Origin of the sequence: Oryzomicrobium sp., from assembly GCF_036820405.1 — a bacterium.
Classification (GTDB): domain Bacteria; phylum Pseudomonadota; class Gammaproteobacteria; order Burkholderiales; family Rhodocyclaceae; genus Oryzomicrobium.
The window spans coordinates 241,752-357,094 of sequence record NZ_DAISLS010000001.1 but is presented as its reverse complement, the minus strand read 5'-3'; the positions used below and the strand labels follow the sequence as shown (position 1 = coordinate 357,094).

Here is a 115,343-nt window from a genome sequence, read left to right as displayed (position 1 = left end):
GCGAGCCCAGGACTGGCCGATATATCGCCAAAGCTGTATTTCATATTGTGGCGACTCGATCAGCATGCCAACGGTCAGCCAATAAACGCGTTGGGGAACATCCATGCCTTTCATGGCAAGTTTTCGTTCCAGTAATCCTTTCAATTCCCCTGGAGCATAGAGCAGGGCAGCTTTCAGCAAATGTTCGAGATACGGTAGCAATGGCAACTTGATGCGGGCCGGGAATTTCGTCAGCAAGGGAATGACGGTCAATTCGGCCACCGCCCGGTAGGCATCGTCATAGGCAAGGTCGTATAGACCGTATATGCCCACTAGCTTGGCCTTAAGCATTGCGCTGGTATAAGCGATAAATACTTCAGCCACCAGCATAGGGCGGGTTTTCAAAAGATATGAGAACCATGCCGATTCTTTGTCGGTGCCGTAGGTCAAGCGAAAAGCCAGCATGCGACGCAGTTTATCTTCGCTTAGGGATTCAACCAAGGATTCGCCAGTTTGCCAGCGCAATTCCATACCAATAAGACATGGTTTACGAATGTAATGTTCGTGTCGCTTGGTGCTTAGATCGACGATTTCCTGCACACTGGGAAGATCGTTTCTCTCGGAACAATAAATGAATCCCGTCTCAGCTGCCTCCAAAACCTGAGCTCCATTATCGCAATAGATGTCGAATCGAGCCTGCACGGAGTCACCACGAGTATCACTGTAATGATCGAGCCATACGCCAGCCAACTCATGCATGATGCCCGGAGATGCCTTACCGTTTCGTATCTCGTCAAGGTGTTTTAATATCTCGCTGGCCTTACTGCGCTTTTGCTCGGCTTTTTCAAGCTTGCGCGTCTTGTTTCTGGCTGCCTGCTTCTGACGCCATTCGGGAATTTCCCAAGTTAGCATTGAGTCCAGCCAATGCCTGCGTGTGGGATTGGCTTCACCCCATGCTTCGATTTTCTCCAAAGACAAGTCGGCGCAATATTGACCGGATATTAGGGTGCGAACAGATTCATAAAAATGTTGCTCAGCCAATTCATCATGAGTCGCCAGGGCTACCTGCTCGAGATGCCATAAGCCAATGTCGTTGGGGGGCGGTATGTTTTTCAGGCGACGTTCTTGATTGAACAAACAGGATCTGACGTGATCCGAAGATTCACTGCGCCTATAACAAAGTCTGAGGACTCCTTTGTAACGCTCGGGACGGGCAGCAAACCAGTCGGTAATCGCTTGCTGGTGCTCGCTCTCTCGTCGGATTTCCCCATACTTATCGGCACCAATACCTAGCCAGGCATACAGTCGTTCATCGTTAATGTTGTCGCCATTGGTCTGCAAGCCACGAGTGATGAGAACGCCCAATGTTCTATTTAAATCAAAAATGAATCTAATTTCATCAGAAAATTCAATATCAGTGCGGCCTGCCAATTCGTCAAGCAGAATCGGTAGATCGGTTCCAGGGACTACTTTGGGGAAGGTGTATTCCCAAAATATTGAGTAATGTCCTCCAACGGCGTTGCGATCTTTCGGTGCGTGCAGATAGATTAATACTTTCTCCGCTGGGATTTGTTCCGGATAAAGTCCAGTCAGTAGAATACCAATCAGTTCGTCCTTGTCCTCAAGGCCTTGCTTAAAGTTAAGCATATCCAGTAATGAAATTGCTTCCCCTACGGGCGGCGAATACTTTAGCCAGGTTTCGAGCGCGTGCCTGCGGATGCCTGGCCACCAGGCATCGTCGAGGACAATCGCCTTGATCATTGGCCCCAAGTCTGGAATTGTTTCTGCTGCACTCAGGATGTCCAAGACACAGGCAACCATGGATTGGCTGGCATCGTCCCGCCGGGTCGTTCCCAAGAAGGCTGCGAAGTCGTCAGCTAGTTCCTTGTCTGCCAAGGCACCAAACTGATTGGCCGACGGTATCTCCCATCGATAGTAAATCTGTACTTTGGCTTCCCGTCGTAAGCCGACAAGCAGCCTCCGCTTGTCTCCCAGAGACATCGGTTTGACATCACCGTAGATGATGACGGTGAGTGGATCGGCTTCGATTAAGCGCTGTCGTGCCGACTGGCAATGCCAGGCCAACCATCCGTAAAGTCCGCGCAGACTGGCCACTGTCCGTTCTTCCATGCCTAAAAAGAGATTAAGGACTCGACCCAAGGGTAAGCCCCCATGGTCAATCCGCTCGGCGAGCCACTGAGCGGCAAGGAATTCGGCAATGCTTCGATGGCTGGGAACAACGCGTTCTTGTGCATCGGTCGCTGAACGGAACAGCTTGCGGCTTGTGGCCAACTTGGCGATAGAAAGTTCGCTGGGCGAAAAAATGTCGAGAAGGGGAAATTGGTCGTCGATGCTTTCCCTATCCAGCGCGACACCCGATTTGTCAGAGAGCAGCAATACAGAAAAGAGCTGGCCTGCCGCTGCCAATATATTTTCAACGGGGGTTGCGTTTGCACGAGCGAGCAGACGATGTTGTTTTGAATCTTCATCCGCTAGCTTCCGACAGGCGAGTTGAAATGTTTCCAATCGTGTCCTCGGCCACTGGCCGTCGCGAATTGCTTCAGCAAGAAGGCTAAGTGTCTGGGGGTTGTCTAGCAAACCTTCAATTCCGCGCAGGCGCGCATTCTCGATAAATGTTTCAGGATCGGCAATTTCGTGATTTTCACGAAGGATTTCTTTGATATCGCTGATTGTCAGTGGTGCGAGCACATAGACACCAAGTTGCCTGTCTTGCGAAATATCGCCAATGGCTTGGCTATCCGTCGAACCAAACCAATCCGCTGCGCGACATGCGATACGAAATCGGGGCTTACCAAGTTTCTTTAGGCCGGCTCGTATCCGGAGCAGGACGGAATGATCGCCCCCGCTGGCACGCGTCTCATCCAAGCCGTCGAGATAGAGTGTCTTTTCACGCCATGCCGGGTCGGGTTCATCGCTCAGAAACTCGGCGATGGAAATGAAGATACCTTCGGTCGCCTGAGCTTCGATCTCGAAAGCTTTCGACTTTCCAGCCCCTGGCTCGCCCAATAAAATCCAGGCCTCTTGTTTGCGAAGGCTCTCCAACGGAAGGTGCTTTTCTTCCTGGGAATTCGGTGGTTCATCCAAACATTGGGTGACACGGCGCGGCACAAGCACGATGGTTTCCTCCAAAAAAACTCGGCGTTACGGCGCCACTATTAAATTGTAAACGGGAAGGGGCGATTTAAATCGCAGTTTTACCAATATGTCATTATTTCTATGCAAGGAGTGAGATGTTCGTTTTAAGGGTGTTGTGGAAAACATTCCATAAATCTGCTCTCCCCCCTCCCCACAAACCCCCGATAAAACTCCACAAACGCCCGCACATACGCGGGCACATGGGGCCCCGGCGGGAGCACGGCGTACACGCCGCCCGCTGGCAGTGACCAGTCCGGCAGCACCCGCACCAGGCGGCCGTCGCGTAGGGCGTCGGCGGTGCTGAATTGGTCGAGGACCGAGATGCCGGCGCCCCGTTGCAGGAGGGCGAGGAGGGCGGCGCTGGAGTCGACGCGGATGCGGGCTTTCATGCGCACGGTGCGGGGTTCGCTGCCGGGGCGGGTGAAGGTCCAGGTCAGAGGCGCGTGCAGCAGGGTGAAGCCGATCCAGTCGTGGTCGGCCAGGTCGTCCGGGGTTTGGGGCGTGCCCTGGCGGGCCAGGTAGTCGGGGGCGGCGACGGCGATCTGGTCGAAGCCGCCGAGGCGGATGGCGCGCAGGGACGAGTCCCGCAGTTCGCCGAGGCGGATTGCCAGGTCGATGCCTTCTTCCACCAGATTGAGAACCCGGTCGCCGGTGTACAACTCGAACTGTAGGGCGGGATGCAGGGCGGCGAATTCGGCCAGGGCCGGGGCCACGGATTGGGTGGCGTGGCCCACCGGGGCGGTGAGGCGCAGGGTGCCGCTAAGGCCGCCTTCGCTGCTGCCGGCGCCGTGGAAGGCGTCGCCCAGGGTGTCCAGGGCCGGGGCGGTGCGCTCGAAGAGGGCCTGGCCGGCGTCGGTGAGGCGCACCCGGCGAGTGGTGCGGGTGAACAGGGCGGTGCCCAGTTGGGCTTCGAGGCGGCCGATCTGGAGGCTGGCGTGGGCCTTGGTGATGCCGAGCCGTTCGGCGGCGGCGGTGAAGCTGCCGGTTTCGGCGACGGCGGCAAAGACCAGCAGGCGGTCCAGATTGCCGTGGAGTTCCCGGTTCATAGTCAATTAATCGATAACAATGATTCGTTGATTATAGGATTTATCCGCTCAATCAATCGGTCCATCATGCCGCCATGTCGTTCCGGCGCGGATGCCGGGACCCGGATCAAATCTGACGGAGATACGTTCATGAAAATCGCACTCATCGGCGCCACCGGCTTCATCGGTTCCAACCTGCTCAACGAGGCCCTGGCCCGGGGCCATCAGGTCACGGCCCTGGTGGGCCACCCGGAAAAGCTGGCGCCCCAGGCCAACCTCACCGCCATCAAGGCGGATGTGAACGACACCGCCGCCCTGGCGAGTCTGCTGGCCGGCCACCAGGTGGTCATCAGCGCCTTCAGCGGCCATGCCCAGAGCGACGTCTATGGCTATTACGTGGCGGGGGTGAAGTCCATCGTCGCCGCCGTCAAGCAGGCTGGCGTGCCTCGCTTCCTCATCGTCGGCGGCGCCGGCAGCCTGGAAGTGGCGCCGGGCCTGCAATTGCTCGATACCCCGGAATTCCCCGCCCAGTGGAAGGGCACCGCCGAAGGCGCCCGGGAAGTGCTCAAGCTGCTGCGCCAGGAGCCGGACCTGAACTGGACCATGCTCAGCCCCTCGGCCCTGATCGCCCCGGGCCAGCGCACCGGCAAGTTCCGCCTGGGCACCGACCAGCTGCTGACCAATGCTGAGGGCAAGAGCGAGATTTCGGTGGAGGATTACGCGGTGGCCATGCTCGACGAGGTGGAAACTCCGGCCCATTCGCGCCGCCGTTTTACTGCCGGTTACTGATCGGTCCGGCTCCGGCGGATGCCGGAGCCGGGGCTGCCCGGAATGCCCCGGTATTCACCGGTATTCACCGGGCACGACAATGGACGATGCCTTCAAACCCCGCGCTAGGCGCGGGGTTTGGCATTGGTGGTGCCGGCAACCATTAGTTGGCGGTAGATCGATCCGCCGCCAACTGGATATTGGCAAAGGTCTGCCCGAGCACCGTGGGTTGAAGGGGAAGCACCAGGGCGCAGACCGACTGGGCGCCGTCGTCGCTCAACGGCACGTAGGCGATTCCCGTGCCCCCCAGGGTTGTCATCCGCTCGGGAACGATGGCGATTCCGCGCTTGGCCGCCACGAGGTTGAGCATCGAGGTCTTGGGCGAGACGATCCGGGCCGTCTTGGGGACAAATCCTTGCTTCAGGCATAGATCGGTGACGACGCGGGCCAGGCCGCCGTGCTCGCGGTAAACCGCGGAGACGAACAGTTCGTCCTGCAAGCTGGCGACGGCGACGCTCGCCCGCTTCGCCATCGGGTGGTCGTCGGGGCAAGCCACCCACAGCCGCTCGGGCTGCAGCTCGACAAAGCGGACCCGCGCATCCCGCCGCAGCACGGGGAGGCGGATCACGCCCACGTCGGCATTGCCGTTGGCGACCAGCGAAACCTGTTCTTCGGACGACGCCCGGTCCAGGTCGATCCGGGCTTTGGGGCAGGCGGCGGCGAACCGGTCGAGCACCGGCATCAGGCTCGTCGCCGGAATCGTGCTGGAGTGCAGCAGCCGCAGCACCCCAGATTCGCCGCGGGCCAGTTGCTGGCCTTCTTCCGCCGCCGCGGCCAAGGTCTTGGGAATGGTCGCAACCCGGTCCCGGTAAACCGCGCCGGCGGGGGTGAGTCGCACGCCGCGCGGTTCGCGCTCGAACAGGGCGAAACCCAGTTCCTCTTCCAGTTGGGCGATTTGCCGGCTCAATGCGGACTGGGCGATGAATAGCCCGGCCGCCGCCTGGGTGAAGCCGCCCAGGTCGGCCACGGCCAGGAAGTAGTGGATTTGTCGAAAGCTTGGCATGCCGAAACGAGATGGGTAATCGGAAAATCTGGCATTTGTCTTATAGCGTGCCGCTCCACAGAATGAAACACCCAACGCCTTTCTGGAGCTGCCGATGTCCCCCCATGTCCTCACCCTGTCCTACCTGCTGGTGGTGCTCGCGGGCGCCAGCGTGGCGTTGCAGCAGGTGCTCAACGCCAACCTCCGCGCCCATCTTGGTTCCCCCTGGTGGGCCGGCTCCGTCAGCTATCTGGTCGGTCTGGTGGCGATGCTCGCGGTCGCCCTCGTCGCCCCCGGGCCACGCCTCACCGAATCCTTCACCGGCACCGCCCCCTGGACCTCCTGGACCGGCGGCCTGTTCGGCGCGCTCTTCATCGGCATCGCCATCCTCATGGTTCCCCGGCTGGGTGCGGCGACGACCCTGGCCCTGATCGTGGTGGGGCAGATGATCGGCTCCCTGGCGTTCGACCACTTCGGCATTCTGGGCATCCCGCAACAGCCCGCGACCGCGATCCGGATGGCCGGTGCGGCGTGCCTGATCCTTGGCGTGGTTTTGATTCGGGCCTGATGGTGCCCCCATGGGCCGCAGGTACCCCATCCAGCCATCGTCAACCGCGATGGCAGTTTTTAAGCCCCCTCCAAACTCCGCGCCAGTCCTAGCGTTTAGAAGGGGTGAAAATCAGCCATCGCGGTTGACGATGGCTGGGCCGTTGCCGGCGGGTCATTCCTCGGGCACAGGCTCCGGCTTTCCGGCGAGGTTAGGCGTTGTTGGCGCCGGGGGGAACGGGGCCGGTGCCGGCAGGGGCGGGGGTATACTTCCGGCCCATGACTACCTCCGCTACCTCTGTCCTCTACCACAACCCCCGCTGCTCCAAGTCCCGGGGCGCCCTGGAATTGCTCCAGGAGAAGGGCATCGCCCTCCAGGTGGTGGCCTACCTGGAAACTCCGCCCAGCGCCGCCGAGATCGAGACCTTGCTCACCCAGTTGGGCCTGGCCGATCCCCGTGGCCTGATGCGCACCGGCGAGGCCGAATACGCCGAGCTGAACCTGGCCGATCCGTCCCTGTCCCGGGCCCAGTTGGTCGCCGCCCTGGCGGCCCATCCACGCCTGATCGAGCGGCCCATCTTCGTCCATGGCGGCAAGGCCGTGATCGGCCGCCCGCCGGAGCGGGTGCTGGAACTGCTCTAGGCGCTGCGTCCGGCTTTTTCAGTTCTTCCCTCGCTGCAACCGTTTCTCCCCCTCGCCGCTGCCCGGCGCGACAGGGCGGCGCGGCTGGGAGGCGGCAGGAGGGTAGGGCGGTCCAGTGAGAAAGGGGCAGGGTCCGGCCGCAACGGGGTGGCTGCGGTTTCCGCCCCGCCCGGCTGCCGTCGCTCAACACCTTCCCGCATTGGCTTTACCAACCTGTTTTTTTCCACCGCCGGGTGGTGCGCCCTGTGTCCTGTGCCCTGCATCGTAAGCAGTGCGCCGAGGGCCGTCCCTCGGTGGTTTTCCTGTGTTGCCCGCTCCGTTGCGGCGGCCCTACCCGGGCCGGCCCGGCAGGCGGGCGTGGCGCGGCTTTTACCCCTGCCGTGCCTTCCGGATGAAACGTCATGACCTTGCCTCCCTTCCTGCGCCGCTGGCTGCCCACGTTGGCCCTGGCTACCCTGTCCCTGATCTGGGGTTACACCTGGGTGCTCTCCAAGCAGAGCCTCGCTTACGCGCCGCCCTTCGCCTTTGCCGCCGAGCGCTGCGTCGGCGGGGCCATCGCCCTGTTCGTGGTGCTCAAGCTGCTGGGCAAGCCGATGACGCTGCAAGCGCCCAAGGCCACCATTGCCATCGCCCTGACCCAGGTGGCCGGCTTCATGGTCTTTCAGACCTGGGCGCTGGTGGAAGGCGGGCCGGGCAAGACGGCGGTGCTGATCTTCACCATGCCGATCTGGACCCTGCTGATGGCCTGGCTGATCTTGGGGGAGCGGGTGCGCGGCGGCCAGTGGCTGGCGGCGGCCGCCACCCTCACCGGGCTGATCCTGATCATCGAGCCCTGGGACATGCACACCAGCCTGTTCAGCAAGTTCCTCGGCGTGATGGCGGCCCTGTGCTGGGCCACCGGGTCGATCCTGATCAAGCGCCTGCGCTCCAAGGTGCCGGTGGACCTGTTCACCCTCACCGCCTGGCAGATGGCCCTGGGGGCGATTCCCCTGATCGTCCTGGCCAACCTGGTGCCGGAGCGGCCTACGGCGTGGGAGCCCCATTTCATCGGCCTGCTCGCCTTCATCTCGGTGGTCAGCACCGGCATGTGCTGGTGGCTGTGGAGCTACATCCTGGACCGGGTGCCGGCCTGGGAGGCCAGCCTGTCGGTGCTGGGCACCCCGGTGGTGGCCATCCTCTCGTCCCGGCTCACCCTGGGCGAGGAATTCAAGGCCCTGGAAGTGACGGGCATCCTGCTCATCGGCGGCGGCCTGCTGCTCCTGTCCCTGCTCGGCTGGGCCGCCAGCAAGCGGGCGGCGGCGGTGGGCAAGGGGCACCGGGCGTAGGCAAGGCGTGACGTCCGGCGCCATGGCCGGATGGGCGGAATGGGGGAGGGCGGCCGGCGGGCAGCTTCGGCTCCTTTCAACCCTCGGCGGCGGAGGCAGGCCGAAGGCTTCGCGTCGCGGCCCGGGTTGCAAGCCCCCGGGCGACACCTATGCTGAAAGGGTCGCGGGCGGCCCGGGGCGAAGCAACATGGACCTCGGGCAGCGCCGGCGACCCTTTTCATTCGCCGGAGGAGCGCCCGCCATGACCGCCCATACCTACAAGATCCTCGAAATCGTCGGCTCGTCCCCCACCAGCAGCGACGAGGCCATCCGCAACGCCATTTCCGAGGCGGCCAAGACCCTGCGCCACCTGGACTGGTTCGAGGTGATGGAAACCCGCGGCCACATCCAGGACGGAAAGGTAGGGCACTTCCAGGTACGAGTGAAGATCGGTTTCCGGCTCGAATAGGGCGGCTTGCCGCACCTTCCGAATCGCCGCGGCCGCGGGTTGCCTTTTGGCGCAATGGGATGAAACCCGCCTGGGCGTCTAGCAAGCGCCCGTGGGGCTGGTGCCTGCCGTGGGGGCGATATGGAGGATGCGCGGAGAACGAGCGCGCCCCGGGAGATTTGCCGGCAGCTTTCGCGTCACTCCCATTGCCTGGGCTTTTCCCCGGCAGCGGCTACCTGTATGTCAGGCTGTGGGCAGGATTGTTTGGCGTGATGCAATGGCTTCTATATAATTATATATCTATAGTCGAGTGATGATTGTCGGCTAACCCATTGTTCCGCTAACGCGATCCGGAGTGTCACCCATGCGAGATTTTGGCCCGAGCCGCCGTCTGGCGCTGCTGTGCGGCGTCCTGTTATCCCTGCCGTTGCCGGCCCTGGCGGCCGATGGCGAGGCGATCATGCAAAAGGGCGGCGCCAATCCGGCCGCCATGCCCTGCATCACCTGCCACGGCGCCGACGGCAAGGGCATGGCCGGGGGCTTTCCCCGCCTGTCCGGCCTGCCCGAGGATTACCTCGCCAAGCAACTGCGCGACTTCAAGTCCGGCAGCCGGCAAAACCCGATCATGCAGCCGATCGCCTCGGCCCTGACCGACGAGGAAGTGGCCGCCGTGGCCAAGGCCTACGCCCAGCGCCCCAAGGTCAACGTCCAGGCCACCCCGGGCGGCCGTCCCGTCGAAGGCACCGGCGCCTGGATCGCCCTGCGCGGCCTGTGGGACCGCAACGTGCCCGAATGCACCCTGTGCCACGGCCCCGCCGGCGTCGGCGTGGGCAGCCATTTACCGCCCCTGGCCGGCCAGTCCGCCGAGTACATCGAGGCCCAGCTCAAGGCCTGGCGCGGCGAGAAGGCCGTGGCCGCGACGAAGAAGGCCAAGGCAATCCCCGCCGTGGCGCCCACCCGCCGCAACGACCCGAACGGCCTCATGCAGCACATCGCCGTGGACCTGAGCGATGCCGAGATCAAGGCCGTGGCCGAGTACTTCGGCAGCCTGGGGGACTCGAAAGAGCCCTTCGACGAAACCCAGCACCGCCTGCGCTGAACCGCCCCCGGCCCGTCACCCTGAGGATTTGCATTCCATGACCACGATTTCCGTCCGCCTGGCGGCCCTGCTCCTGCCGCTGCTCATGGCCAGCGGCGCCATGGCCGTCGACACCGCCCGCCTGGATGACCAGACCCAGCTGCCCAAGGCGCCGAAGAAGGTTTCCGGCACCAAGTATTTCCAGCCCCCCGCCGAGGGCGAGATTCCCAACAACGCCTTTGGCGAGCTGGTGCGGCGCGGCCAGGACCTGTTCATGAACACCAAGGCTCTGGCGCCCCAGTACGTTGGCAACGAGATGAACTGCGTCAACTGCCACATCGACCGGGGCCGCAAGGCCAACTCGGCGCCCCTGTGGGCCGCCTACCCGATGTATCCGGCCTACCGCAAGAAGAACAACAAGGTGAACACCTTCGTCGAGCGCATGCAGGGCTGCTTCCAGTTCAGCATGAACGGCAAGCCGCCCGCCGCCGACAGCGAGGTCCTCACCGCCCTGACCGCCTACGCCTACTGGATGTCCACCAACGCCCCCATCGGCAAGGCCCTGCCGGGCCGGGGCTTCGACGAGCCGCCGCCGCCCAAGGGGGGCTACGACATCGGCCGGGGCAAGGTGGTGTACGAGAAGCAGTGCGCCATCTGCCACGGCGACAACGGCGAGGGCAAGAAGGTCGGCGTGACCTCGGTGTTCCCGCCGCTGTGGGGCAAGGATTCCTACAACTGGGGCGCCGGCATGCACCGCATCAACACCGCCGCCGGCTTTATCCAGCACAACATGCCCCTGGGCCGCGGCGAAACCCTCTCGGACCAGGACGCCTGGGACGTGGCCGCCTTCATCAACGCCCACGAGCGCCCCCAGGACCCGCGCCTGGTCAACGGCAGCATCGAGGAAACCCGCAAGCGCTACCACGCCGACGACGGGGTCAACCTCTACGGGGTGACGGTCAACGGCACCCTGCTGGGCCAGGGCGTGAAGTAAGCCTCCCGTCCCGCCCAGGAACAACCGCCCGGCCGCACAAGCGCCCGGGCGGTTTTGTTTGGCGCCGCTCCGGCAGCGCCGCTGGCAGCAGTCACAAAGCAGTCACAGCGGCGGCGCGTTGCGTTGCAGGATCGACTTGAGGGCGAAGCTCGACTTGATGTGAGCTACGCCGGGGATGCGGGTCAGGGTGCGGGTGAGAAACTGGTGGTAATCGTCCAGGTCGCGCACCACCACCCGCAGGCTGTAGTCGGCGTCGCCGGTCATTAGAAAGCAGCTCATCACCTCGGGGGCCAGGGCGATCTGTTCCTCGAAGCGGTTGATCACGTCCTCGGCCTGGCTGGCCAGGGTCACCGAGACGAAGGCGATCATGCGCCCGGCCAGCCGGCCTTCGTCCAGGCGGGCGGCGTAGCCCTGGATGTAGCCCTCGTCCTCCAGCCGGCGCACCCGGCGCAGGGTGGGGGTGAGGGTCAGGTTGATGCGCTCGGCCAGCTCGCGCCAGCCCAGCCGGCCGTCCTGGGCCAGTTCGCGGAGGATCTTGAGGTCGGTGCGGTCGAGGTCGTTCATGGCGGTGTTTGGCGCTGGTTTGGGCGGAAAAGACTAATGATCCGATAATGGTAGTGCAAACAACCTAAAAATGGTGGTTTGCGAAGTCCGTTTTGGTCGCAAATGCTAACGGGGGAAAACCATAATTCCTCTCCACAACAACACTGACAGTCGTGGAGACACCCCGTGAGCGCGAACGACCAGCCCTTCCGCACCCCCAACCCCATCCCGCGCAGCGTTCCCGCAGCCCTGGACTCCCCTGCCGGCGCAGAACGCCAGTTCCTCACCGGCATCCAGGCCCTGGTGCGCCTGCCCATGCTGCAACGCCAGCTCGACCGGGCCCGGGGGCTGAACACGGCGGGGCTGATCTCTGGCTACCGGGGCTCGCCCCTGGGGGCCTACGACCAGCAGCTGTGGAAGGCCTCGCGCCAGCTCGCCGCCCACGACATCACCTTCCAGCCCGGCCTCAACGAGGATCTGGCCGCCACCGCCCTGTGGGGCGCCCAGATGCACCGGGCCTATGGCCCGACTACCGTCGATGGGGTGTTCGGCCTGTGGTATGGCAAGGGCCCGGGGGTGGATCGCAGCGGCGACGTGTTCCGCACCGCCAACATGCTCGGCACCTCACCCCTGGGCGGCGTGCTGGCCATTTCCGGCGACGACCACGCCGCCCAGTCGTCCATGTACCCGCACCAGACCGACGGCATCTTCCAATCGGCGTCGATCCCGGTGTTGCAGCCGGCCAGCGTGGCCGAGGTGATTTCCCTGGGGCTGGCCGGCATCGCCCTGTCGCGCTACTGCGGCCTGTGGGTCGGCTTGAAGACCATCGCCGAGGTGATCGAGACCGCCGCCACGGTGGATCTGGGGCCGCTGCCGGCGTTCGTCACTCCCGCCGATTTCACCGTGCCCGCCCACGGCCTCAACTGGGACCCGGCCTTGGCCTGGCCGGCCCAGCGCGCCGAACTGGAGCGCCGCTTGATCGAGGAGCGCCTGCCTGCCGCCCGGGCCTGGGCCCGGGCCAACGGCCTGGACCGGACCGTGGTGGCCGCCCCGGTGCGCCGCCTGGGCATCGTCACCGTCGGCAAGGCCCACCAGGATCTGATGCAGGCCGTGGCCGACCTGGGCCTGACCCCCACCGACCTGGCCGCCCTGGGTGTCTCGCTCTACAAGGTGGCCATGAGCTGGCCCCTGGAAACCGCCGGCCTGTTGGCCTTCGCCGAGGGGCACGAAGAGCTGCTGGTGATCGAGGAAAAGCGGGCCATCGTCGAGGCCCAGATCAAGGAAGCCCTCTACCACCAGCCCGACGGCCGCCGGCCCCGGGTCACCGGCAAGCAGGACGACCGGGGCGCGGCCCTGCTCGCGGAAGTGTCCGAATTCACCCCGTTGCAGGTGGCCCGCGCCCTGGCGCGCCGCGCCGCGGCCCTGGCCGGCCAGGGGCCGCTCCTGGCCGAGCGCCTGGCCGCCTGGGAAGCCCGGGGGGCGCCCCCGTCCCTGATCGGTGCGGTGGTGCCCTTGCAGCAGGTGGCTCAGGAAGCGGTGTCGGCCCCGGTGCCGGCCCGCCGTCCGTACTTCTGCTCCGGCTGCCCCCACAACACCTCGACCAAGACGCCGGACGGGTCGATTGCCGGCGGCGGCATCGGCTGCCACGTGATGGCCCTGTCCCAGCCCGAACTCAAGACCCGCACCTTCAGCCAGATGGGCGGAGAGGGGGCCCAGTGGATCGGCGCCGCGCCGTTCTCGGCCACCGGCCACATCTTCCAGAACCTGGGGGACGGTACCTACCAGCACTCGGGCCTGCTGGCGATCCGCGCCGCCGTGGCCGCCGGCACCAACATCACCTACAAGATCCTCTACAACGACGCCGTGGCCATGACCGGCGGCCAGCCCGCCGAGGGCGGCATCGACCCGGCGCGCATCACCCGCCAGCTCCACGCCGAAGGGGTGGGGCGCATCGCCCTGGTGTCCGACGATCCGGCCCGCTGGACCGGCCGCGCCGACCTGGCCCCGGGCGTCAGCGTTCATGGGCGGGACTCTCTGGACGCGGTGCAGCGGGAGCTGCGCCAGGTGGCCGGGGTGAGCGCCATCGTCTATGAGCAGACCTGCGCCGCGGAAAAGCGCCGCCGGCGCAAGCGTGGCGACTTCCCCGACCCGGACCGCCGCCTGTTCATCAACCCCCGGGTGTGCGAAGGCTGCGGCGACTGCTCGGTGCAGTCCAACTGCATCGCCGTGGAACCCCTGGAAACCCCCTTCGGGCGTAAGCGCCAGATCAACCAGAGCGCCTGTAACAAGGATTTCTCCTGCACCAAGGGCTTTTGCCCGAGCTTCGTCGAGATCGAGGGCGTGGCCCTGCGCAAGCCCGACGACGCCCGCCTCCAGGCCATCGAGGCCCAGGCGTTGGCCGGTCTGGGCGAGCCCAGCGTGCCTGCCCTGGGCGCCGATGAACCGTTCAACATCTACGTTACCGGCATCGGCGGCTCCGGCGTGCTGACCATGGGCGCCATGCTCGGCGCGGCGGCCTTTCTCGACGGGCGTGGCGCCTCGGTGCTCGACTTCACCGGCCTGGCGCAAAAGAACGGCGCCGTGGTCAGCCAGGTGCGCATCGCCCCGGCGCCCGGGGACATCCACGCTGCCCGCATCGGACCGGCCGCCGCCGACCTGTTGCTCGGGGCCGACCTGGTGGTGTCCGCCGCCGCCGATTCGCTTGAGCGCCTGAGCGCCGGGCGTACCGGGGCGGTGCTCAACCTGGACGGCAATCCCACCGCCGACGTTCTGGCCCAGCGCGACGCCAGCCTGCCCATCGACCTGATGGCCGAGCGGGTGCGCCGCCGTTGCGACCCGGCCCGCTTCCACACGGTGAACGCCGGCACCCTGGCCCAGCGCCTGTTCGGCGACACGGTCACCGCCCATACCCTGATGCTCGGCTACGCCTGGCAGCGGGGCCTGGTACCCCTCAGCCGGGCGGCCATCGAGGGCGCCATCGAGCGCAACGGCGCCGCCGTGGCCCTCAACAAGCGGGCCTTCGCCTGGGGCCGCATCGCCGCCGCGGCCCCCGAATGGCTGGCGCGCATCGAGGAAGGCGCGGACCCGGCCGATCAGCTCCCCGCCGATCTGGACGCCCTGATCGCCCGCCGTGCCGCGGATCTGGCCGCCTACCAGGACGCCGCCTACGCCACCCGCTACCAAACCCTGGTGGCGCAGGTGCGGGCCGCCGAGGCGCGCCACGCCCCCGGCCAGGAGGCGCTGACCCGGGCCGTGGCCCAGGGGGCCTACCGGCTGATGGCCTACAAGGACGAGTACGAGGTGGCCCGGCTCTACGCCGACTCGGCCTTCAAGGCCGCCCTGGCGCGCCAGTTCGCCCAGGCCGACAAGGTGTCCCTGTGGCTCGCCCCGCCGCTCTTCGCCCGCCACGACCCGGCCACCGGCCGGCCGCGCAAGCACAAGTTCGGCCCCTGGATGCTCACCGCCATGGGCTGGCTGGCCCGGCTGCGCCGCCTGCGCGGCACCGCCTTCGACCCCTTCGGCTACAGCGCCGAACGCCGGGCCGAGCGGCGCCTGGCCGAGGACTACGCCGCCATGGTCACGGCCCTGGCAGCCGGCCTGACCCCGGCCCGCCACGGCCTGGCGGTGGAACTGGCAAGCCTGGCCGACGAGGTGCGCGGCTTCGGCCCGGTGAAGGCCGCCGCCATGGCTGCCTATGAGGCCCGCCGCGCCGAGCTGCTGGCCCGTTGGGCAAAGTCGGACGAATCGACGCCGGGAGTCCGGCCGGCCCAGGCCGCGGTGTGACGCCGATGTGGGCGGCGCTTGCCGGCTCCACTGGGGCTGTCCGGCTGGGTTGATTCGTTCCGCGCTCGTATCGCTCCGCCACATCTGTTGGGTGGGCGGAGCGTTCTCCGATTGCGTTGCCCCTGCTTGCGCCTCACTACGGGGCGCTTCTTTTTGATGCTCCTGGCAAGCCCGGGGCCCGCTTGTCATGACAGGGCGGGGACGGCACCATCCGGAAACATTGTCTTTTGGGGATCGCCATGCCGGCCCGCTCTGTCCATTCCACACTATTGCCGTGTGCGTCGCCCGGGTTGCGGATGCCCATGCCCGCTCCCCCGGCCCGCCGCCGTTTCCTCCGCCCGGCATTGCGTTCCGCTTCAAGCCGCTTCGCCATCCTCGGCATGGCGTTGGCCCTGGCGCTGCCGGCCGCCGCCGGTCCCCTGCGCGATCGCATCGAGGCCCGCCGTGCCGCCCAGGCCCAGGGGACGGAGGCCCCCACGGACGAACTGAACGGCGACGACGGCAGCTCGGCCGGGAATGCCGAGCTGCCGGCAGGCGTGGTACGCATCGCCGACGTGGCCTACGGCCCGGACCCGCGCCAGCGCTTCGACGTCTACCGCCCCGCCCGGGGTGAGGGCGCGCCGGTGCTGGTGATGGTCCACGGCGGCGCCTGGCGGCTCGGCGACAAGGGCGCCCGGGGCGTGGTGGAGCACAAGGTGGCCCATTGGGTGCCGAGGGGCTTCGTCTTCGTCTCGGTCAATTACCGCCTGCTGCCCCAGGCCGATCCGTTGCAACAGGCCGGTGACGTGGCCCGGGCCCTGGCGGCGGTGCAGGCCAAGGCCGCCGGCTGGGGCGGCGATCCGGCCAAGGTGGTGCTGATGGGCCATTCCGCCGGCGCCCACCTGGCGGCCCTGCTCGGCGCGGCCCCCGCCCTGGCGGAAAAGGCCGGAGCCCGTCCCTGGCTCGGCACCGTCGCCCTGGACAGCGCCGCCCTGGACGTGGAACGGATCATGGCCACGCGCCACTACCGCTTCTACGACGCCGCCTTCGGGGCCGATCCGGCCTACTGGCGGGCTACCTCGCCGACCCAGGCCCTCGTCGCCGGCGCGCCGCCCCTGTTGCTGGTCTGCTCCAGCATCCGCCCGGACCAGCCCTGCGCCCAGGCCCACGACTTCGCCCGCCGCGCCCAGGCCCTCGGAGTGCGAGCCGAGGTGGCGGAACAGGCCAGGAGCCACAAGCAGATCAACGAGGAGCTGGGCACGCCGGGGGACTACACGGCCCGGGTGGATGCTTTCCTTTCCTCACTGGATGCTGCGGTAGCGAAGCGCTTGGAGTTGCGATGAAGTGGAAAAACTGGTTCGTTCGGGATGGGAACCTGACATATAGCTTCAGCTGGCTTCTAATTTTTTCTGGTTCCGGGCTTGGGTTTGCGGGACTCCGCTTTGCTGACAGTTATTTTTTTCAAGCGCTGTTCGTTTCGCTAGGTCTGTTTATCGCTGCCATAGGTGGCTATTCAGGCAAGGCTAGAGTGCTCGGCTTGAAGCCCTTTGATACCGCTCCCTGGCGCCGGGTGCGAAAAACCTACGAGGACAGCCCCGATACCTGAGGTGGCCCAGGGGGCGACGAACGCGGGAAGCCGGCTGGCCTCCTTCTTCAGTGCGGCAGCGTCTTGGAAAACAGGTTGAGCACCAGCACCCCGGCGACGATCAGGCCGATGCCGATCAGGGCCGGGGTATCCAGGGACTGCTTGAAGAACACTGCGCCGACGATGGCGATCAGGGCGATGCCGGCGCCGGACCAGATGGCGTAGATCACGCCGATGGGCAGGGCCTTCAGGGTCAGGGACAGGCAGTAGAAGGCCACTCCGTAGCCCACGGCCACCGCCAGGGACGGCCAGAGGCGGGTGAATCCCTCCGTTAGGGGCATCAGGGAGGTGGCGATCACCTCGGTGACGATGGCCAGGGCCAGATACAGGTAGTGCATGGGGCGTTCTTCCGGTGGCTTTGCTCTCAAGGCGTGGCGGGGGCCGGAGTGGCGCCGGCCTCCCGGGCGGCGCGGGCATCCTGGCGGGCCTGGGCCTTGCTGCTGCGGCCGAAGCTGAAGGTGTACTGCAGGTCCAGGGCGTTGTCGGTGCCGGCCCGGGCCACCACCGAGAGGCGCCGGGTCAGCTCAACCGTCAGGCGGATCACACTGCCGGCCTGGGCGGCCACCGACGACATGGATTGCTCGTAGGCCAGGGTGGCGTTGGCGGAAATGCGCTTGCCGACGGTGAGCACCTGGCTGCCGCTGGTGCTGGAACCGGTACCGCTGCCGGAAAAGCCCTGGCCGCCGGCCACCCGGCTGGTGGCGGTGGGGCCGCCGCTGCCGTCCAGGGTGCCGTCGCGGAAGGAGATTTCGTCGATGCCGAAGGCTTCCTGGATGCGCTTGGTGGTGCTGTCCTCGCTGCCGAACAGGGCCGAGGCGGCGGACAGCAGCAGGCCCGGGTCGGCGCCGCCGGCCTCTCCCGGCCCCTTGCCCAGGACCATCCAGGAGAGTTTTTCGGCTTCCGGCACTTCCGGCACCGACACCAGCTTGACCAGGGGCCGGTCCACCGTGCCGGTCACGTCCACCCCGGCCTCCACCGGCAGGCCCCGGCGCAGGGCGCGGATGTTGAGGCTGGGCCGGGCCGGCGGGCCCTGGAAGCTGACGATGCCGCGCTCGATGGCCAGCCGGGTGCCGTAGGCGTCGAAGATGCCGTCGGCGGTGCGGATGGTGCCGTTGGCGCGCAAGGCGCCGTCGTCCCGGGTGGTGAGGCGCAGTTCCCCGGCCAGCCGGCTTTCCAGCCCGGCGCCCTTGAAGAAGAAGCGCGGCCCCAGGTTCAGCCCCAGGTCGAGATGGGTGAGGCGCAGGCGGGCGTCCGGCGGGGCCTCCTTGCCCTTGATCACCACGTCGTCGGGCAGGCTCGGCGCCCCCAGGTCGGGCAGGCCGAGGAAGGCGCCGTCGGCCTTGATCTCGCCAGCCACCTCCAGCCGGTTGTCGGCCACCCGCACCTGGCCCCGGCCCGAGGCCATCAGCCAGCGGTTGCGCCGTTGCAGCGGGGTGAAGCGGTCCAGAGACCAGGCCACCGACGAGGCGCCGGCCTTGAGGTCCAGGTCGCCGCTCACGTCCACCGCCCCGGGGCGGTTGTCGAACAGTTCCTTGAGGCGCACCTCCCGGGGCGTCTCGCCGGGCAGGGAGTCGAAGTGCAGCCGGGTCAGGCGCAGGTGGCCCTCGGCCAGCCGGGCGTCCAGGGTGCCGTTGGCCAGATTGAGGCCCAGGTCGGCCAGGCGCAGCCCCAGCTTGTCGCCCCGGGCCTCGCCGGTGAGCAGGGGGGCGGCGGCGCTGCCGGCCAGTTGCAGCCGGGCGCTAAGGGCACCGCCGGTGGCCAGGCCCGGATAGGCGACGGGGCCGAGCCAGGCCAGGTCGGGCATCTCCAGCCGGACGTCGCCGGCCAGGAGGGCCTGGCGGGCCAGGGTCCAGCCGGCCAGGCCAGGCGGGTTGTTCGGGCTGTTCTGGCCGGACGCATCCGGGCCGCGCAGCAGTTGGGCGCGGACGTCGCCGGCCAGGGTGCCCAGGCGGGCGCCCCGGGCTTCCAGGGCCAGGCGGGCGCGGCCCTGGTCGAGGCGGACGTTGAGCGCCAGGGCGGTGAGGCCCAGGGATTGGGATTGGGCGCCCCGTTCGCCGAACAGCAGGTCCCCCTGTTCCCGGCCCAGGCTCGCCTCGCCGTTGGCGTTCTCCCCCAGGTCCAGGGACCAGCGGCCGCCCAGGGTGAGGGTGGAAGCCCGGCCGGCCTCGGGCAGGAAGAGGCGCACCGGCAGGCCGCGTAGCTCGCCCCGGGTGACGAGGCGGGGCGGGGTGGCTCGGCCGTTGCTCCGGCCATTGCCGGTGGCGGAGGCGGCCTGCCAGTCCAGGGTGTCGATGGCGAGGCGCCAGGGGGAATCCTGGCCGCCGCCCTGGATGCGGGCGTCGGCCAGCAGCACCCGCTGGGCCGAGAGGTCCAGGCTGGCGGGCTGGGCGAGGCGCAGGGGGACGTCGCCGCCCAGCTCCAGGGCGGTGAGGCGGCCGACCCAGCGCGGGCCGTCCTGGCCCTGCCGGCCTGCACCATGCTTGTCCGGCGCGGCCAGGCCGCCGCTGGCGGACAGGGCCAAAGTCCGCGCCAGTCCTTGATCTTCGGCCAGGGTGGCGCGCAAGGTCCAATCCTGGCGGCGCTTGGAGCCGGCCACCTGGAGGTCCGCGTCCCGGGCCAGGGCGGCGCTGCCCTGGGTCAGGCGCTTCAACTGGACCCGGGCGCTGGCTTCGCCGTCCGGGCCGGGGCCCAGGGCCAGGCGGGCCTCCAGGCCGTTCACCGCGATTCCGCCGGGCAGGCCCAGGCGCGGCGTGGCCAGGGTGAGGCGGCCACCCGGATCGGCCAGGGTGCCAGTCAACTCGCCCTGGGCGGCAAGGCTGCCGCTCAGGCCCAGGGCACCCAGCACCGGGTCGAGATGGGGGGCGGCCAGGGTGAAGGCGAGGCGGTCGCCGGAGGCGCCGAAGCGACCCTTGGCGGCCAGGGTGTTGCCCCCCAGATCCAGGCCCAGATCGGCATCCATGAGGCGGGTGCCGGCCAGGGACAGGCGGCCTTCGCCGGCGGCGGGCTGGCCGTTGATGCGGCTGTCGGCGAGGCGGTAGGCGAGGTCCACCCGGGGCAGGGCCGGGCCGCTGCCGAGCTGGCCGCTGGCCTTGAGGGTGGCGGAAAGGTGGGTCGGCGGCGCCTTGACGAAGCGGGACAGGTCCAGGCCTCGGGTGCGGCCGTCCACCGTGAAGGCGGTGGTAGCGCTGGTAGTGTTGGACGCGCCCAGGTCGAGGCTGCCGCTGGCCTCCAGCAGGGCCTCCTTGGCGCCGGCCTCGCCCAGGCGGGCCTGGTGTAGGGTGAGGCGCGGGCCTTCCCGGGTCAGGTCGGCGTCCAGGGTCACCCGGGGGGCGAGACGGTTTTCCAGGGCGGCCTTGAGGCGCTGCCGGGCGGCATCCGCCGTCACGGCCAGGGTGCCGTCCACCCGGGTGGCCTGGGCGCCGCGGTGCAGGGTCTGGGCATTGACCCCGGCCAGGGTCAGGGTGGCGGCCAGGGTGCCGTCCCGCAGGGTGCCCTGGCCGTGGAGCGTGCCCGGTGTTCCTTTCATTCTTTTCTCCGCGCCGCCATCGGCCAGGCGGGCGTCCAGGCTTAGGAGCAGGGGCGGCAGGGGGCTGGCGGCGGCCCGGTCGGAGGGCTTGGCCGGGGCGGTGCCGGCGGATTTGGTGGTCGGGGTGGCCGAGGTGGCCTGAGCAGCCTCGGGACGTACCGTCAGGGTCAGGCCGGCCAGGGGCAGGCGGTCCTGGTCCAGGGGGCCGGGGCGGGCGTTGGCGACGTCGAGCCGGGCGTGGGGGGCGCCGCCTTCACCGGCTTCGCTGCTCACCCGCAATTCCAGGTCCAGGCTGGCCTGGGGGGCGCCGGTGGCCCAGGCAGCCGGGTCCAGGCCGGCGATGCGGGCCTGGGCCGCGGGGACGGGCCAGGGGGCGAAGGGCGCCAGGGTGGCGGCGAGGGTGCCGCGCAGGGGGGCGGCGGCGGGTTTGGCGGTGCGGGTGGTGGCCGTGGCCTGGCCGTGGCCGGACTTGGCCGTCTGCCCATTCGTTTGACTGGTGTCCGGTACGGCTTGGGCAGCCGCTGGCGCGGCGGCGCTGGCTTGGGCGTTGATCTGGAGGGCGGCGAGGGGGCCCTTGGCCTGGGCCTCCACCTGGAAGTCCCGGCCCTCGGCGCTGCCGCTGGCCTGGAGCGAGGCGAGCACCGCTTCCGCTCCATCCAGGGCGGCGCCGTCGAGGCGGGCCTCGCCGCTGAGGCGAATCTTTTCCCAGGTGGCGGCGAGGCCGTCCAGGCGGTGATGGCGGCCGTCGCTCTCCAGCCGGGCCGCCAGGGCGGCCAGGCGCAGGGTTTCGGGCAGGGCATCGAGGTCCGGGACCGCACCGTTCGCGGGCTGGCCGTCAGCGGCCCCCTGGGGCGCCGGCAGAGTGCGCAGGATCAGCTGATCGACCCGGGCGTCGCCGATGCGCACCGCCAGGGGCAGGCGCAGGTCGGCGGGCGGGGTGGCGGGTTCGTCGCTCGGGGCGCTGGCGATCTGGACCCGGGCCGCCGCCAGGCGGGCGATGTCCAGCCGGCCCGACAGCAGGGCCGCCGGGGTCCAGGCCAGGGCCGCGTCGTCGATGCGGATGCGCGGGCCGGTCGGGCCGGCGTCGATGTCGAGCCGGGCGATGGACAGCTCGTCCCACAGCCGCCCCTGGACGCCCTCGGCCCGGACCCTGCCGCCGCTGGCCGTCTCGGCCAGGGCCAGGGCAGCGCGCAGGCCGCTTTCGCTGCCCACCAGCCAGACCGCGGTGCCGCCCAGGCCGGCCAGGGCGGCAGCCACGGCCAGGGCCATCCGGCGCCAGCGGCGCGGCGGCGTGGGGGAGGATGGCGGAGTGGCGGGAACGGCGGGAGCAGCGGATTCGGTCATGGGACGTTGCGCGTGGTGGGTCGGCAAGAAACGGTCGGCCTCAGAAGGGGCCTCAGAAGGGGCCTCAGAAGGGAATGGCGACGGAGAAGTGCAGCTGGATTTCCTTGGTGCGCTCGCCGTAGGCCAGGTCCACCGCCAGGGGGCCGGCGGGGCTCTTCCAGCGGGCGCCCAGGCCGTAGCCCACCGCCAGGCTGCTCCACTTGGCCGGCTCGTCGCTGGCGTTGCCGGCGTCCACGAAGGCGGCAACGCCCCAGGGGCTGTCGTCGATCCAGTGGGTGTATTCCCCCGACACCACGGCCAGGTAGCGGCCGCCCACCACGGCGTTGCCTTCCTTCACCCCCAGGCTCTGGTAGGTGTAGCCGCGCACCGAGCCGGTGCCGCCGGTGCGGAACAGGTAGTCCTGGGGAATACCGTCCCGGGACGGGGCCAGGGTGGCCCCCAGTTCGCCGCGCAGGGAGAGCACGTCGCGCCGGCCTACCGGGAAGTAGACCGTGGTCCGGCCTTGCAGGCGCAGGAAATTCTGGTCGGCCAGCACCCCCTTGGCGGCGCCCCCTGCCTGGGCCTGGGCTACCAGGCCGGAGCGGGGGTCGAGCAGGTTGTCCACGGTGCGCCAGGTGTACTGGACGTTGGGGGTCAGGGCGTGGAGTTCGGTGGTGGGCTCCCCGTCGATCTTGCGCTGCTCGATCTGGTAGTTGAGGGACAGGCGCATCTCGATGGAGCCGCGCAGCTGGGTGCGCACCACCCCCAGGGCGTCCCGGGTGAGCTTCATGCCCTGGATGTCGGAGGCGTCGTAGACGCCGCCCACGCTGTCCCGGGCGCCGTTTTCATGGGGCGGCAGGAAGACGTCGGCGTAGGCGGTCTGGCGCTTTTCTTCCAGGCGTACGCCGGAGGACAGTTCCCAGGCCCGGGAGAACAGGTCGGCACTGCGGTAGCCCAGTTCCACCCGGGCGCCGGTGTTGGAGCTGTAGCCGGCGCCGGTGCTGATGCGGTGGGCGGCCCGTTCCCGCACCGTCAGGCGCACCGGGGCGGTGACGGTGCCGTCCGCGCCGGGGACGGCCTCGGCATTGGCCAGTTCCACGTTGGCCGAGGAGAAGTAGGGGGTGGACTGGAGGGCGGTCTGCAAGGCGATCAGGTCCGCCTCCCGGTAGGGCTGGCCCGGATGCACGGTGCGGTTGTAGCGGGCGATCAGCGCTTCGTCGTAGCGCTCCAGGCCGTCGATTTGCAGGGGACCGAGGACGTAGCGCGCCCCCGGGGCCAGGGTCACGGCGAGGCGTGCCGTGGCGGTGTCCGGGTCCACCTCGGCCCGGCTGTCGCGCAACTGGGCCCCGGCGTAGTCCTCGGTGGTGAAGGCGGTGAGCAGGGCGGCCTTGGCCGATTCCCAATCGGCGCTGCGGAAGGGGCGGCCCGCCGGCAGCTTCCAGGCGGCGCGCAGGGCGGCCTGGCGTTCGGGGGGCAGGTCGGCGCCGTCGAAATCGATGCTCACTTCGGCGACTTGGGTACGAGGGCCGGGGTCGAGCACCAGGGCCGGGGCGCCGTCGTCGTCCGCGGTTTGGGCGCCCCCCAGGCGGGGCGAGAAATAACCTTCGGTGGCGAGCAGGCCGGGCAGACGGCGGCGCGCCTCGCGCAGCAGCAGCTCGCGGCGCTCGGCCGGGGCGGCGTCCGCCGGCAGTTCCGGGTCGAAATACTTGTCGAGGAGGGGGCGCAGCACCGCGTCGGCGCTAGCCCGGTCCTCGGCGCTGCCTTCCAGGGTCAGGCGGTAGGCCGGGGCGGCGGCGGCCGGGCCGGCCGGAGCCAGGTAAAGCGGCAGGCCCAGCGCCAAACACAAGGCCATGCCCCGGGCGGTCGCCAGGGCCTGGCGGGGGGCGATGCGGCGCGGCCCCATGGCGCGGCGGCTCATGCCCGGGCCGGGCGGCGTTCCGCCAGCCCCAGGGCGACGCCGCTGGCGACGATGACGGCCATGCCGGTGAAGGCCAGGGAATCCGGCAGGTGCCCGAACACGATGGCCCCCAGGGCGGTGGCCCAGAACAGCTGCACGTAGAGGAAGGGCGACAGGGTGGTGGCCGGGGCGTGGCGGAAGGCCGAGATGAGCAGCAGATGGCCGGTGCCGCCCCACATGCCCATGGTCGCCATCAGCCCGGCCTGGCCCAGGGTGGGCAGGGGGCCGCCCCAGAACAGGGGCAGGGCCAGGGTCATGGTCACCGTGCCGGCCAGGGCGGTGTAAAAGAGCATGGTCAGGGTGTTCTCGGTGGGCGAGAGCTGGCGGGTGAGGATCTGGTACACCGCGTAGCAGGCGGCGCAGGCCAGGGCCCAGCTGATGCCCTCGGCGTTGACCGCCGGCCCGGGGCGGGCGATCAGCAGGACGCCGACGAATCCGGCGGCGACGATGGCCCAGCGTTGCGGCGTCATCTTCTCCTTGAGCCAGGGGCCGGCCAAGAGGGCCACCAGCAGCGGGGTGATGAAGATGATGGCGGTGGTTTCGGCCAGGGGCATCACCCGAAAGGCGGCCATGGCGAAGCCGGTGACGCCCACCAGCAGCACGGCGCGGACGATCTGGCGGGCCGGCCGGGTGGTGGCCACCAGGCCCCGGCCCATGCGCGGGCCGAGCACCGCCACCATGAACAGGCAGTGCACCAGGTAGCGGATCCAGACCAGCAGGGGCACCTCGAAGGTCTTGGCCAGGGTCTTGGAGGTGACGTCGAGAAGGGCGAAACAGAGGGTGGCGCAGACCATCAGGGCGATGCCGCGCAGGGGATTGTGGGTTGGGGGCATGGATATTGTTGTTGTTTGTCGTGGCGTGAGCGGGCGCCGGGTCACCCTTCCGGGCGGCCCCGGTGGGCGATCCAGCGGTTGAGCAGGGCCCGGGCGGCGGGGATGGTCTCGCCGGCGGTCAGGCCCACCGGGCCAGTGCCGGCGGCCACCAGGGCGTCGGCGGCGGCGCCGTGCAGGTGCACCGCCGCCTCCACGGCCGGCCCCGGGGGCCAGCCTTGGGCGAGCAGGGCGGTGACGATACCGGTGAGCACGTCGCCCATGCCGGCGGTGGACATGCCCGGGTTGCCGCTCGGGTTGATCGCCCAAGCGGTGGGCAGGCCGTCCGGGTCTGGGGTGGCGCTGCCGGGCGGATGGGCCAGCACCGTGCCGCAGCCCTTCAGCGCCACATGGGCGTTGAAGTGGGCTGCCAGGTCTCGGGCGGCGGCAATGCGGTCGGCCTGGACGGCGGTGGTGGTGGTGGCAAGTAAACGGGCCGCCTCGGTTGGATGGGGGGTGATGATGGTGGCGGCGGCCCGGGTCGTGGTCCGGCGGGCCAGGTCACTATCCTGGGCGATCAGGTTGAGGGCGTCGGCGTCGAGCACCAGGGACATGGGCAGGGCCAGGGCGGCCGCCAGGGCGACCCGGGCATCGTCGCTCTGCCCCAGCCCCGGCCCCACGGCCAGGGCCGAGAGGGGTTCGCCGAGCAGGGCCGCGCCCCGGCGCAGCATGAGTTCCGGATGGGCCGGGTCCAGGGCCGGGCCCCGGGGATCGACGATGCCCACCAGGGTCCGTCCGGCGCCGAGGAACAAGGCGGCCCGGCCGGCCAGCAGTGCCGCCCCGACCATGCCCGGGGCGCCCCCCAGGATGCCGGCGTTGCCGTGGCGGCCCTTGTGGCTGTTCTTGTCCCGGGGAAGAAGCCAGGGGGCGAAGTCGGCAGGGGCCAGCAGGCGGCCCGGGGGAAGATCGTGTGCGCTTGCCGGGGCAAGGGCGTCGCCGGCAGGGGCCACGCCCAGGTCCGCCACCCGCACCTCGCCGGCCAGGTCCGGTCCGTCGGCGGTGTGCAGGCCGGGCTTGTCGGCCAGGAAGGTGAGGGTGTGGGTGGCCGGCAGCGCCCCGCCCCAGGCCCGGCCGGTATCGGCGTCCAGCCCGGAGGGCACGTCCAGGGCTAGCACCGGGCAGCGGTCCCGCTCCGCCAGGCGCCGGGCCTCGGCGCTCCAGCCGGCGTAGGGGGCGCCCAGGTCCCGGGCCAGGCCGATGCCGAACAGGCCGTCCACGATCAGGCCCCAGGCCGGGCCGGCAGTGTCGGGGGTATTGGCGGGAATGTCGTTGGTGATGGCGCCGCCCGCATCCAGCCAGCCCTGGCGGGCGGCTGAGGCGTCGGGGGACAGCCGGGCTGGATCGGCCCGGGAGACGAGCATCACCTCGATGTCGGCCTGCTTGAGACGGGTGGCGCAGACGAAGGCGTCGCCCCCGTTGTTGCCGGGGCCGGCCAGCACCAGCACCGGCCGGGCGTCGTCGATGCGCAGGTTCTCGGCCCAGCGGGCGGCCGCCTCGCCGGCCCGGACCATCAAGGGCTGGCCGGCGTGGGCGGCTTCCAGCCGGCGCAGGGCGCTGGAAGCGAGCAGGAGGCGGGAGTAGGGGGATGCCATGCCCCGATTCTAAGCCGGGAGCGCCCGGCTGGGGATGGGGGCGTTGCCGCCGACATGGCGCCGGGTACTGGGGTTGGGGCTGGGGCCAGGTTTCGGCGGCGGCCGGGGAATCACCGCTCCGCTGTGGACCATCCGCCCCCCAGGGCGCGGAACAGGGCCACGTCGTTGGCGACGACCAGGCGCCGCACGTCCACCAGGGCCTGCTCGGATTCGAATTGGCTGCGCTGGGCGTCAAGGACTTCCAGGTAGCCGGCCACGCCCTTCTCGTGGCGGCGCTGGGCCAAGCGCAGGCGTTCCCGCTCGCCGGCGGCGACCCGGCGCTGGGCCTGCCATTGCACCGCCAATTGCTCCCGGGCGGCCAGGGCGTCGGCCACCTCGCGGAAGGCGGTCTGGATGGCCTGCTCGTAGGCCACCACGGCCATGTCCTTGCGCACCTCGGCCAGGTCCAGGCTGGCCTTGTTGCGGCCGCCGGCGAAGATCGGCAGGGTGATGCGGGGGGCGAAGGACCACAGCCGGGTGCCGGCGTCGAACAGGCCGGCGAAACCAGGGCTGGCGGTGCCGGCCTCGCCGGTGAGCTGGACGCTGGGGAAGAAGGCGGCCCGGGCGGCGCCGATGTTGGCGTTGGCCCCACGCAGGCGCTGTTCGGCCTGGCGGATGTCGGGACGACGTTCGAGCAGGTCGGCGGGCAGGCCGGCGGCCAGGGGCAGCAGCTTCAGGTCGTCGAGGCGGGCCTGGGGCGCCAGCCGTTCGTCGAAGTCGCCCACCAGCAGTTGCAAGGCGTGCAGGGCCTGGCGGCGCAGACGCTCCCGCTCGGCCAGGGCGGCCCGGGCGGTTTCCGCCTGGGTCTCGGCGCTGCTCAGTTCGATGGCGCTGGCCAGCCCCCGGGCGTGACGGGCGCGGGCGATCTTCAGGGCCGCCTCCCGGGATTCCAGGGCCTGACCGGCCAGGTCGGCCTGCTCCGCCAGGGCCAGGTGGCCGGCGTAGACCGTGGCCACTTCGGCCACCAGGGCCACCTGGGCGGCGTGGCGGGCTTCCTCGGTGGCCAGGTATTCGGCCAGCATTGCCTGGTTGAGGCTGCGCACCCGGCCGAAGAAGTCGAGTTCGAAGGCGCTTACCCCGACGGCGGCCCGGTATTCCTGGCCGAAGGCGCTACCGCCGCCCTGGGCAGAGGGCAGGGGCGCCCGGCCTCGGGTCAGGCCGCCGCTGGCGTCGATGGACGGCAGGCTGGCGCTGGCCTGAATGGCGTAGAGGGCGCGGGCCTCCTCGATGCGCAGGGCGGCCAGGCGCAGGTCCCGGTTGCGTTCCAGGGCCTTGGCCACCAGTTGGCGCAGGCGTGGGTCGAGGAAGGCCTGGCTCCAGTCTTCCGGCGCCCGGGCCCCATTGTCAGCCGTGCCGGCAGCAGTGCTGACAATGGGGGCGTCCGCCGGATAGGCGGTGGGGATCGGGGCGGCCGGGCGCTCGTACACCGGGGCCAGGGTGCAGGCGCTGGCGAGCAGGGCGGCCGCCAGAACGGCGGCCGGACTCCGGCGGGAAAAAGGTGGGCGCATCATGATTCGGTCTCGGTGGCCGGCAGGGCGGGGGCGGCGCGCTGGCCCTGCCGCCGGGCGATGAGCAGGTTGATCAGGTAGAAGAACAGGGGCACCAGGAACACCGCCAGCACGGTGGCGGTGACGATGCCGCCCAGCACCGCCGTGCCGATGGCCGTCTGGGCGCCGGAGGCGGCCCCCGTGGCCAGGGCCAGCGGGACGACGCCGAAGCCGAAGGCCAGGGAGGTCATGACGATGGGGCGCAGGCGCAGCCTGGCCGCTTCCAGGGACGCTTCGAACAGGCCCATGCCGTCCCGGTAGAGGTCCTTGGCCACTTCGACGATGAGGATGGCGTTCTTGGCCGAGAGGCCCACCGTGGCGATCAGGCCGACCTTGAAGTAGATGTCGTTGGGCATGTCGCGCAGCATCACGGCGAGCAGGGCGCCGATCACCCCCAGGGGCACTACCAGCATCACCGCGGCCGGGATCGCCCAGCTCTCGTATAGGGCGGCCAAGGCGAGGAACACCACCAGGATGGAGAGGGCGAAGAGCAGTGGCGCCTGCTTGCCGGACTGTACTTCCTCGTAGGATTGGCCGGTCCATTCGAAGCCGACGCCGGCAGGCAATTCACCCACCAGGGCGGCCATGCGCGCCATGGCCTCGCCGCTGCTGTGGCCCGGCGCGGCATTGCCGTTGATGGTGAACGACGGGTAGCCGTTGTAGCGGGTCAACTGGGGCGGCCCCACCCGCCAGGCGAAGCGGATGAAGGTGGACAGGGGCACCAGCTCGCCGGCGGAGTTGCGCACCCGCAGCCGGTTGAGGTCGTCCGGGGAAACCCGGTAGCGGCCGTCGGCCTGGACGATCACCTTGCGCACCTGGGAGCCGTGCATGAAGTCGCCCACGTAGTCCGAGCCGAACATGGTGGCCAGGGTGGCGTTCACCTCGTCCAGGCTGATGCCCATGGTTTCCATCTTCTTGCGGTCGATGTCGATGGCCACCTGGGGGATGTCCACCTGGCCGGCGTAGATGACGTTGCTCAGGGCCGGATCGCCGGCGGCGGCCTTGATCAGGGCGTTGCGCGCCTCGACCATGGTGTCCCGGCCGACGCCGTTGCGGTCTTGCAGGCGCAGGTCGAAGCCGCCGGACGAGCCCAGTTCCGGCAGGGCCGGGCTGTTCATGGCCAGCACCAGCCGGTCCGGGCGGCCGGCGAAGTGGGCGTTGATGCGGTCGACGATGGCCTGGACCTGGGATTCCTTGCCGCTGCGCTCGCTCCAGTCCTTGAGGGTGACGAAGACCATGCCGCCGCCCGGGCCGGAGCCGAAGTTGTTGAAGCCGCCCAGGGCGAAGGCGTACTTCACCGGTTCCTTTTCCAGCAGGTAGGTTTCGACTTCGCCCAGGGCGTTCATGGCCTCGTACAGGGTGGCGCCCTGGGGCTCGGCCAGCATCACCATGAAGTTGCCCTGGTCCTCGTCGGGCAGGAAGGCGGTGGGCAGCTGCCAGAAGGCCAAGGCCACGGCGGCGACGATGGCGGCATAGGCCGCCATGCCCCGCGCCGGACGGCGCAGGATGCCGCCCACGGCGCGGCCGTAGCGCTCGGTGCCGTGGCGGAAGCTGCGGTTGAACCAGCCGAAGAAGCCGCGCTTCTCCTGGTGTTCCGCGTCCACCGGCTTGAGCAGGGTGGCGCACAGGGCCGGGGTCAGCGACAGGGCGAGGAAGGCCGAGAAGCCGATCGACACCGCCAGGGTCACGGCGAACTGGCGGTAGATGTTGCCCACGGCGCCGGGGAAGAAGGCCATGGGCACGAACACGGACACCAGCACCACGGTGATGCCGACGATGGCGCCGCTGATCTGGCCCATGGCCTTGACCGTGGCCCGGTAGGGGGGCAGCCCTTCCTCGACCATGATCCGTTCGGTGTTCTCCACCACCACGATGGCGTCGTCCACCAGGATGCCGATGGCCAGCACCATGCCGAACATGGTCAGCACGTTGATCGAGTAGCCCAGGCCGAACAGCACGGCGAAGGTGCCGAGCAGGGCCACCGGCACCACCAGGGTGGGGATCAGGGTGGCGCGCACGCTCTGCATGAACAGGTACATCACGGCGAACACCAGGGCCACCGCTTCGAGCAGGGTGGTGACCACCTTGCGGATCGAGATCTCGACGAAGGACGAGGTCTCGTAGGGAATCTGGTATTCGACCCCCGGCGGCAGCAGTTTGGCCTGCTCGTCCATGATGCGGCGGATCTCGCCGGCCACCGCCACGGCGTTGGAGCCGGCGGCGAGCTTGATGCCCAGGGCGGTGGCCGGGCGGCCGTTGACCCGGGACGAGAAGGCGTAGTCGCTGGCCCCCAGCTCGACCCGGGCCACGTCGCGCAGCAATACGGCGGAACCGTCGGCCCGCACCCGCAGGGGAATGGCGCCGAAGGCCTCGGGGGTGGTGAGCTGGCTGTCGGATACCAGGCTGGCATTGATCGGCGCCGAGGCCGGCACGTTGTTCGCCCCCAGGTCGCCGACGGTGACCCGGGCGTTGTAGCTGCGGATCTTGGCGGCGATGTCGGAGGCGGTCAGGTCCAGGGCGGTCAGGCGCTCCGGGTCGGGCCAGATGCGCATGGCCTTTTCTGCGCCCCAGAAGGCAACCTGGCCTACCCCGGGCACCCGGCGCAGCACTTGCAGGATCTTGGCCGAGGACAGCTCGCCCAGGTCCACCTCGTCGATGTCGGGGCGGTTGGAGGAAAGGCTGACCACCATCTGGATGTTGTCCGCCGCCCGCTCCACCTGGATGCCGTAGCGGCGCACCGTTTCGGGCAGGCGCGGTTCCACCGACTTGAGGCGGTTCTGCACTTCCACCGCCGCCAGGTCCAGGCTAACTCCCTGGCGGAAGGTCAGGTTGATGTAGGCGCCGCCGCTGCTGCTGGTGGCGGAGGTGTACATCAGCCCCGGGGCGCCGTTCATTTCGCGCTCGATCAGGGTGGTGACGGCTTCTTCCACCACCTTGGCCGAGGCCCCCGGGTAGGTGGCCGAGACGCTGACCACCGGCGGGGCGATGTTGGGGTACTGGGCCACGGGCAGGCCCCGGATCGCCAGCACCCCGGCCAGGGAGATGAGGAGGGCAATGACCCAGGCGAAGACCGGCCGGTCGATGAAGAAATGGGCCATTCAGCGCGCCTCCGCGGTGGAGGCGGCCGGGGACGGCGTGTCCTTGGCCCCCAGGGGGCGGGCGGCGGCCTGGCTGCCCGGGGCGAACTGGGCGACGTTCTGCACGATCACCCGTTCGCCGCCGCGCAGGCCCTCGGTCACCAGCCAGTCGCGGCCGTCCATGCGCTCGGCCCGCACCGGGACGTCGGCCACCTTGCCCTGGGTGTCCACCGTGCGCACGCTGGCGCCGGTGGCGCCGCGCAGCAGGGCTTCCCGGGGGATGCGTACCACGCCGGGATCGACCGCGCTGCTCAAGTGCACCTCCACGTAGGCGCCGGGCAGCAGTTGCCGTTCCGGGTTGGGGAAGAGGGCGCGCATGGCGATGCTGTCGGTGCCCGGGTCCACCGCCAGGTCGGCAAAGAGCAGCTTGCCCTCGTGGCCGTAGGGCCGTCCGTCGGGTAGCACCAGGCGCACCGGCAGGGCGCCGGACTTGTCCGGCCCGGCGATGCGGCCGGCCTGGATATCCCGTTGCAGGGCGAACACCTCGCTGGCGGGGCGGGAAAAATTGACGTAGATCGGATCGATCTGCTCGATGCGGGTCAGGGGCGTCGGCGCGTCCTGGCCCACCAGGGCACCCTCGGTCACCAGGGCGCGACGGGCCCGGCCGGCGATGGGGGCGGTGACGCTGGCGTAGCCCAGGTTCAGCTCGGCGCGGCGCAGTTCGGCCCGGGCCGAGGCCACGTCGGCCCGGCTGCGGGATTCGGCCGCCACGGCTTCGATGTGGTCCCGCTCGCTGATCGCCCGTTCCGCCACCAGGTCCTTGTAGCGGGCCAACTGGTCGGAGGCGGCGGCATGCTCGGCCTCGGCCCGGGCCAGGGCGCCCCGGGCGGCGTCCAGGGTGGCCTGAAGGGGCTTGGGATCGATGCGGAAGAGCACCTCGCCCTCGCGTACGTCCTGGCCTTCCTGGTAGCGCCGCTCGATGACGATGCCGGCCACCCGGGCGCGCACCTCGGCGCTGCGGAAGGCTTCCAGCCGGCCGGGCAACTGGGTGGTCAGGGACTCGGGCCGGGGCGTGGCGACGATCACCACCGCTTCCGGCGCGGGGGGCGGCGCGGCGGGGGGCTCCTTGCCGCAGGCGGCGAGCAGGGGGAGGGCCGCGGCGAGCGCCAGGGCGGCAGGAGAGGGACGGCAGGAGCAGGAGCGGGTCGTCATGAGCGGGGGGCGACGGCCCGGCGCCGTGGATGGGCGGGGCGGTCGTGATCGGTGGTTGTCGTTGGCGCCGGTGGTTGCGCTGCCGCCTGCCTGGGCCGAAAGGGGAAAACCGGCCCTCGTGGGACAATGGCCGGAGTTGGCTCAAGCCCATGCCGGCCTGTGAAGCGGGGGGGACGGTGGCTGCGGATCGGTGGATTCGATCCATGGCGATTCGTCCTGCATGGCTGCGTCGGCACTGGCGGAGGGGCCTTGCCCGGCGCAGGGCAAGGCGGGAATCGTCGGGGGCGAGTCCGGCGATTTCAGCACCGCGGCATTGTGCAGAGAGTACGATTATAAATACAACCGTATTTATGTAACCGATTTTGCATGGGAGGGAGGATGGCGCGTTACCAGGCAGTGGACCGGAACAGTGTGCTCGACGCGGCGGAGCTGATCGTCCGCACCAAGGGCATCGCTGCCCTGACTTTCGATGCGGTGGCCAAGGCCGCCGGCATTTCGAAGGGCGGGGTGCAATCGAGCTTCGGCACCAAGGACCGCCTCATCGCGGCCATGTACGAGCGCTGGGGCGGCGAGTTCGAGGCCCTGGTGGCCCGGCTGGCCGGCCCGGAGCCGACGCCCGAGGCCCTGGCCCGGGCCCACGTGGAGGGCACCCGGCGCACCGACAAGGCGGAGGGCGACCGGGCGGCGGGGATGATGGCGGCCTTGCTCAATTCGCCCAACCACCTGAAGGGCGTCCAGGCCTGGTACAAGCAGCGCCTCGATGGCATCGACACGGACAGCCCCGAGGGGCGCCGCATCCGCCTGGCCTTCATCGCCTGCGAGGGGGCGTTCATGCTGCGCTACTTCGGCTTCATGAAGATCAGCCAGCGGGAATGGCGCGAGCTGTTCGCCGACATCCTGGCGCTGATGGATGGGGCCGCGCCGGCCATGCCGGCACCCTCCGGGGCCTGAGGGAAGGGCGTCAGGCCCGGGCTGCGTATTCCCGCGCCGTGAGCAGGGTGCGGGCGTGGATGGTCACCGTGTCGGCGATGTCCCGGGCGTAGCCACCGGCCATGGCGATGGCCACCGGCACGCCGTGGGCGCGACAGGCGTCCAGTACCCGCCGGTCCCGGGCGGCCAGGCCGTCCATGGTCAAGGACAGGCGACCGAGGCGGTCCCCCGCGTAGGGATCGGCGCCGGCCAGGTAGATGGCCAGGTCGTAGGGGCCGGCGGCGAAGGTGGCGGCCAGGCCCTGTTCCAGAGCGGCCAGGTAGGCGTCGTCGCCGGTGCCGTCGGGCAGCTCGATGTCCAGGTCGCTCACGGCTTTGTCGAAGGGAAAGTTGCGGGCGCCGTGGATCGAGAAGGTGAAGGCGTGGGGATCGCCGGCCAGGATGGTGGCGGTGCCGTTGCCCTGGTGCACGTCGGCGTCGATCACCGCCACCCGGCGCACCGCGCCTTCCGCTGCCAGGACGCGCACCGTCACCGCCGCGTCGTTGAACACGCAGAAGCCTTCGCCCCGGTCGCGGTGGGCGTGGTGGGTGCCGCCGGCCAGGTTGGCCGCCACCTTTCCCCCGGCCAGGGCCGAGCGGGCCGCCGCCAGGGTGGCGCCGGCGGAACGGCGTGAGCGCTCCACCATTTCCGCCGACCAGGGAAAGCCGATCTGTTTCATCTCCGCCGGGGTCAGCTCCCCCGCAGCCACCCGGGCCACGTAGCCCGGGCAGTGAGCCAGGGCCAGCTGGGCGTCGCTGGCCGGCGGTGGCAGGTGAAAATCGCCCGGGGCGAAGGTGCCGGAATAGAGCGCCGCCTGGCGCAGCCGGGCGTACTTGCTCATGGGAAAGCGGTGCCCCTCGGGCAGGGGCAACACGAATACGTCGGTGTAGAAAAGCTGCATGGCGGTGGGGCGGGAACGGGGCGTGGCAACGGCCAATGCGTGGCAACGGCCATTCTGCGCCAATCAGGGGCGGGGTGCGTCCAGACTGCGCCACAGCCGGGGCCACGCCTCGGCCCAGCAGCAGTGGTGGTCGAAGCCGGGTTCGACGCGCACCTCGGGGCGTTCCACGGGCGGGTAGCGGTCGTAGCGGTCCGCATAAGCGGCGGCGATGGCCGGGGGCATGATCTCGTCCCGGGCGCCGACGAAGTGCCATTGCCGCACGTGGCGCAGGGCAGCGGCGGCGTCGGCCGGGTTGAGGGACCCGGTCAGCGGCGTCACGCGGTGGTGGGTCGTCCAGGCCTGGTGGTCCAGGTTGCCGGCGACCGTGACCAGCCGGTCCACGTCCTGGCGCCGGGCGGCGACCAGGGCGGCGACGGCGCCGCCGCCGGAATAGCCCACCAGGGTGAGCGTCCGGGCGCCGGACTGCCGCTTGAGAACGTCCAGGGCGTCGTTGGTTGCGGCCACCACTTCCTCCGCGAAACGCTTGCCGGTCCAGTAGGCGGCGGCGCAGCCCGTTGCCTCGGCATCGACGAACTGGCACGGGCGGGCCAGATAGGCCGCATTGCCCTCGGGTTGCGCCAGTGCCATGGCGAGGACCAGCGGATTCCTCGGCGTCGGGTCGGGGGACGGTTGCGTCGGCGTCAGCCAGGCCAGGCCATCGCCTTCCAGGTAGACGGTGAGCCGACGGCTTTCGGGATCGGGGTAACGGCCGGGCCGCCAGGCGACCAGCTCGAATCCGGCCGTGGCGATGCGCTCCAGCCGCCAGCCGCGGGCTTGGGCGAGCCGGTCGTAAGCCTCTTGGCGCTCCGCGCCGGAGGGGATGGTGCTGCACGCGGCGAGCGCGAGCAGAAGGAGCAGGCCGAAACGTCTCATGTGCTTGCCATGCCCGAGCCGATGCGGGAGTGCGTTTGACTTGGCGTTCGCAGAGGCATGGATAGCGGCGACGGCTGTCTTTGCATCAAGTCCGGATCGCCACGGCGGCGAAGAAACAGTAGCCGACGTTGCGCACGGTATTGAGGGGCAGGGCAATGCCGGCGGCGTCCTCGACTTTACGGCGCAGGCGGCGCATCTGGGTATCCAGGCGGCGCTGGTCGTAATTGAGGAAATCCTCCCCCAGGGCGGCAACGATGTCCTGCCGGCTGATGGTGTCGCCCTGCCGCGCCATCACGGCATGCAGCACGATGCAGTCCTGATGGGACAGGTGGATGGGCTGGTGGCCGGGTGGGGTCAGGCGCCGGGACGCCAGTTCCAGCAACCAGGCCGGGGCGTTGGGCTGGATGCCTGCGAGCCGGCGGTCGAGGGCCGAGAGGATGGCGGCGATTTCATCCAGGTCGGACGTCTTGGGCAGGTAGTGGTCGGCGCCGTCGGCCAGGCCGGCCACCCGGTCCGGGATGGCGCTGCGTGCCGTGAGGACGACGATGCCCAGGGGGCTGCCGCCGTCGCGCAGCTCCCGGATCAGGTCCATGCCATCGCCGTCGGGCAGGCCCAGGTCGATGACGGCGATGCGGTGGCGGGCCGCGTCGTAGCACGCCCGGAAGGCGCTCAGGTCGGCGACGGCCTCCACCGTCCAGCCGGCCTGGCCGAGAAAGGTGGCAAGCTCGTGCCGCAGGATGTCTTCGTCTTCGAGCAGGATGAGGTGGCCGGTCATGTGCGTGTTTTGCCAGGCGTTTGAGGCCGGCCTTGTACTCGGGCGTTGCCCCGGGGCGGGGAGGGATGGGGTGCTATTCTAACGAGCTATGAGACGTGTCTACATGCTTGTGCTGGCGCTATGGTTGTTCATGCCCCTCGGGGCCCAGGCCCAGCGTCCGTTGCTTCTTGCCGCCGATACGCCCAACGTCTCCGGAACCGGCGCATTGTCGCTTTTTCAGGATGGATCGGGGGAGACAGATCCCGGCCGGATTCTGGCCGAGGCACCCTGGCAGCCGCTGCCCGGCGAACTCGGCGTGGGCTATACGCCCGATACCCTATGGCTGAAGCTGGTAGTGGTGCGGGACAAGTCGGCCCCCGCCGAGTGGGTGCTCAACCTCGGCAATGCCCTGGTCGACGACGTGGAGCTTTTCCGCCAGGCGCCCGGCGGCGGATGGGAGCGTTCCCGGGCCGGTGAGAACCTGGACCGGGCCGCATGGCCCCTCGATGCCCGCAACGCCGCTTTTCCGCTGATCCTGCCAGCGGGGGAGGCGGTGACGCTGCTGATCCGGATCACCTCGCGCAACGCAATTTCCAGCGCGGTCGATGTCTGGCAGCGCGATGCGTTCGACAGCTTTTCACGCCGGGAAATGCTGTATTACGGGCTCTACTTCGGCTGCTACCTGCTGCTGATCGTCCTGCACATTTTCTTCTGGCGCATGACGAAGGAGGCCCAGAGCGGCTGGTACCTGCTCTACGTCGCGCTAGCCATCACAATCCAGATGCTGACGGCGGGGATTCCCCAATGGATCTTCCGGATACCGGGGAGCATTTCCGACCTGGTGCTGGCGTGCAGCATCTGCCTCGCCCTCATCGTGGGGACCAAGTTCGCCGTTCTGCAACTTGAGCTGGCCTCGGTCTGGCCGCGCTTTTCCACGGCATTCATCGGCACGGTGACCTTGCTCGGCCTCCTGTTCATGGGGCTCGTCCTCAAGGTGGGCTACGCCGAGGGGGTCGTCCCGGCACAGCTGCTGTCGTTGCTGCTGGTCGTGCTGATGACGGGGCTCAGCGTTTATTTATTGCTGCGCGGCCACCGCCCGGCGCGGTTCTTCCTCTTTGCCTTCGGCATCTACTATGTCGGGATCGGCATCAGCTTCCTGCGCAATCTGTCCGTTTTTCCCTCCAACGTATGGACCGTCAATGCGGCGTCCCTGGGAACCCTGATCCACATCCTGGCCATGAGCATGCGGCTGCATGCGCGCTACGACCTGCTGCGCCGGCAGGCGGCCGAGGCCCAGGAGCGGGCCATGCGGGCGGTGCGCAAGCTGAACGAGGGCCTTGAGGAAGAAGTGGCCGTGCGCACGGCCGACCTGGAGCACGAAATCGAGCGGCGCAAGTTACTGGAAAACGAGCTGCGGACGGCGCTGGAGACCGAACGGCGCATCAAGGAAGAGCAGCGCAGTTTCGTCGCCATGGTGTCCCATGAATTCCGCACTCCGCTGGCCATCATCAACGTGACTGCACAGCAGATCGCGCTTAATCCAGGGGCGCCCTGGGACGAGGTGGTGGGCCGCTGCCAGAACCTGCGCAGCACGGTCCGGCGGATGTCGGACTTGGTGGATAACTGCCTGGCGAGCGACCGCATGGACATGGACATGCCCGTCTTCTCCCCGCGGCCGTGCAACCTGCCGGAACTGCTCGGCGAGCTGGTGCAGGAGTGGCCGGAAGGCAGGATCGAGGCCGATTGGCAGGGGGTGCCGGAAGGCTTCTTCTGCGATCCCGGCCTGGTGAAGGTGGCGCTGCGCAACCTGCTGGCCAATGCGGACCGGCATGCTCCCCAGGACGAGACGGTTTCGCTGCGCGCAACGGCGGGTGCCGATGGCGGGGTGCGGGTCGAAATCTGTAACGGCGGCTCGCCCATTCCTGCGGAGGAGGTGCCGCGGCTTTTCCTGAAATATTTCCGGGGACGCCTGTCGCAGCACCGCCCCGGAGCAGGGCTGGGCCTGCATCTGGTCCGGCAGATCGCGGAAATCCACGACGGCTCGGTCTGGCTTGAGCACGGGGGTGAAAGCGATAGAATCCAGTTCAGTTTTTCCATGCCGGTACGGGGGCTAGCGAGCGCAACCCCTTGATGCACGCGGCCGGGCGCGCCCTTGGGGGCCGTCGCCGGCAAGGGCCGCCGATATTCCGGGCAACACGGCCACCGGCCACCGTTCGCGCGGAGGCGGTTTGGCGTTGCCCGCCCCGGCAAATCCCACGGGGATCCGTCCCCTCTTCGTATTCGAGTCCGCAATGAACCCGTCACCCGCCATCCTGTCTCCCTTGCCGTCCGTCCCTTCCCGCCCGGCGACCCCCGAGGCGGAATGGCTGGACATCGCGGCCCGTACCCCGGATGCCTGCCGTCAGGCCGTGGCGGCGGTGGTGCGCGAGCACGGGCCGGAGCTGGCGGCCCATTTCTACGGGGCCATGATGGCCGACCGCGATGCGGCCCATTTTCTCGACCACACCATCGTCAACGAGCGCCTGCGCGGTTCCATGACCCGCTGGCTGGAAGAGGTCTTCGCCCAGGAGCTGCGCGACGAGGCCCAGGCTGCCGCCGTGGTGGCCCACCAGCGCCACGTCGGCGAGGTCCATGCCCGCATCCGTCTGCCCATCTACCTGGTGGCTCGGGGTGCCCGGGTGCTCAAGGCCGCCATTTATTCCCGCCTGGCGGAGCGGAACCTGTCGCCCCAGGACCACCTGCGCGCCCTGCCTTACGTGGGGCAGGTGATGGATCTGGCGCTGGAACTGATGAGCGCCGCCTTCGTGCGCAACTCGGAGCGCAGCGCCAGGGCCGACGAGGCCTACCGGCTGTTCTCCCTGGGCCAGAACATGTCGGTGGAGCGGGAGCGGCAGCGCTCGGTGCTGCTCGAATGGGGGCAAGAGGTGCTGTTCATGCTGCACCGGCCGAGCAGCCGGGCGGTGCTGCCCAACCTGGCCCATTCCGAGTTCGGCCTGTGGCTCAACCACAAGGCGCGCATGATGTTCGAGGGCTCGGAGGAACTGGGCCAGATCCAGGACATCGTGGAGCGGGTCGACAGCGCCCTGCTGCCCCAGCTGCGGGTGGCCGATCCGGCGGCGCCTCAGCTTAACGCCCTGGTGGGGGAGTTCTACGGCGAGCTGGACAGCCTGAAGTTTCTGCTCTCATCCCTGTTCGAGCGCTACCTGGAGGTGGAAAACGGCCGGGACGCCCTGACCCGGCTGCTCAACCGGCGCTTCCTGCCCTCGGTGCTGAGCCGGGAAATCGCCCTGTACCGGGGTGAGAGCCAGGGGTTCGCCCTGCTGCTGCTGGACATCGACCACTTCAAGAACATCAACGACGGCTACGGCCACGACGCCGGGGACGCGGTGCTGCAACAGGCCTCCGCCCTGGTGCTCAACGCCGTGCGCAGCGGCGATTTCGTCTTCCGCTACGGCGGCGAGGAAATCCTGGTGATCCTGGTGGAGGTGAACGCCGATGCCGCCCTGCGCATCGCCGAGGGCATCCGGCAGAAGTTCGATGCCGGCGAATTCCTCATCAGCGACGGGCGGACCCTGCACGTCACCGTTAGCGCCGGCGTGGCCCAGTTCGACGGCCACCCGGACTACCAGTACCTGATCAACCGGGCCGACGCGGCCCTCTACGCTGCCAAGCAGCAGGGCCGCAACCGGGTCTGCCAGGCGCCGGAGGGGTAGGGCCGCAAGGGGCGGGGCCTTCCGCCCTGTTTCTGCTTTTCCCCTTTTTCCTGGGCTTTTTCCTTTTGCCTGTCCTGGACCGATCAGTCCCGGGGCAGGGTGTCACCCACCTGGGCCGTGGCGTACCAGGCCAGGGTGGCGTTCACCGCATCGGCCGGGGCGTCGGCCGACGGCGACCAGGACACGTAGTCCGCGTCGAGAATAGGCTGATAGGGCCCGTGCTTGACCTCGAAGATCACCCCGCCCACGTCCAGGGACAGCACCGCGTGCCAGCCTCCGGCCGGCGTTTCCAGGGTCAGGGCGTCCTCGCCCAGCACGCTGCGCCGCGTCACCGTGCCGGCCTCGTCGAAGTGCAGCACCACGAAGCGGCCGCGCAGGGGGTAGAGCAGTTCCCAGGTATGGGGGTGGCGATGGGGGCGGACGTAGGTGTCCGGCTCCATGGCGATGGCCAGGCGCTGGATTGGGTCTTCCAGCCGGGGGTGCAGGTTGAGGTTGGCGCGGCGGCGGGGAGAGGCCTGGGCCTGGGCCGACAGGGCGTCGAGCTGCTGGGGAGTGATCTGTTGCACCATGATTGCGCGGGAAAGTAGGAGGGTGAGGGCGCCGGCGAACGGCGGGGCGCCATTCTGCCCCCGTCCCGGAACGGCGTGAAGGGCGAGGCGGGACGGCGGAATATGAATTCGAAATGAATTTTGTCGCGCTTGGGAGTTCCAATGCCCAAGGCCCCGAGTAGGGGGCGGGAGCGCGGTCATGGGGAATGGGCATCCGGGCCCGGGGGCGATGGCCCTGGGCGAAAGCGGGCAAGGCAGGGCAGGGCGGCGGCCCGGCTGGGTGCCGTCTTGGTTGGCCGGCACCCTGGCCTGGGTCGAGCCTTTCGCCGCGTTGCCGCCCTGGCTGCGCCGCCGGGGCGCCGTGGCCCTGGGGCTGGGCGTAGCGGCCCTGGCTCTTCTGGCCGGACTGCTGGCCGGCGGCGATGGGTTGGTGCCCGGCGCGGCGCATGCCGTGCTGGCGGCGACCCTGCTGCTGGCGGCCGCTTCCCTGGCGTTGCTCGTGACGGCGCTATTGCGTCAGCAGCACCTGTACCGCGAACTGGCCGGGCGGCTGCGGGAAGCGGGGGGCATGGATCTGCTTACCGGTGTGGCTGGCCGCAGCCGTTTCGCCGAGGCGGTGGAGCGGGAGTACGGCCGCTTTCGCCGTTATGAGCAGCCAGTGGCGGCGATCTGCCTCCAGGTGGATTTTTTCAACCGCCTGGCCGACGCCTATGGCGAGGACATGGCCGACCGGCTGCTGGTGCGGCTTGCGGCCCTGGTGCGGCAGGAATTGCGCGACAGCGACCTGGTGGGGCGCTTGGGGGAATGCGAGTTCGCCGCCTTGCTGCCGGGGGTCGATTCGGACGGCGCGAGTACGCCGGCGACCCGCATCTGCGAAGGGGCGGCCCGTCTCTGCCTGCCTAGCGACCTGGGAGATCTGCGCTTTACCGTGAGCGTCGGCGTCACCCATTTCCAGCACCGTGACCGGGATGGCCAGGCCCTGTTGCGCCGGGCCAAGGTGGCCTTGGGGGCGGCGGTGTTCGCCGGACGCAACCGGGTGGCCCTGTCCGACGGCGTGCTGCTTTTTCCGCAGCGGGAGAAAACGCGGCAGGACTGATGCGCCGCCGTCGTCGCCGGAAGCATGGAAGGGCGATGGCAGCGGCGGGAGTGCAGGAAGCGGCGGTGAAAGCGCGACGGGTGCGGCAACGGAAGCGGCGGAAGCGGCGGAAGAGGGCGCCTGGGGCCGAGAGGGGCCCGTTCCTCCGGTATAATCCGGTTTTTGCCCCTGTGGCGTCCGCCCGGCCCCCGTTTTTCCCCGGCCGGCGGCGCCTCGCCGCCTTTCAGTGACATCTCCGATGGCCGACCTTCTCCTCCTGCGCGGTGCCCCCGCCTTCTCCGCTTTCCGCCTGCAACGCCTCAAGGACCGCCTGGCCGCTTCGGTGCCGGCCGTCACCGGCCTCGCCGCCGACTTCTGGCATTTCGTCGAACTGGAAGGGCCCCTGGCCGACGATGGCCGTGGGCGCCTGGCCCAACTACTCGGCGAGGTGGCGGCGGACGAGCTGCCGGAGCGGGAACTGATCCTGGTCACGCCGCGCATCGGCACCATCTCCCCCTGGTCGTCCAAGGCCACCGACATCGCCCGCAACACCGGCATCGCCGGGGTGAAGCGCATCGAGCGCGGCATCGCCTATCGGGTCAGCGCCCGGGGCAACCTGGATGCCGCCACCCGCCAGCAGGTGGTGGCCCTGTTGCACGACCGCATGACCGAATCGGTGCTAGACGGCTTCGACCATGTGGCCGCCCTGTTCGCCCACGTGGCGCCCAAGCCCCTGGCTACGGTGGACGTGCTGGCCGGCGGCCGGCCCGCCCTGGTAGCGGCCAACGGCAGCCTGGGCCTGGCCCTGTCCGAGGACGAGATCGACTACCTGCTCGACATCTTCACCAAGGCTGGGCGCAACCCGACCGACGTTGAACTGATGATGTTCGCCCAGGCCAACTCGGAACACTGCCGGCACAAGATCTTCAACGCCGCCTGGGTGATCGACGGCGCGCCCCGGGACGAGACCCTGTTCGGCATGATCAAGGCCACCCACAAGGCCGCGCCGGAAGGCACGGTGATGGCCTACGCCGACAACGCCTCGATCATCGAGGGAGCCACCATTCCCCGTTTCTATCCCCGGGAAGGCGGCGCCTACGCCTACTCCGAGGAAACGACCCATATCCTGACCAAGGTCGAGACCCACAACCACCCCACTGCCATCTCCCCCTTCCCCGGCGCCGCCACCGGCTCCGGCGGGGAAATCCGCGACGAGGGGGCCACCGGCCGCGGCTCCAAGCCCAAGGCCGGTCTGTGCGGTTTCACCGTGTCCAACCTGAACATCCCCGGCGCCGAACAGCCCTGGGAAGCGGCCACCAGCACCTATGGTCGCCCCGGCCGCATCGCCAGCGCCCTGGACATCATGATCGAGGGTCCGATCGGTGCCGCCGCCTTCAACAACGAATTCGGCCGCCCCAACCTGACCGGTTATTTCCGCACCTACGAAGAGAAGGTCGGCGGCGAGGTCAAGGGCTACCACAAGCCGATCATGATCGCCGGCGGCCTGGGCAGCATCCAGGCCGAGCAGTCGTTCAAGGCCGAGACCTTCCCGGTGGGCACCCTGTTCGTCCAGCTGGGCGGGCCGGGCATGCTGATCGGCCTGGGCGGCGGCGCCGCCAGCTCGATGAGCGCCGGCGCCAACACCGAAGACCTGGACTTCGCCTCGGTACAGCGCGGCAACCCGGAAATCCAGCGCCGCGCCCAGGAGGTCATCGACCGCTGCTGGCAGATGGGCGGTAACAACCCGATCCTGTCGATCCACGACGTGGGCGCCGGCGGCCTGTCCAACGCCTTCCCCGAACTGGCCCATTCCGGCGGCGTCGGCGCCACCTTCCAGCTGCGCAAGGTGCAGATCGAGGAGCCGGGCATGAGCCCGGCGGAAATCTGGAGCAACGAATCCCAGGAACGCTACGTGCTGGCGATCCCGCCGCAGCGTCTGGCCGACTTCGCCGCCCTGTGCGAGCGCGAGCGTTGCCCCTACGCCGTGGTCGGCGAGGCCACCGGCGACGGCCAGCTGAAGGTGGTGGATAGCCACTTCGGCAACAATCCGGTGGACATGGACATGGAGGCGCTGCTCGGCAAGCCGCCGCGTATGACCCGGGACGTGGCCCACGCCGAGGCAGCCGCTACGCCTTTCGATCCCACCGCCATCGACCTCAAGGACGCCGCCTACCGGGTGCTGCGCCTGCCGGCGGTGGCCGACAAGACCTTCCTCATCTCCATCGGCGACCGCACCGTGGGCGGCCTGACCGCCCGGGACCAGATGGTCGGCCCCTGGCAGGTGCCGGTGGCCGACGTGGCCGTCACCCTGATGAGTTTCCAGGGTTACGCCGGCGAAGCCTTCGCCATGGGCGAGCGCACCCCGGTGGCGGTGCTCGACGCTCCCGCCTCGGGCCGCATGGCCATCGGCGAGGCCCTGACCAACCTGGCCGCCGCCGACGTGGGCGAGCTGAAGCGGGTCAAGCTGTCCGCCAACTGGATGGCCGCCTGCGGCGTGGCCGGCGAGGACGCCCGCCTGTTCGATACCGTCCAGGCCGTCTCCGAGTTGTGCCAGTCGGTGGGCGTGTCGATTCCGGTGGGTAAGGATTCCCTGTCCATGCGCACCGCCTGGGAAGACCAGGGCGAGAAGAAACAGGTGGTATCCCCCTTGTCCCTGATCGTCACCGCCTTCGCCCGGGTGGACGACGTGCGCCGTACCCTGACGCCCCAACTCAAACTCGACCAGGGCGAAACCGAACTGCTGCTGCTCGACCTGTCCGCCGGCAAGAACCGCCTGGGCGGTTCGGCCCTGGCCCAGGTGTACAACGCCACCGCCAGCGATGCTCCGGACGTGGATGACCCCCAGCTGCTGCTGACCTTCTTCAACACCATCCAGGCCCTCAACCGGGACGGCCTGCTGTTGGCCTACCACGACCGCGGCGACGGCGGCTTGTTCGCCACCGTGGCGGAAATGGCCTTCGCCTCCCATTGCGGTGTGACGCTGAACACCGACCTGCTGGCCTACGATCCGCTCATGCACGACGTGGACGGCAACGAGCGCAAGCCCCAGCTGATGGACGGCCGCTCCATGGAAATGCAGGTGCGCGCCCTGTTCGCCGAAGAATTGGGTGCCGTGGTGCAGATCCGCCGTGCCGATCGGGAGAAGGTCACCGCCCGTCTGCGCGAGGCCGGCCTGGGTCAGTGCTACATGCTGATCGGCTACCCCAATGACCGGGACCAGGTCCGGGTGGTGCGCAACGCCAAGCCGATCTTCTCGGAAAACCGGGTGGACCTGCACCGGGCCTGGTCCGAGACCAGCTACCGCCTGCAAAGCCTGCGCGACAACCCGGAATGCGCCCAGTCCGAATACGACCGCATTCTGGACAAGGAAGACACCGGCCTGTTCGTCAAGCTGCCCTTCGACCCGAGCGAGGACGTGGCGGCGCCGTACATCGCCACCGGCGCCCGGCCCCAGATTGCCATCCTGCGCGAGCAGGGGGTGAACGGTCAGGTGGAAATGGCGGCGGCCTTCGACCGCGCCGGTTTTGCCGCGGTGGACGTGCATATGAGCGACATCGTCGCCGGCCGCGTCAACCTGGCCGACTTCAAGGGCCTGGCGGCCTGCGGCGGCTTCTCCTACGGCGACGTGCTGGGTGCGGGACAGGGCTGGGCCAAGACCATCCTGTTCAACGAGCGCTGCCGCGACGAGTTTGCCGCCTTCTTCCACCGGGACGACACCTTCGCCCTGGGCGTGTGCAACGGCTGCCAGATGATGAGCGGGCTGAAGGGCCTGATCCCGGGCGCCGAGCACTGGCCCCTGTTCCACCGCAACCGGGTGGAGCAGTTCGAGGCCCGCTTCGTCACCGTGGAAATCCCCGAATCCCCCTCGATCTTCTTCGCCGGCATGGCCGGCACCGTGGCCCCGGTGGTGGTGTCCCACGGCGAAGGCCGGGCGGTGTTCGAGCAAGCTGGCGACCAGGCCAAGGCGCTCACCGCCATGCGCTACGTGGACAGCCGCGGCCAGGTCACCGAGACCTACCCGCTCAACCCCAACGGTTCGCCCGCCGGCATCACCGGGGTGACCACGGCGAACGGCCGCTTCTCGATCATGATGCCGCACCCGGAGCGGGTCTTCCGCACCGTGCAGATGTCCTGGGCGCCGGCCGGCCTGGGCGAGGACGCCCCCTGGATGCGCATGTTCCGCAACGCCCGCAAGTGGGTGGGGTAACGCGCTAATCCTGCTTCCCGCCGGTCTCCCCGGGATGACAATCGTTCATTGCAACAACTTGAGGGCAGGCGCCATTTTGGTGCCTGCCCTGTTTTTATCGTGACTACCTCGATTCTGTGACTCCGTCCTCCCAAGCCTCACCCGCCGCTTCCGCCCAGGGGCATACCCCGTTCTACGGCCTGGCACCCTTCCTGCGCATGAACCTGGCTGCCGCGGACATCGGCCCCATCACCCAACAGATGCTGGAACAGGCCCAGCAGGGCGGCGACGATCCCAACCTGCTGATGAACCTGGCCACGGCCCTGTTCTGCCTGGAAAAGCAGGACACGGGCCTGGCCGTGCAGGGGCTGGCCCTGGCGCTCACCCGCCGCTACTTCCTGCCCGCCCTGCGCCAGCCGGCCTGTTTGCGGGTGCTGATGTTGGTGGCCCCCGGGGACATCTCGGTCAACACGCCCCTGGATTGCTTGCTCGAAGACTGCGACATCGACATCGAGTACTACTACGTGGCCCTGGACGGCGATCCCCTGCCCGAGCCGGTGCCGGACCACGACCTGCTGGTGGTCGGCGTGGGCCTGTTCGACGCCAGCCGGGCCGCCCTGGAAGCCCTGGAACCCCGCCTGGCCGCCTGGCCCCGGCCGGTGGTGAATCCGCCCCGGGGCATCCTCAATACCGCACGCAACACCGCCAGCGACCTGCTGCAAGGCCTGGACGGAGTGGTCATGCCCCCCACCCGCAACATCGCCCGGGCCGACCTGCTGCCCGCCGCCACGGGCGACAGCGGCCTGGGGGCGGTCCTGCCCGGCTGGGACTACCCGGTGATCCTGCGCCCCCTGGGCTCTCACGCGGGCCACGACCTGGAAAAGATCGAGGATTCCGGCGCCTTGGTGGACTATCTGGTCCGGGTGCGGGACGAGCAGCTGTTCATTTCGCCCTTCGTCGATTACAGCGGCCCGGACGGCCTGTTTCGCAAGTTCCGCATCGCCCTGGTGGATGGGCAGCCCTTCGCCTCCCACATGGCCGTGTCGTCGCGCTGGATGGTCCACTACGTCAATGCCCAGATGTACGAGGACGCGGCCAAGCGCGAGGAAGAGGCGGCGTTCATGGCCAACTTCGCCGATTTCGCCGCCCGTCACCGCACGGCCCTGGAGGCCATCCCCCGGCGGGTCGGGCTCGACTACGTGTGCATCGACTGTGCCGAAGTGGCCGGCGGGCTGCTGGTGTTCGAGGTGGACCACGCCATGGTGGTCCATGCCATGGACCCGGTGGACATGTTCCCCTACAAGCCGGAGACCATCTTCCGCGCCCGGGACGCCATGCGCGACTATCTGGTGCGCCGCGCCGCTGAAGCATTGGCAGCGCCGTCCCGCTGAGCGGGTATTGCCACCGCCTCATTTTTTCGCCGGGATTTTCTTCCCGGCCTTTCCCCTGGGAGGGGCCGACCCTTCCTGCTGCCTCCGCTGTATATGAACCCACGCAATCGCCTCAATTTCTCCGGCGGGCCCGGCGCCCTGCCGCAATCGGTGCTGGAACAGGTGCGGGAGTCCATCGACGCCGTTCCCGGCGTCGGCCTGTCCGTGCTCGGCATCAGCCACCGTTCGGACTGGTTCGCCGCGGTGGTGGCCGAGCTGGAGGACAACGTGCGCCGCCTGCTCGGCGTGCCGGCGGGCTACCACATCCTCTTCCTGCAAGGCGGCGCCACCCAGCAGTTCACCATGGTGCCGCTGACCCTGATGCAGGGCAGCCAGGTGCCAGCCGACTACCTGCACACCGGCTACTGGAGCGGCAAGGCCATCGCCGAGGCGCGCCGCGAGGGGCCGCTGCGGGTGCTGTGGAGCGGCGAAGGGGAGGGCTTCGGCCGCCTGCCCAGCGATGGCGAGCTGGACTTTGCCGCCGATGCGCCCTACCTGCACTACGTCTCCAACGAGACCGTGGAGGGCCTCCAGTTCCACCGCCTGCTCGGCCGGGACGACGTGCCCCGGGTGTGCGACATGTCCTCGGACTTTCTCTCCCAGCCTTGCCCGGTGGACCAGTTCGCCCTGATCTATGCCCACGCCCAGAAGAATATCGGCCCGGCCGGGGTGACCGTGGTGCTGGTGCGCGACGAGGTGATCGGCAAGGCACCGGAGGATCTGCCCGGATTCCTCGACTACCGCAGCCACGCCCAGGCCCACTCCAACTTCAACACCCCGCCGGTGTTCGCCATTTACGTGGTGCTGCTGGTGACCCGCTGGCTGCTGGGCGAGATCGGCGGCGTCGCCGCCATGGCCGCCATCAACCAGCGCAAGGCCGGGTTGCTCTACTGCGCCCTGGACGGCAGCGACGGCTTCTACCGGGGACGCAGCGCCCCGGCCGACCGCTCGCTGATGAACGTGGCCTTCTCCTTGCCCGATGTGCACCTGGAGCAGGCCTTCCTCGCCGAATCCCAGGCCGCCGGCTTCACCGGCCTGGCCGGGCACCGCTCTATCGGCGGCATCCGCGCCTCGATCTACAACGCCCTGACGGTGGCCGAGGTGGAAGAACTGGCCGGCTTCATGGCCGACTTTCAGCGCCGCCACCGCCGCTAACCTCGTGCGACTCCGCCGCGACCCCGGTGGGCTGGCTCACCCGGGCGACATTGCGCGCTCCTGTTGGGATACATGAAAAAAATTAATGTATCGAGCCGGTGGATAATCGAAGGTCCGCGCCAGTTCTAGAGTTTGGCTATCTCGTCATCCGGAAACATTAAAAAAATTAAAGTATTGAGGAGGGGCCGAAGCGAGCGCTTTGAGCGCAGAGCGTGCAGAGGCGCGAAGGATGCAGGGAAACGAATAAAGATCGACACGAAGTTCTCCCGCTTCTCTCCACGTTCCCTGCGTCTCTGGGCTCCCTGCATCGGAAGCGCTTCGCCTTTCCTTGGTGAGCGATTGGCGCCTTGCCGACTAGCGGTGTTGTCTGTGATTCCACAACAAAAAGCCCGGGAGTTTCCTCCCGGGCTTTTTCTTTGCGCGGACGGGCCGCGAACGTGCTTTTCAGCGCTCAGTAGCGGGCATCCGCCGGCTTCTTGTCCTTGGGCCAGTCCTTCACCTTTTCGGGGAAGTCCGGGCGGGGCTGGTGGCTGAAGTACTCGGCCACGTCCAGGGCTTCCTGGTCCGACAGGCCGCCTTGGCCCAGGGGGAAGTTGTTGTGGAAGCCGATTGGCATGTTGCGCTTGACGAAGGCGGCGGCGGTGTAGGTGCGGGCCATGCCGGCGCCGATGTTGAAGGACTCGTCGCCCCACAGCGGCGGATAGACCATCTTGCCGTCGGCGGACTTCAGCCCTTCGCCGTTTTCGCCGTGGCAGATGGCGCACTGGGCGGCATAGACCTTCTTGCCGTTGTCCGGGTCGGGCGTCAGGGAGCGATCGATCTTGCCCACGCCCCGGCCGGGCACCTTGTCCTCGGGCTTGGTGGCGCCCTTCATCCAGTCGAAGTAGGCGACCATGGCCTTCATGTCCGGCGAATCCACGGGCAGGGGCTTGCCGTTCATGGAGCGCTTGAAGCAGCCGTTGATGCGGTCCTCCAGGGTGATGACCCGGCCGGCCCGGGGGGCGTAGCTGGGGAACATGGCGGAGACGCCGACGAAGGGCGAGCCGTCGGCCACGGTGCCGGCGTTGAGGTGGCAACTGGTGCAGTTGAGCTGGTCGCCGACGTTGTTGGGCAGCAGATCGCGGGTTTCCAGGTGCAGGCGCATGCCGCGCACCAGCTGGGTGGCGTTGGGCTTGCCCAGCATGTCGGCCAGCCGCGGCGTTTCGAACTTGCTGTTGTCGATGGCCTTGGGGTCTTCCTTGACCACCTCGGCACGCATGTTCTTCACCTGGGAGGCGGTGATCGCCTCGCCGCCGTTGCCCCAGCTGGCCCGGACGAAGGTCAGCAGTTCGGCCAGTTCCTGGTCGTTGAGGCGGGCGAAGCCGGGCATGGTGAATACCCGGGGATGGGCCGCCGTGGAGGCGGTTTTCCAGCCGGTCAGGGTGATGTGCAGCAGGGTGGCCGGCTCCTTCGCCGTTACCGCCGGGTTGCCGGCCAGGGGCGGGAAGATCTTGCTCACGCCGCCGCCGTCCTGGCGGTGGCAGTCGCCGCAGAACTGGACATAGGCCAGGCCGCCCCGGGAGGTGAACAGGTTGTCCGGCACCTTGCCCGCCACTTCGCTGCGCGGCACGCTGGGGGCCGGCAGTTCGTGCTCGCCCGGGGGTAGGGACTTGAGGTAGGTGGCGATGGCCACCAGGTCGTCGTCCTTGACGTGCTGGGTGCTGTGGTGGATCACGTCGGCCATGTTGCCGGAGGCGGTGGCGAAGCGGTTCTGCCCGGTCTTGAGGAACAGGGTGGTGTCCTCCACCGTCCACAGACCGCGCAGGCTAAGGGCGCGCCAGGATTCCACGGTCTCGCCGGCCAGGTAGTGCTTGCCCTTGCTACCGGCCTCGCTCATGGCCTTCTCCTGGAAGGCGATGCCCCGGGGGGTGTGGCAGGAGCCGCAGTGGCCCAGGCCCTGGACCAGGTAGGCGCCCCGGTTCCACACCGCGTCCTTCTGAGCGTCGGCCTTGAACGGCGTGGCGTCGAGGAAGGCCCAGTTCCACAGCGATAGCCCCCAGCGCATGCTGAAGGGCCACTTCATCTCGCTCTGACGGTTGGCCTGGTCCACCGCCGGCACGCCCTGGCGCAGGTAGGTGAACAGGGCGCGCATGTCCTCCTCGCTCATCTTGGCGTAGGAGGGATAAGGCATGGCCGGGTAGAGGTTGTGCCCATCGGCGGTGACGCCCTTGCGCATGGCCCGGTCGAACTGCTCGTAGGTGTAGTTGCCGATACCGGTCTTGGCGTCCGGGGTGATGTTGGTCGAGTAGATGGTGCCGAAAGGCGTTTTCAGCTCCAGGCCCCCGGCCATGGGCTTGCCCTGGGGGGCGGTGTGGCAGGCGATGCAGTCGCCCAGGCGGGCCACGTACTCGCCGCGCTTGACCAGATCGGGATCGGCGGCGGAGGTTGGGGCGGTGGTGGCACCGGCCTGGTGGGCCAGCAGGCCGCCCAGGCCGAGGGCTAAAAATGCGAGGCCGGCGACCACCGGAGAGGTGGCGAAACGGCGCAGGTTGAACGGGGTGTCCATGGAACGACGTCCTGTGATGAATACGGTTGTGAGCCTATTCCCATGGATGAAGTGGGGGAATTGCCGGATCAGGCGATGCCAATAGGTACTTTGTCCTATAGCCGGCGGATTGGCGTTATTTGTGCGGCACGCGGCATGGTCCGGAAGGGCTTGATCCTGCCATATTTGCGGTATTGCTATTATTTTTGGTTTTTTTATTGAATTTGACTATTGAAAGTGGCCCGGAAAAACCGGCCCTGCCCAAACAGGGGCCACCTTGCCAGGCAGGGCACCGACCCTGCTGCGCCGGATGGCCGGCTGCTCTACAATTTGCCCCGTTTTTTTCCTGGCTGTCCGCCGTGTCCGATTCCGAATCCCTTTCGTCCGCCATCCTTCCGGATAACCCCTGCCAGCAGTGCGGCGCCTGCTGCGCCGCCTTTCGTGTCGACTTCCACAAGGCCGAGGCCGAAGGCGGGGGGATGGGGTACGTCGGAGGGGTGCCCCGGCACCTGGCCGAGCCCCTGATCGGCTCGTTGCTGCGCATGAAGGGCACCGACGAGCACCTGGGGCGCTGCGCGGCCCTGTGCGGCGAGGTGGGCCAGGCGGTGCAGTGCTCCATCTACGAGCAGCGTCCCAGCCCGTGCCGCGAGTTCAATCCCTTCGCCGCCCTGGGCATCGCCGACGAGGCCTGTGCCCGGGCCCGTCGTCGCCACGGCCTGCCGCCCCTGGCGGGGATGGCGGCGTAGGGGGGCCGGCGTAGCGAGATGTGCCACTACCTATGCGCTGCTCTCCGGCGCGGCGTCCGTGATGCCTGTTGCGTCCGCGCCCGCCCGAAACGCAAACGCCCGGCCGCGAGGCCGGGCGTCCGGGGGCAGAAGCGTTCCGCTCAGGCCACCAGTTCGAGCAGCTTGGCGTAGGCCTCGTCGAACTGGGCCAGGCCGGCCTGTTGCAGCTCGTCGCCGAGCTGGTCCAGGTCGATGCCGGCGGCGGCCACCTTGGAGAGCACCTGGCGGGCTTCCACCCAGTGGTCGGTGAGGCGGGCCTCGGCCTCGCCGTGGTCACGGAAGGCGGCCAGGGTCGCGTCCGGCACGGTGTTGATGGTGTGGGGGCCGATCAGCTCTTCCACGTACACCACGTCCCGGTAGGCCGGGTTCTTGGCGGAGGTGGAGGCCCACAGCAGCCACTGGGGCAGGGCGCCTTTCTCGGCCAGGGGGGTGAAGGTGGAGCGCACGTCCTCGATCCAGCGGGCGTAGGCCATCTTGGCGCTGGAAATGGCCGTCTTGCCTTGCAGTTCGGCGGGCAGGCGGCTGTCCACGGCGGCGTCGATGCGGCTGATGAAGACGCTTGCCACCGAGGCGATCCCGTTCAGGGCCAGGCCTTCGGCGCGGCGCCGCTCCAGGCCGCGCCGGTGGGCGGCCTGGACCGCCTGGAGCTGCCGGTTGGAGAAGATCAGGGTGACGTTCACGTTGATGCCGGCGTGGATCACCGCTTCGATGGCGTCGAGGCCGGCAGCGGTGGCTGGGATCTTGATCATGGCGTTGGGCCGGCCGATCTCCTGCCACAGCCGCTTGGCGGCGGCGACGGTGCCGGCGGCATCGTGGGCCAGCCGCGGCGAGACTTCGAAGCTGACGAAGCCTTGGCTGCCGCCGGAAGCCAGGTAGACGCCCTTGAACAGGTCGCAGGCCTGACGGATGTCGGGCAGGGCCAGGGCCTCGAAGCGGGCCTCCGGATCGGCCAGGCGTGGGCGCAGCTCGGCCAGGGCATTCTGGTAGGCCGGGTCGTTCGTCAGGGCGTTGTAGAAGATGGCCGGGTTGGAGGTCACCCCGGCAATGCCGTCGTCGTCGATGAAGCTGGCCAGTTCGCCGGAATCGAGCAGGCGACGGGTCAGGTTGTCGAGCCAGATCTGCTGGCCGAGATCGGCCACGGGAAGGAGTCGGGAGGACATGATGGCGGTATTTGAAGTCGTCCTGCGCGAGCGCGGAGCGCGGCAGTGGGGATGATCCACGGGCAAGCCCGAAAGTGTAGCGGGGTTTTTTGTCGTCCGTTTGGTTTACATCAAGGCGGGAAGGGGGAGAATCCAGCCCGCGAACCGGCCCGGGCCGTAGTCAGAGCTGTAATCCGGGCCGATTTTTCGTCGATTGTTCATTTTATTCAAAAGGCATTTTCATGATCACGTTTCCGGTGCGCGGCGACTACATCCAGCTCGACCAACTGCTCAAGGCCGCCAGCCTGGTGGACTCCGGCGGTGCTGCCCACGCGGCGGTGGAAGAAGGATTGGTGGAGGTGGACGGCCAGGTCGAAAGCCGCAAGCGGGCCAAGCTGCGACCCGGCCAGCGGGTACGCTTTGGCGGCGAGGAAATCCTGCTGACCGCCGAGGCGGGCTGAACGGGCGGGCCTATGAGGGTTGGGGCCGGAGCCGGCCCCGCTATGAAGCGGACTAGCCCGAGGCCAGCTTGTGGGCGGCCCGGGTGGTTTCCGGCAGGCGATAACGCCGGGTGCAGGCCAGGGTCAGGGCGATGGCCGTGTCCAGGCAGATGCGGTGGCCCACCGAAATGAACAGGGGCGCCACGCCGGGGCGGGTGCGCAGCACGGCGCCGATGGTCTCGTCCTTGTCGCGCAGAGGGGCCCAGTCCCCCTTGTTCGGCCCGGGCTCGGCATGGCTGCCGGTGAGCCGGGTCTTGCCCACGCCCAGGGCCGGCAGGCCGGTGACCACCCCCAGGTGACAGGCCAGGCCGAAGCGGCGCGGATGGGCGCGCCCCTGGCCATCCACCAGCAGGACTTCGGGCAGGGTGTGGAGCAGGTTGAGGGCGGCGAGTACCGCCGGGGCCTCGCGGAACGACAGTAGCCCCGGGATGTAGGGAAAGCCGGTGGGCAGCCGGGCCACCGCCTGCTCGACCGGTTGCAGGTCCGGGAAGGACAGCACCGCCACCGCCGCCCGGGTAGTCTTGCCGCCGTCCTCGAACCCCACGTCTACGCCGGCGACCCGGGTCAGTTCGGCCAGGGGCGGCAGGCGATCCTCGGTTTCGACCCGGGGCGCCTGCTGGCACTGCCAGGCGACGGCTTCCTTGGGCGTCAGCCCTTCGGGATGGGGGATGAGCAGGTCCATCGCCGTTTCAGCGTCCGGGTGCAGATCGTGGATTTGCGCCTGCGCCAAGGTCGAAGCGGGAAAGGTCGAAACGGCAGAGCGGCACCTCCCGCTCGGCGGTGCTGACGCCGCCGTGCATGCCGGCCAGGCGGTAATCGTCTTCCCCGGGCAGCCGGTCGCGCAGGGTCCAGTCCTCGCGCAGCAGCAGGGTCAGGTCGCCGATGCGGTTGCGCAGGTCCGGGTGGTAGGGGGGCGGGCCGAACCAGCCGTCGGCCAGCAGGTTGTCGCTGTCGACGCACCACAGGGCGTGGCCGTAGCGGGCCTCGATGCCGGCGCGGAAAGCTTCGCGGCAACCGGGCTTGAGGTGGGCGTAGGCGGCCCGCCGCTCGCCGGACAGGGGGCACGCCAGCAGGGCGGCCAGCTCCGGGGCGCCGCCCAGGTCGATCAGGCGTTCCGCCGGGGCGGCGATGAAGCCGTGGTCGGCGGTGACCAGCAGGGTGGCGTCCGTTCCCTGGACGCGGCCGAGGAAAGCCGCCAGTTCCCGTTCCAGTTCATGCAGGGCAGCCACCGCTGCCGGGCCGTCGGGGCCCGCGTCGTGGGCCTTGCTGTCGAAGTCGGGCCAGTAGGCGTAGATGTAGCTCGGCTCGGGGGCGCGCAGCGCCGTTTCGATGACCGCGAACATCTCCGGCAGGGCCCGGTAGCCGGTGCGCTTGGCCCGGCCGGAAAGGCGCCGGTTGAAGGGCGAATCCACGATCCAGGCCGGCGACACGATCTCCATGGGGCAGGGCAGGCGGTCGGCCAGGGGCGGGGCGTCGAGCAGCCGTTGCGCCCAGTCCTCGGCTTCCGGCGCCGGGCCGCGGATGCCGCGGCGGGCCAGGGGCAGCACCGCCAGTTGGCTGGCGATGGCCGAGAACCACACGTGCCAGCCGGTCAGGCCGTGCTGGCCCGGCGGCAGGCCGGTAAGAAAGGTGCCGACGGCGCTGGCGGTGGTGCTGGGAAAAACCGACTCCAGGGTGGCGATGCGCGCCCGGTCGAGCAGGCCGCCCGGCAGGTGGGCGCGCAGTTGGGCCTCCCCCACGCCATCGGCCACCAGCAGCACCAGATGGCGCGCCGGGGCCAGGTCGGCCGGCGGCAACTCGGGCAGGGGCGGGCAGGGCAGGCCGGCATGGCCCCGGGCGCCGGCCAGGCTGGCCATCAGGTTGGCCAGGCCGTGCCGGAACGAGGGCGGGGGCGGCAGGAGCGAAGCGGTCATGGGGCGGGGACGGATCAGTCGAGCAGCGGCAGGGCCGGATGGGCAGCCGGGCCGGGCAGGCTCAGGGGCGGCGCGCCCACGGCGCGGTTGCGCCCGGCGCCCTTGGCGGCGTAGAGGGCGCGGTCGGCCTGTTGGATGAGGGTTTCGCCGTTGCCGCCGTGCTCTGGATAGGTGGCCACGCCGAGGGAGACGGTGCAGCGGATGGCGTTGTCGGCCGTACCCTGGCTGGGGCTCGGCGGCAGGGCCAGCTCCGCTACCTGGCGGCGGATCGCCTCGGCCCGTTCCAGGGCGGTGGGCAGGGTGGCGCCGGGCAGGATCAGGGCGAATTCCTCCCCACCGTAGCGGCAGGCCACGTCGCTGGCCCGGCAGGCGTCGCGCAGGATCTCGGCGAGCCTTTGCAGCACCGTGTCGCCGGCCTTGTGGCCGTAGCGGTCGTTGAGGCGCTTGAAGTGGTCCATATCGAGCATGATGACGCTGACCGGGGTGCGTTCCCGGGCGGCCCGGGCCAGTTCCCGCTCCAGGGTCTCGTCCAGGTAGCGGCGGTTGAACAGGCCGGTCAGGCCGTCGCGCAGGGCCTGGTCCTGGAGGGTGGCCTGGAGAGCGCGGATTTCCTCCAGTTGGCGGCGCAGGGTGAGTTCCAGGGCTTTGCGCGCGGTGATGTCGTTGATGCTGATGAGCAGGGCCGGGCCGTCGCTGTAGGAGGACAGCACTGCCGAGAAAATGGCCCAGAAGGTGCGGCCGTGGCGGTCCTTGAGGCGGATTTCCCGGTTGTCCAGGGCGCCTTTTTGCATCAGCTGGGCGATGATCTCGCTACGTTCCTCGGGGTCGGCGTAGAACTCCGGGGTGAAGGCGGTGCCGGCGGGGACGTCGACGCCGAGTAGGCGCTGGGCCTCCCGGTTGGCGAAGATGATCTCGCCGTTTTCGGCCCGGGCGAACACCAGGGCGAAGGGGGCCGTTTCGGCGAGCATGCGGAAACGCTGCTCATTGTCCTGCAATTCCCGTTGCAGGCGCCGCCGGTCTTCCACGTCGCGCACCACCACCACCGCCCCCCGGGGCTGGCCCTGGCCGTCCCGCAGCAGGCGGCCGTTGGCCTCGATCGAGAAGTCGGCGCGCTGGGGGGCGACGGCGGTGAGCTCCAGGGGCGGCGGGGTCCGCCCGGCGATCAGTTCCGAGAGCTGGTTGGCCCACAGGGCCCGGGTGTCCGTGGTGAGGAACTGGCAGAAGGTCAGGCCTTCGAGCAGCACGTCCGGGGACAGCCCGAACAGTAGGTTGGCCTGGGGCGAGGCGAAGCTGATGGTGCCTTCCAGATTGGTCACCAGGATGGCGTCGGGGCTCGTCTGCACCACGGTTTCGAACACTTGCTCCGAGGTTTGCAGCTTGCGTGACTGCATCTCGACCCGGGCCACCAGGTTGCGGTTGGCCTCGCGCAGGGCCATTGCCGCCCGCTGCCGCTCGGTGGCCATGGCGCCCACCACCAGGGCGACGAAGATCAGCGAGATGGCCATCAGCGCCGTGGTTTCCAGGGGCAGGCTGGCCGGGCCGAAATAGAACACGCCGCGGTGGGAGAGGGCGCCGGCCAGGGCGATGGCGCAGGTGAGGGCGAGCAGGGGCTGGACGAAGCGGGGCGGATGGCGCCAGGCCAGCCACAGGGCCGGGAAGGTGAGCAGGAAGGGCAGGCCCACCAGGGTGCCGTCCCGCCCCGGCAAAACCAGAAAGAAGAAGGCAGCCAGGGACAGCAGGGCCAGGGCGGCCACCGGCCGTTCCCGGACGAAGCCCTGCCAGTGCCGGATGCCGCCCGGTTCGGGCTGGAGCAGGGCAAGCAGGGCCGGTGCGGCGATCAGGGCGCCGGCCGTGTCGCACAGCCACCAGGACAGCAGGGTGTGAAGCCAGGCGTCCACGCCCTGGCCGGCGGTCACGGCGGTGGCGCCGACCAGGCTGGCCAGCAGGCCGTGCAGCCCGACGCCGCCCAGGGCGAAGGCGGCCACCGTCCGGCGCCGGGCGAAGATGTAGGGAGAGGGGTCGAGGCGGCGCATCGCCCGCCAGCCCAGGTAGGGGGCCATGCTGTTGCCGCAGGCCAGGGCCAGGCAGATGGCGAGGGGCGCGTCCAGCACCAGGCGGTTGAACAGGAAGGTGCCGAGGGCGATGGCCGGCACGGCGGCGGCGCCGCGCAGCATGACGGCTACGATGGCGGCTGCGGCCGGCAGCCAGACGGGAACGGGGAAGGTGCCGTGACCGGCGAAGAAGTGCAGCGTGAGCAGGCCGAGGCCGAAATAGGCCGCGGCGATGACGACGCTATCCCTCAGGCGGCGGGGCCAGGGGGGATGTTCGGACAAAGCCAGTCTCCGTGGGGATTCTTGTTTGTCCTAATTCTCCGTCTTAATGCGGCGTGTCGTCCAGATGGGCCACGTCGTCGTGGGCGCGCTGGTTGAGCGTGTGCCGGTAGCGCACCAGGGTCATGGCGGCGGCGACGAACAGGCCGAACACGGCGATCACCGTGAACACCGACAGGTTGGCCCGGATCATCAGAGCGTAGATGCCGGTCATGACCAGGATCGACAGGTTTTCGTTGAAGTTCTGCACGGCGATCGAATGGCCGGCGCCCATCAGGATGTGGCCCCGGTGCTGGAGCAGGGCGTTCATGGGCACGACGAAGAAGCCGGACAGGGCGCCGATGATCACCAGCAGGGGGACTGCCACCACGACCGAGGTGACGAAATTCATGACGATGACGATCAGCCCCATGGCGATGCCCAGGGGAATCACCTTCACCGACTTGCGCAGGGTCACCCACTTGGCCGCCATGGACGCCCCGGCGGCCACGCCGACAGCCACCACGCCCTGGAGCATGGAGGACTTTGACAGGTCCAGGTGCAGGGCGGCGTCGGCCCACTTGATGACGATGAACTGGAGGGTGGCGCCGGCGCCCCAGAACAGGGTGGTCACCGCCAGGGACACCTGACCCAGGCGGTCGCGCCAGAGCAGGGCCAGGCAATGGCCGAACTCATGGACGAGGAAGAAGGGGTTCTTCTTGAGCGGCTTGTGGTCGACGCCGGTGTCGGGCACGTAGAGGTTGAAGATCGCCGCCACCAGGTAGAGCACCCCCACCACCACCAGGTTCATCTCGGTGACGGTGTCCACCGGTGTGTCGATCAGGGGCATGTCGAAGGACAGCAGGCTTTCGGCGATGGTCGGTTGGATGAGTAGTCCGCCGACCACGGTGCCGAGGATGATGGCCCCGACGGTGAGGCCTTCGATCCAGCCGTTGGCCGCCACCAGCAGGCGGTGGGGGAGGTATTCGGTGAGGATGCCGTACTTTGCCGGCGAGTAGGCCGCGGCGCCCAGGCCCACCACGGCGTAGGCGAGCAGGGGATGGACATGCCAGAACATCAGGCCGCAGCCGAGGATCTTGATGCCGTTGCTGATGAACATCACCCGCCACTTGGGCATGGAATCGGCAAAGGCGCCGACGAAGGCGGCGAGGACGACGTAGGAAACGGTGAAGAACAGCTTCAGTAATGGCTCGTACTCCTGCGGGGCGGACATTTCCCGCAGGGCGTAAATGGCGGCGATCAGGAGGACATTGTCGGCAAGCGCGGAAAAAAACTGCGCAGCCATGATGATGTAGAAGCCGAGCTGCATCGAACGAGCCCGAGGGCGGTTTTTAGTGTGGCCGGTTTATACCACGAACAGTCGCGCCGTGTTGTTGCAGTACGTCAAGGCGCCCGGAGGAGCCAGAGGACGGCGCGGGGCGGGGGCCAGCGCGGATTTGCCCGCATTGCCTCTCGCCCGATGGCGCGCGGCCTGCCACAATCACGCTTTGTCCCGGCGCGGCTCGGACCCGCGACGCGCCGGAACGCCGCTCAAGGATCAGCCTCATGTCCCGCCCCATCCGCGCCCGCATCGACCTTGCGGCGCTGCGTCATAACTTTGCCGTCGCCCGGCGTTATGCCGGCACCACCCGCCTCTTTTCCGTGGTCAAGGCCAACGCCTACGGCCACGGCCTGCTGCCCTGCGCCCAAGCCCTGGCCGGCCTCACCGACGGCTACGCCCTGCTCGACCTGGCCGACGCCGTGGCCCTGCGCGAGGCCGGCATCCGCCAGCCGATCCTGCTGCTCGAAGGCTATTTCGACGCCGAGGAGCTGCCCATCCTGGCCGAATACGGCATCACCCCGGCCCTGCATCGCGCCGATCAACTCGAAGAGATCGAGTTGGCCGGCCTGCCGCGCCGGCTCGACGTCTTCCTCAAGGTCAATTCCGGCATGAACCGGCTGGGCTTCACCGGCGATGCCCTGACCGCCGCGGTGCGCCGCGCCACCGCCTCGCCGGCCTTCGCCGACGTAACCCTGATGACCCACTTCGCCGACGCCGACGGCCCCCGGGGCGTGGCCTGGCAGCTCGACCGCTTCCGCACCATGCTGCCCTGCTGGGCCGGCCCCGTGTCCATGGCCAACTCGGCGGCCCTGCTGCGCTACCCGGAGACCCGGGGCGACTGGGCCCGGCCCGGCATCATGCTTTACGGCGGCAGCCCCTTCGCCGACATCCCGGCGGAGCAACTGGAACTGAAGCCGGTGATGACCCTGGCCTCGCAGATCATCGGCGTCCAGGAGATCGGCCCCGGCGAGCGGGTCGGCTACGGCGGCACCTTCACCGCCGAGGGGCCGACCCGGGTGGGCATCGTCGCCTGCGGCTATGCCGACGGCTACCCGCGCCACGCCGGCACCGGGGCGCCGATCCTGGTGGACGGCCGGCGCACCCGGCTGCTCGGCCGGGTGTCCATGGACATGCTGGCCTGCGACTTGACCAGCTTGCCCGACTCCGGCGTGGGCAGCCCGGTGACCCTGTGGGGCGAGGGATTGTCCGCCGACGACGTGGCTACCGCGGCCGGCACCATCAGCTACGAGCTCTTCTGCGCCCTGGCGCGGCGGGTTCCGGTGGATTTCGTCGACGGCGAGGCAGGTGGTCGCGGTGGCCGGGAGACCGACTGATGGCCAAGGCCAAGACCCAATACGTCTGCACCGAGTGCGGCGCCGTCTCGCCCAAATGGCAGGGCCAGTGCCCCGGCTGCAATGGTTGGAACACCCTGGTCGAGAGCCTGGTGGAAAAGCCCGGTGCCAGCCGCTTCGAATCCCTGGCGCCGACCACGGCCCGGGTGCAGAAGCTGGGCGACATCGAGACCCGGGAGGCGGCGCGCCTGCCCACCGGCATCGGCGAATTCGACCGCACCCTGGGCGGCGGACTGGTGGCCGGCGGGGTGGTGCTGATCGGCGGCGACCCGGGCATCGGCAAGAGCACCCTGCTGCTCCAGGCCCTGGCGCTGCTCTCCAATAACCACCCGGTGCTCTACGTCTCCGGTGAGGAATCCGGCGAACAGGTGGCCCTGCGCGCCAGGCGGCTGTCCCTGGAAACCGACAACCTCAAGCTGCTGGCCGAGATCAACCTGGAGAAGATCGTCGCTGCCCTGGCCCAGGAAGCGCCCCGGGTGGCGGTGGTGGATTCGATCCAGACCCTGTGGTCGGAAGAACTGTCCTCGGCCCCGGGTTCCGTGGCCCAGGTGCGCGAGTGCGCCGCCAAGCTCACTCGCCTGGCCAAGGAGACCGGCACCACGGTGATCCTGGTGGGCCACGTCACCAAGGAAGGTGCCCTGGCCGGCCCCCGGGTGCTGGAGCACATCGTCGACACGGTGCTCTACTTCGAGGGCGACACCCACTCGGCCCACCGCTTGGTGCGGGCCTTCAAGAACCGCTTCGGTGCGGTCAACGAGCTGGGGGTGTTCGCCATGACCGACCGGGGGTTGAAGGGCGTCTCCAACCCCTCGGCCCTGTTCCTCTCCCAACACGGCCAGGTGGCTGGCTCCTGCGTCCTGGTGACCCAGGAAGGCACCCGCCCCCTGCTGGTGGAAATCCAGGCCCTGGTGGACACCGCCGTCTCCCCCAGTCCGCGCCGTCTTACCGTGGGCCTGGACCCCCAGCGCCTGGCCATGCTGCTGGCGGTGCTGCACCGCCACGCCGGCATCGTTTGCTTCGACCAGGACGTGTTCGTGAACGCCGTGGGCGGGGTCAAGATCGGCGAGCCGGCGGCGGACCTGGCGGTGTGCCTGGCCATCGTCTCATCCCTGCGCAACCGGGCCCTGCCGCAGAAACTGGTGGTGTTCGGCGAGGTCGGCCTGACCGGCGAAATCCGCCCCGCCCCCCGGGGCCAGGAGCGCCTCAAGGAAGCGGCCAAGCTGGGCTTTACCCACGCCATCGTTCCCCATGCCAACCTGCCGCGCCAGCCCATCGAGGGCCTCACCGTGCTGCCGGTGAAGCTGGTGGGGGAGGCGGTGGAACGGCTGCAATCCCTGGACTGACGACGGCCGGAACCATTGCCTCAACCGACGTGAGCGACCCCTGACCGCCATGCGCCTGCCCCTGACCCTGCGCCTGCTCTGGCGCGACGCCCGCGCCGGTGAGCTGCGCCTGCTGGCTGCCGCCCTGGTGATCGCCGTGGCGGCCTTTTCGGCGGTGGGCTTCTTCACCGACCGGGTGCGCGAGGCCCTGGAGACCGAGGCCCACCAACTGCTCGGTGCCGATCTGCTGCTGGTGGCCGACCATCCCTGGCCCGACGCGGCCCGGGCCGCCGCCCACCGCCAGGGGCTGACCCTGGCCGAGACGGTGACCTTCCCCAGCATGGTGAGCGCCGGGCAAGGGGAGGGAGCGGTGACCCAGCTGGCCGACATCAAGGCCGCCACCGCCAACTATCCGCTGCGCGGTCGCCTGCGCATCGCCGACGGCCCCGGCCTGCCTGATCGGGAGGCACAGGATGCCCCGGCCCCGGGCAGCGCCTGGATCGAGGAACGTCTGGCCACCGGCCTGGGGGTGGCAGTCGGCGACACGGTGAGCGTGGGCGAAACCCGCCTGCGCGTGGCGGCCCTGCTCACCCTGGAGCCGGACAAGGGCGTCAATTTCTTCGCCCTGGCGCCGCGCCTGCTCATGAGCCAGGCCGATCTTGCCGCCACCGGCCTGCTCCAGGAGGGCAGCCGGGCCTCCTACCGGCTGATGGCGGCGGGGCCGGCGTCCCGAGTGGCCGCCTACCGGGATGCCATGGAATCGCATCTGGGCCGGGGCGAGCGTCTGGAGGATGCCCGCTCGGCCCGGCCGGAAATCCGCTCGGCCCTGGACCGGGCGCAGAAATTCCTCGGCCTGGCGGCCCTGCTGTCGGTGGCCCTGGCTGCCGCCGGGGTCGGCCTGGCAGCGCGCCGCTACGTGCAGCGCCACCTGGACCCCTGCGCCATCCTGCGCTGCCTGGGAGTGACCCAGGGGCGCCTGCTGGCCCTCTACGGCGGCCAGCTGCTGGCCCTGGCGGCCCTGGCCTCCCTGGCCGGCGTGGCCCTGGGCTTCGTCGCCCACTACGGGCTGTACCGGGGCCTGGCCGGATTGATCCCGGCAGCGCTGCCGGCGCCGTCCTGGCGGCCCGCCGCCGCCGGGCTGGCCTGTGGCTTCGTCCTGCTGTTCGGTTTTGCCGGCCCGCCGTTGCTGCAGCTGCGCCGGGTGTCCACCCTTCGGGTGATCCGCCGCGAACTGGGCGCGCCGGAAGGCGGCGCCCTGGGCATCGCCCTGGCCGGGCTGGCGGCGCTCTTCGCCCTGATGGTGTGGGTGGCCGGCGAGCTCAAGCTGGCGGCCTTCGTCGCCGGCGGCCTGCTCGGCGCGGTGCTGCTCTTCGCCCTGGCCGCCCGGGGGCTGGTGGCCCTCACAGGCCGGCTCGCCCGGGCCGTGCCCACAGCCGGCTGGGGCTGGCGCCAGGGCCTGGTGTCCCTGGCGCGCCACCGGGGCGCGGTGGTGGTGCAGATCGTCGCTCTGTCCCTCGGGGTGACGGCCTTGCTGCTGCTTTCGGTGACCAGGGCCGACCTGGTGGCCGCCTGGCGCCAGGCGGCGCCGGCGGACGCACCCAACCGCTTCGTGGTGAACATCCAGCCCGAGCAGCGCCGTGAAGTGGCCCGCTTCATGGACCGGGCCGGCCTGGCGGCGGACCTGGCGCCCATGGTGCGCGGCCGGCTCACCGACGTTTCCGGCCGGCCGGTGTCGGCGGCGGACTACGTCGAGGAACGGGCGCAGCGGCTGGTGGAGCGGGAGTTCAACCTTTCCTACGCGGCCGACCTGCCGGCCGGCAACACCGTCACCGCCGGGCGCTGGTTCGCCCCGGGGGAGAAGAAGGTGGCGTCGGTGGAGGAGGGGCTGGCCAAGACCCTGGGGCTGAAGGTGGGGGACGATCTGACCTTCTCCATTGCCGGGGAGCCGGTGACCTTGAAGATCGTCGGTCTGCGCCGTCTCAACTGGGACTCGATGCGGGTCAATTTCTTCGTCCTCACCCCGCCCGGGGTGCTGGAGCCCTACCCGGCCAGCTGGATCACCAGCTTCCACCTGCCGGACGAGGGCGCCAACGCCACGGCGGCCCTGGTACGGGCCTTCCCCAATCTGACGGTGATCGACGTGGGCGCCATCCTGCGCCAGATCCAGTCCATGCTCGACCAGGTGGTTCAGGCGGTGCAATTCGTCTTCCTATTCACCGTCGCCGCCGGGCTGGTGGTGCTCTACGGTGCCCTGGTTTCGGCCTTCGACGAGCGCCGCCGGGAGCTGGCGGTGATGCGCGCCCTGGGCGCCCGTAGCGCGCAACTGCGGCGCAGCCTGATGGCCGAATTCGCCGCCGTGGGCGCCCTGTCGGGTCTGCTCTCGGCGGTAGCGGCGGAAACCATCGGCTGGGTGGTGGCGCGCCAGGTGTTCGACCTGGACCTGGCGGTGAAGCCTTGGCTGCCCCTGGCGGCCGCCCTGGGCGGCGCAGTCCTGGTGAGCGCCGCGGCCTCCCTGGGCATTTCCCGGCTACTGGAAACGCCGGCGTTGATCGCCCTGCGCAGCGAGTAGCCGGGGCATGGAACGGCGCTCGTGCGGAGCGCTGCATTCGAACGCGACGGAGCAACTGCCTGAGGGAAACGGGCCATGTCCGGCCGTCTCCGGCTGTGCCTGGCAGTGACTTCGGGTAGAATGGAGGCCATTGATTCGCCTCGCTTTCTTTCCGGCCGGACGGTGCCCGCAGGTTCGTATGTCCGGCCGTCAGCCGTAGGAGAAGGCGGGCGCCCTGAACGCCCCGAATGGGCGTTGCGCATCGTGCGACGTATTTGCCGGGCACTTTTTTGGTGCGGCCCGGTCTCAGGCAGCCAGCCTGGATTTTTCCCGAGTTTTCTATGCCGTCAGTCAAGGCCGATCCGGCCGCCGCTTCCGCCGCCTCCGTGGCGGTGCCTGGTTCTTCCGCTTCCTCCGCTTCCGCCGCTGCGCCTTCAGGCCTGACCGCGTCGCCCAAACCGCTTTTTTCCTACCGGAAATATTGGGCCAGCCGCTTCGGCACCGCCCCCTTCCTGCCCATGAGCCGGGAGGAGATGGACAAGCTGGGCTGGGATTCCTGCGACATCATCCTGGTCACCGGCGATGCCTACATCGACCACCCCAGCTTCGGCATGGCCCTGATCGGCCGGCTGCTGGAGGCCCAGGGCTTCCGCGTCGGCATCATCAGCCAGCCCAACTGGCATTCGGCCGAGGACTTCAAGCGCCTGGGCAAGCCCAACCTGTATTTCGGCGTGACCGCGGGCAACATGGATTCCATGGTGAACCGCTATACCTCGGACCGGAAAATCCGCTCCGACGACGCGTACACCGCCAACGCCGAGCCCAACAAGCGCCCCGACCGGGCGGTCACCGTCTATGCCCAGCGCGCCCGGGAGGCTTATCCCGGCACGCCGATCATCATCGGCTCGATCGAGGCGTCGCTGCGCCGCATCGCCCACTACGACTACTGGAGCGACAAGGTGCGCCGCTCGGTGCTGCCCGACTCCAAGGCCGACCTGCTGCTCTTCGGCAACGCCGAGCGGGCCCTGGTGGAGGTGACCCACCGCCTGGCCAAGGGCGAGCCGGTGGAGTCGATCCGCGACGTGCGTGGCACCGCCTTCATGGTCCCCCGGGGCTGGAAGCCGGGCGCCGACTGGAGCGAGCAGGATTCCCGCACGGTGGACACCCCGGGCAAGGTGGAGGCCCACAAGGACCCCTACGCCATGGAAGAAACCCCGTCCAGCGGCGGCGCCTGCGCCACGGGGGAGGGGAGCGGCACGGCCGCTGTTCAGCCCGTCCGCATCGTCGGCAAGGAAGAGCGCCTCGCCGCCCGCCGCGCCGAGCGGGCCAAGACCGTGCTGCGCCTGCCGTCCTACGAGCAGGTGGTGGACGACCCGGTGCTCTACGCCCACGCCTCGCGCACCTTCCACCTGGAAGCGAACCCGGGCAACGCCCGCTGTCTGGTCCAGGCCCACGGCGAACGGGATGTGTGGCTCAACCCGCCGCCGATTCCGCTGACCATGGCCGAGATGGATGGGGTGTACGGCCTGCCCTATGCGCGCAATCCGCACCCCGGCTACGGCGGGGCCAAGATTCCGGCCTGGGAGATGATCCGCTTCTCGATCAACATCATGCGCGGCTGCTTCGGCGGCTGTACCTTCTGCTCGATCACCGAGCACGAGGGGCGCATCATTCAGAGCCGCTCGGAAGAGTCGATTCTCCACGAGATCGAGGAAATCCGCGACAAGACCGAGGGCTTCACCGGCATCATCTCCGACCTGGGCGGGCCCACCGCCAACATGTACCGGCTGGCCTGCAAGGACAAGAAGATCGAGACGTCGTGCCGGCGCCTGTCCTGCGTCTTCCCCGACGTGTGCGAGAACCTCAACACCGACCACGGCCACCTGATCCAGCTCTACCGCAAGGCCCGGGCCATTCCCGGGGTGAAGAAGATCCTGATCGGCTCGGGCCTGCGCTACGACCTGGCGGTGCGCTCGCCGGAATATGTCAAGGAACTGGTCACCCACCACGTCGGCGGCTACCTGAAGATCGCCCCGGAGCATACCGAGGAAGGCCCGCTCAACAAGATGATGAAGCCGGGCATCGGCACCTACGAGCGCTTCAAGCAGATGTTCGAGAAGTTCTCCAAGGAGGCGGGCAAGGAGCAGTACCTGATCCCGTATTTCATCGCTGCCCACCCTGGCACCCGGGACGAGGACATGCTCAACCTGGCCTTGTGGCTCAAGCGCAATAACTTCCGCCTCGACCAGGTACAGACCTTCCTGCCCACGCCCTTGGCCATTGCCACCGCCATGTGGCACACGGAAAAGAACCCGCTGCGCAAGGTCGGCCAGGACAGCGAGACGGTGCCCATCGTGCGCACCGGCCGCCAGCGCCGCCTGCACAAGGCCTTTTTGCGCTACCACGATCCGGAGAACTGGCCGATGCTGCGGGAAGCCCTCAAGGACATGGGCCGGGCCGACCTGATCGGCAATGGCAAGAAGCACCTGATCCCACTCTTCCAGCCCGCTGGCACCGGTCTGGGCAAAGGCGGTTGCGGCCGCGGCGGCGTCGGCCGGGGGCCGGCCAAGCCGGGTATGTCCCGCTCCGCGCCCCGGGGCGGTTCACCGGCCGCTCCCCGCAACGCCAAGCCTGGCGTGGCTTTCGGCAAGGGGCCTGTGAAGAGTCGCGCTAAATAAGGCGCTGCGGGCACACCTTGTGAAAGTGCCCGTCCCTATTGGGTTTCCAGCCATCCATTTTTTTGACCAACCGAATCCGTTGATCCGATGAGCGACACCAGCGCAGCCACCCAGACCCCGCAACGCGACGACAGCGCAGAGGTCACGCCCTACGACATGATCGGCGGCGAGGCCGCCGTGCGCGCCCTGACCGACCGCTTTTACGACCTGATGGACCTGGAGCCGCGCTTTGCCGAGCTGCGCGCCATGCATCCGGAGGACATGGCCGGCGCCCGGGACAACCTGTTCTGGTTCCTCTCTGGCTGGCTGGGCGGCCCCCAGCTATTCGTCGAGCGCAAGGGCCATCCCATGCTGCGCCGCCGCCACATGCCGTTTTCCATCGGCGAGAAGGAGCGGGACCAGTGGGTCCAGTGCATGGTCCAGGCCATGGAAGAAGAGGGCATCGACGAGGCCATCCGCACCCGCCTGGCGGTGTCCTTCTTCCAGACGGCGGATTTCATGCGCAACCGGGAGGGGTGAGCGCGTCTGACAGGAAGTCAGGGTTTGTCAGCTTTTTGGGAGAAAGTTGTTGATACAATTTGAAACAACTTTTTCCAGGTTTCGACGAAATTGATTTTTCATAGAAAAGTCAGGGAGTTATACCCATCGGGTACGCTCCAGGGCTGGCGCAACCGCATCAAGCTGAGCGCCCGCCGCCTGTTTAATTATTCCCGGACTGCGGCCTGGTGGGCGTTTCTCGACCAGCCGGCCATGCGGCCGATCGCCAAGCAGCACTTCACCCTGTTCGAAGTCATCCACCGGCCCTACCTGCATCGGGGCTGGTCGGGGGCGCAGCGCTATGTCGCGGTCCTGGGGCACTACCGGCTGGTGGAATCGTTGCGCGACTTCTCCTTCTACGATGCCCACCTGCGTCCTGTCAGCCTGTGGACCGACGAGATCGAGGGGCGGCGCGTCGAACTGGCGCTGCACAAGGACCGCCGCTTCTGCCGCGAGGGCGAATTGGCCCTGAGCCTCTTCGTGGACGGCCAGCGCCAGCTGTCCCTGGCCTTCCTCCTGGCCGAGCTGGAATCGCGCCGGGTGATCTATGTCGGTTGCCTGCAAGGCACCAGCGCGCCGGATTGCAAGGAAACCCTGGCGGCCTGCACCCGGGCCATGCACGGCCTGCGCCCCCGGGATCTGCTGCTCTGGGCGCTGCGCCAGATCGGGCAGGAAATCGACGCCCGGGATATCTACGCCATTTCCCACCGCTTCCAGCAGTACGCGAGCTGGCATTACACCTTCGGCGGCGGCAAGACCATCCAGGCCAATTACGACGATGCCTGGACCGAAGCCGGCGGCGTGGCCCTGTCCAACGGTTTCTTCCACCTGCCGGTGCAGGTGGAGGAGCGCCCCCTGTCCGAGGTCAAGTCGTCCAAGCGCGCCATGTACCGGCGGCGCTACGAGATGCTCGCCGCCATGCGGCAGGAGATCCTTGTCAGCCTGCACCGCCGGCTCGGCCCGGTGGCGGAGGGTGCGCCGCCGGCAAAGCAGCTCCAGGCACCGGTGCCGCCCCGTGTGTTTCTGTCAAGTTGTTGACTCCCGCTTCTGCTATGATTCAGCCCTTTTGATTTTCGGCTGAACCCTCTCCATGTCCTCCGTCCGTCCCATCCGCAACGTCGCCATCATCGCTCACGTCGACCATGGCAAAACCACCCTCGTCGACAAGCTCCTCCAGCAGGCCGGTACCTTCCGCGCCAACCAGCAGGTGGAAGAGCGGGTCATGGACTCCAACGACCTGGAAAAGGAGCGGGGCATCACCATCCTCGCCAAGAACACCTCGGTGGATTACGAAGGTGTGCACATCAACATCGTGGACACCCCGGGCCACGCCGACTTCGGCGGCGAAGTGGAGCGGGTGCTGGGCATGGTGGACGGCGTGGTGCTGCTGGTGGACGCGGTCGAAGGCCCCATGCCGCAGACCCGCTTCGTCACCAAGAAGGCTCTGGCCCTGGGCCTCAAGCCCATCGTCGTGGTGAACAAGGTGGACCGGGATGGTGCCACCCCCGACAACGCCGTGGACCTGACTTTCGATCTGTTCGACAAGCTGGGCGCCACCGACGAGCAGCTGGACTTCCCCATCGTCTACGCCTCCGGCCTGAACGGTTGGGCTGCCATGTCCCTGGACGCGCCGCGCGAAGACATGCGCCCCCTGTTCGAGACCATCCTGAGCCACGTGCCGGCTCCCGATGCCGACCTCGACGGCCCCCTGCAATTCCAGATTTCCGCCCTCGACTACTCCAGCTACGTGGGCCGCATCGGCATCGGCCGCATCAAGCGCGGCCGGGTCAAGCCGGGCCAGCAGGTGGTGGTGATGTTCGGCACCGAAGAAGAGGCTGCCGCCCACGAGCGCAGCACCATCAAGGCCAAGATCAACCAGGTGTTCGGCTACAAGGGCCTGAACAAGGTGGAGCTGGACGAAGGCCACGCCGGCGACATCGTCCAGGTGACCGGCATCGAGGACCTGGTGCTGGGCTGCACCATCGCCGACCCGGACCAGCCGGAAACCCTGCCCCTGCTCAAGATCGACGAGCCGACCCTGTCCATGCAGTTTATGGTGAACACCTCGCCCCTGGCCGGTACCGAAGGCAAGTTCGTCACCAGCCGCCAGATCCGCGACCGCCTGCACAAGGAACTGCTCACCGACATGGCGCTGCGCGTCGATGACACCGCCAACGCCGACGTGTTCGACGTGTGCGGCCGTGGCGAACTGCACCTGTCGATCCTGCTTGAGAACATGCGCCGCGAAGGCTTCGAAATGGCCGTGGGCCGTCCCCGCGTGGTGACCAAGACCATCGATGGCGTGGTGTACGAGCCGTATGAGATGCTCTCGGTGGACGTGGAAGAGCAGCACCAGGGCGGCGTTATGGAATCCCTCGGCCTGCGCCGCGGCGACATGCAGGACATGGTGCCGGACGGCCGCGGCCGGGTGCGCATCGAATACCGCATTCCCGCCCGGGGCCTGATCGGTTTCCAGGGCGAATTCATGAACCTGACCCGCGGCACCGGCCTGATGAGCCACGTGTTCGACGAGTACGCCCCCACCAAGGAAGGCCAGGTGGCTGAGCGCCGCAACGGCGTGCTGATCTCCCAGGACGACGGCGAGGCCGTGGCCTACGCCCTGTGGAAGCTGCAGGATCGCGGCCGCATGTTCGTCAATCCGGGCGACAAGCTGTACGAAGGCATGATCATCGGCATCCACAGCCGCGACAACGACCTGGTGGTGAACCCGATCAAGGGCAAGCAGCTGACCAACGTGCGCGCCTCCGGCACCGACGAAGCGGTGCGCCTGGTGCCGCCGATCCAGCTGACCCTGGAGTCCGCCATCGAATTCATCGCCGACGACGAGCTGGTGGAAATCACGCCCAAGTCCCTGCGTATCCGCAAGCGCCACCTCAAGGAGCACGACCGCAAGCGTGCTTTTCGCGAAGGCAACAACTAAGCGCACCGCACTACGGCGCACGAACAACGGGCGGGTCTTCGGACCCGCCCGTTGTCTTTACAGCCGGTAAAAAAGGGATGGCGCCAGAGGGGGGGCGGTCAGGCGGTCTTGCCCGTGGGGGTGCGGGAAGCCGCGTACTCGGTGACGAAGGTTTCGAATTCGCTCACCGGCAACGGAGGGCTGAACAGGTAGCCCTGCATGACGTGACAGCCGATCCCGGCGACGAAATCCCGCTGGGCCGGGGTCTCCACACCCTCGGCCACCACGGTCAGCCCCAGGCTGCGGCCCAGGGAGAGGGTGGCGGCGGTGATGGCGGCATCCTCCGCGTCGCCGGGCAGGTCCTGGATGAAGGAGCGGTCGATCTTCAGCTGGTCCAGGGGGTAGCGCTTCAGGTAGGCCAGGTTCGAGTAACCGGTGCCGAAGTCGTCCAGGGACAGGCTCAGCCCCAGTTCCTTGAGGCTGGCGAGCTGGCGCTCGATGTCGCCGGTGGGCTCCATCAGGGCGCTTTCAGTCAGTTCCAGTTCCAAGCCAGCCGGGTCGGCGCCGGTCTGGGTGAGGGTGCGCCGGACCAGGGTGACGAAGCCGGAGCGGCGGAACTGGAGGGCCGAGATGTTGACCGCAATGCGCGGCACCGGCAGGCCGCTCTTGCGCCAGGCCACCTGCTGGCGGCAGGCCTCGGCGAGCACCCAGTTGCCGAGCTCGACGATCAGGCCGGACTCCTCGGCAAGGGGAATGAACTGGGCCGGCGGCACCAGCCCCTTTTCTGGATGGCGCCAGCGGACCAGGGCTTCGGCGCCGATGATGCGGCCGCTGCCGGCGGCGATTTGGGGCTGGTAGTAAAGGGCCAGCTCGTTGCGTTCCACGGCGCGGCGCAATTGGTTTTCCATGAGCAGGCGCTCGTAGGCCCGGGCGTCCATTTCCGCGGTGAAGAACTGGAAGGTGTTGCGGCCGCTTTCCTTGGCGCTGAACATGGCCGTATCGGCGTGCTTGACCAGGGTGTCGAAGTCGGTGCCGTCCTCGGGGAAGACGGCGATGCCGATGCTGGCCGTCACGGTCAGTTCGTGCTGGTCGATGATGAACGGCTGGGAAAACTGCTCGACGATCTTGCGCGCAACGATGGCGGCCTGGGCCGGGAAGTCGATGTGGGGCAGCAGCAGCATGAACTCGTCACCGCCGATCCGGGCCATGGTGTCCTCGTCCCGAATGCAACTGCGCAGCCGCTCGGCGGCCACGCCCAGGAGGCGGTCACCGATGGGGTGGCCCAGGGTGTCGTTCACCTTCTTGAAGCGGTCCAGGTCGATGAACAGCAGGGCCATGGGATGGCTCTGGCGCTGGGCGGCGGCCAGGGACTGGTTGACCCGGTCGCGCAGCAGGGAGCGGTTGGGCAGCCCGGTCAGGGTGTCGTAGTGGGCCAGGTAGTGGATGTGGGCCTCGGTTTCCCGGCTGCTGGTGACGTCCTGCAAGGTGCCAAGCAGCTTGACCAGCACGTCGTTGCGGTGGCGTGCCTCGATCTCCAGGTGCACCAGGCGGATGCGCCCCTCGGCATCGGTGATGCGGGTGTCCAGGGTGGTCGAGGCGCGGCCGGCGCGCAGTTCGGCCAGGGTGGCTTCCCAGCCCGCCCGCTCGTCGGGGAGGAAGCGGGAGGCAAGCAATTCCAGGGTGGGCGGCGCCTGCCCCGGCTCCAGTCCCAGGATGCGGTACATCTCGTCCGACCAGATCATGTCGGGCACGGCGTTCGCCTCCCAGGACCAACTACCCAGGCGGGCGATCTGTTGGGCATAGGCCAGGGATGCCCGGTTGGTCTCAAGGACGGCCTTGGCCTGGCTCAGTTCGGCGGTACGCTGCTCCACCAGCAGGTGGATGCGCTGGGCGTGGGCCGTGGTAATGAGCAGGAAGGCGCCCAGCAGGGTCATCAGCAGCAAGGCGCCCAGCAGCAAGGTCCAGGGTTCCCAGCTGCGGTGGGTGGCCAGGTAATCTGGACTGGCGGTGAAGCGGATTTCCCACTGCCGCCCGGCGAAGGGGAACAGGGTCTCGTAGACGAAGGGCGAACCGGGGGCCGCCGTTCCGCAGCCCGGCGCCCCGGCCAGGTGCTGGGGCGAGGCGACGACGGTGCGGTCGGTCAGGCACAGAGCCACCCCGGCGGGAAGGGCGGCCACCAGGTTCGCCAGGGTGTCGTCGAGCCGGAAGGCGGTGTAGACGACGCCGACGAAGCGGGGACGGCTGAACTTGGGGCGCTGGAATACCCCCTGGTAGACCACCACGCTCAGCTTCTGCTCCGGGTCCTGGACCAGGCGCAGGGCGGCGGAGGCCTGGGGTTCACCATTCAGCCGGGTATTGGCGATGGCCTGGCTGGCCGGAGCGATGGACAGGAGGTTGAGCCCCACGGCCCGAGTGTTGAACGGGGTGGGTTCGGCGTACAGCACGGGCAGGTATTCGTCGGCCGATGCCGGGGTATGGGGCTCGGTATCGCGACTGCCACGGTCGTATAGACGGAACTGGGGATGCTCGACGAGCATGCGCCGTTCCAGCGCCGGCAGGCTGGCTGCGGAGGTAAGTTCCGCCCAGCCGATCACCGCCATGCCGGGGTAGTGCTCGAACCAGGGAGCGGTGAACATGTGGAAGGAATCCCGGGAGACTTCCGGGCTGGTGGTGAGGTGGCGTTCCACCGAGCGCAGTACCGTGATCTGCTCGGTGAACCGGGAACGCAGCAGCTGGGCCTGGACCCGGGTGTCCCGCTCGAACTGGGCGTACAGGTTGTCCACTTCCCGGCTGGTGGCCTGAAGCAGGGCCAGGGTCATGAAGAAGCCGGCCAGCAGGAAGGGCAGGACGATGCCCAGGCGGCGTCGGTCCCAGTCCGCCGGCCGGGGGCTGAGTAGGGCGATCAGGATCGGGGTGGCGATCACGGCGCCCATGGCGTCGCCGATCCACCAGTTCCACCAGGCGAACGGCGCTTCCGCCTTCGGCAGAATGCCCAGGCCCAGGAGCCAGCCGACGGACCAGGAAGGATTCAGCAGACAGCCGGCCAGGCAGCCCAGCAACAAGAAGCGCAGGATCGTCCCCACCTGTTCCAGGGCGCTGGGAAAGCCCACGTAGCGGCGCACCAGGGCGGCCCCCAGCCGGGCCTGGAGCGTGGCGCCGACGGCGATGGCAAAGGGGGCGAGCCATTGCGTTCCCGCGTAGCCGTGTTCCCAGCCTAGGAGCAGGTTGAGCAGGAGCGAACCGAGGCCGGCCGCCAGGGCCAGCCGGTTGCCATAGAGCAGTACCGCCGCCAGGGCGATGCCGGCGGAGGGAAAGAGGGGAGAGACGATTTCCGGCCGTGCGGTCAGCCGCACCGCCAGCCAGCCCGCCACGGCATAGGCGAGCGCTGTGCCCAGGAGCAGGGGAAGCGAAGGACGGCGTGCAGCGAGGGGCGGCATGGGCGATGGGAACGGTGGAGAGTGGCCGGTTCCGGAAAATACCCGATGGGGCGTGCCTGCAAGCAGGGCGGATTCACGATGGACACCGTGCCAGCCGATGGTATCCCGGAGGCCCTGGGAAAGTTAATTTTTTTTGTGCATTTTTGCCCATTGCCCGCTATCTGCCGGGCGGCAGCCGGGGCAACGGGAATGGGCGCCGGTGCTGCGCCCGGAGGCAGGCTTCAGCCGCCGGTCATGGACATGAAGCGCACCACCCGGGGGGCGTCCATCTGGGTGGTGAAGTCGTGGGCCTTGGGTTTGATGCCCATCACGCCGCGGATCGCCTCGGTGAGGGGCTGGCGGTCGTCCGGATGGGCGCGCAGCAGGGGCAGCAGCTGCACGGCGTCGTTGTGCCCCAGGCAGGGGTAGAGCTCGCCCTTGGCGGTGATGCGCACCCGGTTGCAGGTGTCGCAGAAATTATGGCTGTGGGGGGAGATGAAGCCCACCCGAGTATCCGACCCGGGAATGCGCCAATAGCGGGCCGGTCCGCCGGAGGATTCGTCGCTGGCTTCCAGGGTGAAGTGGCGGCCGAGCAGTTCCAGGGCCTCGTCGCTGGAAAAATAGGTGGCGGTACGGCCATGGCCGATGTCGCCCAGGGGCATTTCCTCGATGAAGGAGATGTCCACGCCCCGGTCCATGGCGTAGCGCACCAGATCCGGAAATTCATGGTCGTTCACGCCGCGCATCATCACCGTGTTCAGTTTCACCCGGGAAAACCCGGCGGCCACGGCGGTGTCGATGCCGCGCAGCACCTTGGCGATGTCGCCGGTGCGGGTGATCTCATGGAAGCGCAGCGGGTCCAGGGTGTCCAGGCTGACGTTGATGCGCTTGACGCCCGCGGCGCGCAGGTCGGGAGCGAAACGCTCCAGCTGGGAGCCGTTGGTGGTCAGCACCAGTTCGCGGATGCCGGGCACCTGGCCGATCTGGCCGAGCAGCCAGAGGGCGTTCTTGCGCACCAGGGGTTCGCCGCCGGTGATGCGCACCTTGTGGACGCCGAGTTCGGCGAAGGCGCGCACGATCTCCAGGCACTCCTCCAGGCTCAGCACTTCGCTGCGCGGCAGGAAGGTCATGTCCTCGGACATGCAGTAGTGACAGCGGAAGTCGCAGCGGTCGGTGATGGACAGGCGGATGTAGGTGATGCGGCGCCCGTACTTGTCCAGCAGGGTTCCGGCGGCGTGGCGCGAGGTGTCGGCGCGGGGGGGGACGAAGGCCGAACCCGGGGTGGCGGAACCAGAATCGTTGCTGTGGAGCGTTTCGTTGTGCATGAAGAGAGTGTCCGCTGGCTGCTGGCGCCAGAATCGCCCGGAGCGCTCCGGGCGCCCATGACCGAGGTCAAAAACACTGACAGCGGGCTGCCGGATGAATTCCCGGGATTATGGCGTGAGGCCAAGAAAAAAGGCAGCCGAGGCTGCCTTTTTCCGGCGCGGGGGCAAGGCTTACTTGACCCGGTTGCGGTACTCGTCGGTGCGGGTGTCGATTTCGATCTTGTCACCGATTTCGACGAAGGCCGGCACCGGCAGCTCGAAGCCGCTGGGCTTGATGCGGGCGGGCTTCATGACCTTGCCGGAGGTGTCGCCCTTGACGGCGGGCTCGGTGTATTCGACTTCGCGCACCACGGAGGTGGGCAGTTCCACGGAGATGGCCTTGCCGTTGTAGAAGACCACTTCACAGGCCAGGCCGTCGTCCAGGTACTTGAGGGCGTCTTCCATGTTCTCGGCTTCCACCTCGAACTGGTTGTACTCGGCGTCCATGAACACGTACATGGGATCGGCGAAGTAGGAGTAGGTCACTTCCTTGCGGTCGAGCATCACCTGCTCGAATTTTTCGTCGGCCTTGTAGACGGATTCGCTGGCGGAACCGGTGAGCAGGTTCTTCAGCTTCATCTTCACCACGGCGGCGTTGCGGCCGGACTTGTTGTATTCGGCCTTTTGCACCACCAGCGGGTCGTTGCCGACCATGATCACGTTACCGGCGCGGAGTTCCTGTGCGGTCTTCATCGTTGCGTTCCTGGGTAGATCGGAGGAAATAAAAACCCGCTATTTTAACCTGTTAGCGCAAAACCGCACCAGCGCCGCCGCCAGATTTTCCTGGTCGGCCAGCCGGTCGCACCACGCCTCGGCATGAGCCGCGAGGGCGGGCAGTGCCGTGCTGAAGGCGGCCCAGGCGCCGGCCAGGCCGGCGTCGCCCGGCGCCGCGTCGTTCCAGGTTCGCCAGAAGCCGGTCAGGGCGTCCGCGGCGGCAGTGGGCAGGCCGGCGCGATAGCGTTCCAGAAAGGCTTCCAGCTTGATGCGGTGAGCCTCTTCGTCCTGGGGGTAGATCTGCCAGACGAAGGGCCGAGCCGCCCACTGGGCGCGCACGAAGGAATCCTCGCCGCGCACCAGGTTGAGGTCGGCGCTCCACAGCAGCCGGTCGAAGCCTTCCTGGGGCAGGAAGGGCAGGGGATGCAGGGTCAGGGCGCCCACCCGCAGGGGCCGGCCTTCGCTGAGCGCCTCGCCGCTCCAGGCCGAGGCCGCTTCCCGGGCGTGGCGGTCGAGCAGCAGCAGGCGCGTGGGGGGCGCATCGTGGCCGTTCATGGCCTGGAACAGGTCGGCCAAGCGGGGGCTGGCGTAGGCGAAGAGATTGACCAGCTGCTCGCCAGGAGCCAGGTCGATGCCCTGGACGGCGAGAAAGGCCTGGCGCTCGCCGCTGCCCGGGGCCTGGAAGCGGCAGCGCGCCTCGATCAGGCCGGCTTCGCGCAGCAGCCCGCCGGTGCGCGGCGTGAAGCCGGGAAAGAAGAAGTGCTTGTCCAGACCGAGGCGCGGGTGGCGCGAAACCATCCGGTGGCAATCCTCCACCCAGGCTTCGGCGGACAGGTATTCCAGGTTGAGCCAGACCGGAGGCGGCGACTGGCGGGCCATGGCGGCCTCGGCCTCGTCGGGCAGCGGGCAAGCGAAGGCTTCCACCACCACCTGACCCAGGTCGGCGGGCACGGCAAAGGGGCCACCTTGGCGAGGCCAGTGATGCACGGTAACGCCGTTCAGGCTCTGCCGTTCCCGGCCCGAATCCAGTCCGGGGGCGAGGCGGGAGAAGGCCCCCAGGTCGTCCACCCACAGGCGCACCTGCTGGCCGTAGTCGTGGGCCAACTGCCGGGCCAGGCGCCAGCAGACGCCGATGTCGCCGTAGTTGTCCACCACGGCGCAAAAGATTTCCCAGCGCAGGACGGGGAAATCGTTCCGGGACGCGTTGGGAGGTGCGGTATCGGGCATGGCGGCGGTAGGGACAAAAAGCGGAGGCACCCCGGATGGTGGCCGGGGGGAGGTTCAGCGCCTCAGTCCGGCAGCAGGGTGCGGAAGACGGGGGGCAGCAGGCAATTTTGCAGGCTACGCTGGCCGAAGATGTAGCGGCCGTCGCAGACGAAGCCCAGTTCGTCCCAGTCCACGGCGGTGTTGAGCAGTTCGACGGCCCGTGCCAGGTCGATGCCCGGATGGCGGGGGAAGAGACCGAGCAGGGCGCCGTCGAAGTTGGGGCAGGCGTGGAGGAAGAAGGGCGCCTTGCGCCGGGTCCGGCCGTTCACGTAGATGCGCGGGCCGCTCAGGGCGGGCAGGCCCCGGCCCCATTGCCACCAGTTGGTTTCGTCGAAGCGCTTGATGCGCCGGGTGATGAGCCGGCCCTTGTGGGGTTCCAGGTGGGGGTGGCGCACGTCGAACAGCATGCGCCGGGTTTCGCCGGTTTCGGCGGTCTTGGAGCAGACGAACTCCAGGTTGCCGTCGGGGTGCTCGAACAGGTCGTCGGCGCCGGAGACCGCGCCCACCTTGACTTCGAACAGGGCCGAGAAGGGCAGGCGCTGCTCCTGGTCGCCGCTGGCGAGAAAGAGCAGTTGCCCATCGGCCAGGGTGAAGGTCCGGCCGTCGTGCAGGCGGCGGTCGAAGCGCCCCTTCTCGAAGCGGAAGATGGCACAGTTGGGCACCGCCCCCTCGAAGATGCGCGCATCGCCGGTTTCGAGGAAATCGGTGATGGTGCCCTGGGCGAACAGCCAGGTATTGAGGCGCCGGGCGGCAGTGAGCTTGAGGAAGTCCCGGGGCACGATGAAGATCAGCTCGCCGCCGTGCTCAAGATGCTGCACCGCCTTCTCGATGAAGAACAGGAAGAGGTTGGAGCGGGCATCGAACAGGTCGTGGGGCAGGCGCCGCCGCGTGGCCGGGCGGATGTCCTGGTAGCGCACGTAGGGCGGGTTGCCGATCACCGTGGCGAACTTCTCCCGCACCGGATAGGCGAAGAAGTCGCCGACGATGGCGCCGGGCGGAGCCACTCGAGGGTCGATCTCGATGGCCACGCACTCGCCCCCCTCCGCGGCGATGGCGCGGCTGAAGGCGCCGTCGCCGGCCGAGGGTTCCAGGGTGCGACCCCGGTTGCGGCGCAGGTCGAGCATCGCCTGCACCACGTCGGGCGGGGTAAATACCTGGCCCAGGCCGGCGACATTGCGGCCGGCGGCGGCGGGGGAAGGACGGCGGGGGGCGGGCACGGGAATGGGCGGGTGTGGTGCGGAAAGCGGCGGTGAAAAATCGGTGGACGACGATCTCGGCAGGCGTCAGCCGGCGCGGATTATCGCACTGTTGGCGCCCCGGCTGCAGGAAGCATGGCACGGGGCCGCGCCGGTGCCGCCCGGGGCGGGAGGTCGCCTGCTACCAGCCCGATTCCCGTACCAGCACGGCCAGGGCGGTGCGCAGGAAGTCGCCGAGCAGGGTCTTGGGAGTGCCGTAGATCACCAGATGGCCGCGCTGAACCTTGTCGGCCTCCCGGGCACCGGCGGCATCCTCGACCCGCAACACCACCCGGTAGACCGCATGGTCGGGCACCAGTTGGCCTTTGCGTTCGCGCACGATCAGCTCGCCGCCGTGGCTGTTGGCCAGGATGGGGTCGGACAGGGCACGGGTGGCGTCCCGGTCCACGCTGGCCACGCGCAGGCCCAAGGTGGGCAGCCCGCGGGTTTCGGGATAGAAGCGCCCGCCGTCGCCGACCTGGATGCGGGCCACCTCGCTCTCGCTCAGGTAGGTTTCCACCTGCCACTGGCCGGGGTCGGTGAGAACTGCCAGGGGTTCGATGCGGCTGACCCAGTCGCCGGGTCGCAGGTCCGGCTGGAGGTCGCGCAGCACGCCGTCGAAGGGGGCGGCCAGAACGTAGCGGCCCCGCTCCCGTTCGGCGCCGTCCTGTTCGCTGACGGCGGTGGCCAGTTCTTCCTGGGTGATCAACTGGCGGGCGCGCAGGGTGTCGTCGAAGCCTGCCACGTCCACCTGCCAGCCGAGGCGCTCGACCCGCTGGGTGGATTGCCGGGACCGGTATTCGGCATCGGGCGATTCCAGCACCACCAGCGGCGTGCCGGCGGCGACCCGGGTGCCGGCGGGCACCGGCAGGGACACCACCCGGGCGCTGCCGGGGGCGAACAGGGGGTAATGGCGGGCGGTACGCAGCACGCCCTGGCTGCCCACCTGGAAGTTCCACGGTACCAGGCCCACCAGGACGATGGCGGCGGCGATCCAGGCGCTGCGCCGGGCTCGGGGGCTTTGCCGGATACGGGGCCAGCGTTCCCGCCACTCCTTGATCTCGCTCCACAGGGGCTTGAGCACGAACCAGCCGATCTCCACGGCGAAGAGGAACAACCCCAGGGCCTTGAAGAACATGTAATAGACCATGGCGGCGATGCCGAGGAACAGGGTCAGGCGGTAGATCCACACTCCCCAGGCGAACAGGATCAGGCTGCGCTGGCGGGCGGGCGGCAGGTGCTCGGGTACAGGCTCGCCCAGGGCGAACAGGCGTTCGCGCATGTCCCAGCGGGCCAGGGCGAAGGCCCGGCTGTGCAGGTTGGGGAAATCGAGCCAGTCCGACAGCAGGAAATAGCCGTCGAAGCGCATGAACGGGCTGGCGTTGATCGCCAGGGTCGAAATCCAGGTGGTGGTGGCGAGCATGAAGGCCACGCCGCGCAGGGTGCCGTCGGGCAGCAGGGCCCAGGCCAGGGTGGCCCAGGCGGCCACCACCGATTCGGTGACGATGCCGGCAGCGCCTACGGCGAGGCGGTCGCGCCGCCGGGTGAGCTTCCAGGCTTCGTTGACGTCGGTGTAGGCCACCGGCCACATCACCAGGAAGGCCACGCCCATGGCCGGAACCCGGCAGCCCAGGCGGCGGGCGGTGAAACCGTGCCCCAGTTCGTGCAGGATCTTGACGAATACCAGGGCCACGGCATAGCCGGCGGCGCCTTTCCAGCTCAGGGTGTCCACCAGGGTGGCGGAAAAGGTTTCCCACTGCCGGTAGACCTCCACCAGCCCGAGCAGCAGGACTAGGCCAGTGAGGCGGAAGAAGCCGCGGCCATAGAACATCTCGACCTTGGGCAGCATCCGCTTCAGCCAGGCGTCGGGGCGTACCAGGGGCAGGCGGAAGAACAGGTAGTGGTGCAGCAGCCACTGGGTGACGGTGCTGTGGGTGGCCTTTTCCCGCTCCACCAGCCAGGCCGTGCCGCCGGGGCCGTCCACCCGGCACAGCTGGTTTTCCTGGAGAAAGCGCATCACCGCCAGCACCTCGTCGCTTTCCAGGTGCAGGGTGGTGGCCGCGCCGACGGCTTCGGCGATGGCCTCGGCCGTGCCCAGGTGCCAGTGGGAGAGGATTTCGAAGGTGGGCCAGTCGATGCGGAAAAAAGCGTTGCGCACCGGGTCCTGGAGGCTCCAGGTGGGGGCGCCGTCGGCGGCCGCCGGTCCGGGGTGCAGGGTCAGTTCTTCGCGCAGCGGGAGCAGGGGCGTGCTGGCCGGGGTGACGCTCATAGGCCGGTCACCTGTCGCAGGATGGCCAGGGGACGACGCAGCACCCAGTAGGACAGGGGCACCCAGGGGCCGCGAATCTTGGTGGTGCCCTTCATGCCTACCCGGGGCGGGGTCTCACCGGGTTCGAGGCGGGCGCGCAGCCGGTAGGCGTAGCTGGAATCGGGGCGGGGCACCGCCTCGTGGGCGTAGTAGCGCACCCGGGCTGAAACGGGGGAGAGGGGGGCCGCGTTGAGGTAGAGGGTCACTGCTGCATCCTCGGGAAGGGCAATGCCGTCCCCCAGGGTGATCCAGGCTTCCACCTCCACGTCGTGCTCGTCGGCCACGGTCATGATGCGTTCGCCGGTGTTCACCGGCTTGCCCACCCATTCGCTCGGGTCGTCCATCAAGGCGATGCCATCCAGGGGGGCGGTCACCTGGGCGCGGGCCAGTTGGGATTCCAGGTACTCGGCCTCGGTCCGACGCTCGGCGATGCGCCCCTGGAGCAAGGCCAGTTGGGCCTTGCTCTTGGCTTCGAACACGGCCTGCTGGGCCGACTGGCGGTATTCGGCCTCGGCCGTGGCCAGGCCCTGGCGGGCGACCTGGAGGCGGGATTCCAAGGTGGTCAGGTCGAGTTGGAAGAGGGCATCGCCGGCCTTGACCCGGCTGTTGGGCGATACGAAGAACTTGTCCACCGTGCCTTCCAGGGGCGCCCGGATCACTGCCGGATGGGCCGGCACCAATTCGCCGGGGGCCAGGATGGTGAGGCGCACGGGAAAACACAGGAAAAGCAGGGCCAGGGCCGTGTAGCGGCGGCGGGGGCGTCGCCAGGTGGTCCGGCAGCCGTTCACCAGGGCCTGGCCGGCACGGCGCAGGGGGGCGCCCCAGCGCCAGGGGCGGACCAGGGTCAGGGTCAGGTCGCGCCAGGGCAGGCGTGCGAACCGTCCGGCCGCTGCCGAGATACCGTGCCACCAAGCCCGGGGGCTGCGCAGCGTATGCCAGAGGGCACGCATCTGTTCGCTGCTGGGCAAGGTTTCGGCCAGCTGGGTGCGCAGTTGCCGCAGGCGCGAGGCCGTAGACGGCCGGCGCAGATCGGCCCAGCGGTGGGCGCAGATGTCGGCCCATTCGGCCAGCAGGCCGGCTTCACCGGAACTCCATTCACCGTCCCGGGCCAACAGCAGGGCGCCATGCTGCGGCACTTCATCCTGACGGCGGGATGCGGTCACGGCCGGCAGGGGAAGCCACAGGGCGTGGCTGGGCAGCCATTCCTGCCATTCGGCGGCGAGCTCGGGGGGGAGCTGGCGGGCGTCCACCGCCCGGGGACCTTTTCCCTCGGCGGCATCGAAGGCGGCGCACACCCGTTCCAGCCATTGCACGTAAGGAGCGTTGGCTTCCGGGGAGACCACTCCGGACAGGCTGGCCACCCCCCGGTCGGCGAACCAGAGGACGCCCTGGCGGTAGGCTGCCAGGGCGTTGGTTTCGTTGACCATGATGAAGCCCAGTTCCGTCGGGGCCGTGGCATGGCGGGCCCGGCGGGCCAGGTGGAGCAGGGTGCCGAGGGCCAGGGCTTCGACGTTGGGGGCTTCGCCCTCGGGGGCGGTTGGGGCGGAATGGTGCGGCGTCATGGCAGGCGGACGTTCAGTCCGATGGGGCGGTGCGGTGGCGGGGTGGTCGCGGAGCGGTGGCGGCCGCTTTTACGTTGGTGCCGGGGGGGCGCTCTCCGGCGTGGGAGGTATCCGGAATCTTGGTTGGAGTGGGCTGCTCCACCGCCATGGCCTCGGCTTTCCCGTGGAATCCCCCCAGGCCGGGTACCGCGGCGGGCAGCGAGAGGTTCTGGGTCAGAGCTAGGCCGAACAGGGAGGTCAGGACAAGGCGCCGCATCCAGCGGGGACGCGGTGCGAGAAAGAGAAATTGCTTTCTGGCCACTTCGATGCTCAAAAAAATTGCCGGGAAGCCAAGGCCTCCCGGCGTGAGGTGATTGATTCGGGCTCAGGCGGCGCGCTTGGCTACCGTGGCCGCCCGGGCCAGTTTGACCAGATTCAGCCGCTCGGCGTGGCGGGCGTGGCTGCCCGCGCTGCGCAGCTGCTCGCTTAGCGCGGCCTTGCCGACCGTGGCGTCGCCGACGCGGATGCGGAAGCGCTGGGTGGCCACGTTGCCATTGCTGTCCCGGGCGGTGATGACGACTTCCAGGTCGCCTTCGTAGCCCAGGGGCGGCGTGCCGCGGAACACCCCCTTGCCGCCGTCGAACTCGACCCACGGGGGCAGCGGGGTGCCGTCCGACAGGGTGGCGTGGAGGGTGATCACCGCATCGGTCTTGGTGTGGACGAAGGCATCCACCGGCACACTGACCTTGAACAGCTTGTTGATCGGCAGGTCCTGGTCGTCCAGGGTACGGCCCGGCCGCAGGGACTGGGTATCGCTTTCGTTGCCGCTGCGCACCAGAATCTGGAAGCCTTCGGCCCGGGTCAGGCCTTCCTGGTTGCCCAGGCCGGCCACGGTCCGGTTGCCCGCCGATGCGGAGGAACCCGCCGAACCATTGCTGCCCTGGCCGTTGCCGCCAGATTCGTTCTGGCCGCGGCCGTTGCCGGCACCCGTACCTGTGCCGGCGTTGCTGCCAGCCCCGGTACCCGTGCTGGTCCCAGTGCCGGTACCCGTTTCGCCACCCAAGCCACCGCCGCCGCCCGGTCGTTCGCCGGGAATGCCGCCGGTGGTTGCCGGCGGGTTGTAACCCGGAATGCCGCCGTGGCCCGGCAGCTCGATGACCGGGGGCAGACCGCCCGGGGAGCCCGGGATGGTGCTCGGTTCGCCGGGGTGGCCGCCGGTGCCGCCGCCCGTGCCCGGGATGCCCGGGTGCCCCGGACCGTCGCCGGGAACGCCAGGCAGGCCCGGCGGCACGCCGGTGGTGCCGGGATGCGTGGGAGGCGTACCGCCAGGCTGGCCGCCGCCACCTGGGGTGGCGGGGGCTTCTGGCCGGACCGGGGGAACGCCGACGACGCGCAGGGTGAAGGTGGCCGAGGCGGGATGGTAGCCGCCGTCGGTGGCCGTCACCTTGATCGACAGGTCGCCGATGTCGCCGCCCTCGGGGGTGCCGGAGAAGGTCCGGGTGGCGGGGTCGAAGTGGAGCCAGGTGGGCAGGGGGCTGCCGTCGGCCCGGGTGGCCCGGTAGGTCAGGGTGTCGCCGTCGCTGTCGGTGAAGGTGTTCGCCGGCAGCGTGACGTTGAAGGGCACCGATTCGGTGGCCGCGGGCAGCACAGGCGGGTTGGCCAGCACCGGGTCGGCGTTGGTCACCTGCTTGAAGGCGGAGTAAGCGGGCTGGGAATCGAGCTCGCCGTCGTTGGCGATGACCTTGATCCGGACGAACTTGCCGATGTCGGCGCCGCTGACCTTGTACTGGGCCAGGGTGGCGCCGTCGATGTCGCGCAGGTTGGTGCCGCTGGCGTCGTCGGCGATCTGCCACTGGTAACGGTAGGTCAGCTCCGACAGGGGGGTATCAACGTCGTTCCAGGTGCCGTGTCCGGTCACCGTGCCGTTCTGGCGCAGGGTGCCATCCTCGCGCAGGTCGCCGCTCAGTGCGGGCGGCGTGACGTTGACCGGGGCATCGTTCACCGGAGTGATGAAGATGCGGATCTGGGCCATTTCGGACGACTGCTGCGAGTTCTGGAAGTAGTAGTGGAAGGTCTCGAACCCGTTCCAGTCCGGGTCGGGGGTGTAGACGAACTTGCCCTGATCGAGGGTGGTGCCGGGCTGCAGCATCAGGTTGCCGTGGGCCAGGCGGTAACCCGCCAGGTTGCCATTGCCATCCAGAATTGCTTCGTCGGGCCCGAAGTTCTTCATCAGATCCGGCATGCCGGGTACTGGCGTTCCCAGGAAGTAATGTGCGTTGGTCAGGTTGAGGTCCACCACCAGACGGGACAGGTCGACGCTGATCGCCCTGCTGTCTTCCTCGGCCACGTAGTTCTGGCTGTGGGCGGTGGGAGCGCCGGGAATGACGAGGATGTCGCCGCTGCGTGTGGCGTTGAGGCCGCCGCTGTCGGTCACCGACAGGGTGAGCCGGTCGTTGCCGGTTTCCACCGAATCCCGGGCCAGACCCGGGGTATAGGCGACCCCGTTGGAGGCACCCAAGGTGGCGTTGATCTGGGCCAGGGTGCCGCGCAGGGTCACCTGGCCGGTGCCGTTGCCGGTGATGTCGGTGGCGCGCAGGCCGCCGGCGATGGTGGTATCCAGGGTGAAGCTGCCGTAGCGGTTGCCGCCCCCCAGGTCGCGGCTGGACAGCACCACGGTCATCACGCCGGTTTCGTCCACGTCGGTCACCGACAGGCCGCGGATGTAGGTGGTGGCGCTCGGGTCGGCGTTGGTCCGTTCCGTGACCATGGCCGTGCCGGGCAGGCCCGCCACCGGCGGGTCGTTGACCGGCACCACGTCCATGTGGGCCTGCTTGGTCGCCTGGCTGATGCTGTCGCTCAGGGTGAACTGGATGGTGCGCTGGGCCGCGCTCGGGTTGTTCGAGGTGGACGAGAAACCGATGCTGCGGGCCAGGGCCTGGACCGATTCGACGTTGGCCGCACCATTCAGGCGGATGCGCAGGGGCTGGCCGCCCAGGCCGTTCTCGGTAGCGTCGATGGTGCCGATGACGGTGCCGTTGTAGGTGACGTTGTTGCCGCTGATGTTGATCAGGTTGTCGGCGTTGCCCACCACCGTCAGCTTGTCCGTAGCCTCGCCGTTGCCGTTGAGGGCCACCTGCAGGTAACCGCCGTTGAAGTTGTTCTCCGGCGCGAGCAGGCGGATGTTGCCGTCAATGATCGTCGGTGCGGCTTTTTCGGTGTAGCTGTTGCGGGCGCCGTTGCTGTCGAACCAGACCGGCTCGTAGACGTTCTCCACGTCGATGACGAAGGTCTGGTCGAAGGTCAGGCCGCCTTTGTCGGTCGTGCGGATGGTGACCGTATGGGTGCGCGCCGTCTCGTAGTCGATGTTGGCGCCGGGCTTGACGATCAGACGGTTGCCGGAGATGGCGAACTTGTCCATGTCGCCGCCGACGATGCTGTAGGTGTGGGCATCGCCCGCATCCTGGTCGGTGGTGCCCAGGGTGCCGATGATGGTGCCGCCGGCGCTGTTTTCCACCACCGTGTGCCCCGACAGGGAAATGGCGCTGGGCGCTTCATTGACGTCGATCACCGGAATGGTGAAGGTCTTTTCGAACGACAGCTCGTGGCCCGGCCCTTCGCCGCCACCGCTGTCGGTGACGCGCAGGGTGACGGTGTGGGACTGGGCCGTTTCGTAGTCGAAGTTCGCTCCAGGGGCGACCTGCAGTTCCCAGGTGCCGGCCGCGTTCTTCACCACCTTGAAGTAGCCGTCGCTGTCACCATAGGTGCCGTCGGCGCGCTTGATCTGGTAGGTGAAGTTGGTGTCGTCCACGTCGGCGGTGGACAGGGGAGTAATCACTGTTCCCGGGGGGCTGTTCTCGGTGACGGCAACCCCGGCGGTGCGCACGCCGCCGTCCCGCACCTGCCAGAGGAAGACGCCGGCCTGGCCGATGTTGCTCATGCTCGCCAGGTTGCTCATCTGGGAGGTCATGGACCCTTCGATTTCCGAATAGGTCTTGCGGTCGCCGGCCGACCAGCCGGCCGAGGTCCAGGCGCCATGCTGGGCCCAGCCCACCTGCTCGTAGCGGAACTCGATGTCGAAGTCGCCGTTGCCCTTGTCCCAGAGGCGGATCTGGAAGGCATTGGCCACGTTGGTCCGGTTGCTGTATTCGCCCACGTCGTCGAAGGTGATGGTGACCACCTTGTTGACCGGGTCCTTGGCGACGTAGATGCGGTTCGACCCGGTGGAATTGCCGCCGTCGGCTCCCCAGTTGGCGGTGGACTTACCGCCCCGGGTGTCGAAGTCGAGGAACATCGGGGCGATGATAGGCACGGTGGATTGGCTGATGCCGCTCGGCGTGTAGGAGGTCATCCCTTGGCCGAAGGTGACGTAGCCGTTCCAGCCGACGTAAAACTGGCCGCCGGTGTAAGTCTTGCCGCAGAAGTTGAAGCCGTCCGGGAACACGTCCGAGACGTTGATGGCGGTGAAACCGTCGTCGCCGATGGGAATGAGGATGTTGCCGAAATCGGCGTTGGTGTAGCGGCCGTCGGCGTTTTCGCCCGGGGTGACGGTCGGGTGGCCCAGGCCAGTGACGAGGTTGTGGCCGGGCGCGACGTTGGTGGTGCCCCAGGCCCCGTTACCGGCGCTGTTGCCGAAGACGATATCGGTAGGCGCGTTGTTGGTGGGCTCGACATGCACCGTGTAATCGACGCTGCCCACGGCGACGCCGCCATTAGCCGTGCCGCCGCCGTCGTTCAGGCTCAGGTGCAGGTTGCGGTCGCCGACCACCGGGTTCTGGGAGGTATTGAAGAACTGCAGGTTCTTCATCACCGCTTCGACGGCCTGCCGGGTCACGTTGGCCGGGTTGACCACCGGCGGCACGCTGCTGGCGAAGGTGATGGTGATGCTCTTGCCTTCGTTGGTGGAGGAAAAGACGCCGACGACGACGCCGCCATAGGTGATGGCGCCGGTGCTCTGGTTGATGGAAAACCCCACCTGGCCGGGGCCGGTGCCTTCGTTGCGCAGGGTCAGCTGGTCGCCGGCCTGGCCGTTGGTGATGTTCACCGTCAGCACCGAGCCGCCCAGGTTGCCGTTGAACAGGTCATCGGAGAGGGTGATGCCGGGGGCGACGAGCACCGGGGTGTTGGCGGCGTTTTCCTTGTAGGTGACGTCGGGGCCGCTGCTGAGGATGGGGGCTTCGTTGACGTTGATGATGTTCAGCACCACCGCCTTGGTCGCGCTGAGTTCCCCGTCGGAAACCACCACGTTGAAGCTGTAGCTGGACTTGGTTTCGTAGTCCGGGCTGCCCTTGATGGTGACGACGCCGGTATGGGCGTCGATGTCGAGCAGGGCGGCGTCCGCGCCGCTCAGACTGTAGGTGAGGGTCGTCCCCGCATCCGGGTCGGTGGCGGTGGCGTGGTACACCACGGTGCCCGGAGCGACGTTTTCCAGCACGCTGGCGCTGCCGCCCGACGTGAACACCGGCGGCTCATTGACGTCGGTAATGGTGATGGTGACGGCCTTGGTAACGGTCGCCGTGCCATCGGAAACCGTCACGTTGAAGGTGTAGCTGGACTTGGTCTCGAAGTCCGGGCTGGCCTTGAAGGTTACGGCACCGGTCGAGGCGTTGATGTTGAAGGCGCTGGCGTCGGTACCGCTCAGGCCATAGGTCAGGGTGTCGCCGACGTCCACGTCGTAGGCCGTGGCCTGGTAGACCACGGTGCTGGTCGAGATATTTTCCGGAACGGTGGCGGAGGAGCCGGAGGTGATGACAGGCGGGTCGTTGACCGGGGTCACGGTCAGGTTGGCGTCGGCGGCGTTGGCGCTGAAATGGCCGCCACCGGTGCCGCTGGCATCGGCAGTACCACCGGAGGTGTAACCGCCGCCGTCCCAGGTCCGGTAGCTGAGCTTGGCGGTACCGTTCCAGTCAGCGTCGGGGACGAAACGCACCAGATCGGTGTTGGAGAGCAGACGGGCCGACGAGGCGATGTTCACCACGCTACCCGTGGTGTTGCTGAAGTTGTTCCAGGTGGTGCCGTCGCTGGAGTACTGCCAAGTGCCGTGGGTGTTGTCCACAGAGGTCACGGCGATGGGCGAGCCGAAAACCGTGCTCACCGCCTGGCCCGGGTTGCTCGTCGGGTCTTCGGGGATAGGGGTGAATGCCTTGTTATCCGCAGATGCAATTTCACTGAGGATGGTGGCGATGTCCCGGTTGTCGAGGGAGGTGTAGTAGGTGAAGGTGACCGACTGGCCCACCGCCAGGGTGCCCACGTCGAAGGCGATGGAAATGTAGGAGTCGGCGGTCAGCGTGCTGCCCTTGGCAGGAACGGAGCTATAGACGTTGCTGTCATAGATGCCGGCGGCGGGGGCAAGCCCGGAAGTGCCATAGGAAACCCGGGCCCGGTTGTCGCTGGAGTAGTAGAGGATGGTGGCCTGCTTGTTGCCGGCAGCAGTGTAGTAGGCATCGCCGACTGCGCTACGGGCGCTGACCACGGCGACCGAATCGCCCGCCTGGAAGGAGCGCTCGATGGTCTGGGTGGTGGTGAAGCCGCTGGCGCCGGCGATGTCCTCGGTGTTGTCCGGGTCGAAGCTGCGCATGAAGCGCACCGCATCGAGGATGCTGCCGCTGACGTTGGTCAGGGTGACGGTGTTCTTGAAGAAACGGTCGTCCTTGTTGAAGGAAATGACCTGCTCGACCTTGAGGTTGCCGCCGATGGTGCCCGTGACCTTGGCCGAGAGGGTGTCCCCCGAGGACTGGTCCACCACGGTCTGGCCGAAATTCTTGCCTTCCGTGGCAACCCCACCGATCTTGTAGCCGGCGTAGAAGCCTTCTTCGGGGGTGCCGGGCAGGAAGTAGTCGATGCGCAGGTCGGCACCCGTGCCGAAACCGTCAGCATCGCCGACCATGCCGATTCCCGGGAGCGAATCCTTGCGGCCGGCGAAATTGCCCGGCTTGTCGTTGGTACCGAACTTGCCGATCTGGTCTCCGGTACGGATGCCCAGCTCGATGTAGTTGCCGCCGAGGAAGATGCCGGTGGCGGTGCTGCCGGTATGGGCGCCGGGCAGAGCCAGGGTGTCGGCGTAGGCGTCCAGGGCATCGGGACGGAGCAGGGCCGCGGTTTCGATGGCGCCGGTGCGGGCTTCTAGGGTCCAGTTACCGCCCCGGGCGCTGGCGCCGGTGGTGTCGGTGGAGGCCGCCACATCCGCGCCGGTCGCCTGAGACAACTCGCCGATGAAACTGAGGCCGCCGCTGTCCTTGGCGATGTCACAACCGTAGAGGAGAAGGTCGGCACCCGGATTGAGGGCGGCGCCGATGGCGCTCAGGGCGCCTTGATAGGCGCCGATCGTGGTGTGATCCAGGTGGGCCGTGCCCAGAACCGCCATGCCCGATTCACCGTGGCTGACCAGGTGGATCGCATCGATGTCGGTACGACCCTGGAGGTAGTCGGCGATCTGCAGCACCCCGTCCCGGCTGGAATCGAGCAGGACGATCTCCAGGCCGGCATGCATGCTCGACACCAGGGTCTGCCACCCGGGGACCGCCGAATCCACGAAAACGATTTCCCGCCGTCCGCCGTTGGCCGAAGGGTCGCCCAGGGCGATGAGGCGGGGGCCGCCGCTCCTGGCCGTCTCGCCGACAGCCTTGTCGGCCTCGGTTGCCTGGGCCGCTTGGGTTGCCTGGGCTGTCTGGGTTACCTGATTTTGGCGCTCGGCGTTTGCCGCGCTTTCCTTGGCCGCCGCCTCCTGGGCGGCGCGCTCGGCGGCGGCAACAGCGGCGGCGGCCGTGTCCACGGCGGCGCCGTCGAACATCACGCGGGGTTCCAGGGCCATGGGGGCGGGAGCCCGGCGGGCGAGGCGGCGTTGGGAGGTGGAAGCGGCGGTTTTCATGGCGATCTCCGGAGTGGGGACGTCAATGCGGTATGGAGGCGGGCGCGGCTCAGGGATTGCCGGCGGGCGGAACGAGCTGGATCTTGCCGCTCATGCCGGCGATCAGTTCGGGGAAGTTGCCGTCGATGACGGCGGCGGCCTTGACCGACTGGCTGACCGGGTCGACCCGGGCGCCGATGCGGGTGATCTTGGCCGGGTATTCCCGGGCGGTCTCGTCGATGCGGACCTTGAAGCCGGTGCCGGGCTTGAGCCAGGACAGCCACTTGGAGGGGATGATGAATTCCAGTTCCAGAGTGCTGTCGTCGAGGATGTCGAGGAGAGCCTGGCCGGGCTGGACGAACTGCTGCTCGCGCACCTTCTGCTCGGCGACGCGGCCGGAGAAGGGGGCGGCCAGGGAACACTTGGACAGGGTGGCGTTCATCAGGTTGACGTCGGCCCGGGCCTTGGCCACTTCGGCCTCGGAGGTTTCCAATTCCACCTTGCCCACGGAGTTGAGTTCCGCCAGGCGGCGGTTGGCCGAGTAGGTCTTGTCAGCGGCGGCCATGGCCGCCTTGGCGCGCTGCAACTGGGCGCTTTGCAGCGAGCAGTCGAAGCTCACCAGCACCTGGCCGGCCTTGAAGCGTTCGCCTTCCTTGACGGTGATGCGGTTGATCTTCGCGCCCAGTTCGGCGCCCAGGGTGGTGTAGCGGCGCGGCGAAAGCTGGGCGCGGATCTCCTGGCGTTCCAGGGTCTGCTTGGCTGGTGCCGTTGCAGGGGCGCCGCCCGCCGCGGGGGCGGCGGGTTGGGCCAGGGCGAGGGGCGTCGCGGCCAGTAGGGGAAGCAGAAACGTCCCCCCGAAGCGACGGGGTGTGCGCAGCGGCATCATTGCGGGTACTGGGCCGAGGCCAGGGCGGCGGTGGCGCCGCTCTTGAGGGCCTGCCACTCGGCGGCGGTGGCGGGTTTGGACAGCTGGCCGACGTGGCGCACCTGGCCGAGGGGGCGGCCGGTGGCGTCGCTGACCGTCCACTCGATCACCGCTTCGCGCTTGCCCTGGCGGGGGACTCCCAGAACCAGGCGGCCGTTGGCGATGGCGGTGGCTTCGCCGGCGGAGGCGACCCAGGCGAAGTCGGCCTGGCTCACCGTCTGCCAGTTGAGGCTGGGAGCCCGGGCCGGCAGGGAGAACGAGGCGAGGAAGAAACGCTGGGCCGCCGCGTTGGCATCGCCTGGTTGGGCGGGCTCTGCGGCCGGCGCGATCGCTGCCGCAGTAACGGCGACGGGGGGCGCTACGGCCACGGACGGGGCGGCCGGCGCGGCTGCTGCGGGAGGCGGTGCGACGGGCGCCTGGAGGGCCTGGCTCCACTGGTTCATCGACTGTTCCAGCTGGGGGGTCAGCTGGGTCAGGGGCAGGGTGTTCAGGTCACCGACCTGGGGTTCCAGGCCGAGGGTGGCCTGGACCTTGCCATTGGCGGCATAGACCTGGGCCAGGGCCTGGTAGCGGCGCAGCAGGCTGACGATGGCGGCGGTGTTGTTGGAGATGCGCTCCAGCTTGCTCTGGGTCTGGGCTTCTTCCCGGTTGGCGCTGTGTTCGAAGATGCGCTGGTCCACCGACCAGATGGCGTCGGCGCGCTGGAACAGGCGGTAGGCGTTCTCGTACTGCTGGCGGGCCAGGTGCACCTGGGCCAGCACGGCCATCTGCACGGTCATGCGCTTTTGCTCGGCCAGCTTCTCGTTGGCTTCGGACAGGCGGGCGTTGGCCGGGGCGGACAGCAGGTTGAAGAGGTTCCAGCTGAGCTGGACGCCGGTTTCTTCCCAGCTCTTGTTGATCAGGTAGCTGTTCGAATCGTGCTTGCCGGTGTAGCTAAAGCTCAGGCCAGGGAACATCTTGAGCATGGACTTCTTGGTCTCGGCCACGGTGATGCGCACGTTGTAGAACTGTTCACGCAGATCGGCGTTGTTGGCCACCGCGGCTTCTTCCATGGCCTCGACGGGCAGGTCCTGGTAGGTCGGGGCGAGTTCCTTGCCGCCCGGCTCGGCCAGGCGGAAGGCGCTGCCCGGGGGCAGGTTGATCAGGGCGGCCAGTTCGATGCGGGCGGCGGACAGTTCCTGCTGGATGCTCTCGAGGATGCGCAGGTTTTCCAGCACGGTGCGCTGGTAGCGCAGGGCATCCATCGGGTTGCGCAGCTTCTCGCCTTCGGCCTTGCGGGAGTCATCCAGGGCCGCTTCGGCCATGGCAATGGTCTGGCGCAGCTCGCCTTCCAGCTTCTGGGCGCAGGCGGCGCGCCAGTAGGCGCTGCGCACGTCCTGGATCAGGTTGTGCATGGCCTTGCGCCGGCGTTCGGAGGCGATCAGCACCCGGTCGGCATTTTGCTTGGCGTTGAAGTAGCTGACACCGAAGTCGAGGATGTTCCAGCTCAGCCCCAGGTCGGTGGTGGTGTGGGACTTGTCCGAGGATATGTAGGGGTTGGCCAGGGAGGGCTTGCCGGTAACCGAATCCTTGGCCCGGGAGATGCTCTCGTTGTTGCGGCCGGAATAGCCGGCGGAAGCCACCAGCTTGGGCAGCATGTCATAACGGCTGACGTCGAGCTGCCCCATGGCCACGGCCTGCTCCATGAGCCGGTTGCGGTGGTCCAGGTTGTACTTGAGGGCCCGGGCCATGGCTTCGGCCAGGGTCAGGGGATGGTCCAGGGGCTCGACGTCGGCCTGGGAGGCTTGCCGGTCGGCACTGGTGATCTGTTTTTGCTCGTCCTGGGCAAGCGGCTGAGGCAGGGTCGAGCAGCCGGCCAGAACGGCGCCGAGGGTGAGCGGGAAAAGAACGGTACGGACAGAGCGGAACGGCTTTTTCGCCATTTTTTCATTCTCCAAGGCAGACGCCCCCAGCGGTGGGGAGGATTGCGGAGAATGGTAAGAAAAAGCGCTTGCCGTTAGCTGGCGAAAACTGGCATTTGCTAGCTTTTGCTGGAAAAGACGAAAAAAATCACGATTAGCCCCCTGTTTTGTCAGGAATCGCCAGCCATGGGCGTCATGTTTCCAGGAAAAACAGGGGGAAAACCCCCTCAGCCCTCGATGAGAATCGGGTCGATGAAGGCGTAACCGATGCCGCGGGCCGCCTTGAGTGGCGATTTGCCCGACGGAACGTGGGGGTCGAGCTTGCGGCGCATGCGGCTGACGATGGATTCCAGGTGGCGGAAATCAAAATCCAGGCCGGTTTTGCCCTGGGCGGTCACCAGTTCCTGGCGCGAGACCGTCTCGCCGCCCGCTTCGGCCAGGGCGTGGAGCACCCGGTTTTCCGACGAGGTGAGGGGCAGCAGGGTGCCGTTGGGGGCGCGCAGTTGCCAGCGAGTGGGATAGAGCACCCAGGCGCCGGCAGCGAGGGCGGTGGGGAAGGGCAGGCGGCGCAGCACGCTTTCCACCACGGCCGCCAGTTCGCGCATGTCCACGGGCTTGACCAAGTAATTGTCGGCGCCGGCCAGCAGGCCCTGCACCCGGTCGTCCAGGCTGCCCCGGGCGGTGAGCATGACGAGGCCCAGGTTGGGCCGCTGTTGCAGCTTTCGCGCGACTTCCAGGCCGTCCTCGTCGGGCAGGCCCAGATCCAGGATCACCAGGTCGGCGCCTTCCGCGTCCAGCAGGGCGTAGAGGCTGCGGGCATCGCCGGCGCCGCTGATCTGGTGGCCGGTCTGGTGACGCAGGTGGAAGACGACTTCATCCAGGAGGTCTGCATTGTCTTCGACGACGATGATCCGTTTCATACCGTTTTGCGTGAGGCGATGTCGGGAGGGGTGAGGGGAAGCCAGCAGCGGAAGCAGGCGCCGCCCCGGTAGTCCGGGTCGGCGTCGAGCCAGCCGCCATGGGATTGCACGATGCGGCGCGACAGGTAGAGGCCGAGCCCGAGGCCAGGCTTGGCGCTGTTTTCGCCGCCGCGAGTGTATTTGTCGAAGACCTTGCGTGCCAGCTCCGGCGCGAGGCCCGGCCCGTGGTCGATGATGCGCCACAGCACCCCGGGGCGCTTTTCATGGGTGCTGGCTTCGATGCTGATGTCGATGGACCCCGGGGCTGGAGCGTACTTGAGGGCGTTGTCGAGCAGGTTGCGCAGGACGACCACGAGCAGGGCCTGTTCGCCTTCCACCGCCGGCGGGTTGCCGATCCGGGTCATGCAGGTGCGGCGCCGTGCCTCGTCGCCGCTTTCGTCGATCAGCTCCAGGGTCAGGCGATCCAGTTCGATCCGCTCGACCTTGGTGAGCCAGCGGCCGGTCATGATCCGGTCTTCGGTCAGGCAAGCCTGCAAGGTGGTATCCATGCGCCGCACCGAGCCCTCGATGCGCTGGTAGCGGATCTGGCGCGGTTCCCCGGGCTGGGGGTCGAGCAGCCGCAGGCTCTGCATGGCGGCCGACACCACCGCGATGGGGGTGCGCAGCTCGTGGGCGATCATAGCCAGGAAACGGGTCTGGTCGTCCCGTATCAGTCGTTCCCGCTCGACGGCCTCCTGGGCCTGGATGCGCAGCTGGTTGGCCTCGGCGACACGCATGTGCACGCTGAAGTTGAACAGCAGCAGGTAGATCAGCGTCATCAGCTGGTTGCCGTTCAGCACCCACAGCAGGAAGGGCCCCAGCCCCACCAGCCCGGCCACGTTGAGGGTGCTGACGCCGACGTACATGCCCAGGGCGGCCACGTCGATCCAGCCGCTGCGGCCCCGCTGGCGCAGCAGGCGGCGAAAGACGAAGGGCAGGAACAGGTAGGTGGGCAGGGGCAGGAACATCAAGATCGGCGCCGTGTAGGAATAGAGCCCGAAGGGCACGCTGGCGGCGGTGATGAAGCCCAGGGCGACGCCGATCAGCATCACCACGTTGAGTATCGGGTGGTAGCGGGGGATTTCCAGCAATTCCCGCAGAAAGAAGAAGATCATGCCAGTGCTCAACCCCACCAGCACGCCGACCATGGAGCCCGCCAGCTCGGGATCGTCGGGCAGCAGGTATTGGGCGGTGAAACCATGCAGGGTCAGGGCGAGCAACTGCACCAGCAGGACCATGACGCCGAACTGCAGGTGCAGGGGTTCCCGGATCGCCAGCCAGGTGATCAGGCTGAGCAGAGCGCAGGCGAACAGCAGGCCCGATTGCAGCCCGAAGAACAGGTATTCCCGCTGCACTGCCGGGGCGAAGTCCGCTTCCTGCCAGAGTTGCAGGATGGCGGCCATGGAACTGGTGGAGCGCAGGCGCAGGTAATAGACGGAGGTGCCCTCGGGCACGGTGAGGCGGAAGGCGAAGCCCCGGTATTCCACCTCCCGGGTGGAAAAGGGCAGCAGGTCGCCGGAACGGTGCTCGCGCATCTCGCCGTGCCCGTCGGGCTCGTAGAGGCGCAGGTCGTCCAAGTAGGTGGGCAGCACATCGAGAATCCACTCGACCGGCGCCGTGCCGCTCCGGTCCAGAGTGAAGCGCAGCCAGTACACGTCCCGCACGTAGCCAGCTCCCAGGTTGCCGGGCAGGGGGGCGAATTTTTCCTGGGTCTCGGGGGCGGCCACTTGGCCGATGTCCAGCTTGCCCCCCTTGTCCACCAGGAACGACAGTTGTCCGCTGTCCAGGCTGAAGTGGCGGGTCTTGCCGTCCAGCACCAGCGATTGCGGCCCGGCGGCTGCCAGCAGTGCGCCGGGGCACGACAGGCAGAGGAGCAGGGCGAACAGGATGCGGGCGAACGGGACCATGGGGCGGCGATTATACCCATGGGTTGGCATGACGCCGGCGGCATCATGCCGCGGGAGTGCGCTGGAGTGGCACCGGGTTGTTATTTTTGCCTGGCTGTATAAAAATACAGTAATGGGTGAAAGCGCCGCCAACGCCGCAGCCAACCAATGCTGCAATGCCGCTGCCGGCGCCAGTACCCGGCCGCATCAGCCGATTCCCGCCCTGTCTTGCCCGTCCCTGCCGGAGTGCCCGCCCATGAAGCTCACCCCCCGCCAACAGGAAATCCTCGATTTCATCCGCAACACCCTGGAAATCCTCGGGGCGCCGCCGACCCGGGCGGAAATCGCCAGCGCCTTCGGCTTCGCCTCGCCCAACGCCGCCGAGGACCACCTCAAGGCCCTGGCCAAGAAGGGCGTGCTGGTGCTCGAACCCGGCGCCGCCCGGGGCATCCGCCTGGTGCAGCAGCTTGGCCTGCCCCTGGTGGGCAACGTGGCCGCCGGCAGCCCGATCCTGGCCGAGGAGCACATCCAGGGGCGCTACCAGATCGACCCCGGCATGTTCTCGCCCAGGGCGGATTTCCTGCTCAAGGTGCGGGGCCTGTCGATGCGCGACGTGGGCATCATGGAAGGGGACCTGCTCGCTGTGCACCGCACCGGTGAGGCCCGGGATGGCCAGATCGTGGTGGCCCGGGTGGGGGACGAGGTCACCGTCAAGCGCTTCAAGCACCGCGGCCTGCCGGCAGGGGTGGTGCACCTGTTGCCGGAAAACCCGGAGTTCGAGCCCATCGTCGTCGATACCGAGCATGAATCCCTGGCCATCGAGGGCATTGCCGTGGGTCTGATCCGCAACGGCAGCCAGACCGGCGGCCTGACCTGATCCGCCACGGCGGTCGTGCTTCCCGCGCCATAGGCGCAATGCAGGCGCGCGGTGGGCACGATGGGGTATGACAAGGCGTCGATGCCCGCCGGATATGGCTTTAACGGCCGGGTTCGACGGCCGCATCATGACGTTGCCAGGGGGACGGGGCGGCAAAATTCCGGCAGAATACGGCCCTCTTTGTGCCGAGAAAGGACAGGGACGGCCCGTGACAGCGGTACGGCGCGGTCCCGCTCATGGGTAGTAACCTGTTGTTGATCGTCGCAGCCCTGCTTCTGGTGCTGCTCAATGGTTTCTTCGTGGCCGCCGAGTTCGGCCTGGTCAAGTTGCGCGGCACCCGGGTGCGCGCCCTGGCCAAGAACCGGGGGTGGCGCGGCCGCTTCCTGCTCCGGGTGCACAGCGACCTGGACGCCTATCTGTCGGCCTGCCAGCTCGGCATCACCCTGGCCTCCCTGGGCCTGGGTTGGATCGGCGAGCCGGCCTTCGCCCGGGTGGTGGAGCCCCTGCTTGCCGCCCTGGGCCTGGACAGCGCACAGCTGATCCACGGTATCTCCTTCTTCTTCGCCTTCTTCACCATCTCCTACCTGCACATCGTGGTGGGGGAACTGGCGCCCAAGTCCCTGGCCATCCGCCGCTCCGAGGCCATCGCGGTGTGGACCGCGCCGCCGCTCTACGCCTTCTACTGGGGCATGTACCCGGCCATCTGGGTGCTCAACCACAGCGCCGCCACGGTGTTGCGGGTGCTCGGCCTGGGCGGTTCGGCCAAGGGGCAGGACAGCCAGTATTCGGCCGACGAACTGAAGCTGATCCTGCGTTCCTCCGGCTCCGAGGGCCACTACACCAAGGCCGAATGGCGGGTGCTGGCCCAGGCCCTGGACTTCGGCGACCTGGACGTGGCCGACCTGATGCGGCCCTTCAGCGAAGTGGTGGCCCTGCGCCGGGACGATCCGGTGGCCGACAACCTGGACCGCATCGTGCAGCAGCGCTACAGCCGCTACCCCTACCTGGACGAGGACGGGCTGGTGATTGGCGTGCTGCATCTCAAGGACATCTTCATCGCCCTGCAACGCCGCGAGGACCTGACCAGCCTGGACGACCTGGTGCGGCCGGTGCAGCTCGTCTCGCCCAACGAGTCGGCCATGGCCTTGTTCCGCCGTTTTCGCGAAGGGGCGCCGCACTTCGCCGTGGTGGCCTACCAGGACAAGCGCCCCCTGGGCTTCGTCACCCTGGACAACCTGCTCGGCGCCCTGGTGGGCGAAATCCGCGACGAGTTCCGCCAGTCCCAGAACGAATGGACCCGCCTCGACGACGGCTCCCTGATGGGCAAGGGCAGCCTGCCCATCTTCACCCTGGAGCGGGCCCTGGGCATCGACATCGAAGAGGCAGGCGTCGATTCGGTGGGCGGCCTGATCCTGCAAAAGCTCGGCGACCTGCCCCACGAGGGCCAGCGCATCGGCTTCGGCGCCTTCGACGTGGTGGTCAAGCGCATGGTCGGCCCGCGCATCGTGCTGGTGAGGGTCTACCCCAACGAGCCGGGCGAGGACGACGACGAGTTGTAAGGCGGTGCACCGGGCGGGCTTCGTGCCCGCCGCCAGCCGCGTTCCGGCAGTCACCCTCTGTAAACCCCGCGCCGATAAAGGATCTCCAAGGGGTGCCATTGGAGATCGAGGACTGGCGCGGCGATCCGAAGCAGGTGTCTGGAGATGCCCGCCCCGCCTGGGGTTTAGCCGGGTATAAGTTGCGCTTGGTTGCCGCCGTCGCTGCCCGTCATCCGCTGTCGATCTTGCGGTTGCTCTTGTCGTTGCGCGCCCTGTCGCCCAGGTCACTCGGCACCCCGCCAAACCCCGCGCCAGTCCTTGTTCTTCACGGGGTGTGCCGGGAGTGCCAGTCTGGGCGCGGGTTTTCAGGGGTGTTGCTCGAAAGTCCGCGCTCTGCCTTGGTTTCCACGCGGTGCATGATTTTCCGGGGCCACGGGTCGGGCTGGGCGCTGTGCCGATTCCCCGGGCCAAGGCACCGCTAATTTTGTACCATTCGCCCCTTCCGTTTTTTACCCTGTCCCGTCTCCCCATGCTTCGCACCACCCGGCCCCTGGCCTGGCAAATTGCCCAACTGGCCTGGCCCGTCCTGATTGCCCAACTCGCCTCCATCGGCATGATGGTGGCCGACACCGTCATTGTCGGCCGCGCCGGCACCGAGGACCTGGCCGCCGTGGCGGTGGGGTCGGGCATCTACGTCTCGGTGGCCCTGGCCCTGGCCGGGGTGGTCCAGGCCCTGTCGCCGGTGGTGGCCCACCTAGTGGGGGCGCAGAAGGGGGATGAGATCGGCCCCATGGTGCGCCAGGGGGTCTGGCTGGTGCTACTGCTCGCCGTGGTCGGTGCCCTGGTGCTGCACTTTCCCGGGCCGCTGCTCGGCTGGGCCGAGCTGGCGCCGGAGATCGAGGCCAAGGCCCGGGCCTACATGAACGTGCTGATCCTGGCCCTGCCGGCCGGCCTGGGCTACCGGGCCTTCGCCTCGGTGGCCAACGCCGTGGGCCGGCCCAAGCCGTTGATGGTCATCGCCCTGGTGGAAACCGTCAGCCACGCGCTGCTCGCCTGGCTGCTGGTGGGCGGCCACCTGACCGGCACGCCCCTGGGGGCGGTGGGGGCGGCCGTTTCCCAGGCGATCTGCGTCTGGGTCGCCCTGGGCGCCTCGCTGCTGGTCATGCTCAAGGGCGAGGTCTATCGGCCCTACAACATCTTCCGCCGCCTGGAGGGCATCCACTGGAGGCGCCAGGCCGAACTGCTGCGCCTGGGCGTGCCCATGGGCTTTTCCTACCTGGTGGAAATTTCCGCCTTCACCCTGATGGCGGTGTTCGTCGCCCGGCTGGGGGCCGAGACGGTGGCCGGCCACCGCATCGTCGCCAACCTGTCGGCGCTCACCTACATGCTGCCGTTATCCCTGGCCATCGCCACCTCGGCCCTGGTCGGCCAGGCCGTCGGCGCCCGGGACGAAACCCGGGCCCGGCGCACCGCCATGGCCGGCCTGTGGCTGGCCTGCGGCCTGTCGGTGCTGATGGGCGGCGCCCTGTGGCTGGCCCGGGAGGCGGTGGTGGCGCCGGTGAGCAGCGATCCGGCGGTGCGTGCCGTGGCCGTCGGGCTGGTGATCTACATCGCCGTCTACCAATTCTGCGACGCCGCCCAGACCATCGCCGCCTTTGCCCTGCGCGGCTACAAGGTCACTTTCGTGCCGTTGCTGATGCACATCACCTGCTTCTGGCTGATCGGCCTGGGGGGCGGCTACTGGCTGGCCTTCCACGCCCCGGTGCCGCAAGGCGTGGCCGGCTTCTGGCAGGCGGCGGTGGCCGCCACCGTGGCCGCTAGCGTGCTCCTCGGCGGCCTGCTGCTGTGGGTGATCCGCAACCGGCGGCGCGGCGTCTAGCGGTGAGGCCGGGGCCGTTCGCTTCGGCCCGCCCTGTCCGCCCCACATATCAGGCGCCCGGCGTGGTCCTTTATGCCTGGGTCGCCTTGCGGTTGCTAGGGACGATCTCGCTGAAATCCGGGCTGCGCTCCAGGCCGGTCAGCACCTCGGCCAAGGCCGGCGGCGGGGCGATCAGCCTGCGCTCGCCCAGGTCTAGCCAGGCGCCAAGAATCTCGTGGGTGGCCGCCACCTGACCGTCGGGCTTGATGACGTGATGGCGGAAGCGGAAACGCCCGTTGTCGGCGCTGGCTCCGGCCAGTTCCACGTCCACCGTGATCCGCTCGCCCAGATGCACCTCCCGGTAGTATTCGGTTTCCTCGCGGAAGATGATCGGGCCGAAACCCAGTTCGATGAAACGTTCCGGCGGAAAGCCCATGGCCGTCAGCCATTCGACCCGCACGTGGGTGCAGAAGTCGGCGTAGGCGCTGTGGCGGACGTGGCGGTTCATGTCGATGTCGGACCAGCGCACTTCCACCGTCTTGTTGAATTTGGCCATGTCGGGCTCCTGTAAAAATCGATAAATAAACGAACGATCGTGCTATTTTTAGTGGAAATGATGGCCCTGTGCAAGTCCTTGCGCGCAGCCGGGCTGCCGCAGGTGCAGCAGTTGCCGCAATTGTCGATTCCCAGGCCCACAGGCCGGCAGCGAGGCGCGCCATCGATATCCGGAAGGGAAGACCATGGGAAAAGGTGAACAAACCCGGGCCCTGATCCTCGGCGAGGCCGTGGCCCTGGCCAGCCAGGTGGGCATCGAGGGGCTGACCATCGGCGTTCTGGCCGAGCGGCTGAAGCTGTCCAAGAGCGGCCTGTTCGCCCACTTCGGCTCCCGGGAAGGCTTGCAGCTGGCGGTGGTGGAGGCGGCCCAGGCGGACTTCGTCGCCCGGGCGATCAAGCCCGCCCTGACCGAGCCCCGGGGCCTGCCCCGGCTGTGCCGGCTGTTTGAGTTGTGGCTGGCCAACCTGGACCTGCCCGAGCGCCCCGGCGGCTGCCCGCTTCTGGCGGCGGCGGTGGAATTCGACGACCAGCCCGGGCTGATCCGGGACCGACTGGCGGCGGGCCACCGCCATCTGCTCGCCACTCTGGCCCGGGCGTCCGCCCAGGCGGTGGAATGCGGCCATCTGGCGGCGGACAGCGACACCGAGCAACTGGCGTTCGAACTCTTCGGCCTGGTGCTGGCGGCCCACCATCACCTGCGTTTGCTCGGTGACACTACGGCGCTGGAGCGGGCGCGGCGCGGCTTTGCAGAGCGGATTGAGCGCTGCCAGGGGCCGGTGGCGTCGCTCGGCCCGGCCGACGCGGCCGGGGCGATTGCTTAGGCGGTTGTGGTCCCGGGTATTCCGGTGCCTGAGGGCGACATCAGGAAATCAAACGGGCCTGGTTCAATGGCGCTTGCCTGGCCGGGTCATGAATTGGGCGGGTCGGATCGAGCGTCCCCGGCATCCGGCCCGGCGGCCCGTTCCAGGGCCAACTGGTGGAAGACGGCGGCCACCAGATCGGTCTGGCTGAGGATGCCGGTAAGGCGCCCGTCGCCATCCACCACTGGGATCGCCCGGGGATGGCCGCGCACCGCCAGGGCGGCGGCCACGGCCCCCAGGTCATCGTCCTCCCGGGCCGTCAGCACCCCTTCCTCCATGATCTGGCCGACCACTTCCGGCTTGTGGGCGTACATCCCCGGCGTGGGGCGCAGCAGGGCGCGGATGTTGTCGCCCACCGGGCGGCGGGCGTCGGCGGCCACGTGGGCGAGAAAATCCTCCACCCCCACCAGGCCGATCACCCGCCGGGCCCGGTCCACCACCGGCAGGGCCTTGATGTGGTGCCGGCGCAGGCGGCCCCAGGCGTCGTTGAGCTCGGTGGAAAATTCGGCGGTCACCGGCGCCGGAGTCATGATGTCCTTGCAGCGCAGGGTGACGTGACGGCGGAAGGCGCTCTCGGCGGCCAGGTTGTAGACCGCCACCAGGTCGTCCTCGCTGATGTCGAGGAAGGTGTCGAGCCGCCCCAAAGCGTATTGCAGATCCTCGTGGGCGACGCCCGGCCGGGCCAGGGGCGGCGGGGAATCCGCCGCCGGGGCGTGGCTGGTGACGCACTGGGGATAGCGGCGCCCCGGGACCAGGTTGTTGACCGCCACCACGGCGATCAGGGTGGCCAGCACGTTGGCGCCCACCACCGCCATTTCCACCCCTACGGCCGGGGGCGCCAGGGCCAGGGTCAAGGCCAGGGCGCCCCCGGGCGGGTGGAGGCAGCGCAGGCGGGTCATTAGCCAGATCGCCAGGGCGATCGACAAGGCCCCCGCCAGGGCCGGCCAGGGTACCCAGCGTCCGCACGCCAGCCCGGCCAGGGCGGATACCACCAGCCCGCCGGCCACCGACCAAGGCTGGCCCAGGGGGCTGTGGGGCAAGGTGTACAGGATCACCGCCGTGGCCCCCAGGGGCAGCAGCAGATGCCGGGTTTCCGTCGTCGCGGGCAGGACGGCGAGCACTCCCTCGGTGATGAGGAAGCCGAGCAGGGCGGCCAGGGCGGAGCGCCAGCGCTCGGCGGCGGACAGGGGCGCGGCGTCGGCCACCAGGTGGCGCAGGGCGAAGTTGCGCAGGGTTGAGGCGGGATTCATTCCGGGGCGGCAGGGACGGCTGGGGGACGTTATTTTCCCGATGCCGGTTGGTACTGCCTATCGTCACAAGTGAGGGGGAGATGGGGCGATTTAAGTGTTCTCGCGCTACCCGCTTTTTCCCGGGGCCGAATGGCAAAGCCCCTTGAGTTTCAAGGGGCTTGATGGTGTGAAACGATCAGGTGGCTGCCTGTCCGCCTCTCCTGGGGTTAGTGGGCTTTGGCGTAATCCACCATGCCCTGGAAGTCTACGACGATGGCGACTTCATCGCCCACCACCCAGGCATCGTGCCCTGACGGGAGCAGGGAAACATCGCCGGGGTGGCATTCGAGCACCGCGCCGTCGTCCATGACCACCTTGAGCACGCCCGCCACATGGTATTGAAAGTGGGGCGCCTCGCAGCTTTTGGTTTGGGCAATAGGCTGTACCGAGGTTGCCCACCGCCATCCGGGTTCGAAAATGGCACGTCCGACGGTGGCACCGCCGATCTTCACTACTTCCAGCCGTCCTTTGGGGAATTCCCGCACCTCGTCGGGTTTCCCGAAGCTCCGTAGTTCCGCCTTTCCCATTGCAAACCTCCTTCGTGAAGTTGATGGGAGGTGCCCGGCGCATTCAAGGTGACAGCCAATATGGACCGAGAACGCTCAAGCGCTAGGCAAGGGCGATTGATGATGGGCTCACCGATGATTTGGTTCTAGGCGGCGGGGAGCGGCAACGCAAGAGGCTTCTTGGTAGGGGCGGCGGGGCCCGGTTTTGGCTGCCCGGCTGGCGGGTACGGCCACCTTCCAGGCTGTTTCGGCCGGCTTGCCGCGGCGGCCCGCTAGGTGGCGTCGTCCTGGCCGGGGAAGTCCAGCATCACGACGCCGGACCAGATCGCCCCCATGGGGTTGGCGATGCTCTTGTCGTAGATTTGCGGATAAAAAACGGGCACCCGCAGGTGCCCGCGACCAGGCCGGAGGGCCTGGTGGTAACAGTCGTATCCCGGCCGTTTAGCGGTCGAAGTACTTCTGCAGTTCGTCGCGCTTCTGGGTGTGCTGCAAGGCCAGCATCAGCAGGATGCGGGCTTTGTGCGGCGGCAGGTTGTCGGCGGAGATGGTGCCCAGGTCCTGCAGCGTCTTGCCGCCGCCCTGGAAGCCGTACACCGGCAGCACCCGGCCGTTGGGCACCCGGGTGGACACCACCACCGGCACGCCCTGGGCAATGGCGTCCTTGATGGCCTCGTACATGGGGATGTTGACGTTGCCCCAGCCCAGGCCCTGGATCACGATGCCCTTGGCGCCGCCGGCGATGGCGGCCTTGATCAGGCTGCCGTCGGCACCGCCGAACATGGGGATGATCTCGACCTTGGCCAGGTTGTCGCTGATGAGCGGCACGTGCTGGCGGCGCAGGGGGGCGCGGTAAAAAATCACCCGGTCATTGTCCACGTTGCCGAGGAAGCCGTAGTCGCCGGACTTGAAGGTCTCCACGTCGGAGGTGTGGGCCTTGATCACTTCCCGGGCGGCGTTGATCTGGTTGTTGAGCACCAGCATGGCGCCCTTGCCCTTGGCTTCGGGGGTGACGCACACCCGGGCGGCGCCGAGCAGGTTGCGCGGGCCGTCGAAGTCCTTCTCGGAGGCATTGCGCTGGGCGCCGATGAGGATCACCGGTTTGTCACTCTTGACCGTCAGGTCGAGGAAGTAGCCGGTCTCTTCGAGGGTGTCGGTGCCGTGGGAGACGATCACCCCGGCCACTTCCTTGCGCGCCAGGGCCTTGTCCACGGCTTTCTGCAAGGCTACCCAGCGGGGCGGGTCCATGTAGTCGGAAGGGACGTTGGACTGGTTGAGAACCTCGACGCGGGCGTAGTCGGCGATCTCCGGCACGGTGGCGAGCAGGTCTTCGCCGGAAATGGCCGGCACCGGGGCCTTCTTCACCGGGTCGATCTTCATGGCGATGGTGCCGCCGGTGGCGATCAGCTCGCACACCGGCTTGGCCGATTGGGCCTGGGCGGCACCGGCGGTCAGGAGACTGGTGGCGAGGCCGGCCAGGGCGAGACAGAGGGCGGAACGCTTGAAGCGCTGGGTCATGGTTGTCTCTCTTTCGTTATGGTTGTCGGGGTTGGGGGCCTCCCGGCGCTGCCCGGCCCACGCCGCCCGGGAGGCACGGCGGCGTGGCGGTAAGGGATGGGGCGCTTAGATCGCCGCGGCGACGGCCTGGCCCAGCTCCGCGGTGCTGGCCTTGCCGCCCAGGTCCGGGGTACGCGGGCCGTGCTCCAGCACCTGCTCGATGGCCTTCAGGATGGCGTCGTGGGCGGCCCGGTATGTGGCGTCGCCCTGGCCGAGGAAGTCCAGCATCAGGGCGCCGGACCAGATCATGCCCATGGGGTTGGCGATGCCCTTGCCGTAGATGTCCGGGGCCGAGCCGTGCACCGGCTCGAACAGGGAGGGAAAGGTGCGCTCCGGGTTGATGTTGGCCGAGGGGGCGATGCCGATGGTGCCGGTGCAGGCCGGGCCCAGGTCGGAGAGGATGTCGCCGAACAGGTTGGAGGCCACCACCACGTCGAAGCGCTCGGGCTGAAGGACGAAGCGGGCGCACAGGATGTCGATGTGCTGCTTGTCCCAGCCGATCTGCGGGTACTCGGCGGCCACGGCGGCGAGGCGCTCGTCCCAGTAGGGCATGCTGATGGCGATGCCGTTGGACTTGGTGGCGGAGGTGACGTGGCGCTTGGGCCGGTCGGTCCGGCTGGTGTTGCGGGCCAGTTCGAAGGCGTAGCGCAGGATGCGGTCCACCCCGTGGCGGGTGAATACCGATTCTTGCAACACCAGCTCCCGGTCAGTGCCTTCGAACATCTTGCCGCCCACGGACGAATATTCGCCCTCGGTGTTCTCGCGGATGATGGTGAAGTCGATCTGGCCCGCCTCCTTGTTGGCCAGGGGGCAGGGCAGGCCGCGCATCAGGCGCACCGGGCGCTGGTTCACATACTGGTCGAAGCGGCGGCGGAATTGCAGCAGGGAGCCCCACAGGGAAACGTGGTCAGGCACCTTGTCCGGCCAGCCCACGGCGCCGAAGTAGATGGCCTCGAAGCCGGAGAGCTGCTCGAACCAGTCGTCCGGCATCATCTTGCCGTGGGCCAGATAGTAGTCGCAGTGGGCCCAGTCGAACTCCACGAATTCCAGGCCGATGCCGAACTTGCCGGCGGCCGCCTCCAGCGCGCGCAGCCCCTCGGGCATGACTTCGCGGCCGATGCCGTCGCCGGCGATGACGGCGATGCGATGGACGGGGCGGGAGGTGGCGGGGGAGGTCATGGAGGCTCCGGATCGGTGATAAAGAAGTGCTCTCACTTTACCCGTGCTGTTTTGTGAAAAAATACCGTTTCTGTGAATTGATTAACCACGATTCGTGGTGATTGATGTCCCATGCAGCTACCCGCCGCCTACCCCCAACTCGACGACCTGCGCCTCTTTTGCGAAGTGGTGCGCGGCGGCAGCCTGGTCGCCGCGGCCGCCGCCCTGTCGGCCTCGCCCTCCTACGTCAGCAAGCGCCTGGGCATCCTGGAGCAGCAGCTCGGCGTGCGCCTTCTCCACCGCACCACCCGGCGCTTGGCGGTGACCGAGGACGGCGAGACGGTGCTGCGCTGGGCCCGGCGTCTGCTCGCCGACGTCGAGGAAATGGCCCTGGAGGTCAAAGCCAGCCGGGCCGAGCCGGAAGGGCTGCTGCGCATCACCGCCAGCTTCGGCTTCGGCCGCTGCCACGTGGCGCCGGTGGTGTCGGAGTTCGCCGCCCGCCACCCCCTGGTGGAAGTGCGCCTGGACATCCTGGACCGGCCCATCGACCCGGTAGCCGAGCAGGTGGACGTGGACGTGCGCCTGGGCGGCCCCCTGGAGCCCCACCTGGTGGCCCAGAAGGTGGCCGACAACCACCGGGTGCTGTGCGCCGCTCCGGCCTACCTGGCGGCCCACGGCACGCCTCAGCGCCTCGACGACCTGGCCCGCCACCGCTGCCTGGTGATCCGCGAGCGGGACCACGTCTTCGGCATCTGGCGTCTGGCCGGCCCGGGCGGGGAAGAGACGGTCAAGGTGCGCGGCACCCTGTCCGCCAACCACGGCGAGATCGTCCACCGCTGGGCCCTGGACGGCCACGGCATCATGCTGCGCTCGCGCTGGGACGTGGATGAAGAATTGGCCAGCGGCCAGCTGGTGCGGGTGTTGCCCGCCTACCGCCAGCAGGCCGACATCTGGGCGGTGATGCCTTATCGGCCGGCCCAGCCCCCCAAGGTGAGGTTGTTCGTGGAGTTTTTGCGGGAGCGGATGGGAAAGCGGGCTTGAACTGGAGTGGGCAGTGAAGGCGGGATTGCCCGGACGGCAAAGCTAGCCTCACGGGGTGCTCATTTGTTGCAATGCATATGCCGGAGGCACAACGGCGTAAAATGGCCCCGATTTCCGTCAAAAGGGGCCTCACCGCATGAACCTCCGTTCCCTCCTGGCGCCCGGCGCCCTGTCTCTTTCCCTGATCCTGGCTGCCTGCGGCACGGCCCCGTCGGCGCCGCCCGCCGCCCAGAGTGGGCAGCAGCTCGAATTCAAGCTGGCCAGCGGCACCTACAACTGTGAGAACCAGGTGCGCGTACGCGTCGACCGGGAAATTCGCAATCAGGTCAATTCCGGCATCAGCCTCAACTGGAACGGCGGCAGCTACCGCCTGGTGCGCGATGCCTCCTCTTCCGGCCTGCCGCGCTTCGAGGACCGGGCCAGCGGCCTGGTGTGGATCGACCTGCCGTGGAAGAGCCTGCTGCTCGACGGCAAGACCAACACCCCCCTGATCAACGAGTGCCGGCCGGCCTGAGCGCGCTCCGCCTCAGCCGCATGATCCGGCGCCGCCTGGAGCGGCGCACAAAAAAGGGCGCTTTCCGTGGAAGCGCCCTTTTTCATCGGCTGGCGAGTGACGGCCGATACCGGCGGCCGATACCGATTGGCCGTCATGTCGGTCACTCCGCCGGCGCGGCCCGGTGGCCGATGCCTTCCAGGATCGGGCAGTCGGGCCGGTTGTCGCCGTGGCAGCAGGCCGACAGGGTGCGCAGGGCGCCGATCATGGCGTTCAGCTCGGCCACCTTGGCTTCCAGGGTGGCGATGTGGCGCTCGGCCAGGGCCTTCACGTCCCGGCTGGCGCGCTGCTGGTTGCGCCACAGGGAGAGCAGCTCGCCGATCGCGTCCAGGCCGAAGCCCAGGTCCCGGGCGGAACGGATGAAGCGCAGGGTCTCCACGTCCCGGCCCTGGTACTCCCGGTAGCCGGAATCCCGCCGGGGCGCCGCCGGCAGCAGGCCGATGGTTTCGTAGTGGCGGATCATCTTGGCGCTGATGCCGCTTTCCTGGGCCGCTTCGCCGATCTTCATGGTGCTGTCTCCATCCATTTTCTCCGTCAGGCCGCCCGGGGGCCCGGGGCCACGTCGCCCGCTTCCCGGGCGAGGGGATCGGGCTCGACCGCCCGGGGCAGGCCGGTGGGCCGCCAGCGCTTGAGCAGCAGGGCATTGGTCAGCACCGAGACACTGGACATGGCCATGGCCGCCCCAGCGAACACCGGGTTGAGCAGGCCCAGGGCCGCCAGGGGAATGCCCACCACGTTGTAGATGAAGGCCCAGAACAGGTTCTGGCGGATCTTGCGCACGGTCATGCGCGATAGGGCGATGGCGGCGGCCACCAGGCGCGGGTCGCCGCGCATCAGGGTGATGCCGGCGGCGTGCATGGCCACGTCGGTACCGCTGCCCATGGCGATGCCCACGTCGGCGGCGGCCAGGGCCGGGGCGTCGTTGATGCCGTCGCCGACCATGGCCACCACGTTGCCGCCCTTGCCGCTAGCCTTCAGCCGGGCGATGGTGGCGGCCTTGTCGGCGGGCAGCACCTCGGCCTCCACCTGGTCGAGGCCAAGCTGGCCGGCCACGGCCTGGGCGGCGCCCCGGTTGTCGCCGGTCACCAGCACGGTGCGGATGCCCTGGCGATGCAGGGTGGCGATGGCTTCCGCCGATTCCGGCTTAAGCGGGTCGCCGTAGGCGAACAGGCCGAGCAGGCGCGGCGCCGCCGGCTCGCTCGCGTCCGCCAGCCAGGCCAGGCTGCAGCCCTGGGCGGTGAGGCGTTCTTGGTCGGCGGCGAAGGCGGCCAGGGCGCCGTCCAGGCCCAGTTCGCTCATCAGGCGGGTGCTGCCCAGGCGCAGGGCACGGCCTGCGACCTCACCGGCCATGCCCCGGCCGGGCAGGGCTTCGATGGCGTGGGCGGCGGGCAGCGTCCCATTGCTGCCATTGCCTGCGCCCGCATTGGCCTCGGCCTTGGCGGCGGTCACGGTGGCCTTGGCCAGAGGGTGTTCGCTGCCGCTCTGCACGGCGGCGGCCCAGGCCAGCACCGGCACGTCCACCCCGGGCGCGGCACGCTGGAACACCAGGCCGGGCTGGCCCCGGGTCAGGGTGCCGGTCTTGTCGAAGGCCACCAGGCGAATCTGCTGGGCCAGCTCCAGGGCTTCGGCGTCCTTGATGAGAATGCCGTGGCGGGCGCCGACCCCGGTGCCGGCCATGATCGCCGCCGGCGTGGCCAGCCCCAGGGCGCAGGGGCAGGCGATCACCAGCACGGTCACGGCGTTGATCAGGGCGGTTTCCCACTGGCCGGTGCCCAGGCCCCAGGCGAGCAGGGTGGCGAAGGCGATGACCAGCACCACCGGGACGAAGACGGCGGCTACCTTGTCCACCAGCTTCTGGATCGGTGCCTTGGCGCCCTGGGCGTCTTCCACCAGGCGGATGATGCGGGCCAGCACGGTTTCGTTGCCCACGGCGCCGACCACCACCCGCAGCAGGCCGTTGCCGTTGATGGCCCCGCCGGTGACCGGGTCGCCGGGATTCTTGTCCACCGGCAGGCTCTCTCCGGTGATGAGGGATTCGTCCACGCTGGAGGCGCCGGTGCGAATCTTGCCGTCCAGGGGAATGCGCTCGCCGGGGCGCACCACCATCAGGTCGCCGAGGCGCACCTGGGCCACCGGCAGCTCGGTTTCCTCGCCGCCGCGCACCACCCGGGCGGTGTCCGGGCGCAGGGCTTGGAGGGCGCGGATGGCTTCGGTGGTCTGGCGTTTGGCCCGGGATTCGAGCCACTTGCCCAGGCGCACCAGCACGATCACCACGGCGGCGGCCTCGAAATACAGGTGGGGCTCGTCCAGGGCCAGCCACTGGTACAGGGACAGGCCGTAGGCGGCGCTGGTGCCCAGGCTGACGAGCAGGTCCATGTTGCCGCTGCGGGCCTTCACCGCCCCCCAGCCGGCCTTGTAAAAACGGGCGCCGAGGCCGAACTGGACCGGAGTGGCGAGCAGGAACTGGACGAAGGCCGGCAGCATCCAGTGGATGCCCAGGGGCTGCAACACCATGGGCAGCACCAGGGGCAGGGAGAGCAGGGCGCCGCCGGCCACCAGCAGCCCCTCGCGGCGCTCCCCGCGGGCCCGGGCCCGCTCGGCGGTTTCCATCGCGGCAGCGCCGGTTTCCGCCGTAGAGGGCAGGGCGGCGCCGTAGCCGGCGGCTTCCACCGCGGCGATCAGGGCATAGGGGTCGGCGCCGGGGCCGACGCCATCGATTTCGGCGGTCTCGGTAGCCAGGTTGACCTGGGCCGAGATCACGCCGGGCACGGCGGCCAGAGCCTGCTCGATGCGGCCGGCGCAGGTGGCGCAGCTCATGCCGGTGACGGTCAGGCGGGTGGCCTGGCTCGCCACCCGGTAGCCGGCGTCGGCCACGGCCCGGGCCAGGCGGGCCACGGGAAGGTCCGCATCGCCGGCGGCGGGCACGACGCGCACGGTGTCGCTGGCCAGGTTGACCTGGGCGCTGCCGACGCCGGGCACGGCGGCCAGGGCCTTTTCGACCCGGCCGGCGCAGGCGGCGCAGCTCATGCCGGCCACGGGAAGGGTGAGTTCGCTGCTCATGGTGTCATTCCTTGTTGAGGGAATGACTCTAGCTTGGACCTTCCCATCGTGGGAAGGTCAACCCACGGTGCCGGGGGCTTGAACGCTCAGGGGAGGAAGGGTTCGACGAGTTCGTTGCCGTCGGATTGCGGGGATTCCCCGGACCCGTCGATTTCTTCGAGCCCGATCCCGCCCGCGGGAGAAAGGATGGGCCGGCGGCGCTCGATGAACAGGCTGCTGCCGGGCTGTTTCTTGGCCTGTTTCTTGGCGCCGGCGCAGACCGCCGAAATCTCGTGGTGGGTGTGAAACTGGCCGGGCTGGACGCGCACCGCGCCAATGGACAGGGAGGGCAGGGGGTTGAACACCGGCCGGCCCTTGCGGTCCTCGCCGGCGAAACCGCCGCGCCGCAGGTCCTCGGGTTCCACCAGGTTGAGGATTTGCTCGTCGAACTGGCGCAGGGCCTTGGCGCAGCGTTCTTCCCAGTCGTCGCTCTGGAAGAGGATGACGAAATCGTCGCCGCCGACGTGGCCGACGAAGTCGCGCCGGTTGTCGGCCACCCCCACCAGCAGCCGGCCGAGCAGCTGGATCACGTCGTCGCCGCGGCGGTAGCCGTAGGCGTCGTTGAAGGGCTTGAAGTTGTCGATGTCGAAGTAGCAGGCGGCAAAGGCGGCCCCGCCGGTGCTCTGGCTTTCCAGCAGCCGGTCGGTGTGCTCGTTGAGGGGCACGTTGCCCGGCAACTGGGTGAGGGGGTTGGCGTAGCGGGCGGCGGAAATCTGCAGTTCGGTGATCAGCGCCATCAGCGCCTGGCCGCTGCCCACGCCGGCGTAGCGGCCGTTCTCGGTGATGACGAAGCCATCCTGCAAGTAGTGGCTGGAGGCCCGGGACACCATGCGGCTGACCTCCTGCACCGGCAGCTGGTGGTCCACCACCAGGGGCGCCGGGTCCATGAACATGGTGCAGGGCTTCTTGCCATACAGCTCGCGGCGGAAGGGGCGGGCGAAGCGGTCGATCAGGTTGTGCCGGTTGATCAGCCCCACCGGCGTGCCGCCGTCGTCCACCACCGGCAGCACCTGGATCTCCGGGTCCATCTCGAAGCGCTCGTAGACCTTGTCGTTGGGCGCCAGGGGCGAGATGGGGGTGATGTACTGGAGCAGGTTGCGCGCCGTGGCCATGCCGCTGCCGGCGCTGGCGTTGGGGAAGACCATGATCTGCCCGGCGGCCAGGGCCGACAGGGCGGTCTTTTCCGGCTGGATCGGCGGCTTGGCGGTGGGGCGGGCGATGAAGTAACCCTGGCCGCAGGCGATGCCCAGATCGCGGATGGTGGTGAAGTCGGCTTCCCGCTCGATGCCTTCGGCGATGATGAAGGCGCCGCTGGTCTCGGCGATGTCGTGCATCGAGCGCACCAGCTGGAACTTGAGGGGGTCGTCGGCGATGCCGTGGACGAAGTGCCGGTCGATCTTGACGAACTCGGGGCGCAGCTCGGACCACATGCGCAGGTTGGAAAAGCCTTCGCCCAGATCGTCGATGGCGATGCGGTAGCCCAGGCCCCGGTAGTGCAGCAGGGCGTCGCGCAGGGCGGGAAAGTCGTCGATCTGCTGGTTCTCGGTGACTTCGATGACGATCCGGCTGGGGGTCAGCCCCAGGTCCCGCAGCAGGTCCATGGTGGTGCCGTTGCGGAAGGCCGGGTCGCGCAGCGAGGTGGGGCTGGAATTGACGAACAGGCGCCCGGGCAGGTGCTGCTCGGCGAAGGCCTTGAAGATGGTTTCCCGGCAGGAACGTTCCAGTTCGAGCAGGCGGTCGGCCTCCCGGGCGGCGGCGAACAGCTGGAGCGGAAATTCCAGGGGCGAACCCTCCGGACCCCGGATCAATCCCTCGAAACCCAGGTAGGCCCGGCCGCGCAGGTCGAGAATGGGCTGGAACACCGCCCGCAGCAGCTGCCCGGCGAGAATGCCTTCCAGCTCCCGGAAGGCAGCGGAATCCGGCGGCGCTGCCGTTTCGGCGTCCGGGCGGGGGATCAGGGCAAGGTGCGGCGGGTGGGTATGGGGCATGTCGTTTTCGTTGTCGTGAGAAGTAACCCGGGAATGACCCAAAGCGCCGCGCACTGTACCGGCGCGGCGTGACGCCTTCGTGACAACGCTTGCCCCTGCCCATGCCGCGCGCCCATGAAAAACGGGGCGCCGGTTTCCCGGGCGCCCCGCTGGCGGTACGGCAGGCTGGCGGTGCTTATTCGACCTTGGCCTTGGCGCGCAGGTCGCCGATCAGCTTGTCCACCATCTTCTGCTCGATGCGCTGGCTCAGCTGGGGCTTGACCTGGTCGAAGGGCGGGGCGGACAGGGGACGGGATTCCTCGAGCAGGATCACGTGCCAGCCGAAGTCGGACTTCACCGGGGCGTCGGTGTACTGGCCCTTGTCCAGCTTCACCAGGGCGTCGGCGAAGGGCTTCACGTAGGCGTTGGGAGGAGCCCAGCCCAGGTCGCCGCCGTTGTCCTTGGAACCCGGGTCCTTGGAATCCTTGGCCAGGTCGGCAAACTTTTCGCCCTTCTTCAGCTTGGCGATGATGTCCTTGGCCTGGTCTTCGCTCTCCACCAGGATGTGGCGGGCGTGGTATTCGTTGCCGCTCATCTGGGCCTTGATGGCGTCGTATTCCTGCTTGAGCTGGGCGTCGGTCACCGGGTTGGACTGGACGTAGTTCTGCAGGAAGGCGCGGATCAGCACGGACTGGCGGGCCAGTTCCATCTGGGCGGAGACTTCGGGCTTCTTGTCCAGACCCTTCTTCTTGGCTTCCTGGACCAGCACTTCGCGGCGTACCAGCTCTTCCTTCACGGCGGCGCGCAGCTCGGCATTGTCCGAGGCGCCCTTGGCCTTCTGTTCGTTCACGATGGCGTCGGCCAGGGGCTTGGCGATGGACACGCCATTGACCTTTGCCACGGACTGGGCGAAAGCGGGGGCGCTGATGACGGAAGCGGCAACCAGCGAGAGGGCCAGTTTGGACAGCGTATGCATATATGAGTCCTTGGTGGGGGAAAGCGTTGCGTTGATGACGAAGGGATTATACGGCGGAGAAAGGGCGGGTGAGGCGGGCGAAGAACGGCGTCAGGCCTCTTCCTCCGGGGTATGGGTGGTCAGCGCCAGGGCATGGATCGGGCCGCGCATCAGGTCGCCGGCGGCGACATAGACCTGGCGGTGGCGGGCCACCGTGGACTTGCCGGTGAAAGCCGCCGAGACGATCCGCACCCGGAAGTGCCGGCCGCCACCCCGGGCCCCGGCATGACCGGCGTGGTGGTGGCTGTCGTCCTCGACGGTCAGCCGGACGGGGGCGAGGGACGCCTCCAGGCGCTGGCGCAGTTCAGCGATCAGGGCTTCGGCGGTGTAGGCCATGGCGACGGACTTAGGCGGGCAAGGCCTTCTTGAAGGGCTTGACCACGACCTTGGCATAGACACCAGCGGCCACGTAAGGGTCGGCGTCGGCCCAGGCCTTGGCATCGTCCAGGCTGGGGAATTCGGCCACGATCAGGCTGCCCGAGAAGCCGGCAGGGCCGGGGTCGGGGGAGTCGATGGCGGGAAAGGGGCCGGCCAGCAGCAGGCGGCCTTCGGCCTGCAAGGCCTGGAGCCGGGCCAAGTGGGCCGGGCGGGCGGCCAAGCGCTGCTCCAGGGAGCCGGAAACGTCTTCACCGACGATGGCGTACCACATCATTGTTTTTCCTCCAGGCCGGCCTCGGAAGGGCGGGCGTCGGGTTGTTGGGAAGGATCGCTCATGTAGCGGGCCAGGATCAGGCCCTGGGCGATCATGAAGGCCAGCAGCATGCCGGTGGCGCCGAACAGCTTGAAATTGACCCAGGCGTCGAGGGAATAGCTGAAGGCCACGTACAGGTTGGTCAGCCCCATCACCACGAAGAAGCCGGCCCAGGCCAGGTTGAGCTTGTGCCAGATCGGCTCCGGCAGGCTGATCTGGGCGCCCAGCATGGAGCGGATGAGGTTCTTGCGGAAGAAGATGGAGGCCCCCAGCAGCACCGTGGAGAACAGCCAGTAGAGCACCGTGGGCTTCCACTTGATGAAGGTCTCGTCGTGGAGCAGCAAGGTGGCGCCGCCAAACACGGAGACGATGGCCAGGCTGGCCCAGAGCATGGTGTCCACCTTGCGGTGGCGGTGCCAGACCCAGGCGATCTGGGCGACGGTGGCGGCGATGGCCACGGCGGTGGCGGCGAAGATGCCGGCCGTCTTGAAGGCCACGAAAAACAGGATGACGGGGAGCAGGTCGAAGAGGAACTTCATCGGCAGCTGGGTGTAGGGCGGAAAGGCAGGAAAGCGCGGCAAAAGTCCGTCGATTATGGGCTGTCCCGAGGGGGAATGTCCATGCAATCGCCGCATCTTTGGTGACAATATGTAATCCGCCACAGCAGGGGGGCTGCGGTGCCGCGCTATACTCGCCGCTCGCCGCCGCGAGGCCGTTGCCGCGGATGCCCAGCTGCCGGACCCCATTCCCCCCTTCGCCATGGCCTCTTCGTTCCGCCTGCCCCCCTTCTGGTCGCGCTGGCTGCCCCGCCATCTCGGTGCCCAGCTCACCCTGCTGGTGTCCCTGCTCTTTGCCGGCACGGTGCTTGTCTACACCTGGGCCACGGCGTCGGCGGACATGGCCCTGGCCGAAAATCTGGTGATCAATCAATCCCGCACCCTGGCGCGGGGCGTGGCGGATGCGGTGGACAGCCATCTGGTGACGGGCAACGGCGCCGGGCTGGAATACGCCCTGCTGCATGCCAACGAGGCCACCGAGGTGCTCGCCCTGACCGTCACCGACCCGGCCGGCAAGGTGCTGGCCGCCACCCGGCGCAATGTGGATAGCGTTGGCAGCGGTGGCAACGGTGGCAGCGGAGAAGGATCGAAGAGCGACGTCCAGGCGGTCTATGGCCTGGAGCCCCTGGCGGTACCCCAGGAGACAGCGGCCATCTACGAACTGCTGCCCCGGCGGCAGGCATCGTCGTCCTCCAGCGCCCGGCTGATCCTGTGGCACCCCATCGAGCGGGGCCGCCTGGAAGGCTGGCTGCGCATGGAAGTGGGGCTGGACGCCCTCGACCAGGCCTGGCACCAGACCTGGCGCACCAGCCTGCTCATCGCCCTGGTTTCGGTGGCGGTCAGCGCCGCCGTCCTGCTGGTCTTCCTCGCCCGTCCCCTGGAGGCGCTGCGCCAGGCGACCCGCTTTGCCGCCGAACTTGACCTGCGCCGCGGTGAGACCCTGCCGGCCTATGCCGGCGACCAGGAAACCGGCGAGCTGGTTGGGGCCCTCAACCGGGCATCCCTGCAACTGGCTGCCCACGAGGCGGTGATCGCCGAGCACACCCGCTTTCTCAAGAGCCTCACCGACGCCCTGGGCGAAGGGGTGGTGGCCACCGATGCCTTGGGCCGGGTCACCTTCGTCAATGCCGAGGCGGAGCGCCTGCTCGGCTACACCCGGGCCGAACTCGAAGGCGAGTACCTGCACGACCGCATCCACCCCTGCACCCTGAGCGGCCAGCCGGTGGCCCGGGACGAGTGCCCGATGCACGCCCCGGCGGTGTTGCGCCACGTCTTCCGCTC

At 68.6% G+C, this 115,343-nt stretch carries 80 protein-coding genes (2 of these 80 cut by a window edge); 33 read left to right on the top strand and 47 right to left on the bottom strand.

Translation table 11 applies throughout. From position 1 onward, the window contains the following. Both V7Z98_RS01515 and V7Z98_RS01510 read right to left on the bottom strand, forming a co-directional pair. Positions 1-3,129, bottom strand: the 5' portion of a protein-coding gene (locus V7Z98_RS01515) for an NACHT domain-containing protein (RefSeq protein WP_334156723.1). Its footprint begins 921 nt before the window's first position; the window shows 3,129 of its 4,050 coding nt (coding positions 1-3,129); the start codon lies at positions 3,127-3,129; its stop codon lies beyond the left edge, outside the window. Positions 3,130-3,239: 110 nt separating this feature from the next. Beyond that, positions 3,240-4,181, bottom strand: coding sequence for a LysR family transcriptional regulator (locus V7Z98_RS01510; RefSeq protein WP_334156722.1), 942 nt, complete (start codon positions 4,179-4,181; stop codon positions 3,240-3,242). A 129-nt stretch (positions 4,182-4,310) separates the two neighbouring features. Here V7Z98_RS01510 and V7Z98_RS01505 point away from each other — a divergent pair, with 129 nt between their 5' ends. Continuing rightward, positions 4,311-4,949, top strand: coding sequence for an NAD(P)-dependent oxidoreductase (locus V7Z98_RS01505; RefSeq protein ID WP_334156721.1), 639 nt, complete (start codon positions 4,311-4,313; stop codon positions 4,947-4,949). A gap of 142 nt (positions 4,950-5,091) precedes the next feature. Here V7Z98_RS01505 and V7Z98_RS01500 read toward each other — a convergent pair whose 3' ends face one another. After that, positions 5,092-5,991 (bottom strand): LysR family transcriptional regulator, encoded by a 900-nt coding sequence (locus V7Z98_RS01500; protein WP_334156735.1) that lies wholly within the window; start codon positions 5,989-5,991, stop codon positions 5,092-5,094. A gap of 94 nt (positions 5,992-6,085) precedes the next feature. Between V7Z98_RS01500 and V7Z98_RS01495 the strand changes: the two genes are divergently transcribed. From V7Z98_RS01495 to V7Z98_RS01470, 6 genes are all read left to right on the top strand, one after another. Next, entirely contained in the window at positions 6,086-6,538 is a 453-nt protein-coding gene (locus V7Z98_RS01495) for a DMT family transporter (RefSeq protein WP_334156720.1), read from the top strand. A 257-nt stretch (positions 6,539-6,795) separates the two neighbouring features. Beyond that, on the top strand, positions 6,796-7,158 hold the full coding sequence (gene arsC, locus V7Z98_RS01490; RefSeq protein WP_334156719.1) for an arsenate reductase (glutaredoxin): 363 nt from the start codon (positions 6,796-6,798) through the stop codon (positions 7,156-7,158). Between the two features lie 401 nt (positions 7,159-7,559). After that, on the top strand, positions 7,560-8,483 hold the full coding sequence (locus tag V7Z98_RS01485; protein ID WP_334156718.1) for a DMT family transporter: 924 nt from the start codon (positions 7,560-7,562) through the stop codon (positions 8,481-8,483). 241 nt (positions 8,484-8,724) lie between these two features. Continuing rightward, on the top strand, positions 8,725-8,931 hold the full coding sequence (locus V7Z98_RS01480) for a dodecin (RefSeq protein ID WP_293261584.1): 207 nt from the start codon (positions 8,725-8,727) through the stop codon (positions 8,929-8,931). Positions 8,932-9,274: 343 nt separating this feature from the next. After that, positions 9,275-10,009, top strand: coding sequence for a c-type cytochrome (locus tag V7Z98_RS01475; RefSeq protein ID WP_334156717.1), 735 nt, complete (start codon positions 9,275-9,277; stop codon positions 10,007-10,009). 37 nt (positions 10,010-10,046) lie between these two features. Then, complete coding sequence (locus V7Z98_RS01470; protein WP_334156716.1) at positions 10,047-10,982, top strand: c-type cytochrome; 936 nt, start codon at positions 10,047-10,049, stop codon at positions 10,980-10,982. Between the two features lie 102 nt (positions 10,983-11,084). Here V7Z98_RS01470 and V7Z98_RS01465 read toward each other — a convergent pair whose 3' ends face one another. Next, on the bottom strand, positions 11,085-11,546 hold the full coding sequence (locus V7Z98_RS01465; protein WP_334156715.1) for an Lrp/AsnC family transcriptional regulator: 462 nt from the start codon (positions 11,544-11,546) through the stop codon (positions 11,085-11,087). 165 nt (positions 11,547-11,711) lie between these two features. On the opposite strand from V7Z98_RS01465, the gene V7Z98_RS01460 reads away from it, so the two are divergent. From V7Z98_RS01460 to V7Z98_RS01450, 3 genes are all read left to right on the top strand, one after another. Then, the gene (locus tag V7Z98_RS01460) at positions 11,712-15,308 is read left to right on the top strand and encodes an indolepyruvate ferredoxin oxidoreductase family protein (RefSeq protein ID WP_334156714.1); all 3,597 of its coding nucleotides are present in this window, start codon (positions 11,712-11,714) and stop codon (positions 15,306-15,308) included. Positions 15,309-15,610: 302 nt separating this feature from the next. Further along, complete coding sequence (locus V7Z98_RS01455; RefSeq protein ID WP_334156713.1) at positions 15,611-16,630, top strand: alpha/beta hydrolase; 1,020 nt, start codon at positions 15,611-15,613, stop codon at positions 16,628-16,630. Then, complete coding sequence (locus tag V7Z98_RS01450) at positions 16,627-16,893, top strand: hypothetical protein (protein WP_334156712.1); 267 nt, start codon at positions 16,627-16,629, stop codon at positions 16,891-16,893. The genes V7Z98_RS01455 and V7Z98_RS01450 overlap by 4 nt, the downstream gene beginning before the upstream one ends. A 47-nt stretch (positions 16,894-16,940) precedes the next feature. On the opposite strand, the gene V7Z98_RS01445 is transcribed toward V7Z98_RS01450, so the two are convergent. The 8 genes from V7Z98_RS01445 to V7Z98_RS01410 form a co-directional block, all read right to left on the bottom strand. Further along, positions 16,941-17,270 (bottom strand): SMR family transporter, encoded by a 330-nt coding sequence (locus V7Z98_RS01445; protein ID WP_293261552.1) that lies wholly within the window; start codon positions 17,268-17,270, stop codon positions 16,941-16,943. 26 nt (positions 17,271-17,296) lie between these two features. Then, positions 17,297-21,802, bottom strand: coding sequence for a translocation/assembly module TamB domain-containing protein (locus V7Z98_RS01440; RefSeq protein ID WP_334156711.1), 4,506 nt, complete (start codon positions 21,800-21,802; stop codon positions 17,297-17,299). Positions 21,803-21,866: 64 nt separating this feature from the next. Further along, complete coding sequence (locus tag V7Z98_RS01435; protein WP_334156710.1) at positions 21,867-23,699, bottom strand: autotransporter assembly complex protein TamA; 1,833 nt, start codon at positions 23,697-23,699, stop codon at positions 21,867-21,869. Further along, entirely contained in the window at positions 23,696-24,571 is an 876-nt protein-coding gene (locus tag V7Z98_RS01430) for a DMT family transporter (protein WP_334156709.1), read from the bottom strand. Before V7Z98_RS01430 ends, V7Z98_RS01435 begins: the two co-directional genes overlap by 4 nt. A 41-nt stretch (positions 24,572-24,612) precedes the next feature. Beyond that, a complete protein-coding gene (locus V7Z98_RS01425; protein WP_334156708.1) occupies positions 24,613-26,199 on the bottom strand; it encodes an NAD(P)H-hydrate dehydratase in 1,587 nt (528 codons plus the stop codon). 110 nt (positions 26,200-26,309) lie between these two features. After that, entirely contained in the window at positions 26,310-27,749 is a 1,440-nt protein-coding gene (locus V7Z98_RS01420) for an efflux transporter outer membrane subunit (RefSeq protein ID WP_334156707.1), read from the bottom strand. Continuing rightward, a complete protein-coding gene (locus V7Z98_RS01415) occupies positions 27,746-30,883 on the bottom strand; it encodes a multidrug efflux RND transporter permease subunit (RefSeq protein WP_334156706.1) in 3,138 nt (1,045 codons plus the stop codon). Before V7Z98_RS01415 ends, V7Z98_RS01420 begins: the two co-directional genes overlap by 4 nt. Continuing rightward, the gene (locus tag V7Z98_RS01410) at positions 30,884-32,074 is read right to left on the bottom strand and encodes a MexX/AxyX family multidrug efflux RND transporter periplasmic adaptor subunit (RefSeq protein ID WP_334156705.1); all 1,191 of its coding nucleotides are present in this window, start codon (positions 32,072-32,074) and stop codon (positions 30,884-30,886) included. It lies immediately after the preceding gene. Between the two features lie 378 nt (positions 32,075-32,452). Here V7Z98_RS01410 and V7Z98_RS01405 point away from each other — a divergent pair, with 378 nt between their 5' ends. Then, positions 32,453-33,025: a TetR/AcrR family transcriptional regulator gene (locus V7Z98_RS01405; RefSeq protein ID WP_334156704.1), complete on the top strand. Its 573-nt coding sequence runs from the start codon at positions 32,453-32,455 to the stop codon at positions 33,023-33,025. 10 nt (positions 33,026-33,035) lie between these two features. On the opposite strand, the gene V7Z98_RS01400 is transcribed toward V7Z98_RS01405, so the two are convergent. The 3 genes from V7Z98_RS01400 to V7Z98_RS01390 all read right to left on the bottom strand — a co-directional run bounded on the left by V7Z98_RS01400 (position 33,036) and on the right by V7Z98_RS01390 (position 35,631). Then, a complete protein-coding gene (locus V7Z98_RS01400; RefSeq protein WP_334156703.1) occupies positions 33,036-33,944 on the bottom strand; it encodes a histone deacetylase family protein in 909 nt (302 codons plus the stop codon). Between the two features lie 63 nt (positions 33,945-34,007). Further along, positions 34,008-34,856, bottom strand: coding sequence for an alpha/beta hydrolase (locus tag V7Z98_RS01395; protein WP_293261525.1), 849 nt, complete (start codon positions 34,854-34,856; stop codon positions 34,008-34,010). Between the two features lie 85 nt (positions 34,857-34,941). Next, on the bottom strand, positions 34,942-35,631 hold the full coding sequence (locus V7Z98_RS01390) for a response regulator transcription factor (RefSeq protein ID WP_293261522.1): 690 nt from the start codon (positions 35,629-35,631) through the stop codon (positions 34,942-34,944). A 103-nt stretch (positions 35,632-35,734) separates the two neighbouring features. On the opposite strand from V7Z98_RS01390, the gene V7Z98_RS01385 reads away from it, so the two are divergent. Both V7Z98_RS01385 and V7Z98_RS01380 read left to right on the top strand, forming a co-directional pair. Continuing rightward, positions 35,735-37,741, top strand: coding sequence for a sensor histidine kinase (locus V7Z98_RS01385; RefSeq protein WP_334156702.1), 2,007 nt, complete (start codon positions 35,735-35,737; stop codon positions 37,739-37,741). A 160-nt stretch (positions 37,742-37,901) separates the two neighbouring features. Then, the gene (locus V7Z98_RS01380; protein WP_334156701.1) at positions 37,902-39,323 is read left to right on the top strand and encodes a diguanylate cyclase; all 1,422 of its coding nucleotides are present in this window, start codon (positions 37,902-37,904) and stop codon (positions 39,321-39,323) included. 83 nt (positions 39,324-39,406) lie between these two features. Here V7Z98_RS01380 and V7Z98_RS01375 read toward each other — a convergent pair whose 3' ends face one another. Continuing rightward, positions 39,407-39,892, bottom strand: coding sequence for a WbuC family cupin fold metalloprotein (locus V7Z98_RS01375; RefSeq protein WP_334156700.1), 486 nt, complete (start codon positions 39,890-39,892; stop codon positions 39,407-39,409). Between the two features lie 259 nt (positions 39,893-40,151). On the opposite strand from V7Z98_RS01375, the gene V7Z98_RS01370 reads away from it, so the two are divergent. The 4 genes from V7Z98_RS01370 (at position 40,152) to V7Z98_RS01355 (ending at position 47,717) form a co-directional block, all read left to right on the top strand. Beyond that, positions 40,152-40,967 (top strand): GGDEF domain-containing protein, encoded by an 816-nt coding sequence (locus V7Z98_RS01370; RefSeq protein WP_334156699.1) that lies wholly within the window; start codon positions 40,152-40,154, stop codon positions 40,965-40,967. A gap of 238 nt (positions 40,968-41,205) precedes the next feature. After that, positions 41,206-45,153, top strand: a complete 3,948-nt coding sequence (purL, locus tag V7Z98_RS01365) for a phosphoribosylformylglycinamidine synthase (protein ID WP_334156698.1) — start codon at positions 41,206-41,208, stop codon at positions 45,151-45,153. A gap of 116 nt (positions 45,154-45,269) precedes the next feature. Next, positions 45,270-46,523: an ATP-grasp domain-containing protein gene (locus V7Z98_RS01360; protein WP_334156697.1), complete on the top strand. Its 1,254-nt coding sequence runs from the start codon at positions 45,270-45,272 to the stop codon at positions 46,521-46,523. A gap of 93 nt (positions 46,524-46,616) precedes the next feature. Beyond that, positions 46,617-47,717 (top strand): phosphoserine transaminase, encoded by a 1,101-nt coding sequence (locus V7Z98_RS01355; RefSeq protein ID WP_334156696.1) that lies wholly within the window; start codon positions 46,617-46,619, stop codon positions 47,715-47,717. Positions 47,718-48,168: 451 nt separating this feature from the next. On the opposite strand, the gene V7Z98_RS01350 is transcribed toward V7Z98_RS01355, so the two are convergent. Beyond that, positions 48,169-50,262: a c-type cytochrome gene (locus V7Z98_RS01350; RefSeq protein WP_334156695.1), complete on the bottom strand. Its 2,094-nt coding sequence runs from the start codon at positions 50,260-50,262 to the stop codon at positions 48,169-48,171. A 338-nt stretch (positions 50,263-50,600) separates the two neighbouring features. Between V7Z98_RS01350 and V7Z98_RS01345 the strand changes: the two genes are divergently transcribed. Next, the gene (locus tag V7Z98_RS01345; RefSeq protein WP_334156694.1) at positions 50,601-50,987 is read left to right on the top strand and encodes a YkgJ family cysteine cluster protein; all 387 of its coding nucleotides are present in this window, start codon (positions 50,601-50,603) and stop codon (positions 50,985-50,987) included. Positions 50,988-51,127: 140 nt separating this feature from the next. On the opposite strand, the gene tal is transcribed toward V7Z98_RS01345, so the two are convergent. Beyond that, a complete protein-coding gene (gene tal, locus V7Z98_RS01340; protein ID WP_334156693.1) occupies positions 51,128-52,186 on the bottom strand; it encodes a transaldolase in 1,059 nt (352 codons plus the stop codon). A gap of 221 nt (positions 52,187-52,407) precedes the next feature. Here tal and V7Z98_RS01335 point away from each other — a divergent pair, with 221 nt between their 5' ends. Continuing rightward, a complete protein-coding gene (locus V7Z98_RS01335; RefSeq protein ID WP_293261483.1) occupies positions 52,408-52,626 on the top strand; it encodes an RNA-binding S4 domain-containing protein in 219 nt (72 codons plus the stop codon). A gap of 52 nt (positions 52,627-52,678) precedes the next feature. On the opposite strand, the gene nfi is transcribed toward V7Z98_RS01335, so the two are convergent. From nfi to lplT, 4 genes are read right to left on the bottom strand one after another with little or no spacing between them, the layout of a single operon-like run. Beyond that, positions 52,679-53,347 (bottom strand): deoxyribonuclease V, encoded by a 669-nt coding sequence (gene nfi, locus V7Z98_RS01330; protein WP_334156692.1) that lies wholly within the window; start codon positions 53,345-53,347, stop codon positions 52,679-52,681. 7 nt (positions 53,348-53,354) lie between these two features. Next, positions 53,355-54,578, bottom strand: coding sequence for an alkaline phosphatase family protein (locus V7Z98_RS01325; RefSeq protein WP_334156691.1), 1,224 nt, complete (start codon positions 54,576-54,578; stop codon positions 53,355-53,357). A 14-nt stretch (positions 54,579-54,592) separates the two neighbouring features. Continuing rightward, complete coding sequence (locus V7Z98_RS01320; protein ID WP_334156690.1) at positions 54,593-56,911, bottom strand: diguanylate cyclase; 2,319 nt, start codon at positions 56,909-56,911, stop codon at positions 54,593-54,595. Positions 56,912-56,954: 43 nt separating this feature from the next. Further along, positions 56,955-58,217 (bottom strand): lysophospholipid transporter LplT, encoded by a 1,263-nt coding sequence (lplT, locus tag V7Z98_RS01315; protein ID WP_293261471.1) that lies wholly within the window; start codon positions 58,215-58,217, stop codon positions 56,955-56,957. A gap of 236 nt (positions 58,218-58,453) precedes the next feature. Between lplT and alr the strand changes: the two genes are divergently transcribed. The 7 genes from alr (at position 58,454) to typA (ending at position 69,607) form a co-directional block, all read left to right on the top strand. Continuing rightward, positions 58,454-59,563: an alanine racemase gene (gene alr, locus V7Z98_RS01310; RefSeq protein WP_334156689.1), complete on the top strand. Its 1,110-nt coding sequence runs from the start codon at positions 58,454-58,456 to the stop codon at positions 59,561-59,563. Further along, positions 59,563-60,924 (top strand): DNA repair protein RadA, encoded by a 1,362-nt coding sequence (gene radA / locus V7Z98_RS01305; protein ID WP_334156688.1) that lies wholly within the window; start codon positions 59,563-59,565, stop codon positions 60,922-60,924. Before alr ends, radA begins: the two co-directional genes overlap by 1 nt. Before the next feature lie 49 nt (positions 60,925-60,973). Beyond that, the gene (locus V7Z98_RS01300) at positions 60,974-63,472 is read left to right on the top strand and encodes an ABC transporter permease (protein ID WP_334156687.1); all 2,499 of its coding nucleotides are present in this window, start codon (positions 60,974-60,976) and stop codon (positions 63,470-63,472) included. 497 nt (positions 63,473-63,969) lie between these two features. Beyond that, positions 63,970-66,129 (top strand): YgiQ family radical SAM protein, encoded by a 2,160-nt coding sequence (locus V7Z98_RS01295; protein ID WP_334156734.1) that lies wholly within the window; start codon positions 63,970-63,972, stop codon positions 66,127-66,129. An 87-nt stretch (positions 66,130-66,216) separates the two neighbouring features. Further along, the gene (locus tag V7Z98_RS01290) at positions 66,217-66,648 is read left to right on the top strand and encodes a group II truncated hemoglobin (RefSeq protein ID WP_334156686.1); all 432 of its coding nucleotides are present in this window, start codon (positions 66,217-66,219) and stop codon (positions 66,646-66,648) included. 90 nt (positions 66,649-66,738) lie between these two features. After that, positions 66,739-67,704 carry a VirK/YbjX family protein gene (locus tag V7Z98_RS01285; protein WP_334156685.1) on the top strand — a complete coding sequence of 322 codons (966 nt, stop codon included), beginning with the start codon at positions 66,739-66,741 and terminating at the stop codon, positions 67,702-67,704. Between the two features lie 52 nt (positions 67,705-67,756). Then, positions 67,757-69,607 carry a translational GTPase TypA gene (gene typA, locus V7Z98_RS01280; protein ID WP_293261453.1) on the top strand — a complete coding sequence of 617 codons (1,851 nt, stop codon included), beginning with the start codon at positions 67,757-67,759 and terminating at the stop codon, positions 69,605-69,607. A 98-nt stretch (positions 69,608-69,705) separates the two neighbouring features. On the opposite strand, the gene V7Z98_RS01275 is transcribed toward typA, so the two are convergent. From V7Z98_RS01275 to V7Z98_RS01215, 13 genes are all read right to left on the bottom strand, one after another. Further along, a complete protein-coding gene (locus V7Z98_RS01275; protein ID WP_334156684.1) occupies positions 69,706-73,023 on the bottom strand; it encodes an EAL domain-containing protein in 3,318 nt (1,105 codons plus the stop codon). Positions 73,024-73,244: 221 nt separating this feature from the next. Next, positions 73,245-74,327 (bottom strand): GTP 3',8-cyclase MoaA, encoded by a 1,083-nt coding sequence (gene moaA, locus V7Z98_RS01270; protein ID WP_334156683.1) that lies wholly within the window; start codon positions 74,325-74,327, stop codon positions 73,245-73,247. 171 nt (positions 74,328-74,498) lie between these two features. Continuing rightward, positions 74,499-75,059 carry an elongation factor P gene (gene efp / locus V7Z98_RS01265; RefSeq protein ID WP_293261444.1) on the bottom strand — a complete coding sequence of 187 codons (561 nt, stop codon included), beginning with the start codon at positions 75,057-75,059 and terminating at the stop codon, positions 74,499-74,501. Between the two features lie 39 nt (positions 75,060-75,098). Further along, on the bottom strand, positions 75,099-76,307 hold the full coding sequence (gene earP / locus V7Z98_RS01260; protein WP_334156682.1) for an elongation factor P maturation arginine rhamnosyltransferase EarP: 1,209 nt from the start codon (positions 76,305-76,307) through the stop codon (positions 75,099-75,101). Between the two features lie 62 nt (positions 76,308-76,369). Continuing rightward, complete coding sequence (locus V7Z98_RS01255) at positions 76,370-77,569, bottom strand: Eco57I restriction-modification methylase domain-containing protein (RefSeq protein ID WP_442951795.1); 1,200 nt, start codon at positions 77,567-77,569, stop codon at positions 76,370-76,372. 154 nt (positions 77,570-77,723) lie between these two features. Continuing rightward, positions 77,724-79,850, bottom strand: a complete 2,127-nt coding sequence (locus tag V7Z98_RS01250; protein WP_334156681.1) for an HlyD family efflux transporter periplasmic adaptor subunit — start codon at positions 79,848-79,850, stop codon at positions 77,724-77,726. Beyond that, positions 79,847-81,451, bottom strand: coding sequence for an efflux RND transporter periplasmic adaptor subunit (locus V7Z98_RS01245; RefSeq protein WP_334156680.1), 1,605 nt, complete (start codon positions 81,449-81,451; stop codon positions 79,847-79,849). The genes V7Z98_RS01250 and V7Z98_RS01245 overlap by 4 nt, the downstream gene beginning before the upstream one ends. A 13-nt stretch (positions 81,452-81,464) precedes the next feature. After that, a complete protein-coding gene (locus tag V7Z98_RS01240) occupies positions 81,465-81,707 on the bottom strand; it encodes a hypothetical protein (protein ID WP_334156679.1) in 243 nt (80 codons plus the stop codon). Positions 81,708-81,815: 108 nt separating this feature from the next. Further along, positions 81,816-89,294, bottom strand: a complete 7,479-nt coding sequence (locus V7Z98_RS01235; protein WP_334156678.1) for a DUF4347 domain-containing protein — start codon at positions 89,292-89,294, stop codon at positions 81,816-81,818. 49 nt (positions 89,295-89,343) lie between these two features. After that, a complete protein-coding gene (locus V7Z98_RS01230; protein ID WP_334156677.1) occupies positions 89,344-90,159 on the bottom strand; it encodes an efflux RND transporter periplasmic adaptor subunit in 816 nt (271 codons plus the stop codon). Further along, positions 90,156-92,120, bottom strand: a complete 1,965-nt coding sequence (locus tag V7Z98_RS01225) for a TolC family protein (protein ID WP_334156676.1) — start codon at positions 92,118-92,120, stop codon at positions 90,156-90,158. The genes V7Z98_RS01230 and V7Z98_RS01225 overlap by 4 nt, the downstream gene beginning before the upstream one ends. Positions 92,121-92,326: 206 nt before the next feature. Beyond that, the gene (locus tag V7Z98_RS01220) at positions 92,327-93,019 is read right to left on the bottom strand and encodes a response regulator transcription factor (RefSeq protein WP_334156675.1); all 693 of its coding nucleotides are present in this window, start codon (positions 93,017-93,019) and stop codon (positions 92,327-92,329) included. Continuing rightward, entirely contained in the window at positions 93,016-94,965 is a 1,950-nt protein-coding gene (locus tag V7Z98_RS01215) for a sensor histidine kinase (protein ID WP_293261417.1), read from the bottom strand. Before V7Z98_RS01215 ends, V7Z98_RS01220 begins: the two co-directional genes overlap by 4 nt. Before the next feature lie 235 nt (positions 94,966-95,200). Here V7Z98_RS01215 and lexA point away from each other — a divergent pair, with 235 nt between their 5' ends. From lexA to V7Z98_RS01200, 3 genes are all read left to right on the top strand, one after another. Continuing rightward, the gene (gene lexA / locus V7Z98_RS01210; protein WP_293261414.1) at positions 95,201-95,821 is read left to right on the top strand and encodes a transcriptional repressor LexA; all 621 of its coding nucleotides are present in this window, start codon (positions 95,201-95,203) and stop codon (positions 95,819-95,821) included. 236 nt (positions 95,822-96,057) lie between these two features. Next, positions 96,058-97,380, top strand: a complete 1,323-nt coding sequence (locus tag V7Z98_RS01205) for a hemolysin family protein (protein ID WP_293261411.1) — start codon at positions 96,058-96,060, stop codon at positions 97,378-97,380. A gap of 508 nt (positions 97,381-97,888) precedes the next feature. Beyond that, positions 97,889-99,238, top strand: coding sequence for an MATE family efflux transporter (locus tag V7Z98_RS01200; RefSeq protein WP_334156674.1), 1,350 nt, complete (start codon positions 97,889-97,891; stop codon positions 99,236-99,238). Between the two features lie 70 nt (positions 99,239-99,308). Here the strand turns inward: V7Z98_RS01200 and V7Z98_RS01195 are convergent, their stop codons facing one another. Beyond that, positions 99,309-99,773 (bottom strand): acyl-CoA thioesterase, encoded by a 465-nt coding sequence (locus V7Z98_RS01195; RefSeq protein ID WP_334156673.1) that lies wholly within the window; start codon positions 99,771-99,773, stop codon positions 99,309-99,311. 184 nt (positions 99,774-99,957) lie between these two features. Here V7Z98_RS01195 and V7Z98_RS01190 point away from each other — a divergent pair, with 184 nt between their 5' ends. After that, entirely contained in the window at positions 99,958-100,593 is a 636-nt protein-coding gene (locus V7Z98_RS01190) for a TetR/AcrR family transcriptional regulator (protein WP_334156672.1), read from the top strand. An 86-nt stretch (positions 100,594-100,679) separates the two neighbouring features. Here the strand turns inward: V7Z98_RS01190 and V7Z98_RS01185 are convergent, their stop codons facing one another. From V7Z98_RS01185 to V7Z98_RS01170, 4 genes are all read right to left on the bottom strand, one after another. Next, positions 100,680-101,882, bottom strand: coding sequence for an HPP family protein (locus V7Z98_RS01185; RefSeq protein ID WP_334156671.1), 1,203 nt, complete (start codon positions 101,880-101,882; stop codon positions 100,680-100,682). Between the two features lie 206 nt (positions 101,883-102,088). Continuing rightward, positions 102,089-102,448 (bottom strand): cupin domain-containing protein, encoded by a 360-nt coding sequence (locus tag V7Z98_RS01180; RefSeq protein WP_334156670.1) that lies wholly within the window; start codon positions 102,446-102,448, stop codon positions 102,089-102,091. Positions 102,449-102,868: 420 nt separating this feature from the next. Next, positions 102,869-103,942, bottom strand: coding sequence for an asparaginase (locus V7Z98_RS01175; protein ID WP_334156669.1), 1,074 nt, complete (start codon positions 103,940-103,942; stop codon positions 102,869-102,871). A gap of 105 nt (positions 103,943-104,047) precedes the next feature. Further along, on the bottom strand, positions 104,048-105,160 hold the full coding sequence (locus tag V7Z98_RS01170) for a tartrate dehydrogenase (RefSeq protein ID WP_334156668.1): 1,113 nt from the start codon (positions 105,158-105,160) through the stop codon (positions 104,048-104,050). 111 nt (positions 105,161-105,271) lie between these two features. Here V7Z98_RS01170 and V7Z98_RS01165 point away from each other — a divergent pair, with 111 nt between their 5' ends. Together V7Z98_RS01165 and V7Z98_RS01160 are read left to right on the top strand one after the other, a co-directional pair. Then, positions 105,272-106,180, top strand: a complete 909-nt coding sequence (locus V7Z98_RS01165; protein WP_334156667.1) for a LysR substrate-binding domain-containing protein — start codon at positions 105,272-105,274, stop codon at positions 106,178-106,180. 136 nt (positions 106,181-106,316) lie between these two features. Beyond that, the gene (locus tag V7Z98_RS01160) at positions 106,317-106,694 is read left to right on the top strand and encodes a hypothetical protein (RefSeq protein WP_293261385.1); all 378 of its coding nucleotides are present in this window, start codon (positions 106,317-106,319) and stop codon (positions 106,692-106,694) included. 142 nt (positions 106,695-106,836) lie between these two features. On the opposite strand, the gene cueR is transcribed toward V7Z98_RS01160, so the two are convergent. The 7 genes from cueR to V7Z98_RS01125 all read right to left on the bottom strand — a co-directional run bounded on the left by cueR (position 106,837) and on the right by V7Z98_RS01125 (position 114,044). Then, positions 106,837-107,241 (bottom strand): Cu(I)-responsive transcriptional regulator, encoded by a 405-nt coding sequence (cueR, locus tag V7Z98_RS01155; RefSeq protein ID WP_334156666.1) that lies wholly within the window; start codon positions 107,239-107,241, stop codon positions 106,837-106,839. Positions 107,242-107,267: 26 nt separating this feature from the next. Then, on the bottom strand, positions 107,268-109,793 hold the full coding sequence (locus tag V7Z98_RS01150) for a heavy metal translocating P-type ATPase (protein WP_334156665.1): 2,526 nt from the start codon (positions 109,791-109,793) through the stop codon (positions 107,268-107,270). Between the two features lie 86 nt (positions 109,794-109,879). Further along, the gene (locus V7Z98_RS01145) at positions 109,880-111,820 is read right to left on the bottom strand and encodes a GGDEF domain-containing protein (RefSeq protein WP_334156664.1); all 1,941 of its coding nucleotides are present in this window, start codon (positions 111,818-111,820) and stop codon (positions 109,880-109,882) included. A 175-nt stretch (positions 111,821-111,995) separates the two neighbouring features. Beyond that, positions 111,996-112,775 carry a peptidylprolyl isomerase gene (locus tag V7Z98_RS01140; RefSeq protein WP_293261377.1) on the bottom strand — a complete coding sequence of 260 codons (780 nt, stop codon included), beginning with the start codon at positions 112,773-112,775 and terminating at the stop codon, positions 111,996-111,998. 90 nt (positions 112,776-112,865) lie between these two features. Beyond that, on the bottom strand, positions 112,866-113,150 hold the full coding sequence (locus V7Z98_RS01135; RefSeq protein ID WP_334156663.1) for a BolA family protein: 285 nt from the start codon (positions 113,148-113,150) through the stop codon (positions 112,866-112,868). A gap of 10 nt (positions 113,151-113,160) precedes the next feature. Further along, a complete protein-coding gene (locus V7Z98_RS01130; RefSeq protein WP_334156733.1) occupies positions 113,161-113,463 on the bottom strand; it encodes a YciI family protein in 303 nt (100 codons plus the stop codon). Beyond that, positions 113,463-114,044, bottom strand: a complete 582-nt coding sequence (locus V7Z98_RS01125; protein ID WP_334156732.1) for a septation protein A — start codon at positions 114,042-114,044, stop codon at positions 113,463-113,465. Before V7Z98_RS01125 ends, V7Z98_RS01130 begins: the two co-directional genes overlap by 1 nt. Positions 114,045-114,264: 220 nt before the next feature. Between V7Z98_RS01125 and V7Z98_RS01120 the strand changes: the two genes are divergently transcribed. Continuing rightward, positions 114,265-115,343, top strand: partial view of an ATP-binding protein gene (locus V7Z98_RS01120; RefSeq protein WP_334156662.1) — the 5' portion only. It continues 2,203 nt past the right edge of the window; only the first 1,079 of its 3,282 coding nucleotides appear in the window; the start codon lies at positions 114,265-114,267; the stop codon falls past the right edge of the window.

What these genes read in the sequence shown, in the direction of transcription:
- V7Z98_RS01510 (WP_334156722.1), bottom strand. Translation starts at nt 4,181, where the DNA reads ATGAACCGGGAACTCCACGGCAATCTGGACCGCCTGCTGGTCTTTGCC.
- V7Z98_RS01505 (WP_334156721.1), top strand. Translation starts at nt 4,311, where the DNA reads ATGAAAATCGCACTCATCGGCGCCACCGGCTTCATCGGTTCCAACCTG.
- V7Z98_RS01500 (WP_334156735.1), bottom strand. Translation starts at nt 5,991, where the DNA reads ATGCCAAGCTTTCGACAAATCCACTACTTCCTGGCCGTGGCCGACCTG.
- V7Z98_RS01495 (WP_334156720.1), top strand. Translation starts at nt 6,086, where the DNA reads ATGTCCCCCCATGTCCTCACCCTGTCCTACCTGCTGGTGGTGCTCGCG.
- arsC (WP_334156719.1), top strand. Translation starts at nt 6,796, where the DNA reads ATGACTACCTCCGCTACCTCTGTCCTCTACCACAACCCCCGCTGCTCC.
- V7Z98_RS01485 (WP_334156718.1), top strand. Translation starts at nt 7,560, where the DNA reads ATGACCTTGCCTCCCTTCCTGCGCCGCTGGCTGCCCACGTTGGCCCTG.
- V7Z98_RS01480 (WP_293261584.1), top strand. Translation starts at nt 8,725, where the DNA reads ATGACCGCCCATACCTACAAGATCCTCGAAATCGTCGGCTCGTCCCCC.
- V7Z98_RS01475 (WP_334156717.1), top strand. Translation starts at nt 9,275, where the DNA reads ATGCGAGATTTTGGCCCGAGCCGCCGTCTGGCGCTGCTGTGCGGCGTC.
- V7Z98_RS01470 (WP_334156716.1), top strand. Translation starts at nt 10,047, where the DNA reads ATGACCACGATTTCCGTCCGCCTGGCGGCCCTGCTCCTGCCGCTGCTC.
- V7Z98_RS01465 (WP_334156715.1), bottom strand. Translation starts at nt 11,546, where the DNA reads ATGAACGACCTCGACCGCACCGACCTCAAGATCCTCCGCGAACTGGCC.
- V7Z98_RS01455 (WP_334156713.1), top strand. Translation starts at nt 15,611, where the DNA reads ATGCCCGCTCCCCCGGCCCGCCGCCGTTTCCTCCGCCCGGCATTGCGT.
- V7Z98_RS01450 (WP_334156712.1), top strand. Translation starts at nt 16,627, where the DNA reads ATGAAGTGGAAAAACTGGTTCGTTCGGGATGGGAACCTGACATATAGC.
- V7Z98_RS01445 (WP_293261552.1), bottom strand. Translation starts at nt 17,270, where the DNA reads ATGCACTACCTGTATCTGGCCCTGGCCATCGTCACCGAGGTGATCGCC.
- V7Z98_RS01440 (WP_334156711.1), bottom strand. Translation starts at nt 21,802, where the DNA reads ATGACCGAATCCGCTGCTCCCGCCGTTCCCGCCACTCCGCCATCCTCC.
- V7Z98_RS01435 (WP_334156710.1), bottom strand. Translation starts at nt 23,699, where the DNA reads ATGAGCCGCCGCGCCATGGGGCCGCGCCGCATCGCCCCCCGCCAGGCC.
- V7Z98_RS01430 (WP_334156709.1), bottom strand. Translation starts at nt 24,571, where the DNA reads ATGCCCCCAACCCACAATCCCCTGCGCGGCATCGCCCTGATGGTCTGC.
- V7Z98_RS01425 (WP_334156708.1), bottom strand. Translation starts at nt 26,199, where the DNA reads ATGGCATCCCCCTACTCCCGCCTCCTGCTCGCTTCCAGCGCCCTGCGC.
- V7Z98_RS01420 (WP_334156707.1), bottom strand. Translation starts at nt 27,749, where the DNA reads ATGATGCGCCCACCTTTTTCCCGCCGGAGTCCGGCCGCCGTTCTGGCG.
- V7Z98_RS01415 (WP_334156706.1), bottom strand. Translation starts at nt 30,883, where the DNA reads ATGGCCCATTTCTTCATCGACCGGCCGGTCTTCGCCTGGGTCATTGCC.
- V7Z98_RS01410 (WP_334156705.1), bottom strand. Translation starts at nt 32,074, where the DNA reads ATGACGACCCGCTCCTGCTCCTGCCGTCCCTCTCCTGCCGCCCTGGCG.
- V7Z98_RS01405 (WP_334156704.1), top strand. Translation starts at nt 32,453, where the DNA reads ATGGCGCGTTACCAGGCAGTGGACCGGAACAGTGTGCTCGACGCGGCG.
- V7Z98_RS01400 (WP_334156703.1), bottom strand. Translation starts at nt 33,944, where the DNA reads ATGCAGCTTTTCTACACCGACGTATTCGTGTTGCCCCTGCCCGAGGGG.
- V7Z98_RS01395 (WP_293261525.1), bottom strand. Translation starts at nt 34,856, where the DNA reads ATGAGACGTTTCGGCCTGCTCCTTCTGCTCGCGCTCGCCGCGTGCAGC.
- V7Z98_RS01390 (WP_293261522.1), bottom strand. Translation starts at nt 35,631, where the DNA reads ATGACCGGCCACCTCATCCTGCTCGAAGACGAAGACATCCTGCGGCAC.
- V7Z98_RS01385 (WP_334156702.1), top strand. Translation starts at nt 35,735, where the DNA reads ATGCTTGTGCTGGCGCTATGGTTGTTCATGCCCCTCGGGGCCCAGGCC.
- V7Z98_RS01380 (WP_334156701.1), top strand. Translation starts at nt 37,902, where the DNA reads ATGAACCCGTCACCCGCCATCCTGTCTCCCTTGCCGTCCGTCCCTTCC.
- V7Z98_RS01375 (WP_334156700.1), bottom strand. Translation starts at nt 39,892, where the DNA reads ATGGTGCAACAGATCACTCCCCAGCAGCTCGACGCCCTGTCGGCCCAG.
- purL (WP_334156698.1), top strand. Translation starts at nt 41,206, where the DNA reads ATGGCCGACCTTCTCCTCCTGCGCGGTGCCCCCGCCTTCTCCGCTTTC.
- V7Z98_RS01355 (WP_334156696.1), top strand. Translation starts at nt 46,617, where the DNA reads ATGAACCCACGCAATCGCCTCAATTTCTCCGGCGGGCCCGGCGCCCTG.
- V7Z98_RS01350 (WP_334156695.1), bottom strand. Translation starts at nt 50,262, where the DNA reads ATGGACACCCCGTTCAACCTGCGCCGTTTCGCCACCTCTCCGGTGGTC.
- tal (WP_334156693.1), bottom strand. Translation starts at nt 52,186, where the DNA reads ATGTCCTCCCGACTCCTTCCCGTGGCCGATCTCGGCCAGCAGATCTGG.
- V7Z98_RS01335 (WP_293261483.1), top strand. Translation starts at nt 52,408, where the DNA reads ATGATCACGTTTCCGGTGCGCGGCGACTACATCCAGCTCGACCAACTG.
- nfi (WP_334156692.1), bottom strand. Translation starts at nt 53,347, where the DNA reads ATGGACCTGCTCATCCCCCATCCCGAAGGGCTGACGCCCAAGGAAGCC.
- V7Z98_RS01325 (WP_334156691.1), bottom strand. Translation starts at nt 54,578, where the DNA reads ATGACCGCTTCGCTCCTGCCGCCCCCGCCCTCGTTCCGGCACGGCCTG.
- lplT (WP_293261471.1), bottom strand. Translation starts at nt 58,217, where the DNA reads ATGCAGCTCGGCTTCTACATCATCATGGCTGCGCAGTTTTTTTCCGCG.
- alr (WP_334156689.1), top strand. Translation starts at nt 58,454, where the DNA reads ATGTCCCGCCCCATCCGCGCCCGCATCGACCTTGCGGCGCTGCGTCAT.
- radA (WP_334156688.1), top strand. Translation starts at nt 59,563, where the DNA reads ATGGCCAAGGCCAAGACCCAATACGTCTGCACCGAGTGCGGCGCCGTC.
- V7Z98_RS01300 (WP_334156687.1), top strand. Translation starts at nt 60,974, where the DNA reads ATGCGCCTGCCCCTGACCCTGCGCCTGCTCTGGCGCGACGCCCGCGCC.
- V7Z98_RS01295 (WP_334156734.1), top strand. Translation starts at nt 63,970, where the DNA reads ATGAGCCGGGAGGAGATGGACAAGCTGGGCTGGGATTCCTGCGACATC.
- V7Z98_RS01290 (WP_334156686.1), top strand. Translation starts at nt 66,217, where the DNA reads ATGAGCGACACCAGCGCAGCCACCCAGACCCCGCAACGCGACGACAGC.
- typA (WP_293261453.1), top strand. Translation starts at nt 67,757, where the DNA reads ATGTCCTCCGTCCGTCCCATCCGCAACGTCGCCATCATCGCTCACGTC.
- V7Z98_RS01275 (WP_334156684.1), bottom strand. Translation starts at nt 73,023, where the DNA reads ATGCCGCCCCTCGCTGCACGCCGTCCTTCGCTTCCCCTGCTCCTGGGC.
- moaA (WP_334156683.1), bottom strand. Translation starts at nt 74,327, where the DNA reads ATGCACAACGAAACGCTCCACAGCAACGATTCTGGTTCCGCCACCCCG.
- efp (WP_293261444.1), bottom strand. Translation starts at nt 75,059, where the DNA reads ATGAAGACCGCACAGGAACTCCGCGCCGGTAACGTGATCATGGTCGGC.
- earP (WP_334156682.1), bottom strand. Translation starts at nt 76,307, where the DNA reads ATGCCCGATACCGCACCTCCCAACGCGTCCCGGAACGATTTCCCCGTC.
- V7Z98_RS01250 (WP_334156681.1), bottom strand. Translation starts at nt 79,850, where the DNA reads ATGAGCGTCACCCCGGCCAGCACGCCCCTGCTCCCGCTGCGCGAAGAA.
- V7Z98_RS01245 (WP_334156680.1), bottom strand. Translation starts at nt 81,451, where the DNA reads ATGACGCCGCACCATTCCGCCCCAACCGCCCCCGAGGGCGAAGCCCCC.
- V7Z98_RS01240 (WP_334156679.1), bottom strand. Translation starts at nt 81,707, where the DNA reads ATGCGGCGCCTTGTCCTGACCTCCCTGTTCGGCCTAGCTCTGACCCAG.
- V7Z98_RS01235 (WP_334156678.1), bottom strand. Translation starts at nt 89,294, where the DNA reads ATGAAAACCGCCGCTTCCACCTCCCAACGCCGCCTCGCCCGCCGGGCT.
- V7Z98_RS01230 (WP_334156677.1), bottom strand. Translation starts at nt 90,159, where the DNA reads ATGATGCCGCTGCGCACACCCCGTCGCTTCGGGGGGACGTTTCTGCTT.
- V7Z98_RS01225 (WP_334156676.1), bottom strand. Translation starts at nt 92,120, where the DNA reads ATGGCGAAAAAGCCGTTCCGCTCTGTCCGTACCGTTCTTTTCCCGCTC.
- V7Z98_RS01220 (WP_334156675.1), bottom strand. Translation starts at nt 93,019, where the DNA reads ATGAAACGGATCATCGTCGTCGAAGACAATGCAGACCTCCTGGATGAA.
- V7Z98_RS01215 (WP_293261417.1), bottom strand. Translation starts at nt 94,965, where the DNA reads ATGGTCCCGTTCGCCCGCATCCTGTTCGCCCTGCTCCTCTGCCTGTCG.
- lexA (WP_293261414.1), top strand. Translation starts at nt 95,201, where the DNA reads ATGAAGCTCACCCCCCGCCAACAGGAAATCCTCGATTTCATCCGCAAC.
- V7Z98_RS01205 (WP_293261411.1), top strand. Translation starts at nt 96,058, where the DNA reads ATGGGTAGTAACCTGTTGTTGATCGTCGCAGCCCTGCTTCTGGTGCTG.
- V7Z98_RS01200 (WP_334156674.1), top strand. Translation starts at nt 97,889, where the DNA reads ATGCTTCGCACCACCCGGCCCCTGGCCTGGCAAATTGCCCAACTGGCC.
- V7Z98_RS01195 (WP_334156673.1), bottom strand. Translation starts at nt 99,773, where the DNA reads ATGGCCAAATTCAACAAGACGGTGGAAGTGCGCTGGTCCGACATCGAC.
- V7Z98_RS01190 (WP_334156672.1), top strand. Translation starts at nt 99,958, where the DNA reads ATGGGAAAAGGTGAACAAACCCGGGCCCTGATCCTCGGCGAGGCCGTG.
- V7Z98_RS01185 (WP_334156671.1), bottom strand. Translation starts at nt 101,882, where the DNA reads ATGAATCCCGCCTCAACCCTGCGCAACTTCGCCCTGCGCCACCTGGTG.
- V7Z98_RS01180 (WP_334156670.1), bottom strand. Translation starts at nt 102,448, where the DNA reads ATGGGAAAGGCGGAACTACGGAGCTTCGGGAAACCCGACGAGGTGCGG.
- V7Z98_RS01175 (WP_334156669.1), bottom strand. Translation starts at nt 103,942, where the DNA reads ATGACCCAGCGCTTCAAGCGTTCCGCCCTCTGTCTCGCCCTGGCCGGC.
- V7Z98_RS01170 (WP_334156668.1), bottom strand. Translation starts at nt 105,160, where the DNA reads ATGACCTCCCCCGCCACCTCCCGCCCCGTCCATCGCATCGCCGTCATC.
- V7Z98_RS01165 (WP_334156667.1), top strand. Translation starts at nt 105,272, where the DNA reads ATGCAGCTACCCGCCGCCTACCCCCAACTCGACGACCTGCGCCTCTTT.
- V7Z98_RS01160 (WP_293261385.1), top strand. Translation starts at nt 106,317, where the DNA reads ATGAACCTCCGTTCCCTCCTGGCGCCCGGCGCCCTGTCTCTTTCCCTG.
- cueR (WP_334156666.1), bottom strand. Translation starts at nt 107,241, where the DNA reads ATGAAGATCGGCGAAGCGGCCCAGGAAAGCGGCATCAGCGCCAAGATG.
- V7Z98_RS01150 (WP_334156665.1), bottom strand. Translation starts at nt 109,793, where the DNA reads ATGAGCAGCGAACTCACCCTTCCCGTGGCCGGCATGAGCTGCGCCGCC.
- V7Z98_RS01145 (WP_334156664.1), bottom strand. Translation starts at nt 111,820, where the DNA reads ATGCCCCATACCCACCCGCCGCACCTTGCCCTGATCCCCCGCCCGGAC.
- V7Z98_RS01140 (WP_293261377.1), bottom strand. Translation starts at nt 112,775, where the DNA reads ATGCATACGCTGTCCAAACTGGCCCTCTCGCTGGTTGCCGCTTCCGTC.
- V7Z98_RS01135 (WP_334156663.1), bottom strand. Translation starts at nt 113,150, where the DNA reads ATGGCCTACACCGCCGAAGCCCTGATCGCTGAACTGCGCCAGCGCCTG.
- V7Z98_RS01130 (WP_334156733.1), bottom strand. Translation starts at nt 113,463, where the DNA reads ATGTGGTACGCCATCGTCGGTGAAGACGTTTCCGGCTCCCTGGAGCAG.
- V7Z98_RS01125 (WP_334156732.1), bottom strand. Translation starts at nt 114,044, where the DNA reads ATGAAGTTCCTCTTCGACCTGCTCCCCGTCATCCTGTTTTTCGTGGCC.